This window comes from Sphingomonas sp. Leaf198, assembly GCF_001424005.1.
In the GTDB taxonomy this organism is placed as follows: Bacteria; Pseudomonadota; Alphaproteobacteria; order Sphingomonadales; family Sphingomonadaceae; genus Sphingomonas.
Genome location: NZ_LMPX01000001.1, coordinates 575339 through 689258, shown reverse-complemented (window position 1 = coordinate 689258; position 113920 = coordinate 575339). Strand labels below are relative to the sequence as shown.

Sequence of the window (113920 nt, the reverse complement as noted above, 5' to 3'; positions counted from 1 at the left end):
TGGTTCGCCGTCAGGCCACTGGAGGCGAACGTCGCGCGCGCCGCGTCGATCTGACCGTTGCGTTCCTCGATCGACGCGATCCGGATCAGCGCACCGACGCGGAGCGGATCGTTCGGCTGCAACGCCGTGTCGTCCGCCACTTGCCGAAGCGTGACGATCGCCGTGTCGTTCTTTTCGGACTTTCGCGTCCGTGCAACGGCGCCATCGACCATGATCAGCCGGATCGCCGCTCGCGCCTGAGGATCGTTCGCATAGACTGGTTCCGATACCATCGGCGTCAGCGTGCGCTCAAAGACACCCGGTTTCCAGATATCGGTGACCGCATCGACGCGTCCTGGCAAATCGAAGGTCAGTTGCGCGCTGGGGGGCGCATCATTGGCCTTCGCGATCGCCAGAGCGCGTGCGTACAGTGCAGCCCGCTCTTCGCGCGCGACGGTCGGATTGCTTGTCAGGCGGTAGATCGCGGCGAGCGTGCGCAAACCGTCAGGCGACTGGGCCGTCGCCGAGGCCAGTTCGGCCCGCTGCCCCGCGAGCGCTGCCGCCTGCAGCCCTACCGGTTCGGGCGCTACCGTGACGCCCTTGCTGAAGAGCCATTGCTCCAACACACCGTCCAACCCGTCGCCGATCGACGGCCGCTGGAACGCGGTCGAACAGCGCATCTCGACCCGCACGTGATAGCGATAGAACGCCGGAATCGCCTGGACCTTTTCGGCAGGCCACGACCAACCCTTGACCGCACGCGCGAACTCCAGCGCGACCTGACCGCCACCCGCGGCATAGATCGGCACCGCTTGGTCGATCGTGCCGTCGGATGCGATGTTGAACTCGACCACCGCGACGTCCTGCGGCTTGAGACCGGCATCGCCGCCACAATCCGGCGAGCGCATCTCCGCCGCGGGATCGAACGAACCTTTCACCATGCGTCCTGCACCGGTATAGGCCATGTACCGCCGCGCCTCTTCCGCGTTGCCCCCCAGCAGGAACGCAATCGCGGCGTCGGACCGTGCCGAGGCGTCCATGATATCGACCTTGTCCGTTTCGAGGCCGCCGAGAAGCCTGATCGCCTGCAACGCGCTCGCACGGGCGCCGGCGATATCGCCGGTGTTGAGTTTCAGGAGGGTCCACTCGCGTGCGAACCGCGCGGCTACGCTCTTCTCAAGCTTCGACTTGGCGATCAGCGTGTCGCTTCGTGCCAAAGTGGCGGCTGCTGCAGTGGGATCTATGAAAATCTGCGCGGTCGCCAACGCCAGCATCGCGCCCAGCTTGTCCCCCGTGGTGATGGCACTCGCCTCCGCCTGCTGCAGCGCAGTCACGGCGCCCGCGTAATCGAGCGTGTCGGTCGCGACCTGGCCGAGGATGAGGAACGCGCGGGTCCGATCCTCCGCGAGACTGGCGTCGTCCGCCGGAAGCAAGGCGAGCCCTGCGCGTGCGGCCTTCACCGATTCGTCGGCGCGGTTGAGGGCGAACAGAATCGGCGCCTTGCGGATCAGCACGATGCCGCGGCTGCGCGACCCGGCCTTGGTCCGTGTTTCCAGCTTTTCCCAGGCTACCAGTGATGCCGTGCGATCGGGCTTGGCATCCAGCGCGGTTGCTGCGTCGAAATCTTGCTGGACCGTCGTCGACGGCGGCGGCGGCGTCTGCGCGCCTACAGGCACAAGCCCGCCTGACATCGGCAACACACCTGCACCCAACAGCGCGATCGTCTTGATCCGCATCACTTCCCCCACGTCGCACCCCGCATCATTTGCGTGCAGTCTGCTACGGTTCGGGAAAGGATGCCAGAGGGTCTGTAAGCCGGGTTCTGTCCATTTCCGATCCTTCGATGCGGAAGTTAGGCGACCATTCCTCTAGGACGACGGTTGCCTGTCGCCTCAAGCAATCAACCCGGGTGACGAGCTGAAACGAAGCCCATGTGCCACCCCTATTCGATCTTGCTCCCGGTGGGGTTTGCCGTGCCGCCCCTGTTACCAGGCGCGCGGTGCGCTCTTACCGCACCCTTTCACTCTGACCGCCCCGACCGAAGCCGAGGGTTGGCCGTCTGCTCTCTGTGGCACTTTCCCTGAGGTCACCCTCGCCGGGCGTTACCCGGCACCGTCGTTTCGCGGAGCCCGGACTTTCCTCGCGTGTCCTGAGACACCCGCGGCCGCCCGACCCTCTGGCGAGGCGAGCCCTAGCGCGGGTGCGGGCGATGCACCACCGTTTTCGTGGCCAACCGGTGATGCCTTCCCCAACGCTCTCCCCTCCCCGAAAAGGCAGGGGAGAAAGACGTCAGTCGTCGCCCATCGGTTTTGGCAGCAACAACGCCAGCAGAATGCAGCGGCACTCCGCATCGACCTCGCCATCGACCAGTTCCGGGCGAAACCGCCGCTGAAACGCCATCGTCGCCGCCATCCGGTTCTCGACGTCGTAGCCGAAGCGTTCGAGTGCGAGGCAAAAGCCGCCCTCGGTCCAGCCGGGGTCCATCAGGTTCTTCGTCGGCCGTGGCAGCGCCAGCCGCCGTCGCGCCAGTTCATGCCACGGAAACAGCTCGCCCGGATCTCGTTTGCGCGTTGGCGCGATATCGGAGTGGCCGACGATGTTGCCGCGGGTGATCTCGTGGCGATCCTTGATCTCGGCGACCAGCGCCACGACCGACGCGATCTGCTCGGGCGGGAACGGGCGATAGCCGAACTCGTGGCCGGGATTGACGATCTCAATGCCGATGCTGGCGGAGTTGACGTCCTCGATCCCCCGCCAGTGCGACTTGCCCGCGTGCCAAGCGCGCTGGCCCTCGGCGACCATCCGCAGGACCGTGCCGTCCTCCTCGACCAGGTAATGCGACGACACCTTCGCCTCGGGATCGCGCAGCCGGGCGATCGCCGATGCGCCGTCCTTCATGCCGGTATAATGCAGCACGATCATCGTGATGGGCAGCGTGCGATCGTCGAAATTGGGTGACGGCGTCTCGATGAACTTCAAGCCAGCTTCCCTTCGAGCCGTTCTGCACGCATGGCACAGAGGGCGCCGCGACGCCGTGTACCACCCGACCACTGCCCAACGAGATCAGTAGCGTCAACGGGTTGCCGAAGTAATAGGCTGCGGCGGATACCGATCGGCGCCGCCAGCGCCCAAACGATACCATCAGCTTCGGCCTGGGGGTCCTTGCGTCTCGTAGCATCCGCGAAAGCGCTTGCTCGGTTCGAACACGCGGGTCTGGCCGATCACGGTCTCGCCGGCGCCCATGACCAGAAGTCCGCCCGGCCGCATCGCCGCGGCGATCTTCGGAAAGACGTGCAGCTTGGTCTCGCTCGACAGATACAGCAGGACATTGCGGCACAGGACGATATCGAACCGACCCGGCGGCGGCTGATCAGACACCAGATTCATCCGGCGAAACGCGATCGCCTTGGCCAGTTCCGGCTTGGCGACCCAATCGCTCCCGGTGGTATCGAACCAGCGGACCATCCGGCGAACCGGCAACCCGCGCTGGATTTCGAATTGCGAGAAGCGCCCCGTCCGTGCCCGGACGATGGCCGCATCGGACACGTCGGTGGCGATGATTTCCGGCATCGCAGCGCCGGTGGTTTCCTGCCGTTCCGCAAACAGCATTGCCAGCGACAGTGGCTCCTGCCCGGTCGAACAGCCCGCGCACCAGATCCGCGCACGCTGACCCGTGCTTTCGGCAGCGGCGATCGCCTCGACGATCGTCTCGAAAATGTGGGCATCGCGAAAGAACGAGGTTTCCTGATTGACCAGCGCATCGACGATCCGGTCGCCGATCAGCCGGTCGCTTCCCTTGAGCAACTGGGTCACCAACTGATCGAGCGTATCCAGCTTCTGGTCGCGCAACAGCGGTTTCAGCGCCGTATCGAGGCGCCATGATCGATAGGCTGCGATCTGCTGCCCGGTCCGCGCCTCCAGCAACGCGGTAAGAACGCTGACCGCGGTCGGCGAGGCGACCGACGTGGGTAGCGACGCGGGGAGTGCCGCATGGGTCATGCGCGCCGTCGCGATGCGACGAGGCGACCGATCGCGTCGGGCGCCAATACCGCGTCGGCAACGCCCGATCCCACCACCGCGCCGGGCATGCCCCACACCACGGACGTCTCCTGATCCTGCGCGACGACGCAGCCGCCCGCGTCGTGGACCCGGCGCGCGCCTTCGGCGCCGTCGCGGCCCATGCCGCTCAACACGACCGCCATGACCCGTGCACCATAGACATCGGCCAGCGACGCCAGCATCGGGTCGACCGATGGCATGCACCCGCTTGCGACGGCCTCGTGCGTCAGGCGAAACGCCGCCCCGCCATCGCTGAGCCTGACGCATTTGAGGTGCGCGTCGCCGGGCGCGACGACGATCCGGCCCGGGCGTATCCGCAACCGGTCGACCGCGACGTCGCAGACCCGTCCCGACAACAGCGCCATCTGCGCGGCGAAATACGGCATGAATGATGCCGGCAGATGCTGGGTGATGACGATCGGCAGTCGAAAGCCGCTCGGCAGTTCGCGAAACATCCGGCTTAAGGCGTGAATGCCGCCGGTCGACGCACCGATCGCGACGATGTCGTAATCGTCGCCGGTCGCGCAGCGAGCCGATGGCGTCGTCGGCACGCCCATAGAGCGCGAGACAGCAGGCTGGGTGATCGGGGAATACGATCCGGGAGGCGGCGATGGCGTCGATCGAACCACGAGTGCAGGCGGCAACTGTCCCGGATGCTCGCAAAGCTTTTCCAGCTTGGCGACAAGCGCCGCACCGAACCGCGCCGACAATTCGCTCGCGGTCGGTTTGACGAGCGTTTCCGCGGCCCCCATCGCGAGCGCCTGCACGGTGGCCGCGCCGCCATCGTCCGCCGAAGACGACACGATAATGACCTTCGCGCCGCCCCCCGCCGCGATCAGATCGGGCAACGCCGTCAGTCCATCGATGCCCGGCATCTCGATATCCAGCAGGATGAAGTCGACCGTCGCCCGCGCGAGGAACTCCAGCGCGGCCCCGACATTGCCGACTGCGCCGACCACCGAAAACCGATCACTCGCATCGATCAGCCGCGCGATCACGGCGCGCGCGACGACCGAATCGTCGACGATCAACACGCGTGTCGTATCGGTAGAAACGTCCGCGATGCGCCGTGGAGAGGGATGAGGCCGGGCCGTCATCGAATCGCTCGGATCAGGCCATGCCGACGATCTGGAGCTTCGATTCGAGCGTGTCACGGTCGAACGGCTTCATGACGTACTCGTCCGCGCCAGCTTCGATCGCGGCGCGGATATAGGCCATGCCGTTTTCAGTGGTGCAGAACACGACCTTAGGACGGCGCGGGACATCCGCCTCGCGCAGCGCACGCAGGAAATCCATGCCGTTCATGACCGGCATATTCCAGTCGAGCAGGATCACGTCGGGTACCGACGCCATGCAGGCCTGCAGCGCCTCGCGTCCGTCGCACGCTTCGGTGACGGTGAACTCGAGCGTCTCGAGGATGTGACGGGCGACCTTTCGGATCACCTTCGAATCATCGACGACAAGACAGGTCTTCATCAAAAGCCTTCCGGGGAAATCGTTGGGGTGATGATAGCCCGCAAACCGTAAGCGGCGGGTTAAGGGTAGCGGATCAACCGCTTTTTCCCGTCACGCCGCTGGCTCACGCCACCAGCGTGGACGCGGGGATGAGCGCGGCCAGATCGACGATCAGCAACGGTTCGCCATCGCGCTCGACGATCCCCGTCCCCGCCGTGGCCCAGCCGTGCTGCAATGCCAGACCCGGCGACAGAGCGAGTCGCTGGAACGGCGCAACATCTTCGACCGAGTCGACCAGGATCGCATAATGATGCCCCTCGACCATCGTGATTACCGCGCGTCGTGCAGTGTCGGGCGTCGGCGCCAGCCCGAGCGCAGTCCCCGTGTCGATGACCGTGACGACCCGGCTACGCAGCGCAGCCAGACCGCGGACGAACGTGTCGGCCCGCGGCACCGCGACGATATCGCCGATATCGACCACCGAATCGACCTGCGCCGCATCGATCGCGACTCCGCGCCCCGCGATGTGCGCGACCAAGAACAGATCGCTCATTGCGCTCTCCGTGCCGCGATCGCCGCGATCAGCGCGGGCCGATCGTACCGATAGATGCTGCCATCATCGTCGCCTTCGGCCGTGCGGAAGCGCCGGAGCATGACCACCGGCGCGGCGGTCTCGCGGACCGGCGCATCCTCCATCGCCAACGCGACCGCCGCGGTTTCTCCCGCTGCGAGTGCCGTGACGCAACGATAGCCCGATGCCTCCAGCGCGGGCTTGAGGAACGTCTCCATCCAGCCCGACCCGTCGACCTGCAACAGGCAGACCGGCGGCGCCGCAGCCTTCATCGGTTCGCCGGCGAACAACGCGTGCGGATCGACTAGTTCGACCGGCTCGCCGTCGATCAGCACGACCCCCGCGATCGGTCCGCCACCCCCAGGAATCGCCTGGCGCGCCGGGGCGACTTCCGCCGGCAATTCGACGATCTCGATAGCGTCGGTGATCGCGTACGCCATTTCGCTCTCGCCATCGGTAAGCCGCAATACGGACACGTCGGCACGGCCGCCGAACTCGCCGACCGCGTAGAGCGGAACGAGGGCACCGCCGACCGACAGTCGCATGGCGCCGCCGCTCCACCGGATCGCGTCGGTCGGAACGACTTCGACCCGGTCGATCACAGCAAGCGCGATCGCGCGCCGCTGACCGTCCAGATCGTCGAACAACAAGGCGGGAATGCCCGGTACGACCGCTTCTTCCGCCGCCGCATGGTTTGCCAACGTCGGCGCGAACCGCAGCCCTGCGACCGCGGCAATTCCCGACGTGTCGAGCAGCAGCATCGGCAGACCGTTGTCGGGAAGCGTCTTGCCCGCATAGACGCCGGTCGCCATCACCGCGGGCGACGCCGGCTTCACCACCAGTTCTTCGGTATCGACGACGCTGTCGACTCCGAGCGCATACTCCCCCTCACGGGTCGAAACGATGACCAGCGTCGGCGGCGGTCCCGCCCCCAGTCCGAACAGCGATGCGAGTGCCACCATCGGCATGCGACGTCCGCGCACGGTGACGGCCGCCGCATCGCCGATCGTCTCGATCCGGACCTGATCCCCGCGGACCGTCACGATCTCCTCGATCGACTGGCGCGGAATCGCGAACCGCTGCGTACCGACGCCGATGACGATCGTCGACAGGATGGACAACGTCAGCGGCACATGAACGACGATCCGCAGCCCATGGCCGGGATCGTTGGTCAGGGCGATCCGGCCACCGATCTGGTCGATATTCGCGCGAACCACGTCCATGCCCACGCCGCGGCCCGAGATGGCGGTCACTTCGTCGCGGCTCGATAGCCCAGGTGCGAAGATGAGGTCGAGCTTGGCCGTGTCGCTCATCGCTGCGAGTTCGGCCGCCGAATACAGCTTCTGCTGCTCCGCCTTCGCGACGATCCGCGCGACGTCGATGCCGCGTCCGTCGTCGGCGATCTCGATCAGGATCTGGTTGCCGGACTGACGTGCCGACACCACCAGACGGCCAGTTTCCGACTTGCCCGCGGCGCGGCGCATCGCCGGCACCTCGATGCCGTGGTCGATGGCATTGCGAACGATGTGGACGAGCGGATCGCGCATCAATTCGATCATCTCGCGGTCGAGCTCGACGTCCGCGCCTTCGATGACGAGATGGACCGCCTTGCCCAGTTCCGCGCTCGTGTCGCGGACCATGCGTGGCAAGGCGGAGAACAGCGCGTCGACCTTCTGCATGCGCGTCCGGGTGACCGTATCGCGCATATCGGCCACCGTCAGCGACAGGCGTTCGAGCGCGGCCTCGACCTGGGGATCGACGCTGCTCTCGCTGTCGCGCAACCGTCGGGCGAGCTCGTTGCGTGCCAGCACCATCTCGGACATACCGCTCATCATGTGATCGAGCAGATCGACGTTTAGGCGGACGCTCCGGCTCGCGGCGCGGCTTTGCGGTGCGCTGGCCACATGCACCAGCGGTTTTGCGTCCGGTGCGAGCGCGGCGATCAACAGGCTTTCGCTGGTATCGTCGAGCGACGCACCAGCATCGATCGCCTCGACGAGTTCGCCGATCCGGTCGACGATCGCCAGCACCGCGTTGACCATCGCCGTATCGGGAACGCGCGACCCATCGCGCACCGCTGCCAGGACGTCCTCCGCCGCGTGGCTTAGGCGACCCAGCCGCGGCAGATCGAGGAACCCGCAGCTGCCCTTGACGGTGTGGACGAAGCGAAAGATCGAATCGAGCCGGGTGCGATCGGCGGGGTCCGATTCCCACGCGACGATTTCGCCGGAGATCGCCTCCAGCGTTTCGCGCGTCTCGGCAATGAAGTCCTCTAGCAAATCGTCCATGCGCGCCCCGCGTTTCAGACACGGTCATGCCTAGCGGAGGTTAAGGGCGCGTTAGTGTCGATGTAGGTCTTCGACCGCGACGCCCGAGCCTGTGGGGACCGGTTTCGTCGCGGAACGGGTCAGCGCGCGTCGAAGACTGCGCCGAAAATCATGATACCGTCAGCCGGTTCGGACACGATCACCGTACCGCCGGCCTCCTGGACCAGAGTGTTAATCAGATAGGCCGCCGCCGCGCGCGGCGTGACGCTGTGCTGGCCTTCGCCTTCGACCAGCGTCCGGCGGATTTCTGGATCGAGCACGATCTTGGCGCCTTCGATCTTGACGACGATCTCGAGCTGGCCCTCGTTATCTTCGCCGCCGACCTCCATCGTGCCGCCGCGCACCAGCGATTCGGTGGCGACCAGCACGAGGTTGAGCAGCACCTTCACCGCGGACTTGGGCATCGCCGACGTCTCGACCGCCCAGACGAACGTGATCCGCTTGTTCTCCGCGACCAGCCCCTCGATCGCCGAGCGCGCTTCGCGTGTGTCGACGGCCTCGCCAAACCCGCCGGCCGCGCCAAAGGCCAGGCGGAAGAATTTCAGCTTGCTGGCCGACACCCGCGCGCTGTCGTGGAGCAATTCCATACACCGCTCGCGCATCGCCGGATCGGTTTCGTCGGCGAGCAACTCGAGGCCATTGTTGAGCGCCCCTACCGGCGACAGCAGATCGTGGCATAGGCGCGAACATAGCAGGCTCGCGAAATCGACCGGGCTGACCGTCATGAAAATCCCCTAATTCTGGAGCGTCTTGTGGCGACCGGGCGGCAAGTGCGCAATGCCAACTTCGCATGCCGTGCATGGAAGCATCAGGAAAGGCGCCGCCCTAATTCCTCATACCCGGGAGGGGGAGCCACCGCCTTACTTCCCCCCTGCCTGAAAGGGAGGGGGCGGGGGTGGGTCGGCCGGTTTGATTCACGACCGATAGATATGCGGAAGCCAATTCACCCCCAGCCCCTGCCTTTCAGGGAGGCGGGAGAAGGTCTGCGTCGCTAGCCAACGACCTCGATCGCCTCCTCGACAAACGCCCCCACATCAGTCGATCGCCACGCCCGCGCCACACCGCCGCCCAGAATCACCCAAACCGCCCCGTCCCCCATAGCCTGCGCCGCATCCCGAGGAGACGGAACCGGCAAACCGGACGGATGCGAATGGTAGTGGCCGATGACCGCCAGCCCCCCGGCCCAAGCCCGGCGATGCGCCGCAAACAAGTCCACCGGATTGATCTCGAAAGCCCGCGCAGGATTAGCCGCCACGTTCGTACACACCTCCGCCATCTCGATCCGCTCCGCCGCCCCGAACAACAGTCCACACACCTCCGCATCCGGCGACGCGGCCGCCTCTGCGACCAACCGCTGCAGCAATTCGCTTGAAATCGTCACGCTCATCGCCACATCGGTAGGACATGGACCGGGGGGTTTCCATCGTCGAAGCATCGATTACGCCGGCTACGGATGGCTGGAGGCTGGATCGTGCACTCGCCGAAGTGCTCCCCGACATGTCGCGGGAGCGGCTGAAGGGGCTGATTGCCGCGGGCCAAGTGTCGCTCAACGGTCGCGAGTGGCGCGATTCGGCGAAGAAAGCGGCGGCAGGCCAGGTTTTCGCGGTTGCGATCCCTCCGCCGACGCCGCTGCACAACGAAGCGCAGGATATCCCGCTCGTCGTCGCTTACGAAGACGACGACCTGATCGTGATCGACAAGCCCGCCGGCCTCGTCGTCCACCCCGCTGCGGGCAATTTCGACGGGACGCTCGTCAACGCGCTGCTCCACCACTGCGCCGGCAATTTGTCGGGCATCGGCGGCGTCGCGCGACCGGGCATCGTCCACCGCATCGACAAGGACACGTCGGGGCTGATGATCGCCGCCAAGACGGACCGCGCGCACGAGGGGCTCGCCAAGCAGTTCCACGACCACAGCATAGACCGCCGCTACAAGGCGATCGTTGGTGGCATCCCCCGCCCGCCGAGCGGGACGGTCAACGCACCGCTCGCGCGGAGTCCGCAGAACCGCAAGAAGATCGCGATCGTCGAAGGCGGCAAGCGCGCCGTGACGCATTTCTCGACTATAAAGACTCTGCGCGATGCGGCGCTGATCGAATGCCGGCTCGAGACGGGCCGGACGCACCAAGTGCGTGTGCACATGGCGTCGATCGGCCACGCCTTGTTGGGGGACCCGGTCTATGGTAGAACAAAGCAAGCTCAGAAATCGCTGCTCGAAACGCTCGGTTTCCGCCGCCAGGCCTTGCACGCGGCGCACCTGGGGTTCATCCATCCGGTGAAAAGCATCGCTTTGGCGTTCGAAAGCGAAATGCCCGCAGACATGCAGGAACTGTTCACCCAGCTTCACGTATAGATAATCGACACCATGCCGCAGTGCGGCAATCGGGGTCAGCAGAAAGGGATTACGACAATGGCAGCCCGCTCCAACGTTCCAGCGACGATTCCTGCGCTCGGCAGCGAGGCGGGTCTCAATCGCTATCTCGCCGAGATCAAGAAATTCCCGCTGCTGAAACCCGAACAGGAATATATGCTCGCCAAGCGCTTTCAGGAGCATGGCGACACCGAGGCTGCGGCGCAGCTGGTGACCTCGCATCTCCGTCTCGTGGCGAAGATCGCGATGGGTTATCGCGGCTATGGCCTGCCGACATCGGAACTGATCTCCGAGGGTAATATCGGCCTCATGCAGGGCGTGAAGAAGTTCGAGCCCGAGCGTGGTTTCCGTCTCGCCACCTATGCAATGTGGTGGATTCGCGCTTCGATCCAGGAATATATCCTGCGGTCGTGGAGCCTCGTGAAGATGGGCACCACCGCAGCGCAGAAAAAGCTGTTCTTCAACCTGCGTCGTATGAAGAGCCGCCTCGACGCATTCGAGGATGGCGACCTGCGCCCTGAGCACGTCACCAAGATTGCTACCGACCTGGGTGTCGCGGAGACCGACGTCGTCAGCATGAACCGCCGCATGGCGATGGGCGGCGACACGTCGCTCAACGTGCCGATGCGCGAGGACGGCGAAGGCCAGTGGCAGGATTGGCTGCAGGACGATGCGCCGTTGCAGGACAAGATCGTCGCCGACGCGCAGGAGGCGGACGTCCGTCACTCGATGCTGGTGTCGGCGATGGACGACCTCAACGAGCGTGAGCAGCATATCCTGACCGAGCGTCGCCTGACCGACGATCCCAAGACGCTCGAGGAATTGTCGCAGGTCTACGGGGTGTCGCGCGAGCGCGTGCGGCAGATCGAGGTGCGCGCGTTCGAGAAGCTGCAAAAGGCGATGATGCGGATCGCCGGCGAGAAGCGCCTGCTGGCGGCGTAATATGGTGCGCACCGTCGTCATCGGCGGCGGTGCGGCCGGTATTGCTGGGGCGCGGACGCTGCACGATGCTGGGCGGGATGTCTTGCTGCTCGAGGCTGGCGATCGTCTCGGCGGCCGTGCGCACAGCCTATCCCTGAAAAGCTTGTTCTCCCGCGAAGGCGGGAGCCCAGACTGGACCCCCGCCTTCGCGGGGGAACATGTTGACGCGGGTTGCGGATGGCTTCACTCCGCCAAGCGCAATCCCTGGACGAACACAGCTGAAGCCACTGGCTTTTCGGTAGACCGGTCCGACGCCAACTGGCGCACCCAGTGGCGCGACCTCGGCTTCCCGCACGAAGACCAGACCGCTTCCGCCACCGCCTACCAGGACTGGAACCAACGCGCCCTCGCCGCCCTCGAAGGCCCCGACCGCCCCCTCTCCGACTTCATCGCCCCCGACGACAAATGGCGCCCGAAGATCGACGCGATCTCAGGCTACGCCAACGGCGCAAACCTCACGCAAGTCTCGCTCTACGACTGGGCCGCCTACGAAAACGCCGCCACCGACGACAACTGGACCGTCAAGGAAGGCTACGGCACGCTCGTCACCAGCTACGCCGCCGGCCTGAACATCCGCCTGTCGACCCCGGTCACGCGCATCGACCACAGCGGCCGCCGCCTCAAACTCGATACCCCCGTCGGCACGATCGAGGCGGATCACGTCGTCGTCTGCGTCCCCACCACCGTCCTCGCCAGATCGCAGATCGTCTTCGACCCGCCGCTCCCCGACAAGCACGCCGCCGCCGCAGACCTCCCGCTCGGCCTCGCGGACAAGGTGTTCCTCCACGTCGACCGCCCCGAATGGCCGACCAACGCGCATCTGATCGGCAATCCCTATACCGCGTGCACCGCCAGCCACCGCCTGTCGCCGTTCGGCTGGCCGATCGTCGAAAGCTTCTTCGGCGGCGATTGCGCGGAGATGCTGGAGGACGGTGGCGCCGCGCAGTTCGCGATCGACGAACTCGTCGGGCTGCTCGGCAGCGACTGGCGCAAGCGCTTCACGACGCTCGCCGCGACCCGCTGGCGCCACGAGCCCTATATCGGCGGCAGCTACAGCCACGCGCGCATCGGCCGGACTGGCAAGCGCGCCGTCCTAGCCGCGCCGGTCGATGGTCGCATCCATTTCGCCGGCGAGGCGTGCCACCCGTTCGACTTCTCCACCGCGCACGGCGCCTACGAGACCGGCGTCATGGCAGCACGCGCAGTTATTGGCGCCTGCGCATCGATCGCATAAGGAGCGCCGATGGGCTTCTTCCGCATTTTCGCCAAGATCATCTTCGGGTTCGTCCTGATCACGGTCGCGTGGGTGGGTATCTACCGGTTCGTGCCGGTGCCGTTCACCTGGACGATGATGGGCGATGTCCTCAACGGCCACGGCGTGACCAAAGACTGGATGCCGCTGTCGGAGATGGACCCGGACATGGCGCGCGCGGCGATCGCTGGCGAGGATTCGCGGTTCTGTTCGCATCATGGCTTCGATTTCAGGGCGATGGCGGGGGCGGCGGCGCGCAATGCGCAGGGCGGGCGCATTCGTGGCGGCTCGACGATCAGCCAGCAGACCGCGAAGAACGCGTTCCTGTTCCAAGGCGGCGGCTATGTGCGGAAGGCGTTCGAGGCGTATTTTACCGTGCTGATCGAGGCGCTGTGGGGGAAACGGCGGATCATGGAGGTATATCTCAACATCGCCGAGACCGGGATAGGGACGTACGGCGCGAATGCCGGGGCGATCCGGTATTTCAACCACGACGCTTCGCGGCTGTCGCCGACTGAGGCGGGGCGGATTGCCGCCGTCTTGCCGTTGCCCAAGAAGCGGGCTGCGATCGATCCGCATGGGTTTGTGCGGAAGCACGGGAATACGCTGTCGCGGCGGGTTTCCGTTGTCCGGAACAATGGGTTGGATAGCTGCCTGCGGTGAGGGCGCTGAAACGCTCCACTGTGGACACCACCCCGGCGAAGGCCGGGGCCCAGTTGGAAAGGTTGCTGTGATGAAGCGCAATGCTCAATCAGTTATGTCTCCCAACTGGGCCCCGGCCTTCGCCGGGGTGGCGGCCTAAATTCCTCACGGCCCTTTGTTCTCCCGCGAAGCCGGGAGCCCAGTCTCGGTCCCCGCCTTCGCGGGGAAACAGTCTAGTTTACTGCGTCGACTTCTCGACCGCGTCGCCGGCCTTGTCGGCTGCACTGCCGACGCTCTTCGCCGCCGAGGTAATCGCGGCATCCTTGCTGTTCTGCGCGCCTTGGCGGCTGAACAGATAATAGCCACCGATCAGGACCGCGATCAGCAGGACGATGCCGATCAGCATGCCGCTACCGCCGCCGCGGCGTTCGATGATCGTGGTGTGGGTGGTCGGCGTTTCGACGATGCGCTCTTCGGCCATGTTCACTCTCCCTGATTACTGGAGAGCGCAACGCCGGCCGAAGAACGATCGTTCCCGCGCGGAAACGAACCCGATTTGGTTCAGAACGGCAGCTTGAAGCCTGGCGGCAGTTGCAGGCCGCTGGTCATCTTCGACATCTCGCTGCCCGATACCGCGTCGGCCTTCGCGCGCGCGTCGTTGAAGGCGGCCGTGAGAAGGTCCTCCAGCATCTGCTTCTCGTTCACCTGCATCAGCGAATCGTCGATCGCGATGTTGATGATGCGGCCCTTGGCAGAGGCCTTCACCTTGACGAGACCGCCGCCGGACGCGCCCTCGACCTCGATCGTATCGAGGCTGGCCTGCGCCTTTTCCAACTCGCTCTGCACGTTCTGCGCCATGGCGAGGATTTCATCGATATTCTTCATGCGTTGCTCCTTTGGCCGGGCCAATTTTCCATCTTGGTATCCGGGAACGCTTCACGCGCCGCCCGGACCAATGGCGAATCCCAATATTTAAGCCGGTTCGCCTCTTCCGCGGTATCGGCCTGTTCTTTCAGCGTCGGCTCGCCGGGCGCGTCAACGATCGACACTTTCCACACGGTCCGCGTCACCGTCTTCAACAGCGTGTTGAGTTCGGCGAGCGTGTCGGCGGAGACCGGGCGGCTGCCGCTGAGTGCGAATTCGGGCGGCGAGTAACTGACAACGCGTGCGCCGTGGCGAAGGCGCGCGGCGATCGCGAGACCGCCTGATGAGTCGAGCAGATCGACCAGCGCCTCGAACGTCGGCGGCAGGATCGGGCCGGTCGCGACGGGTTCGGGCGCCTTCGCAGCGGATCCAGCGTTCCAGGGCGGCGCTTCGCCGGAAGGAGGTGTAGGTGGCGGCGGCGCCGTTGGTGCAGCCGCGGGGGTCGTACCGCTGGCGATCTGGCGCGCTAACTCACCGGGGTCGGGCAGCGTCGAGGCGTAGATCGCACGCAACAGCGCCATCTCCGCCGCCTCGATCGGCAGCGCGGCCTTGGCGACCTCGTCATGGCCCTTGAGGAAGAGCTGCCATAGGCGGTGCAGCGCGGGATAGCCGAGCGATGCCGCCCATTCCTCGCGTGCCGCACGCTCTTCCATCGGCTGCGCGGCATCCGCCGGCGTGCCGACCTTGGTCAGCGTGATGCCGTGGACGGTCTCGAGCAGCGACCGCAGCACCGACAGCGGGTCGACGCCATAATCATATTGGCGGCGCATGGAGGCGAGCGCCCCTGCCCCGTCGCCGGCGAGGATCAGCGTCAGCAGATCGCGCACCGCGCCGCGATCCGACAGGCCGAGCATCTGGCGCACCGCATCCGCCGTCACGCCGCCGCCTTCGAGCCCGGCATGCGCGATCGCCTGGTCGAGGATCGACAGGCCGTCGCGGGCCGAGCCTTCCGCAGCACGCGCGATCAGCATCAGCGCTTCAGGGTCGGCGACGACGCCTTCCTCAGCGGAAACCCACGCAAAATGCTTGGCAAGCTGTTCGGCGGAGATGCGGCGCAGGTCGAATCGCTGGCAGCGCGAGAGCACCGTCACCGGGACCTTGTTCACTTCGGTCGTCGCGAACAGGAATTTCACATGGGGGGGCGGCTCTTCCAGCGTCTTCAGCAGCGCGTTGAACGCGTTCTTCGACAGCATGTGGACTTCGTCGATGATGTAGATCTTGAAGCGCGCGGTGACCGCCGAATAGCGCGATGCGTCGATGATCTCGCGGACGTCGTCGACGCCGGTGTGGCTCGCGGCGTCCATCTCGATCACGTCGATATGACGGCCCTCGGCGATCGCGCAGCAGGGTTCGCAGACGCCGCAAGGGTCGATCGTCGGGCCGCCGTCGCCGTCGGGGCCGATGCAGTTGAGTGCCTTGGCGATCAGGCGGGCGGTCGAGGTCTTTCCCACGCCGCGGACGCCGGTCATCAGGAAAGCGTGCGCGAGCCGGTCGCGCTTGATCGCGTTGCCGAGCGTCTGGACCATCGCGTCCTGGCCGATCAGTTCGGAAAAGGTCTGCGGACGGTATTTACGCGCGAGTACGCGGTAGGCGGGGGCGTCCGGTGCTTTCACCGGCTGCGGGGGTTCGCCCAGGTCGAAGGAATCTGACATTGGGGGCGTCATAGCGGGTGCTGCGCGTGCTGTCGAAGGGGACGGAAGTTCACAAAGTGCACACGCTGGAAAGGGTCTGCACTTCGGCGCGGCGGGAGGCCGGCGCGTGGCTTGTCGGAACCTGTGATGTGGGCAGTGCGGGTCATGTGCGGCTTATGCCACAACGACGCGATGTAGGATAATGATTTGGAACGTTGCGGGAACATCGGGCGCGGTTTAGGCCCGGTTCCGCTTGGGCGACTGTCTAACTGAGAAGTTTAGAAGTGCGATGCGGCTTAGCCGCATCGTCAGTCGGCGCTTTGCGCCGCTGGCCGCGCTCACATGTCGGTACGACATGTTCGCGGTGGGAGCCGGGACGACCCGTGGCTGGGTCGTTGTGGCTGCTTCCTTCCGGATCTGACCAAGTTGGCGACGACCACGTCCGCCCGACTCCCGCGGCGCATATGGCGGGGTCGGGCGGGATGATCAAGCCGCTTTAGTGGCGGCCGTCCGATCAGCGACGAACGCGGACCGTGCGGCAGACGCGCTGGCGGTGATGGTTGCGGTACACGTTGCGGCAGACCTGGCGCGTTCGCACGGCGTGGCGACGGTAGCCGGGACGGCGATCGTCGTGGCGAACGACGGTGCGCTCATGGACGACGGTGCGCTGGGCCGAGGCTTCGGCGGCGATGCCGACGGGGGCGAGACCGGTGAGCGCGACAAGGCCGGCGGCGGCGAGGGTGAACAACTTCATGGGACTTCTCCTGATGGGTGCGGGTTCTGATGACCCCTGCAACCTATGTTACCAACCTAGAGGCTGTCGGTGCGGTTCCGTATCGGCGCGGGAATTACCGTTCGAAACAGCGACGGACCGGGCCGTAATAGCCGCGCTCGATCCGGCAGACGACGCGCGACCGACCGTAACCGCGCGGGCCGCGATAACCGTAGCCGCCGCCACGATAACCGTCGCGGTAGCCGCGATAGCCGCGGCGCGGGCCATCCCAGCCGCGCCGGTCATCCCAGCCGCGCCCCTCATGCCGACCACGATCGTGCCAGCCGGGGCCGTCGCGAGGACCGTCCCATCCATAACGCTGCGCGTCGGCGGGTGCCGAGGCGACCAGGGTTCCCGTGGCCAGCGCGCCAGCGGCGAACATTGCGATGATCTTCATGTCCGGTACTCCTCTCGAGACCTCGTACATTGAGGCGATGAGGGAGTAGTGTGCCTCTGGCCGTGCACGTTCCCTGAACCGGCCGTTGTCTTCCTGTAAGCTTTGCTGACCTAAGCGGGGATCCGCACGGTCAAGCCGTCGAGCGTATCAGTCAGGCGGATCTGGCAGGCGAGACGGCTGGTGCGCGTCGCGTTGTGTGCGAGATCGAGCATGTCCTCCTCGTCCTCGCTTGCGGGGTTGAGCTTTGGGAAGTCGGCGGCGTCGACGATGACGTGGCAGGTCGCGCAGGCGAGCTGGCCTTCGCAAGTACCTTCTAGCGGCTGGTTGTCGGCTTGCGCGACGTCGAGCAGGCGGTCGCCGGGGTTGGCCGCAACGCTGCTGATGGTGCCGTCGCGGGCGATGAAGTGGACGATCATGGCCATTGCGCCTCGGCTGCGGCGACGATCGCATCGATGGCGTCGCGGAGTTCGGTTTCGGTGGTGTAGCGGCCGAAGCCGAGGCGGATGCTGGACCGCGCCTGCGCTTCGGTGAGGCCGATCGCGCGGAGGACGTGGCTGGAGCGGCCGGATCCGCTCGCGCAGGCGGACCCGGCGGAGAAGGCGATGTCGCGGAGGTCGGACATCAGCCGGTTCACGTCGAGGTTTGCGCGGCGGATGTTGAGGTTGCCGTGGTAGCGGTGTTCGGTCGAGCCGTTGATCGTCCAGCCGGGGCCGAGGCGGTCGAGCGCGAGCGACCAAAGGCGGTCGATGTGCGCGGCGTCCTGGGCCTTGCGGTCGACCATGAGCCGCGCGGCGACGCCGAAGCCTGCGCAGAGAGCTGGCGACAGCGTGCCGGAGCGACCGGGGGCTTCCTGCCCGCCGCCGTGCATCAGCGGCGCGAGATCGACGCCGTCGCGGATCCAGAGTGCGCCGATGCCCTTGGGGCCGTGGATCTTGTGCGCGGAAATGGCGATCAGGTCGACGGTGTCGGGGATCGGAACGCGGCCATAGCCTTGCACCGCGTCGCAGAGCATCAGCGCGCCGGATGCGTGGGCGATCTCGGCAAGCGCGGCGACCGGTTGCGTGACGCCGATCTCGTTGTTGACGAGCATCGCGGCAACGAGACCGGTGCCGGGTTGGATCACGGCGCGGGCTTGGTCGAGGTCGACCACGCCATCGGGGCCGACGGGGATAACCGTGACTGGGCGCGCCCTCGCCGCTTCGGCTGCGACCGTGTCGAGGACGGCGGCGTGTTCGGTGGCAAGCGTGACGATCGGGCCGGTCGTGCCCTTGATCGCCCAGTTCAGTGCTTCGGTGGCGCCGCCGGTAAAGGCGATGCGGCCGCCGGGGGGGAGCAACTCAGCAACCTGATCTCGCGCGACTTCAACGGCGACTTTTGCGCGGCGGCCTTCGCGGTGGGGGGAGTGCGGGTTGGCATGCTGTGATTCGAGCCAGGGGAGCATTGCCGCGAGGGCTTCTGGCGCGAGGGGGGTGGTTGCCTGGTAGTCGAGGTAGATCATGCCCCCAGTCTCCCAGGGCGCTTTATGTCCTGGGCGATCCGCGTCCAGGCTTCGGCGAACTTCGCGACGTCTTCGGGTGTCGTGGTCCAGCCGAAGCTGACGCGGACGACTTCGGCAGCGGCTTCGGCGGAATAGCTCATCGCGGCGAGGACGTGGCTAGGGCGCATGCTGCCCGACGAGCACGCGCTGCCCGCGGAGACGGCGAACCCGGCCATGTCGAGGCGGATCAGCTGGGCGGCGGAACTGACGCCGGGCATGCGGTAGGAGGTGATCGTGGGGATGCGGGGGGAGTTTTGCGCCACGATCTCGCCGCCGCTCGCGAGGATGGCTTCGTCGAGTTCGGCGCGAAGGTCGGCCATGTCGGCGAACCAGTCGCGAGGCGCTTCGAGTGCGGCGGCGAAGCCCAGCGCGCCGGGCAGGTTCTCGGTGCCGCCGCGGTAGCCTCGCTCCTGCCCGCCAGTCGGGTCGAGCAGACCGAGATCGCGGACCAGCAGCGCGCCGATACCGGGAGGGCCGCCGAGCTTGTGCGCGGAGACGATGATAAGGTCGGCTTCGGGGAGCGGGAGCTTGCCAGCTGTCTGCGAGCAATCGGCTATCCAGAGACCGGTGGGGCGATCCTGGAGAACGCCTGTTTCGCTGTTCGCGGACTGGAGCGCGATCGCCTGGGCGCTCTCCCCGTTCACGACGATACCGCCTGCGTCGACGTCCAGCATTACAGGCTGTTCGGCCGCGCGGAGGACCGCATCATGCTCGACCGCCGCCGCCGCAACACCGGGTCGCCCACGTAGCGCCAACGCCGCAGACTCGCTCGCGCCGCTGGTCAGGATCACGTGATGCGGCCAGTCCAGCGCCTTGGCGATCCGCTTCCGCGCGTCCTCCAACGCGGCCCGTGCGGCACGGCCCTCGGCATGCGGCGAGGACGGGTTCGCCCAGCGCGCCATGCCCTCCATCACCGCCGCGACGGCCTCGGGGCGCATCGGCGTGGTGGCGGCATGATCGAGGTAGATGCGGGCTTCGGTACGGGCCAGGGTCGGTTCCAATTGCGAAAAGGGGCGCGGACCTTATATAGCGTCGATAATCCGGCACTCCACCCGAGTGCGTATCCCAGCTCGCGAGTGCCTATGCCAGAAGTCATTTTCCCCGGTCCCGAAGGCCGTCTCGAAGGTCGTTTTGCGCCGGGGCCTCGTCCGCGCGCGCCTGTCGCGATGATCCTGCACCCGCATCCGTCGGCCGGTGGCACGATGAACAACGCGATCGTGCAGCAGCTCTACAAGACCTTCCAGCGGCGCGGGTTTGCGACTTTGCGGTTCAACTTCCGCGGCGTCGGCAAGAGCCAGGGCGTGTTCGACAACGGCGTCGGCGAGTTGAGCGATGCGGCGAGCGCACTCGACTGGGTGCAGAGCTTCCATCCCGAGGCGCAGACGACCTGGATCGCGGGCGTCAGCTTCGGCGCGTGGATCGGCATGCAGCTGCTGATGCGCCGTCCCGAGATCCGCGGGTTCATCTCGGTCGCACCGCCGGCCAACCTGTACGACTTCACGTTCCTGGCACCATGCCCGTCGAGCGGGATCATCATTCAGGGCGAGGCCGACGAGGTTGCGACGCCGGGGGCTACGCAGAAGCTGGTGGATAAGCTGCGGACGCAGAAGCACATCACGATCCATCATGATACGATCCCGAAGGCGAACCACTTCTTCGAGCATGAAATGCCGGAGTTGATGGGGAGCGTGGACAAGTATCTGGATATGCGTCTCGACCCGAACTCGCCGATCCGGTGATTCCTTCTCCCCTCGGGGAGAAGGTGGCGCGCGAGCGTCGGATGAGGGGGAGTTGGGGATCGATACGCTCTCGCCAACTCCCCTCTCCCTTCCCACCGCAAGCGCGGCGGGCCCCTTCCCTCTCCCCGCAGGGGCGAGGGAGTTAGAGGGTCCAGATCGCTACGTTGGCCAGCAGGACTGCGGCCATTATCAGCATGAGTACGCCCTTCTTCGTGTCGCGCTTCTTGGCGATCAGCGCGATACCGCCGATCAGGCAGGCGAACATGCCTAGCATCGCTATGGCAGGCGCTGCTGTGGCGATCGAAGTCAGTGCGGCGTTCATGCGGCCATCGCCTTGGCATAGGCGGCGAGGTCGACGTTGCCGCCGGACAGAATGACTAGCAGGCCGGGTTCGAGCTTCACCTTGCCAGAAAGTACCGCCGCCAACCCGACCGCGCCGCCGGGTTCGATCACCAGCCGCAGTTTCTCCGCCGCCCAGCGCTGTGCAGCCGCGATCTCCGACTCGCTGACCGCCACACCAGTCGCATCGCGGCGGGAGAGGACGTCGAAGGTCAGCGGCGACACGCGCAGGGTCTGGAGCGAGTCGCAGGCGGTTGGCGGCGGGTTGGGGCCGACGGGTTCGATCCACGATGCCTCCAGCGAGCGGCGCATGTCGTCCCAGCCTTCGGGTTCGACGACGGTGATCGCGCTGTCCTTCAACGCCAGCGCGATGCCGGCCGAGAGACCGCCACCGCCGCAGGGGATCACCACCCGGCTTGGCACGCCCATCCCCAATGTCGCCATCTGTGCGGCTGCTTCTATCCCGGCACTCCCCTGCCCCTCGATGATCCACGGATCGTCGAAGCTCGGCACCAGCGTCGCGCCTCGCGCTTCGGCCAGCCCTGCGGCGATCGTCTCGCGGCTTTCGGTGGCGCGGTCGTAGGTGACCACCTCCGCGCCCAGTGCCAACGTCGATTCGCGCTTCAGTCGCGGTGCGTCCGACGGCATCACGATCGTCGCCGCGATGCCCAGCCGCTTCGCCGCCCACGCCACGCCCTGCGCGTGATTGCCTGAGGAGAACGCGACGACGCCTTTTTGTCGCGTCGCCTCGTCCAAGGCGGTGAGCCGATGCCACGCGCCACGAATCTTGAAGGCGCCGATTGGTTGCAACGACTCGGCCTTGAAAGCGACCGGTACGCCCTTGATTTCACTGACGAACAGTGGCGTCGGCGGGAGTATCCGGGCGATCTTCTCCGCGGCGTCCCGCACCCCTGCCCGCGTCGGTTGTCGCAAAATCGTCACACGCCGTCTCCTATCTGCCAAACGCTATTTACATGGGGGGCGCGTAACCCTAGATCGCGCTTCCGCTGCCCCATGGGACTTCCAACCGCAAGGCAGTGTTTTTGTAATTTGTCTCAGGACATTGGAGGTCCCTTGAATTGGTCAAGCATCATATCGCGCTGGGGTTAGCGAAAGCCCATTCGACCGCCGACACCTCCCACATCGGGAGCGGCATCGACATCGCTAAAGGGCGTCCGGTCAATCCGGTCACGCTCGTTCGTCCGCACGCTGCTGCGCGCGCCGCTCGGTTCTTCGTCGAGAAGTTCCCGGGTCGCTCGATGTATGCGGTAAAGGCGAACCCGTCTCCCGAACTCCTGCAGATCCTGTGGGACAATGGCATCACGCATTACGACGTGGCGTCGATTGCCGAAGTGCGCCTGGTCGCACGGACGCTGCCGCAGGCGACCCTGTGCTTCATGCACCCGGTCAAGGCCGAGGAAGCGATCGCCGAGGCGTATTTCACGCACGGCGTCCGGACGTTCAGCCTCGACAGCCTCGAAGAGCTCGACAAGGTCGTTCGCGCTACCCGCGAAGCCACCGACCTGACGCTTTGCGTTCGGTTGCGTGTGTCGTCCGAGCATTCGAAGCTGAGCCTCGCGTCGAAGTTCGGTGCGGCCCCGCACGAAGCCAAAGAGCTGCTGTTCGCGGCGCGTCAGGCAGCGGACGCACTCGGCATCTGCTTCCACGTTGGTTCGCAGGCGATGACCCCCGAGGCGTATTCGAACGCGATGGAGCGCGTCCGTGCGGCGATCGTCGAGGCGGCGGTCACGGTCGACGTCATCGACGTCGGCGGCGGCTTCCCGTCGTCGTATCCCGGCATGGAGCCCCCGCCGCTCGAGCATTTCTTCGAGACGATCCATCGTGCGTTCGAATCGCTGCCTGTCAGCTATTCGTCCGAGTTGTGGTGCGAGCCGGGCCGGGCGCTGTGCGCGGAATATTCGTCGATCATCGTCCGCGTCGAGAAGCGTCGCGGAACCGAGCTGTACATCAACGACGGTGCGTATGGCGCGCTGTTCGATGCGGCGCATATCGGCTGGCGTTTCCCGACCGAGTTGCTCCGCGAGCCGGACAGCCGTGCGAAGGACATGGAGTTCAGCTTCTACGGTCCGACGTGCGACGACATGGACTATATGGTCGGCCCGTTCATGCTGCCCGCGGACACGAAGGCCGGCGATTACATCGAGATCGGCATGCTCGGCGCGTACGGCTCGGCGATGCGGACCGCGTTCAACGGGTTCGGATCGGACGAGACGGTGATCGTCACCGACGAGCCGATGGTCTCGTTGTACGACGAACGGTTCCAGGACCTCGCGTCGAACGTCGTCAAGCTGTAACCAACACCAAGTAATCGTTCGCTCTTCGTCTTCCCCTCCCGCTCGCGGGAGGGGACCGAGGGGTGGGCGCGCGTTTTCCACATCCGGCGCGTTCGCGGTGAGCGGGCGCCCACCCCCTAGCCCCCTCCCGCAGGCGGGAGGGGGGATCAGGAGAAATTAGACATGACCGAAGACACCCGCATCGACGCGCAGCGCAAGGCGGAACTCCTTTCCACCACCGTCGAGCACATCGACATCACGAGCTTCGACGCGCGGCCGATCGTCGACGCGATGAAGAAGATGTCGTTCACCAGCCGCGATCTCGGCCGTGCGACCGACATCTACAACCAGATGCTGGCCGACAAGGACTGCACGATCTTCCTCGTGATCGCGGGCTCGACGAGCGCCGGCGGTTGCATGGACCTGTATGCCGAGCTGCTGCGCAACAACATGATCGACGGCATCGTCGCGACCGGCGCGACGATCGTCGACATGGATTTCTTCGAGGGCCTCGGCCACAAGCATTACCAGGCGCTCGAAGTGCCGCACGACGACGTGCTGCGCTCGCTGATGATCGACCGGATCTACGACACCTATATCGACGAGGAAGAGCTCCAGCACGTCGACCACACGATCTTCGAGATCGCCGAGACGCTCGAGCCGCGCGCCTATTCGAGCCGCGAGTTTATCCGCGAGATGGGCAAGTATCTCGTCGAGCACGGCAAGAAGGAGAACAGCCTCGTCAAGCTCGCCTACGAGCATGACGTGCCGATCTTCTGCCCGGCGTTCGTCGATTCGTCGGCAGGCTTCGGTCTGGTCAAGCACCAGGTCGACGCGGTGAAGGCGGGCAAGCCGTACATGGTCCTCGACGCGATCGCAGACTTCCGCGAGCTGACCGAGATCAAGATCAAGGCGGGCACCACCGGGCTGCTGATGATCGGCGGCGGCGTGCCGAAGAACTTTATCCAAGACACCGTCGTCTGCGCCGAGATTCTCGGTCACGACGACGTCCAGGTCCATAAGTACGCGGTGCAGATCACGGTTGCCGACGTTCGCGACGGTGCATGCTCGTCGTCGACGCTGCAGGAAGCGGCTTCGTGGGGCAAGGTGAACACGGGCATCGAGCAGATGGTGTTCGCTGAGGCCGGTTCGGTGATGCCGTTGCTGGCGTCGGATGCGTATCACCGTGGCCTCTGGAAGGACCGTCCGGTCCGCAAGTGGGGCGCGAGCTTCGACAAGGCCTGAACCTTACGATCCTTACCCGCCAGGGGAGGTGGCAGGCGCTTGCCTGACGGAGGGGGAGGACGCGGAACCGACGTTATCGCCGCCTCCCCTTCCGTCGCTTCGCGACACCTCCCCCTAGCGGGGGAGGATTAGAGATGCCGTTGCCCCTTCCGGGCAATTGATGCAGCCTCCTCCGGGTAACCGGGGGAGGCTTTTTCATGCATAGCGAGATCCTGCGACCGATGGTCGTGCTGATCGCGTGGACGCTCGTGATGCTGGGATGGACGCTCGCAACGCGGTTGCCGGCGATGAAGGCGGCCGGGGTCGACATGCGGACGCTCGTCGGTACCAAGGCGGCGGATGCTGACCGCGCGCTCCCGCCGCACATTCAGTGGAAGGCGCACAACCACAATCACCTGATGGAGCAGCCGACGCTGTTCTACGCGGTCTGCGCCGTGCTGGCGCTGAGCGGCACGGGCAACGGCATCAACGCCTGGATCGCCTGGGCCTATGTCGGGCTGCGGATCGTGCACAGCATCGTCCAGTCGACCAGCAATCGTGTTCGCGCCCGCTTTGTCCTCTTTATGCTGTCGAGCCTAATGCTCGTCGCGCTCACGCTGCATGCCGCGCTCGCCGTGTTTTAAGAACGCTTGCGAATAATCGCTGATCGCGGCGGCCGCCTCTCCCCGAACCCGGTTCGATCGTCTAGGATTCTCATATGACCTTCGATCGCCGTTCGCTCCTCACCCTCCCCCTCGCCGCCGGGCTGGCGCTTCCCGCATTCGCGCGGAGCGGTGCACAGGTCAGCGCCGCTCAGCTGCGCACGACGGACATGCCGATGTGGCCGCCCGCAGAGCGGTTCGCGCTCTGGCCCGGTATCCCGGCAGGCGCGCCGAGCCCGCTACCGGTCCCGCAGCCGCGCATGCCGCGCTACCCGGACGGCTATCGCGACTTCCAGATGCGCGGCGTGGTGCGGCCCGAGGTCGGCGTGTTCCGCCCTGTTCGGCCCGACGGCCGCGCGGTGCTGATCGTTCCCGGCGGCGGCTATTCGATCACCTCGCTCCGCAACGAGGGCATCGACGTCGCACGCGTCCTCAATGGTTTCGGGATCACCGCGTTCGTGCTGAGCTACCGCCTGCCCGGCGAAGGCTGGGCCGACCGCGCCGATGTCCCGCTTGCCGACGCGCAGCGCGCGATGCGGCTGATCCGCGCCAACGCGCGCACTTACGGGATCAGGGCGGAGAAGCTTGGCGTACTCGGCTTTTCCGCCGGTGGCCACCTCGCCGGATCAGTCGCCGTGCTGCACGACTTCAAGGCCTACCGCCCGATCGACGCCACCGATCGCCATTCGGCACGCCCCGCCTGGGCGGGGCTCATGTACGCGGTTTCCAACATGGATCCCGGCCGCAGCCACGGCGGATCGCGCGCCAACCTGCTCGGCCCCGATCCGCTGCCCGCGGTGCAGGCGCGCTACGCGGTCGACCGCCAGTTGAAGGCCGGCGATCCGCCGCTGTTTCTCGTCCACGCCGAGGACGATACCACCGTGCCCGTCGCCAACAGCGTCGACACGCTCGCCGCCGCGCGTCGCGCCCTCATCCCGGCGGAGGCACATTTCCTCCAGCATGGCGGACACGGTTTCGGCACACGCCTGTCGCCGCGCTCGCCGGGGTCGTTGTGGCCGCAATTGTTCGATCGCTGGATGGGCGAACTCGTCGCGGGCTAGCGCCACCGCGCGTCTAGGGAGCAAGTCGCGGGGTCCGACGTTATTCTACGATACCGGGAGAGCCACGATGACCCAGCCGCATGACCAGCCCCGCGACGTTTTTCACGAGGAGGGCGAGGTCATCATCGATGGCCCCGGTGGCGCGGTGATCGCGATGACCCCCGAGGCGGCGCTGCGGACGGCAGGTCGGCTCGACGATGCCGCGCTGGAAGCGTTGATCGCGCGCGCAAGGACCAGCGTCGAGCCCATGCAGCCGCATTGAAGCCTAGCCAAACATCCGCTTCATCGAGCGTTCCAGCATCACGAACTGCCAGAGCGTGCGACCATGCTCGGCTCGTCCGGCCCGGTGTTCGTCCGCGATCCGGGCGATCGTCGCCATGTCGAACCACCCGGTTTCGCCCAGCGTCCGCGACTTGGCGAGCGCGACCGCCTCGCCCGCCAGCGCGCCCCTGAACCACGCGCTGATCGGCGTGACGAAGCCCATTTTCTGACGATACAGGATCTCGCGCGGCAGATAGGGCTCCATCGCCTTCTTCATCAGCCATTTGCCCTCGCCGCGCCGGAGCCGCATGTTCGCCGGCAAGGTCGCGCAGAATTCGATCAGGCGGTGATCGAGCAGCGGCTCGCGCGCCTCCAGCCCGACCGCCATGCTGGTGCGATCGACCTTGGTGAGGATATCGCCGGGCAGCCAGTGCTTGATATCGGCATATTGCGCGCGGTCGATCGCATCGCGCGCGGGCGCGTTCGCCATCGTCGCGACATAGCGATCTTCCGCGCGATAGCCGCCGAGCTGCGCGCGGGCACCGGCAGCGAACAGTTGCGCGCGAAGCTCAGGTCCCGTCACGCCGACCGATCGCGCATACGCCTCGCCGCCACCTTGCGCCAGCGCGAGCAGCGTCGACTTGGCGCGCAGTGGACGCGGCGCCCAGTCGGCCTTCGGATAGAACCGGCCCAGCGTTCCGAAGACCTCGGTACGAAGATGCGCCGGGAGCAGGCCACGGACGCGCTCTTCCGCCGCTTGGAATTTATACCGACGATATCCGGCGAGCGCTTCGTCCGCGCCGTCGCCGGACAAGGCCACGGTGACGCTTTCACGCGCCAAGGCGCAGACCTGATAGGTCGCGAGCGCGGATCCGTCGGCAAAGGGCTCGTCGAAGCTTGCGACGAGCGTGTCGATCAGGCCGAAATCGCCCGACGCGACGACGCGTTCGCGGTGATCGGTCGCGAACCGGCGCGCGACCGTGTCGGCGTATGCGCGCTCGTCATGTCCTGCCTCGTCGAACCCGATCGTGCAGGTGCGGACCGCCTTCGGGCTGGCCTCAGCCATCAAGGCGACCACCGCCGAGCTGTCGACCCCGCCCGACAGGAACGCGCCGAGCGGGACGTCGGCAACCATCCGCGAGCGGACGCCGGCGCGCATCCGGTCGACCAGTTCCTCGCCGAGCGCCTTGGCCGAGCCGGTCGCGCGGTTGGAGAAATCGATGTCCCACCATTTGCGCGGTTGCGGCACCGGACGACCGCGCTCGATCCACAGGAAATGGCCGGCCGCGAGCTTCTTCACGCCCGCGACGATGCACGCGTCATCGGGTACGTAGCCGAACGCCAGATAGTCCTCGACCGCGCCCAGATCAGGCACACGGCGCAGTTGCGGGTGCGCGAGCAGGCCCTTTAGTTCGGACGCGAAGGCGAGCGACCCGTCCGCGAGTTCGACATAGTGGAGCGGCTTCACCCCCATCCGGTCGCGCGCGAGGAACAGCGTGTGCGCCTGCGAATCGTGGATCGCGAAGGCGAACATGCCGTTGAGCCGGTCGAGCATCGACGGGCCCCAGGCGCGCCAGCCGTGGAGCAGGACTTCGGTGTCGCCTTCGGTGCGGAAGATCGCGCCCTTGGCAGTCAGTTCGGCGCGCAGATCGGCGAAGTTGTAGATCTCGCCATTATACGTGATCGTCAGCGACCCGTCCGACATCGGCTGCGGCGAGCCCTCGAGGTCGATGATCGACAGGCGACGATGGCCGAGGCCGACGCCCGGCGCGGTCCAGATGCCGTCGCCGTCGGGTCCGCGATGCGCCTGCGCGGCGATCATCGCGAGGACGCGATTGGGCTCGACCGGCTTGGGCGTACCCGGATGGAAGATCCCGGCGATGCCGCACATCTAGCGTGCCCCCGCGATTTGGCCCGCGGCGCGATCGGCGATCCGGTCAAGCGGCCCGAGCGCGGAGAGGAAGCGCGCGATCGGGCGCGGATCGGCGCCCTCGGTCGACAGGTGGATCGCCACCGCGCGTTGCGGACCGCCGAGCAGCCGCGCCTTCATCGTCTCGATCTTCACCAGCGTCTCGTCATGGGTGGTTGCATCGCCCACCCGGTACCACGTCGCGACGATCCGCTCCACGGGGCCGGGCGCGGTGATTCGCATCACGCTGCCGCCCGCGCCGCTCGCGTCGGCGATGTCGGGAAGATCGGCGACGCGCACCCAGCGGTCCTCCTCGCGCAGCACGCCGGTGCCGAACGCGATCAGCTCCTTGCCCTCGTGCTGGCTGCCGAAGACCGCGATGTTCATGTCGACGGTCGCGCCCGAGGCGTCGGCATAGCGCCCGAACAGATAATGATCCGCGCCGGGATAATAGGGCATCCACGGCGCGCGCGTGCTGACCGGCACGCGGTGCCAGCCGGCGATCTCGGGCAGGTCGATATGCGCGGGCAATCGCTGTGCCCGCCCGGCGACCGCGGCGCTCCAGGCGGGGAACACCGCGACAGTCGCCACCGCGAGACAGGCGGCGAGCACCGCGCCGGTACGATGGCGGGGCGGCGCCTGGAGCGTTGCGGGATCGAACGCGGGATCATCGGGTGCGCGGTCGAACCACCGCCAGCCGATCGCGAGCACGCCCGCCATCACCATGCCGAAGAACACCCAGCCATAGATGATGTGGTCGATCCCGGTCGCCGCCTCGACCGAGGTCAGGTCGGCCGCCCAGATCGTCCCGAAGGCGCGGAAGCCGTTGGCGATCACCGGCACGACTACCGAGACGACCAGGAAGATCGCGCGGCGTCGGCCGGAGACGAAGCACAGATTGGCGACGAGCACGCCGAACGCGACCATCGCGATGACGAACTTGGCGCCCGAGCACGCCTCCGCCACCTCGAAATAATAGCGGCCGGCGTGGATCAGCACGCCGTCGACCACCGCGGGCACGCCGACCAGGTGGAGCAACGGCATGACGATCGCGACCGTCACGGTCTGGAGTGGCGGCTCCAGACCTTCGCCGAACGGCACGAGAAAGAACGCGTAGCACAAGGGGAACAGCAGCCCGCGCGCGACATTGGGGCCGAGGATCGTCAATACGGCGCCTTGCAGCATCATCACCAGCCCGAGCTGGCGTGCGAAACCGACCGACGCGGCGTCGCCCATCAGCCAGCCGACCCCGCCGATCGCGATCAGCGCGAAACCCGGCCACCAGCCGGTCGGCACGAGCTGCGCCAGCTCGGTCCGGCGCTGCCATACCAGCCAGGCGATCACCGGGCCGATGAAGAGGCAGTGCCCGAAGGTCGTGCTGGTCCACCAGATCCGCGCGAGATCGCGGACGTCGCTGCGGAAGGTCAGCAGGATGATTGCCGCCACCAGCGCGAGCGCGATCCCGTGGCGGCGCCAATCGGTCATGCTTCGAGGTCGAGCAATGCGTCGAGCGGCGCGAGGCGTGCGTCCCAGCCGTAACGTCGGATCACCTGCGCACGAGCGGCGGTGCCGAGCGTGGCGGCGGTTTCGGGGGCTTCGAGCAGCGCGATCACCTGGGCGGCGAAGTCGCGCGCGGTTTCGGCGACGAGGATCGTGCCCGCGTGGTCGATTCCCTCGGCCGCGGCGGTGGAGGCGACGACCGGACGCGCCATCGCCATCGCCTCGAGCACCTTGTTCTGGATCCCGCGTGCGAGTTTCAGCGGCGCGACGCAGACATCGGCGGCAGCAAGCCAGCCGCGGACGTCGTCGACTTCGCCCGTGACGGTGACGTGGTCGCCGGCGAGCGCCTCGACCGCGGACGTGGGCGCGCGGCCGACGATCGCGAACCGCGCGGGAGTGCGCTGGCGGACGAGCGGCAGGATGTCGCGCGCGAACCAGGTGACGGCGTCGATGTTGGGGCGGTAGTCCATCTGCCCGGTGAAGACGATCAGCGCCTCTGCCACCGCTTCTGCCCCCCTCCCTGAAAGGGAGGGGTTGGGGGTGGGTTGGCTGGCTTGTGCCACTGGCGTTCGCGCTTGGGGAAACCGACCCACCCCCGGCCCCTCCCTTCCAGGGAGGGGGGCAGGATTGGCGAACTGCGCGGCCGGATCGAACTTTACCGAGTCGATGCCGTTTTCGACGGCGAGCACACGCCCGGTCGCGCCGCCGTCGCGAAACATCGTGGATTCGGCGGTGCTGACGAACAGGCTGGCAGAAACTCGCGCCGCTACCTGCCGCTCGAACGCGCCGAGCAGCCGAGCCTCGCGCCGCATCATCCAGCGCATCGGCCCGCGGGAGTCCGCGGCGAACCCGGCGAACTTGGCGGAATCGACGTCGACGAAATCCATCACGACCGGCGGCGCGTCGACCGGCAGATACTGCGCCATCTGGCCCGAGAAGCAGTAGACGCCGTCGACGTGGGGCATCACGCGATCGACCGCCGCCTGCATCGCGGGATGCGCAAACGCGGTCAGCGATACCGGCCTGCCGGTCGCCAACGCCTCGACCGCCGCGCGCTTTTGAGACTTGGTGCGCGGCACGATCGTACAGCTCGCCAGCATGTCGGTGAACGCCGCGGGTGGATCGACGTCAGCCGCATCGTCCGCAAACGCGACCAGATGAACGCGCGTGCGCTTCGCCAGATACTGTAGGATGTGAAAGCTGCGGATCTTGTCGCCGCGGTCGGGCGGGAACGGCACGCGGTGCGCCAGGAACAGCAAGCTCACCCCAGACCTCGGGAGATCCACGGTCCGGCGGCGTTGGCCGCCCACAGCGGCAACCGCTTCCACGTCCGCACCATCAGCGCATATTTGGGGTTGAGCGGATTGACCTCGCGCGCGGGCCCGCTGCTTCGCTTGGCGTACAACCGCGGCTCCGGCACGAACCCCCAGTTCTTCTTGAACGCCGCCGCCCCGGTGCCGGTCTTCGACCGACCGAAATCGAACCGCGTGCATCCCCGCGCGCGCGCGTGCGCCATCAGTGCGAAATACATCCGGTCGTTCGCGCGCAGCCCCCGCGCGGCGTCGGTGCCGCCGCCCCAATAGGGATAGACGATGCCGTCATGATACAGGCTGAGGACGCTCGCCACCGCCCTGCCCTCATGCCGGACGGTCAGAACATCGGCGTCCATAGTATTCACGACGCTACGGAAAAGTTTGGCGGGAAACACCGGCGTACCGAGATTGCGGACCGATTCCGCGTAGACACGATAGTGCTCGGCGAGCACTTTGCGGTCGTTACCCGTCACGATCTCAAGATCGAACCCGAGCGACCGACGGACTTCGGCGCGCTGTTTCCGCGGGATCGCGAGCAGTTCGGCGTCGTCGTCCACCGCCAAATCGCGCGCGAAGCCGAGATAGCTGGTATCATCGCTCGACCAACCCGCAGGTGCAGCACCGCCGCGCAGTTCGACCGACGGACAGCCGATCCGTAGCGCGAGGTTCCACGCCCCCGCCGCGAGCGGTTCGACCGCGTCCCCGAGCACGCCGCCATCGACGCCGAACCCGGTCGACACCAGCGCGCGCCCGAACAGCGGCGAGCGCATCTCGGTCAGCGGCAGCACGCCGACGATCGCACCGCGCGCGTCCTCCGACAGCAGATAGCGCGTGCGCTGGCCACAGCCGTCCTGCACCGCGCGGCTCCATGCGGGCAGGTGAAACGGCGTGGCGCCATCGGTCGCCTCGACGAACGCTTCGATCCGCGCGCACGCCGCCGGATCGCGAAGGTCCGCTTCGCGCACGCCGACGGGCATCGGCGCGGTCACGCCAGCCGGGCCGCTTCGCGCGCGACAACCGTATCGACGCGACCCCAGGCGTGGCGCCCGAGCAGCCCGCGCAACTTGCCGGCCATCGCGCCCAATCGTGAATAATGCCGGATCTTCGAGCGCAGCGGTGCCGCGGCAACGCGGGGTTGCGACGGATCGATCTCCCAGGGATGGAAGTAGAACATCGCCGGCCGGTCTTCGCGATTGACCTGACGTACCGCGAAATCGGTGATCGCCGCGGGGAGCAGGCGGAAGAAACCGCCGCCCGTGGCCAGCTTGCGCTCGCCGAGTTTGGCGACCGTCACCGGCACCTCGATCAGCGCGCTGTCGGCAAGCGGCTTGAACCCGTAGCGCGGCGCGTCGAGCCAGCCATAATGGTCGTGCTTCACCGGCGCGACGCTCGAGGAATAGGCATAGCCCGCCTCGGCCAGTTCGACATGCGCCCAGGGCGTCCGCTGATCGATCGAGAAGCTCGGTGCGCGGTAGCCGGTAACGTTGGTGCCCGCCGCATCCTCGATCGCCTTGCGTGCACGCACCAGATCGGCGCGGAACACATCCGGCGTCATCGTAAAGACGCGCTGGTGATCCCAGCCGTGACTGGCAATCTCATGCCCGGCATCGACGATCCGCCGGATCAGCGCGGGATAGCGATGCGCGACCCAGCCGAGCGTAAAGAACGTGGCCTTCGTATCGCGCTCGGCAAACAGCGCGAGGACCGCGTCGGTGTTCGCCTCGACGCGTGGCAGCAGCGAATCCCAGTCCGCCTTGTCGATCACGTTCTCGAACGCACCGACTTGGAACCAATCCTCGACATCGACCGACATGCCATTGAGAACGGGGCCATTGAGAACGGTAGGTTTCCGCGCCGTCACGTCAGGCCGCATCATGCCAGGCAGCAACGCCGCGAATCGGCGAATAGTCGGGCTTGTCGGTATCGCTCTCGACCCAGTCGACGAGCAGGGTCAGCACACGGCGCAGCGCCTCATCCTGCAATTCGACGCGCGCCTCCAGATCGGCGATCCGGTCGACGATTGCTTGGTCCATCCGCGGCGCTTCGGGACGGACTTCGACAGACTGGGTAGGCTTGGCTTGTGGCGCGGGCGCGGCGGTGTTGGTCGCGGTCGTCGGCAGGTCGCCTTCGAGATCGCGCTGGACCGCGCGCACGACGGCAGCGTCAATCACGGTCAGGTCCTCGATCGCGGCATGCAGCATCACGCGGCCGGCGAGCATGTTCAAGCGACGCGGCACGCCAGCCGAGCCGGCGTAGAAGGCGGCGAACGCGTCGTCCGCGAAATCGGGATTGCCGGTCCAGCCGACCACCGACAGACGGTGCGCCAGATATTCCGACACCTCGTCAGCCTCCATCGGATCGAGATGGTGGATCGCAATCACGCGCTGGCGGAGCTGTTCGAGCCGGTCCGAGCCGTGCAGCCGATCGCGAAACTCGGGCTGGCCGAGCAGGACGATCTGGAGCAGCGCGTGCCCCCCCGCCTGGAAGTTCGACAGCATCCGCAATTCTTCGAGCGCGGAGATCGGCAGCGCCTGCGCTTCGTCGACGATCAGCAGCGTCCGCTTGCCGGTCCGCGCGACCGCGTGCAGCCCGCGCTCGATCGCGGTGAGCAGTTCGGCCTTGGTCAGCCTGGCGGGATCGACCTTCAGTTCGGTGGCGACGATCCGCAGCAGATCGTCCGCCTCGATGGCGGTGGAGACGAGCCGGATCGCGTTCAGGCGCTGGTGATCGATCGTATCCATCAGATGGCCGACCAGCGTCGTCTTGCCCGCGCCGATATCGCCGGTGATGACGATGAAGCCCTCGCCCTGCGCCAGACCATAGCCGAGATACGCCATCGCCTTGCGGTGCGTCGCGGTCTCGAACCAGAACTTGGGATCGGGGGTCAGCTGGAACGGCCGACCCGTCAGACCATAATGCTCGTCGTACATATCTTACTCGCCTTCAGAACTGGTACCGCGCACCGATCAGCGCCTGCGCCGACCAGTCGCTGTCGAGATCACCGACCTTGAAGCTGTAAAGTCCGAGCGACGCGGTGGTGCCAAGTCGCCCGAAATATCGATAATAGGTGCCGGTCGCGCCGTAGGACCAGACGCTGTCGTCGCCGGAGATGGCCTCCAGCGGGACATTGGCGACGCCCGGCTCGTAATAGTTCGCGAACAGGTCCGCGTTGATCCCCGAGACCTGGCTCAGCGACCGCGCATAGAAGAGCTGTGCGTAATAGCTCTGGTCTTCGAGCCCGGTGACGACCAGCCCAGGTGCGCCGTCGGGAGCATAGAGGTGGCGATTGGTGTAGCCCACGCCGCCGCCCCAGGTCGAACGACCGCGGGTGGCGACGATCACGCCGTCCACCCCGCGTGCGCGGTAGCTCGCGGTCGAGATCGACTGGAACACGTTGTCGAGGCAGCCGCCCGGCTGCGCGCCGCTGGTGCCGAACACGCAACCGTTGAACTGCTGGCCGAAGCCCTGCTGTCCGCCCGAGATGAAACTGGTCGGCAGATTGCCGAGGCCGGTGCGAAGCTGGCGGCCGAAGGTCTGGATGCCGTCATAGACGTTGACCGCCATGCCGACCGACTTCGATGCCTGGTACGTCGCGGTGCCGGTGAAGCTGAGCGAGCCATAGCGCTTGCCGAGATGCCCCTCGACCGAGGTCCGGCGGTTGGGTCGCCAGATCACGCCCGCATCGTAATACAGGCCGTCGGTGCGATACGCGATCCGCCGCGGCGACGCGTCGTTGGTGACGAACCGGCCGTCCCTGTCGAGCACCGGCGCACCGGCTGCATCGACCAGCGCATCCTTCTGGCTGGTCTCGATCTTCTCGTAGCCGACGCCCGCGGTCAGCGCGACATAGGGCGAGATCGGCTGGAGGATATCGCCGCGGCCGTAATAGCCCTCGTACCGCTGCTTGAGCTGGCTGGCCGTCTCGCGGTCGTACGCACCGCTGACCGTGATGCCGAAAGGCGCCACGCTGCCCGGCGCGGTCGAGGCGCGCGCGGTCACGGTGTTGCCGATCGAATCGTCGTAATAATCCAGCCGCTGGCCCGCGAGCGTCGATCCGCCGAAGCTGGGCGTCTCGACCTTGGTATAGCCCAGGCGATAGTTGGCATCGAACGTGACCGGTCCGGCGCGCGTCGTCAGGCTCGGCCCGGCATAGACTGAGTAGAGCTGCGACACGTTGTCGACATTGCCGATCAGCAGACCCGGCGCGGCACCGCGGATATCGGAGCGGGTGCGCGTAGCGATGCCGCCTGCCTCGAACGTCAGGTTCGGTGTGACGCGGGCGTCGACGCGCGCGAGCCCAGAGTGAATGTCGTTGTCGACCGCGTTCTTGTTCCAGGCGAACCGGTGTTCGTAGCGGTAGCTTACCTGCCCCGACACGCGCTGCGTCGCGATCGCCGCATCCACGCCAGCGGCAAGGCTGGTGTAGGTGAGCACGTCGCCGCCGTTAAGGTCGGCGTCGAAGATCTGGCTCGCCTCGATATACGGTCTCACCGACACGCGGCGTTGGGTCTGGCCGGACTGCGCGGTCTGCTCCAGTTGCGCGGGTTGGTCGGTCGGTGCCGCCTGCCCCGACTGCACGGCCTGGGCCGCCACCGGCGCGCCGAGCGTCAGCGTCGTGCCCGCCAGCGCGAGCGTGCGGAGCGCGCGCCGGCTCACTGCGACACCTCGTGGCCATAATAGCTGCCGAACCGCGCGCCGCCCTGGACGAACGACACCGCGTTCAGGACAAGCTGGATATGCTCGCACCCGTCGAGCAGGTTGACCGCGGCGCGGAGTTCGCTTTCGGGCGTGCGATCGGCGCGTACGACGAGCATCACCTGGCCGACGCGCATCGCCAGCACCGAGGCGGGCGACGCGGCGAGCGCGGGGGGCGAATCGAATATGATGATGCGGCGGGGGTTGGCCGCGAGCAGCCGCGCGATCACGGTCCTGGTCCGCGCACTCGCGAGCAACTCGGTGTCCATCGCGGTCTTGGTCCCCGCGGGCAGCACCGACAGGTGCGCCACGTCGGTCCGGATCACGAGATCCTCGACGTCGATCGCAGAATCCGCGAGCGCATCGAGCAGTCCGGCGCCGGCGTTGAGCCCCAGCTGGTTGGCGACATCGGGCTTGGCGACGTCGGCATCGACGAGCAGCACTTCGGTGTCGCGCTCGGCGGCGATCGAGAGCGCAAGGTTGATCGCGCAGAAGGTCTTGCCGTCCTCGGGCCGCGCCGAGCAGACGAGGATCATGCGCGCCTTTTCGGGGCTGTCGCTTTCCGCGATCCGTGCGCTGGCGATCAGCAATTGCCGCTTGATCAGGCGAAACTCTTCAGCGAGCGGGCCGACCGGCGCGCCGGGCACGATCATGCCGTTCGCGGCCAGCATGCCGCGATCGATCCGCGCGGTATCATCGGACTCGTCCGGCGGCAGATAGAATTCATCGGACAGTTCGCTGCCGATCGGCGCGCGCAGCTCTTCGGGGATCGCCAGGAAACTGGCGTCCTCGAACATCGCATCGAAGGCGGGACCGTGGGTCGGCGCGCGGCCCGGTGCCGCGGTCGGGACATCATCGACGGTGGGAAGAATGCCCGCAGACCGGATATCCTCGACCGGCGCGGCCGGAGCGCTTCGCGCGCGCAGATGCGCGTTAAAGTCGTAGACCTTGGCTGCGCGTTCGAGCAGCGAGGGTTCGCGATCAGGTTTCGTCACGGTCATCCCCCTTTATGCCGCCAGTCCGCGCTGCAGGATCTCGACCCCCAGCAGCAGGACATAGGCCGCGCCCAGAGCGGCGGTGCCACCCAGGAACATCTTCAACTTCGCGCGCCGCTGATCCGACTGGACCCGCGTCACGACTTCGCCGATCGACCCGATCACCGGCATCCCCGCTGCCTTTTCGAGCCGCGTCGTGGTCGCGAACGTCGTCCTCAACTGCCCCATCGCAAACGCTGCGCCGATCCCCGCCGCGAGTCCAGCGACCAGCACGCCCGACAGCAGGAGCATCCGGTTCGGCGCGCTCGGCGTCCGCGGCATGGTCGGCGGATCGATGACGCTGAACTTGACATGATCGCTCTGCGACTGCGCCTGCCCCATCAGCGCGGTCTGCTCGCGCTGTGTCAGCAACGTGTCGTACTGGTCCTTGAGCACCTGGTAGTCGCGATCGATCGAACCCTGTTCGGCAGCGACCTCGGGATCGCCCGCGAGCTTCGAATTGAGCATGTCGAGGTCGCCCTGCAACTGGCTCTTCCGCATCCGCAGCGACGCGACGGTCGCCTGACGATCCGCCACCATCGACTGGAGCGAGGCATAGAGCGGGTTCTGCGCGCTGCCATTGGCGCTACCACCGGACAGCGGCTCGCTCCGTGCCGCCGCGGTCGCTGCCGCCAGCTGGCTCTTCAGCGCCACCACGTCGGGATGGTTCTCGGTATAGCCGCGTGCGCGCGCATCGGCGAGCTGGCCTTGGATCGCCTGCAACCGCGCACGGGCCGGGCCGGCCGCGCCGGCTACACCGCCAACGCCTGCAACCGTCGCGGGGGTTCCCGCAATCTGCCCCTGCACTGCGGCGAGGCTCGACTGCGCCGCCGCCAGATCGCCATCGACCTGCGCCATCTGCGACCGCGCCGCACCGATCCGGTCGCTGATCGACCCGGTGCCCGGCAACGCGCCGAGATAGCGGTTCTGGAAATCGGCGCGTTTGCCCTCGGCGTCCGAGAGCTGCTTCTGCCGTGCCGCGAGCTGCTGGTCGAGGAAGGTCAGGCTCTGCGTGGTCTTCGACCGATCGCCCGCCAAATTCTGCTCGACGAACAGGTCGATCAGCTTCTGCGTGACCTGGCGCGCCAGCTTGGGATTGGAGGCGGTGGCGGTAATCTGAAACAGATTATCCTGTTGCGAGACGATCTTGATATTCTGTGCGAGGCTCGACACGCGGTCGGCGACGTCGCGGTCGCTCGACACGGTCGCCGCCAGATCGGTCCCGCGCACGACCTTTTCGAGCGTCACCGCCGAGGTCAGCGTGGTGCGGATCGCATCGACGCTCATCGGCACGCTCTGCGGCACGCCGTCCATGCCCGCAGGCAGGATCGTCTGCATCTGGACGAACACGCGCGCGGTCGAATCGTACCGGCTCGGGATCTGCGAGACGACCAGCCAGCCGAGCACGCACACGCCCCACGCCACGCCAAGCGCCAGCCAGCGCCGCGTCCAGATCGTGTGGAGCGCGATGCGCACCTCGTCGTAGATCCCGTTCATCTCGGCGTGCCTCAGAACATCGATTCGGGGATGATGATCACGTCGCCCGGCTCGAGCCGGACGTTCGCTGAGGAATCGCCCTTCTTGAGCAGATTACCGATCTGCAGGCCATATTCGGTCTGCTTGCCGGTCGCGCGGTCGTAACGGACCAGCCGCGCCTTGTTGCCCGCGGCATATTGGCTGAGCCCGCCGACCGCGATCATCGCGTCGAGCAGCGTCATGTTCGCGCGATAAGGGATCGAGGCGGGCTTTTCGGTCGCACCGACGATCCTGACCTGCTGGCTGTAGGTGCCGCTGAAATTCTCGACGATCACCGAGACGATCGGGTCCTTGATATAGGCCGCGAGCGCCTTCTTGATGTCGTCGCTGAGCATCGCCGGGGTCTTGCCGACCGCGGGCATGTCGTTAATCAACGGCGTCGTGATCCGGCCGTCGGGACGCACCTGGACCTTCGACGACAATTCGGGATTGCGCCAGACGAAGATGTTGAGCTGATCGAGCGGGCCGATGACGTATTCCTCGCCGGGCAACTCCTTGTTCGCGACGTAGGCGGCGGGCGGCAATTCGGGACGACCGCCGGTGCTCGTGCAGGCACCGAGCGTGGTCGCGGCCACGCCAAGGGTCAGCAGGGATTTCGAAACGGATCCGGAACGCATTGGCACTTTTCTCCTGGTGTCACACCGCCCATCGGCAGCCCGACAGTCGGCTAAACTCGGCCTTCGCTATGGAGGGAACAGGTGAAGATAGCGTTAGGAGCGCCCCGTAACCATGCTCCGATAGGTCAGCACCGCGTCGCTATAGCACAGATACGATCTCGGTGGCGGGTGGATGCCCGAGAAACGCCGCCGGGCTGGCGCTCGCACCATAGGCTCCGGCCATGAAGATCGCGATCAGGTCGCCGACGTGGACGGGGGGGAGCGCGACCTTGTCGCCGAGCCGGTCGAGCGGCGTGCACAAGGGGCCGACGATGGACACGGTTTCGGTTGGCGCGTGCCCCATGCGCGCGGCGACCGCGATCGGATAGTTGCGGCGAACGACCGTGCCGAAATTGCCGCTGGCGGCGAGCTGGTGGTTGAGACCGCCGTCGACAACGACGAAGGTCTCGCCCTGGCTTTGCTTTATGTCGATGACGCGGGTCAGATAGACCCCGGCTTCGGCGACGAGCCAGCGCCCGAGTTCTATCGCGAACCGCGTTTCGGCGAGGACTGCCGGACGGGATGCGAGCGCTTCGGCCAGTGCATCGCCGACACGCTCGACGTCGAGCGTCGCGTCGCCTGCGAAATACGGCACGCCGAAACCGCCGCCGAGGTTGACGAGCGGGGGCGCGACGCCGGCCTCGTCCGCCAACCGCGCGGCAAGCGCGATCGTCGCGGCCTGGGTTTCGGTGATCGCGGCGGGATCGAGCGCCTGGCTGCCTGCGTAGATATGAAAGCCGCGCCAGTCCGCGCCCGCCGCGACGATCGCTTTCACGAGCGCGGCCGCCCGCACTGCATCGACCCCAAACGGCGACGCGCGACCGCCCATCCGCATCCCAGAGCCGCGCAGTTCGATGTCGGGGTTCACGCGGACCGCCATGCGCGGTGTGTGGCCGAGCCGCTCGCCGATCGCGAACGCCCGCACCGCCTCGCCTTCCGATTCGACGTTGAGCGTGGCGCCAGCAGTGATCGCGGCCGCGAGTTCATCGTCACGCTTGCCGGGCCCCGCGAAGCTGATCGAGGCGGCCGGTTTCACGATGATAGCCTTCGCGAGTTCGCCCGAGGAAGCGACGTCGAGCCCGTCGACCAGCGGCGCGATCGCGGTCAGCAGTTCGGCGTGTGGATTGGCCTTGATGGCGTAATGCAGATCGATGGCCGGCATTGCGGCGCGGAACCGCGCGATGCGGACAGCGACGATCGCCATGTCGTAGACGAACAGCGGCGTGTCGCTGGCGTGCACGGCCCAGTCGTCGGCCGTCCGTCCGCCGATCTTCAGCGGACCATCCTGCTGTGCGAACTCACGAGGAAGGGCACCCATCGGTTTCATGACGCGCTCCCTTCCCTGTTCCCCCGCGAAGGCGGGGGCCCAGACTGGACTCCCGCCTTCGCGGGAGAACAGGCTTTTACTTCCAACGCAATGGCAGATCTGTCGAGCTTCCCATTGGCATTACGTGGTAATTCGTCCCGCCAGAGGTACATCCCCGGCTGCATGAAGCTCGGCAAAGCCGTTCGCAATCGCGCCCGCAACGCCCCCTCTCCGCTTGCATCCCCGGCCAGCATCACGACGATCGCCTGCCCCAGCCGCTCGTCCGGCACACCGACTGCGACTGCCTCGCGCGCTTCGCCGCCTGCCAGTACGGCCTCTTCGACCTCGAGCGGACTGATCCGGTTACCCGCGCTCTTGATCATCTCGTCATCGCGACCGACGAATCGGAGCAGGCCGTCCTCGCCCTCGACGACGGTATCCCCCGACCAGACCGCCATGCCGTTACCATCGGGCGCCGGCCGGAACCGCTGCGCCGTCCGCTCCGCATCCTGCCAATAGCCTTGCGCGACGAGTGGCCCCGAATGCACGAGTTCCCCCGGCTCCCCCGGCGCAGCGCGCGTGCCGTCGGGCTTCACCACCGAAACTTCGGCAAACGGGATCGCCTGTCCCATCGCGTCGGGGTGCGTATCGATCAGCGCCGGGTCGAGATAGGTCGATCGGAACGCCTCGGTCAGCCCGTACATCGCGTACACCTTCGCTTCCGGGAACCGCTCACGCAGGCCCCGCACGAGCCGCGGCGTCAATGCGCCGCCAGAGTTGGTCAGGCGCTTCAACCGAGCGGCGGTCTCCACCGGCCACTCCGCTTCCAGCAATTGCATCCACAGAGGCGGCACACCCGCCAGCGTCGTAGCCCGGACCCGCTCGACCGCCTTTACCACATCGCGTGCGACGAGGTAGTCGAGCGGTGCTACCGACGCGCCGGCCGCCCATGTGGAGAATAGCTGGTTCTGGCCGTAGTCGAACGACAAGGGGAGTACGCCGAGCACGCGGTCCTCAGGCTCCAGCTTTAGATAGTGCGCGACGGAGATCGCTCCGAGCCACAGGTTGGCATGGCTCAGCATCACGCCTTTCGGCCGGCCAGTGGAACCGGACGTGTAGAGGATCGCGGCAAGGGTATCGGGGTTGGCATCGGAGGGCCCCGTCATCCCGTTCCCCCGCGAAGGCGGGGGTCCAGGAATCACGGGCGTCGTGTTCTGCATTCCTGGCCCCCCGCGTTCGCGAGGAAACGAGAGTAGCTCCGTCTCGTCTACGATCGCGCAGCCATCCGGTACGTCGCCATCGTCTAGCGTGCCGGCCCGCACGCTTTGGGTCACCAGTAGGCGAGCGCCGCTGTCTGCCAGGATATGTGCGACCTGCGCTCGCCGGAGCAGTGGGTTTACCGGGACATGCACCAAACCCGCTCGCGCCACCGCGAGCGGCATCAGGCAGGCGACGCGCGTCTTGGGCAGCCACGTCGCGACGCGGTCGCCCGCCGACAGCCCCTGGGCAGCGAGCCACCCCGCCAATGCACCGACCCCCGCCTCGAGTTCGGCAAACGTCATCGCCCCCGCCTTGTCGACCAGCGCAATCGCGTCAGGCGCACCACGCAGCGCGATGTGGTCGATAGGGTACGGCTTGGGGTCGAGCGCGATCATGACGCCCTAATAGCGCCAAGCCCCCTTTAGCGCGAACCCGTTGCCGAATTCACCCCCACACGCTAGCGCACACCGGTTCGTAACGGTTCAGGCGATGCTCGTGATCTTCGAAGGCACTTCCCAAGTCGAAACGACGGTACGCGCCGTCCTCGCCGATATTCTCGGTCTGAGCGCGGACCGCGTCGCCGCGTTCACCGCCGACACACCGCTGTTCGGCGCGCTGCCCGAGCTCGATTCGATGGCGGTGGCGAGCGTGCTCACCGAACTCGAAGACCGGCTCGGCATCCTGATCGAGGACGACGAGATCGACGGCGAGATGCTCGAGACGTTCGGCGCACTCGTCCAGTTTGCCGCGAGCAAGGCACTGGTCTAGCCTTAACGGGCGGTCTAGCCTCACCCGGGATGACCGCCCTGCGCTTCGATACCTATGACTGGAGCGGCGGCCGCGAAGCGATGCTGCGGTTCGGCCGCGATGCCGGCCCGATCGTCATCGCCGCCCTCCCGCTGTTCGCAGAAGCGAACCGGACGCGCCAGTTCCTCGTCACGATTTTACGCGAACTTGCGGATCATGGGATTGGCAGCGTGCTCCCCGATCTCCCTGGCACCGGCGAGAGCATCGTCGTCACCGGCGAAACGCGACTCCGCGACCAGCGGACAGCCTATACCGAGCTTGCTCAGCAACTTGGCCGGAACACTTATGGCATTTCGCTAAGAAGCGGCGCACTCTTCGATACCGACGCGGCCCTCGCCGGACGATGGCAGCTGTCTCCGCAATCAGGCGAAGACCTGTTGCGTGAACTGGACCGCGCGCGAGTGGCCTCCCGCTCCGCTCGCGCCAGCGAAACCGAATATGCAGGCAACACGCTGTCCCGCGAAATGCTGGCCGACCTCCACGACGCCACATCCTATGCGGGAACGGGCCCCTTGCGAGGTGTCAGGCTCGCAGCCGACCCGCGCGACGCAGACGTGAAATATGCTGCCTCACCGCTGTGGCGTCGGTCAGAGCCGGACAATGATACTGCCCTGGCTCAGATACTTGCCGGCGATATCACGAACTGGATCGCATCGTGCGAACGCTGATCGCGTTCGCTTGCGAAGGCGAAAGCCTTGCCGCAACGCTGGACGAGGCAGACGGGTTGACAGGACTGCTCATCGTGTCCGGCGGCAATGAAATCCGCAGTGGCGCACATCGCGGCATGGCGATGCTGGCGCATCGACTGGCCGCCGCTGGCACACCCGTATTCCGTTACGACCGTCGCGGCGTGGGCGATTCGACGGGCGACAATAACGGCTTCCTCAACGCCGAACCTGACCTGATCGCAGCCGCCGCCGCGTTCCGCCGCGCGGCACCGATGGTCAACCGGTTGGTCGGCTTCGGCAATTGCGACGCGGCCAGTACGCTCGCGCTGTTCGGACGATCGGCGGGGATCGACCGGATCATCGTCGCCAACCCCTGGGTCGTGCAACCGATCGACGACCTCCCCCCCGCCGCCGCGATACGGGCCCGCTATCACAGCGCGCTACGCGACCCCGCAACCTGGGGACGCGCGCTGAAAGGAAAGGTCAGCTTTATCAAGCTTCTCAGAGGCTTGAAAAGGGTTGTCTCCGCCAAGGCTGAAGAGCGTGCTTCACTAACGACCAACGTCTTGGCCGCACTTGACGGCTGGCAAGACGACGCCGCCATCTTCCTTGCAACGGGCGACGCGACCGCGATCGCCTTTGCCGAACGGTACCGCGGTGGCGCGCAAGTGAAGCGGTTCGACACGGCGTCACATAGTTTTGCCGGGGCGGAGAACGCCGCAGTGCTCCACGCCGCGATCGTCGACGGGATGGCGCAAGAGTAGCGGTTCTGGTCCTGATGAACGCAGGACCAGAGCCATAACCGCTATCGTTTGGAAACCTGGATCCTGACTTTCGTCAGGATGACGATGACGATGACGAAGGACGCGGGCGTTATTCCGCGGCTTCGGCCAATTCCGCAAACTCGGCTGCCGCGAGGAAGCGCTCGGCGTCCAGCGCCGCCATGCAGCCCGTCCCAGCCGCCGTCACGGCCTGCCGGTACACCTTGTCCGCGACGTCGCCGCACGCGAACACGCCCTCGACGCTGGTACGGGTCGAGCCGGTCTCGACCGAGATATACCCGTCCGAATCGAGATCGATATGGCCACGGAACAGCTCGGTCGCCGGATGATGCCCGATCGCGACGAACCCGCCATCGACCGCAAGCCGCGAGCGCTCGCCGGTCACCGTGTCCTCGAGCTCCAGCGCGACCAGACCCGCATTGCCGCCGCCATCGACGAACTCGCGAACCTCCTTGTTCCAGAGCACCGTCACACCCTTGTGCGCGAACAGGCGTTCCTGGAGGATCTTCTCCGAGCGCAGCGAGTCGCGGCGGTGGATCAGCGTCACGTCGGGCGAATGATTGGTGAGGTACAGCGCCTCCTCGACCGCGGTGTTGCCGCCGCCGATCACCGCCACCTTCTTGCCGCGGTAGAAGAACCCGTCGCAGGTCGCGCAGGCGCTGACGCCCTTGCCCTTCATCGGCTCCTCGCTGTCGATCCCGAGCCACTTCGCCTGCGCACCGGTCGCGATCACCAGCGTGTCGCCCTCGTACACGTCGCCGCTATCGCCGATCAGGCGGAACGGGCGGCTGGTCAGGTCGACTTGGACGATCGTATCCCACATCATTCGCGTGCCGACATGCTCGGCCTGTGCCTGCATCTGCTCCATCAGCCACGGCCCCTGGATCACGTCCTTGAAGCCGGGATAGTTCTCGACGTCGGTGGTCGTCGTAAGCTGGCCGCCGGGCTGAATGCCCTGCACGACGATCGGCGCCATCCCGGCACGCGCGCCATAGATCGCGGCGGAGAGCCCGGCGGGGCCCGAGCCGAGGATAAGCATGCGTGTGGTATGGGTAGTCATTGCAGTTCCTTGGAGATTCGAGACTGCATCTAGGGGATGCGCGGCCGGATTTGAACCGCCGGTAAATCTGTGCCGCCTGCATCGAAAGCTTTGCCACTGCGTTGGACGATAAAAGCGGAGATGAGCATGAGCGACGACCGGACCGTAGAGATCGAGGATTACACCGCACCAGCAGGCGGCTGGGGCTCGATGAAGTCACTCGTTGAGATTTCCGCGCGCGAGAAGGTCGGCCCGGAAGTGATCCGCGAACTGGCCCGGCAGAACAAGCCGGATGGGTTCGCTTGCGTCAGTTGCGCGTGGGGGAAGCCCGCGCATCCGCATGTCGCGGAGTTCTGCGAGAACGGCGCCAAGGCGACGGCGTGGGAGCTGACCTCGTTCCGCGTGACGCCTGCGTTCTTCGAGCAGCATACGGTCAGCGAGCTGATCGGCTGGAAGGATTACGATCTCGAACAGGCCGGCCGCCTGACGCATCCGCTGAAATATGATGCGAACACCGACAAATACGCGGCGTGCAGCTGGGACGAGGCGTTTGCCGGTATCGGTGCGAAGCTAAAGACCTATGATCCGACCAAGGTCATCTTCTACGCATCGGGCCGCGCCAGCCTCGAGACGTCGTACATGTATAGTTTGCTCGCGCGGATGTATGGCAGCCAGAACCTGCCCGACAGCTCGAACATGTGCCACGAGACGACCTCGGTCGGGCTGAAGTCGGCGATCGGTTCGGCGGTCGGCACGATCCACCTGTCGGACTATGAGAAGTGCGACGCGATCTTCTACTTCGGGCAGAACCCCGGGGTGAACAGCCCGCGGTTCCTGCATCCGCTGCGCGATTGTGCGAAGCGCGGCGTCGAGATCGTCGTGTTCAACCCGCTCAAGGAGCGCGGGCTGGAGAAATTCCAGGATCCGCAGAACCCGATCGAGATGGTAACGGGCAAGTCGACGCCGATCGCCTCGCAATACCATCAGCTCAAGACCGGCGGCGACGTCGGCGCGATCATGGGGATGTGCAAATATTTGATCGAGGCCGACGACAACGCCAAGCGGATTAATGGCCTCCCCGTGCTCGATCATGCGTTTCTTGCCGAGCACACGACCGGGTTCGAGGCGTTCGCCGAGGTCGCGCGTGCGACCGAATGGGCAACGATCGAGCATGAGAGCGGCCTGCCCCGCACCGAGATCGAGGCGGCGGCGAAGGTCTATGCCAAGTCGAAGGCAGTGATAGCAGTCTACGGCATGGGGCTGACGCAACATGTCGGCGGAATCGACAATGTGCACATGGTCGTCAATTTGATGCTGCTGCGCGGCAACATCGGCAAACCGGGCGCGGGCATGGGGCCGGTCCGTGGGCACTCGAACGTCCAGGGGCAGCGTACCGTCGGCATTACCGAGAAGCCCGAACTAGCCCCGCTCGACAAGCTTGCCGAGCAATATGGGTTCGAGCCGCCGCGCGAGAAGGGCTGGGATACGGTCGAGGCGTGCGAAGCGGTGCTCGACGGCAGCGCGCAGGCGTTCGTCGGGCTTGGTGGCAATTTCGTGCGGGCGATCCCGGATCATGCTCGGATGGAGCCGAAATGGCGTGCGCTCGACCTGACGGTGCACATCGCGACCAAGCTCAATCGCTCGCACCTGCTGCCGGGCGAGACGTCTTACCTGCTCCCCTGCCTCGGCCGGATCGAGACGGACATGCAGGGCACCGGGCCGCAGAGCGTGTCGATCGAGGATTCGTTCAGCCAGATCTACGGTTCGAAGGGCAAGGCGACGCCGGCGTCCGAGACGTTGCTCTCCGAGCCTGCGATCGTCGCGGGAATCGCCAAGGCCACGCTCGCGCCCAATCCGAAGCTCGATTGGGATGCGTGGGTGCGTGATTACGCGCGCGTTCGCGATGCGATCGAGGTGACGTATCCGGATCTGTTCAAGAACTTCAACGACCAGATGTTCACGCCGGGTGGGTTCTGGAAGGGCGTGCCCGCGGCGCACCGCGAGTGGAAGACGAAGAGCGGCAAGGCGGAGATCAACGTCCCGCAGGCGCTGAACGTGACCGGGTTCGAGGAGGCGGAGGGCCGCTTCCGCCTCATGACGCTGCGGTCGAACGACCAGTTCAACACGACCGTCTATGGCTATCACGACCGCTTCCGCGGCGTGAAGGGCACGCGCGACATCGTGTTCATGAACCGCAGCGACATGATCCGGATGGGGATCACCGATGGCGACGACGTCGATCTGGTCGGTGACGCGGGCGACAATTCGGACCGCCGCCTGAACAAGCTCCGCGTGGTCGAATATGCGATCCCCGAGGGCTGCCTCGGTGCCTATTACCCCGAAAGCAATCTGCTCATACCGGTCGCCCACCATGCTCGCGAAAGCCATGTTCCGGCAGCGAAATCGGTGCCGGTTCGGATTGAGAAGACGCGCTGACCGAGCAGCGTATTCTCGGCGTCGTACTGGCGGGCGGGCGGTCATCGCGCTTCGGGTCCGACAAGGCGATGGCAGTGTTGGATGGGCGCGTGCTAGCCGAGCATGCGCGGGCGCTGCTTTTGCCTCATGTCGAGACCGCGGTGATCGCGGGACGCGATGGGGCGATCCCTGACCTACCGAGGGCGGATGTTGGGCCATTGGGGGGCATCGCCGGCGCGCTCGGTTTTGCGGCCTCGCACGGGTTCACGTCGGTGTTGACGATCGCGTGCGACATGCCGTGGCTGCCGGACGGGTTGCTGACGGCGCTGTCCCGACGTGCTTCTGCCTATTGCCCGGACGCTCCGGTGCTCGGGCATTGGGAGACGGGATTGCTTGGCAATTTGCTGACCCATATCGAGACCGTGCCGCGACGCTCGGTGCGCGGTTGGGCGGAAGCGATCGGGGCTATCCCGATCCCGGCGGGTGCGCCTATCCCGAACGTCAATACGCCGCAGGACCTCGATATCTTATGACCACGTCGCGCAACCAAGCGATCAAGATCCTGCGGCCTGATTCGATTACCGCGGGCGAACGCGCCATTGCGGTCGAAGTCCCGGTCGCGATCGAGATCGACGGGCTTGGCTATGCGGTGATGATGATGACGCCCGCCGACCTGGCCGAATTTACGACCGGCTTCTTGCTGACCGAGCGGCTGGCGGACAGCGCCGACGACGTGCGCGACATCGATATCTTCGAGGCGGAGGCGGGCTGGATCGTTCGCGTCGGGCTTTCCGATCGCTGCAAGGGCCGTATTCACGACCGCGTCCGCCACCGAACCAGCGATACGAGTTGCGGGCTGTGCGGCATCTCGGGGCTCGAACAACTCCGCAAACCGGTCCCGAGGACACCGCCAAAGCCCGATACGCCTGTGGACGCACTGTTCGCGGCGCTGGGTGGGTTACGCGCTCACCAGCCTCTGAACGCGGCTACGGGCACGATCCATGCCGCCGCCGCCTGCGACCGCGAGGGTCGAATCGTTGCGGCGTATGAGGACGTCGGCCGTCACAATGCGCTGGACAAGCTCGTCGGCGGCATCGCGATCACGGGGCAGCCGATCGACGGGTTCATCCTGGTCACGTCGCGGATCAGTTTCGAGATGGTCGACAAGGCGCTGATCGCCGGTGCGCCGATGCTGGTGGGCATCTCCGCACCGACCAGCCTGGCGATCGATCATGCGCGCGAGCACGGCCTGACGCTGCTCGCGCTGGCGCGCAGCGATGCGATTCTGGTGGTCAACGATCCATGGAAGATCTTCGACTAGCCCCAGACGGTGCGGCTAGTCGAAGTGCCTCACTTGATGGCCTGCACCACATCGGTTCTGGCCGCGGCGAGATAGCCACCGACGACGAACACGAGCCCGCCGATGATGTTGCCGAGGCTGACGATCGCGAGATTGCGGATCATCCCGTAAATATCGATCGACGAATGGGGCACGAGCAGCCCCAGCGTCAACGCGGTCATGTTGGCGACCGAATGCTCGAACCCGGCGGCAACGAACGCCAGCAGGATCCAGGCCATGCCGATGCACTTGGCGGCGTCGCCGGTCATGCGTGCGGCTGTCCAGATCGCCAAGCAGACGAGCCAGTTGCACAGGATCGCGCGTGCCAGCAGCGCGGTCGCGTCGACCGACACCTTGTGCTGAACGTAGGCGTGGAACATCGTGTCGGCGTTCGCATAGATCGCCCCGCCGCCGCCCGCCGCGAAGATGAACGACAGGATCACGCCGCCAACGAGGTTGCCGATCCAAACGACGACGATCAGCTTCACCGCCTCCGCAATGCTGACGGTGCGCTTTGCCAGGCCGAAGCCGAGATACATCACGTAGCCGGTGAAAAGCTCAGCGCCGGCGAACACCGTCAGGATCAGCCCAAGCCCGAAGGTAGCGCCCATCACCAAGGGTCGCACGCCGGGTTCGAGGCCCGACCCCGTGCTGAGCGCAAGGATCATCGCGATGCCGATGTACGTGCCCGCAAGGATCGCGCCGGCGAAGAACCCGACGGGAGAGCGCCGCAACGCCTCCGCCTTGGTCGCCGCGAGGGTCGCGTAGGTGTCGATCGTCGACGAATACCCGGTGCTCATGCGTCTACTTTACTCTGCTGGCCGACAATCCCGGCACGCACCACGCCGCGATCCGAACCCATATCGGCGGCGGCGGGACGGACGGTCACCGGGATGGATTTATAGGAAGGGGTGAAGCTCTGTGGATCGTGATCCTCGAGCGCGATCAGCGGCTGCGTCTCGGGGTAGTAGGAGGCGACACAGCCATCGGGCAGCGCGTAGCGGACCAGCATCAGCTTCTGCACGACACGGTCGGGCCGGGCGAACTGGAGCGCGGTGGCGATATCGACGACGTCGCCCTCCTTGTGCCCGAGCCGTGCCATGTCGCGCTCGTTCATGAACAGGATGTCGCGGCGCCCGAACACACCGCGGTAGCGATCGTCGAGGCTGTAGACGGTGGTGTTGTACTGGTCGTGCGCGCGAAGCGTGGTGAGCCGCAGTACGGTCGGATCGCCCGCGCTTTCGTCCTCCTCGACGCCCTTGGCGACGATGAAGTTGGCTTTGCCACTGTCCGTGTTCCACTCGCGCATTGCCGCCGAGTTCGGCAGGTGGAAGCCGCCCGGCTTGCGGATCCGCGCGTTGTAGTCGGCAAACGCGGGGAACACCGCCTCGATCTTGTCGCGGATCAGGCTGTAGTCGCCGACATAGGCGTCCCAGTCGATCTCGATCGGCGCGCTGCCTTTCGCGGCGAAGGTCGCCTTGGCGATCTCGCCGACGATCCAGATCTCCGACTTCACGTTGTCGCCCGGCGGCATCAGGAAGCCGCGCGAGGCGTGGACCATCGACATCGAATCCTCGACCGTCACCGATTGCTGGCCGGTCGCCTGCATGTCGAGTTCGGTCCGGCCGAGGCACGGCAGGACGTACGTCGCCTTCGCCATCAGCAACTGCGTGCGATTGAGCTTGGTGGTGATGTGGACCGCGAGGTCAAGGTTGCGAAAGCCTTCCGCGCAGGCCTGCGGATCGGACGACGCGATTGCCAGGTTGCCGCCGAGGCAGACGATCGCCTTGGCATGGCCGTCGCGCATCGCGGCGATGCTCTCGACCACCGAATGGCCGTGCTCGCGGGGCGGCTCGAACCCGAACACGTCGCGCATGTTGTCGAGCAGCAAGGGCATCGGCCGCTCGGTGATGCCGACGGTGCGGTCGCCCTGGACGTTGCTGTGGCCGCGCAGCGGACAGATGCCCGCGCCGGGGCGGCCCATATTGCCGCGCAGGAGAAGCAGGTTCGCGATCTGCTGGACATTGGTCGTGCCGGTGCGATGCTGCGTGACGCCCATGCCGTAGCAGCAGATCGTCGACTTCGACTTCGCATAGGCGAGCGCGACCTCTTCCAGGTCACCGCGGGAAAGGCCGCTGGAGCGTTCGATATCCGCCCATTCGGTGGTGGCGAGGTCGGCGATATACTCGTCGAGCCCCGCGGTATGCTCGGCGATGAACGCGTGATCAAGCGCGCGCTCGGTGCCGGAGACCTTGGCCGCCTCGTCGAGTGCGACGAGCGCCTTGGCGATGCCCTTGAGCGCGGCCGCGTCGCCGCCGACCTTCACCTGGTAATAGCTGCTCGCGATCGGGGTTGCCGACATCGTCGCCATCTCGACCACCGACTGCGGCGATTCGAAGCGTTCGAGCGAGCGTTCCTTGAGCGGGTTGAAGACGATGATCTTGCCACCGCGCTTCGACACCTCGCGCAACGTCGCCATCATCCGCGGGTGGTTGGTGCCGGGGTTGTGGCCGATCGACAGGATCAGGTCGGCGTGATCGAAATCCTCGAGGCTGACGGTGCCCTTGCCGATGCCGATCGACTTCGGGAGCCCGACCGAGGTCGCCTCGTGACACATGTTCGAGCAGTCGGGAAAGTTGTTGGTGCCGTACAACCGCACGAACAGCTGGAACAGGAACGCCGCCTCGTTCGAGCAGCGGCCCGAGGTGTAGAACTCGGCCTGGTTGGGATCGGGGACGGCGGCGAGGCCTGCACCGATCTCGCGCATCGCATCCGCCCAGCCGACGACCTCATAGTGATCGGTCGCGGCGTTGTAGCGGAGCGGCTCGGTGACGCGGCCCTGATCCTCGATCCAGTGATCGCTCTGCTTCCAGATGTCGGACACGCTGTGCGCGGCGAAGAAGTCGGCGCCGATCGTCTTGGCGGTGGATTCCCACGCGACGGCCTTCGCGCCGTTCTCGCAAAATTCGAACGAGGAGGTATGTTTTGGATCAGGCCATGCGCAGCTCGGGCAATCGAAGCCGTCGGGCTGGTTCGACTTGAGCAGCGTCTGGCCGCCGCGCACGACGATCTGCTGCGCCTTGAGCGAGACGGCGACCGCCTTCAGCGCGCCCCAGCCGCCGGCCGGACCCGTATAATCGGCGATCCCATCAGGGCGTTTGTCACGCATGCTCGTCTCTCCCGTAAGGCTGGACCGACGCGAACACCGAATACGCAGCGCGACGCCTGACCATTAACCCATGGCAATAGAACGGCATTTTGCGATTGCGAAGACGAGTTTCCCGCACTTGGTGATCGCTTGCGTATGTCGCGGGAGCTGGACCACGAGCGCCGTGCGCCAGGTCTGAAATGGTAGCGAAGGAGGGACTTGAACCCCCGACCCCAGGATTATGATTCCCGTGCTCTAACCAACTGAGCTACTTCGCCGTACCGTCCGTCAGGGAAGCGTTCTTCCCTGCGAGGCGCGGCCTATAGGAAGCGGTTTCGAGGCGGTCAAGCGAACATGTGCCGGGAAATCGCTTCCCATGGTCCGCCGCGGTACCACCACGCGCCAAGACCGGCGATTTCCACGTCCTTTGGGGTGAAATCGCGCTGAAGATTGGCGAGCAGAAGCTTGGCGACCTGCGGGCTGACCTTGTTCTGGATGGTGACGTGAGGCCGCCACCCGCCGGCGTCCTGCGGGGTGAGCATGCCGGTGAACGCGTCGGCAAGGCGCGCACGGATACCAACCAGTTCTGGGGACTCGATCCGGTAGGCGACACCCCGCCCCAGCGACATCAGCCCACCCACACGCGCCTGTGGGGCACGGATACCCCGCGTTTCCTGATTGAGCCGGTGCTTGAGCTCGTCGAGGCCCGAGGGCGGCAGGTGGTGGAACAGCGTCAGGTGCGCGTCGAGCTGGTTGCGCTCGGGCGGAAAATGCTCGCGGCGCATCGCGTCGAAGAACGCGGTATCCTGGCGGCCGAACAGAGCCGTGACGATGATCGGGGCTGGTCCCGTATCCGTGATCATCAAATCTCGACCTGGCTGCCCAACTCGACGACGCGGTTGGTCGGCAACCGGAAGAACTCCATCGCGCTTTCCGCGTTGCGCAACATCCACGCGAACAGCTTCTCGCGCCAGATCATCATGCCGGGCTTGTCCGACGCGAGCAGCGTCTGGCGTGACAGGAAGAAGCTGGTGTCCATCATCTTGAAGTCCGCGCCGCAATTATGAACCTGGCGCAGCGCGGCGGGCACGTCGGCGTCCTCCATGAAGCCGTAGCGCAGCACGAGGCGGTGGAAGCCATCGCCGAGCTCCTCGCGCACCGCACGGTCGTGCGCGGGCCAGTAGGGCTGCCCGACGATCTTAACGGTCAGCAGGATCACGCGCTCGTGCAGCACCTTGTTGTGCTTGAGGTTGTGGAGCAGCGCGTGCGGCACGCCGTCCGCAGTCGAGGTCATGAACACCGCGGTCCCCGGCACGCGCGACGCCGAACTCGCTGCCGAGCCGATGAACACCTTTATCGGCATCGCCGCTTCGTGCATCCGGTCGATCATCAGCTGCCGCCCCTTCGACCAGGTCGTCAAGAAGGTGAAGATGATGAAGCCGACCAGCAGCGGGAACCAGCCGCCCGCGGGTACCTTGGTCAGGTTGGCCGCGAAATAGGCGCCGTCGACGGTGAAGAAGATCGCCAGCAACGGGATCGCGGCGATCTTCGGCCAGTTCCAGAGGCGGAACAGCACCACCCCGAGCAGGCACGTGTCGATGAACATCGCGCCGGTCACCGCGATTCCGTACGCGCTCGTCAGGTTCGACGAGGTGCGGAAGAACAGCACGAGCAGGATCACCATGACCATCAGCGCGCCGTTGACGAGCGGGATGTAAATCTGGCCGGCGGTCGACGCGCTGGTGTGCTCGATCCGAAGGCGCGGGATGAAGCCGAGCTGGATCGCCTGCTGCGTCACCGAGAACGCACCGGAGATCACCGCCTGCGACGCGATCACCGCGGCCATCGTCGCGAGGATGACGAGCGGGAGCTGGAGGCTTTCGGGGGCGAGGTTGTAGAACGGGCTGACCAGCGCCTCGCGCCCATCGCGGAACAGCAGTGCGCCCTGCCCCATATAATTAAGGATCAGCGCGGGGAGCACGAAGAACAGCCACGACAGGCCGATCGGCTTGCGGCCGAAATGGCCCATGTCCGCGTACAGCGCTTCCGCGCCGGTGACCGCGAGGACGACCGAGCCGAGTGCGAGGAACGCCCGCTCGGGATCGATGATGAAGAACTCGACCGCGTAGTGCGGCGACAGCGCCCAGAGCACGCCGGGGGTCTGGACGATGCTGAGGATACCGAGCACCGCGATGACACTGAAATACACCAGCATGATCGGCCCGAACACGAGCCCGATCCGCGCGGTGCCACTCTTCTGCACCCAGAACAGCGCGATCAGGATCACGATCACGATCGGCAGCACGAGCCCGGCAAAGGCGGGCGCGGCGACAGCGAGGCCTTCGACCGCGGACAGCACCGACACCGCGGGCGTGATCATGCTGTCGCCGTAGAACAGCGCGGTCGCGAACACGCCGAGCAGGATGATACCCTTGCTCCAGCGCTTTGTCTTGGTCTTGCCCGAGACCAAAGCGAGGAGCGCGAGGCTGCCGCCCTCGCCCTTGTTGTCGGCGCGCATGATGATGATGACGTATTTGACCGTCACGACGATCATCATCGACCAGAACATCAGGCTGATGACGCCCATGATGTGCGCCGCGTCGAGCGCGAGCTTGTGGTGGCCGGCGAAGGTCTCGCGGAAGGCGTAGAGCGGGCTGGTGCCGATATCGCCGAAGACGATGCCGATCGCACCAAAGGCGAGCTTCAACATGCCGTCGGAGTTGTGATGCCCCGTCTCGAGATCGAGATTGGCGGGTGGCACGGTCGAAGCCGCGGCGGTCTGGTCGACGCTCACTGGACGGTGAATCGGCCCGGAAGTGCAACAATACTCATCGAATTTCCGATTTCACCCTGTGCCCCAAGCGCGCGCATTTAGCATGCGGGCCGGAAGGCGGCAACGGCGGGGCTGGCAACGTGGATTAACTGGGGCTGATCGGACCCCCTCCGTTCTCCTGCGAACGCAGGAACCCAGGGTCACGGGTGCCATCGTTCTTCACCCTGGATTCCTGCGTTCGCAGGAAAACACTATCGCCTGATCACCTCACGAATGACGAAATGCGACGCCAGCCGTGTTACCCCCGGCAATTGCGACAGCGTCTCGCGGTGGATGCGCTCGAACGTCTCGCCGTGGCGGATCTCGACGTGGAGCATGTAGTCCGCCTCTCCGCTCATCAGGAAGCATTGCACGACCTGCGGACACTCGACGATCTCCGCCTCGAACGCCGCCATCGTCTCCTTCCGCTGATCCCGGAGCGTGACGTTGACGAGCACGATGCTGGGATCGCCCCGCGCAGCCTGCGACAACACAGCACGATAGCCGACAATCGCGCCACTCTCCCGCAACTGCGCGACGCGGCGATGCGCAGCGCTCGCCGAGAGACCTACCGCGTCGCCAAGCTCGGCGCTGGTCAGGTCGGAATTGGCGGCGAGCAGGTCCAGAATCCTGCGTTCGATCGTGATGCTCAAGATTATCCCGTTTCGACGGCAACAGATGCAATCATCTTGCAGATGCGGTATCGCACCGCGACCAGTTTGCGAACCCTTCCCGTCCAAGGCGCGCTAGTATGGCGCAAACGATAATGGAGTGGAATCAATGCGCGTCGGTGTCCCCAAGGAAATCAAGAACCACGAATATCGCGTCGGCCTGACCCCGCCGTCGGTCGCCGAGCTGGTTGCGGCCGGTCACGAGGTCGTCGTCGAGACGCAGGCCGGATCGGGCATCGATTTCGAGGACCAGGACTATGTCGACGCGGGCGCGACGATCCTGCCGACCGCCGCCGCGGTGTTCGCCGGCGCCGACATGATCGTGAAGGTCAAGGAGCCGCAGCCGAGCGAGATCGCGATGCTCGAGCCGCGCCACCTGCTGTTCACCTATCTCCACCTCGCCGCGGACAAGCCGCAGGCCGAGGGGCTGATGAAGTCCGGCGCGACCTGCATCGCGTACGAGACCGTCACCGACAACCGCCGCGGGCTGCCGTTGCTCAAGCCGATGTCGGAAGTTGCAGGCCGCATGTCAGTACAGGTCGGCGCGCATTATCTCGAGAAGGAGCAGGGCGGACGCGGCGTGCTGCTCGGCGGCGTGCCCGGTGTCGCGCCGGCGAAGGTCGCGATTCTCGGTGGCGGCGTCTCGGGCGTCAACGCGGCGCAGATGGCGGTCGGCATGCGCGCCGACGTGACGATCTACGACATCTCGAACGATCGCTTGGCCGAACTCGACATGTTCTTCTCGAGCCAGATCAAGACGGCGTATGCGTCGAAGGCGGCGATCGCGGCAGCGGTGAAGAATGCGCATCTGGTGATCGGCGCGGTGCTGGTGCCGGGGGCCGCTGCGCCGAAGCTGGTCACGCGCGAGATGCTGAAGACGATGAAGCGCGGCTCGGTGCTGGTCGACATCGCGATCGACCAAGGCGGGTGCTTCGAGACGTCGCACGCCACGACGCATGAGGACCCGGTGTTCGAGGTCGACGGCGTGATCCATTACTGCGTCGCCAACATGCCCGGCGCGGTGGCGCGCACCTCCGCGTTCGCGCTGAACAATGCGACGTTGCCGTTCGCCCTGAAGCTCGCCAACCTGGGGGCCGAGGCAGCTATGAAGGCCGACCCTCACCTCGCCAACGGGCTGAACGTCTACAAGGGCAAGATCGCGTACAAGGCGGTCGCCGATGATCTAGGTTTACCTTACGAAGCATGGGCGGGCTGACTCGGGAACGGATACGGAACATGGGTGTTGGACAGGGGAAAGGAATCTCCAATGTCCGACACTCCGAACCCCAAGTCCGAACCGTTCTCGAACGCCGAGAAGGACCCGGACGACTGGACCACCGGCGACGAGAAGATGACCGGTGCGCAGGCGAGCTACCTCAAGACGCTGTCCGAGGAAGCGCATGAGGACTTCGACGATACGCTGACCAAGGCGGATGCGTCGAAGAAGATCGACGAATTGCAGTCGAAGACCGGACGCGGGCAGTAAGGCTTCGTTACAATCACCCTTTTTCTCGTCATCCTGACGAAAGTCAGGATCCAGAGCCAAATAGCTTTACGTTCATGGCTCTGGATCCTGGGTCAAGCCCAGGATGACGGGACTATTTTTGGCTTGCGTTCGGCGCGTCCTGCATGGCTAGGAACCGATCCAGCAAAGCCAGACGCGTAGCGATCTCGCCTCGGTATGAAATATTAGCCGGCGTCAATGCCAGCGCCTTTGCCCAATACGGTCTGGCCGTCGCGAACTCTCCCGCCCGCACATACGCCAGCCCTAAAAAGAACGGCGGAGCAGGATGCTTCGGCGCCAACCGCATCGCCTGCTGGAACGCGAACAGCGCCGGAGGCGAAACTTGGTGGGCATCATGTGCCGCGAGCGCATTGGCGAGCCCCGTCCACATGACCACGCTCTTGGGGGCGATCCTGAGCCCTCCGAGTAAAACTTGCACAGCCGCGCGCCGGTCGCCGATCCGCGTCATCGCATCCGCCGCAACCAGGTACGCCGCCGCCCCCGTATACCGCTCGAGCATCTGGTCGCGCAGTTCGAGCATGGCGCTGTCGTCCGGCGTCGCTGCAAGCCCGGGCGACGCTTCATGGCCGGCGAGCCCCGGCTGCCCCTGCCACGCATACCCCGCCGCACCAAGCATCAGCGCCGCCGCGACCATCGTCCAAAGAACGCGGTTCACCTTCAGCACCGCGAGCAGCGCAAACGCCCCCACCCCGATCGCGGCCAGCCAGAAATACCCCATCAGCGTGTCCTCCGCCGAAAGCTCGACCGCGCGATCCAGCCGCCGATGCCAAGCAGCAGGATCGGCGCCAGCCACAACGGCCACGTCAGAGCGGATAAGGGCGGGTCATAGGTCACGTAGTCGCCGTAGCGCGCGATCAGCCAATCGCGGATCGAGGCAGGCTTTTCGCCACGCTCGATCCGCTCGCGGACGAGCGCGCGCATGTCAGCCGCCATGTCGGCATCGCTGTCGGCGATCGACTGGCCCTGGCACACGAGGCAGCGCAGCGTTTCCATGAGCGCTCGGGCGGACGCTTCCTTCGCAGGGTCAGCGAGTTGCACGTTGGCGTAATGCGCTGGCGGGGTGACCGGCTGGGCGAAGGCCGGCGAGATACAGAGCAACAGCGCCGCAACGACCTCCCCTCCTGCTCGCGGGAGGGGTCGGGGGAGGGCATGACGCGCGCGCGCGGTTGGTGAGCAGGAAGTAGCCCCTCCCCTGCCCCCTCCCGCAAGCGGGAGGGGAACTTGGTTGCGCTCCCTCACCGCGCGTCCTTCACGGCTTGCACGATCTCCGACAAATTCTCAGGCCGGATATCGCCGATGATCTGCTTCACGACGATCCCGCGGCCGTCGATCACGAACGTCTCCGGCACGCCCGAAGAGCCCAGCGCCAACTGCACCTGGCTGGCCCGATCGCTGCCGATCCGCTCGTACGGATCGCCGTTGCGGCGGAGGAAACCGCTAATCGCCGGTGCGGTGTCGCGGATCGCGATCGCATCGATCGGCACGCCCATCGCCTTCAACCGCATCAGTTGGGGCGCCTCGGCAATGCACGGGATGCACCAGCTTGCGAAAACGTTGAGCAACCGCGGCTTGCCTTGCCGGAACGACGCGCTGCTCAAGCCCGGCTTGCCCGGGACCATCGCCGGCAGCGCGAAATCGGGGAGCGGCTTGCCGACCATCGCCGATCGCACCACCTTCTCCGCAGGCCGGAACAGCCCGCTCGCCACCACCGCGAACAACAGCGCGAAGATCGCCAGGGGCGCCCAAAGTGCGAACCGCTTCATGCCCATTCAACCCGTATCGCCGCCCGTCGCTCGCGGAGCACCCGACCGATCAGCGACAGCATCCCGCCCAGCGCGATCAGCACGCCGCCGAACCAGATCAGCGTCACGAACGGCTTCCACCAGAGGCGAAGCTGCCAGCGTCCCTGCCCGTCCGGCTGGCCGAGAACTGTGTAGAGCTGGCCGTCGAGCACCGTCAGGATCGCGGACTCGTTCGTGCTCGTCGGCGGGTTGGCAAAGAAGCGGAGTTGCGGGCGGAGTATGCTCTCGCTGCCACCGCGCGTCGCGGTCAGGCGAGCTTCCAAGGCCGACCAGTTCTCGCCGATTACCGGCGAGATCCCGTCGAGCGTCACGGTGTATGGCCCGACCCGCGCCGGCTCGCCTGCGCGCACCGCGACCAGCGTTTCCTTGGTGAACGCGCTGTCCGACGCCATCCCGGCGAGGCTGACCGCGATGCCGAGATGCGCGATGACCATGCCGTAGGTGAAGAGCGGCGTGCGCCTCAAGTTACGCTTCCACAGAGGCGCGACGCTGGCGACGGAGAGCCCGGCGGCGAGCGACAGTCCGGCCCAGGGGAGCACGCCCGGCCAGACGAACAGGAGTGCGATCGCAGCGACCAGTGTCGCGCCGATCGGCAGCATCATGCGGCGCAGTACCGCCTTCGCATCGTCACGCCGCCATCGCAGCAGCGGCCCGACTGCCATCACGGCAACCAGCAGCAGCGCGATCGGCCCCGCCGCCTTGTTGAAGAACGGCGGGCCGACCGACAGCTGCACGCCGAAGCTCGCCGCGACGATCGGATAGAGCGTGCCGATCAGGACGATCCCGAGGATAACCGACAACAGCAGGTTGTTCGCGACCAGCCCGCCCTCGCGGCTGACCGGATCGAAGGTCGTGCCAGCGCGCACGGTGCCGATCCTCGCGGCGAACAGCGCGAGCGCCCCGCCGATGTAGATTGCGAGCAAGGCCAGGATGAACGCGCCGCGCTCCGGATCGACTGCGAAGGCGTGGACACTCGTCAGGATGCCCGAGCGCACCAAAAAGGTGCCGATCATCGACATCGAGAACGCGACGACCGCTAGCATGATCGTCCACGCGCGCAGGCCGTCGCGCGTCGCGAGCACGGTCACCGAATGGAGCAACGCGGTGGCGGCGAGCCACGGCATCAGCGAGGCGTTCTCGACCGGGTCCCAGAACCACCAGCCGCCCCAGCCGAGCTCATAATAGGCCCAATACGATCCGGCGGTGATGCCGAGCGTCAGGAATATCCACGCGATCAGCACCCAGGGGCGCATCGCCTTGGCGAACGCCGGGCCGACGTCGCGCGTGACGAGCGCACCGACCGCGAACGAGAACGCGACCGAGAGGCCGACATAGCCGGTGTAGAGCGTCGGCGGATGGAACGCCAAGCCGGGGTCCTGCAACAGCGGATTGAGCCCAAGGCCATCGGCGGCAGCCGGATTGAGCCGCGCGAACGGGTTCGAGGAGAACAGCAGGAACGCGTAAAAACCGAGCGCGATCGTCGCCTGTGCGCCGAGCGTGGCGGTGAGCGTGCGTTCGGGCAGCGAGCGCTCGAAGATCGCGACCGCGCCGCCGGCGAGCCCGAGGATCGTCACCCAGAGCAGCATTGAGCCCTCGTGATTTCCCCAGGCACCGGCGAACTTGTAGAGCCACGGCTTGGCCGAATGGCTGTTCTCGACGACCAGCTTCACGGACATGTCGGAGTCGAGGAACAGCTCGATCAGCAGCGCCATCGCCAGCAGTGCGAGCAGTCCCTGGACGATCGCCACCGGCCGGACCGCCGCTGCGACGTCTTCACGGCCGCGTGCGATGCCGATCGCTGCCATCACGAGCTGCAATGCCGCGAGCGCGCCCGCGAACCAGAGCGCGGCTAGGCCTGCTTCGGCGATCATTGCTTGGCGTCCGGTTCGAGCGTCTTGGTCTCGTGCATCTTGCCGGCCATTTGCGGCGGCATGTATTTCTCGTCGTGCTTGGCGAGCAGGTTCGACGCTACGAAGCTGCCGTTGGGCTGGAACTGGCCTTCGGCGACGACGCCCGATTTCTCGCGGAACAGGTTAGGGACGATGCCCGCGAAGACTACCGGCGTGGTCGCCTGTCCGTCGGTGACGACGAACTGCACGGTCACGCCGTCCGCGGCGCGCTTCACCGAGCCACCCTCGACCATCCCACCGAGCCGCACCGCGCGGCCGAGAGGCAAGCCGTCGCGACGCACGTCCGACGGTGCGTAGAAGAACGCCGCCTGGTCCTTCAGCGCCGACAGAGCGAGCAGACCCGCGACCACGACCGCGCCGAGCGCCAGCAGCGCTAGCGTCAGGCGTTGATGCTTGGCCTTCATTTCTCGGCCCTGCGCATCGCGAGGTAGCTCGACAACGCGATGATCGCGCCGCCGCCCAGCGTTACGACATACGCGGCAGTCACGAACGGCCAGGGGTTCATGCTCTCGCCATTCTGCGCATCCGAGCTTCGGATTTCGCAACAGCAAGCATCGTCCGCATCCGCATCAACACGATCCCGGCGAACACGAACGTAAACCCGGCCAGCATGATCGGCAGCGGCCATAGGATAGACCCGTCGATCGTCGATTGCGTGAGACCGATGCTCGGGCCTTGGTGCAGCGTGTTCCACCACACCACTGAGTATCGGATGATCGGCAGCAGCACCGACCCGGCGATCCCGTAGAGCGCCGGCACGCGCCCGTCGCCGCCACGGTCCGCGTCGGCCTTCGCAAGCGCCATGTAGCCGAGGTAGACGAAGAACAGCAGCAGCATCGAGGTCAGCCGGCCATCCCATTGCCACCACGTTCCCCAGGTCGGCCGTCCCCAGATCGAGCCGGTCATGAGACATAGCGCCGCGAACACCGCACCCGGCAGCGCGATCGCACGCGCCGCGACGCTGGCGAGCGGGTGGCGCCAGACGAGAAACATGATGCTGGAGATCGCGATCCCGCTCCACCCGCCCATGCCCAGCCAGGCGGCGGGGACGTGGATGTAGAGGATGCGGACGGTTTCGCCTTGGAGGTAATCGGGCGGGGTCTGGGTGAGGCCCGCCCAGCAGCCGATCGTGATCAGCGCGACGCCGGCCCAGAACAGCGCTGGAGTCAACGTCTTGGCGATCTTCAGGAAGCGCGCTGGGTTTGCGAAGGCGTGTAGGGTGGCCACTGGGGATAGCCATTATGGCAAGTCATCGCGGACTTAAAGCCCTCTCCCCATCGGGGAGAGGGAGGGGCCCGCCGCACTTGCGGTGGGAGGGTGAGGGGAGTGAGGCTCGGACGCTCGCCCCAACAGCCCCTCATCCGGCACTTCGTGCCACCTTCTCCCCGGAGGGGAGAAGGATATCAGCGGCCGATCAAGCCCTTCGCGATGCTGTCCGCGACGTCCGACGAAGGCTCGCCCGAACGATCGCTCTCGTTCCAGACCTCGATCAGCCGCTCGGGGATGCGCGCGATCCGGGCCTTCACCTCGGCCTCGTCGCCGTGACCCAGATACTCCAGCCCGACGTTGATGATCCCGCCTGCGTTAATCACGTAGTCCGGCGCGTACAGGATCCCGCGAGCATGCAGCCGCGCACCGTCCTCGCGGACGCTCAGCTGGTTGTTCGCGCCACCGGCCACGACCTTCGCCTTCAGCGCGGCGATCGACATCTCGGTCAGGATCGCACCGAGTGCGTTCGGGCTGAAGATGTCCGCTTCGGTCGTCAGGATGGCCTCGGCCGCCACCGCGGTCGCGTCGAGCTCAGCCGCCAGCTTCTGCGCCCGGCCCTCGTCGACGTCCGCCAGCGTCAGCACCGCGCCGTCCTTGGCCAGCAACCGCGCAAGGCCGCCGCCGACCGAACCGACGCCCTGGATCGCGACGCGCACGCCCTTCATGTCGGTCGCGCCGAGGCCACGCTGTGCCGCCGCCTTCACGCCGAGATAGATGCCGAGCGCGGTGTACGGCCCCGGATCGCCGCCGGCAGCGCCGCTCGCGACCGGCAGGCCGGAGACGTAGCGCGTCTGGCTGGCGATCACCTTCATGCGGTCTTCGGACATGCCGACGTCCTCGGCGGTCACGTAACGCCCGCCGAGCGAGTCGACCGCGCGACCGAACGCCTCGAGCTGGGCGGTCGTGATGACGTCGCCGGGCTTGGCCGCGAGGACCACGCCCTTGCCGCCGCCGAGCTCCAGGCCCGCCATCGCGTTCTTGAAGCTCATGCCGCGCGACAGGCGCAGCGCGTCGGTCACCGCGCGGCCGTTGTCGGCATAGTGCCAGAAGCGTGCGCCGCCGGCTGCCGGCCCGAGCTTGGTCGAGTGCACCGCGATCACCGCGTGCAGCCCCGATTCGGGATCGGTGAAGGCATGAACGCCCTCGTGGTCGTCGAAATCGGGAAGGTCCCAAACCGCTGTCATCGCCGGCTCCTGAGGAGAATAAAATTACCGGGAGGCGAAATATTATTTTCCAGCCGGTTTTACCAGCCCAAAGCGCTCACGTTGGGGAGGCTCGGAAAAATAATGGGAAAATGGGGCGACCGACGGGACTTGAACCCGCAACATCCGGCATCACAAGCCGACGCTCTAACCAATTGAACTACGACCGCCGCGTAGGCATCGCCCCCTAGCGGGGGTCGCCGGGCGGCGTCAACCGTCGACTTGCCAAAAAGACGTCAAAAACGTCCTTCGATAGCGAGCTTGTATCCGTTCGGGCCGCTCACGAAGCCCGCCTGTTCGAGCTTTTGCAGCGCCAGCGGATCGGACGGACGCAGTGACAGCTCGGCGCGATAGGTCCCTGCCCCTTCGATCCTGAGCGCGATGCTCTCGGTCCCGGCCTGGCTCGCCAGCGGCAACAGCAGCGCCGTGCCGTCGCACCGTGCGGTGCCGCTCACCGACTGCGGCAGCGTGATCCCGCCGACGTCACCCGCCAAGGTTGCGCGGACCCGCCCCTCGGCCGCTTCGCACTGGCCATCGCGGAAGCGGACCGAGACGTCGTCGAGGTCGAGCGCGGAGACGGGCACCGGCGCGAACAGCCGGCCGGTCGCGACCGTGGCGGTCATGTGGTCGACGCCGAAGCCGTGGCGACTGACGCTCGCCGACCCGCGCAACGGTTTGGCCGACACCGATTCGGGACCGGCGAAGACGATCGTCGCGCGGCCGACCAGCAGCGGCAGTGGCGACAGCCGCGCGTGCAGATCGCCGAGCGCGAGATCGCCGAACCGCGCTTCGGTCAGCGTCGCGCCCCAGATCGTCCCCGACACGCGCCGCGCGACCAGCCCCTCGTCGCCGACGCCGACCCAGCCGAGCACTGCCCGCATCGGCAGGAAGACGATCAGCGCGATCAGCAGCATCCCGCCGAACAGCGCCGCGGGTCCGGTCCGCAAACGAATCCGCCTCATGCCGCGCGTGCCTTCAACGTGAGCGCGACGCCGACGGTCTTGTCCCCCTTGTCGGTCATCGCCACCGAATCGACGAGGATGCCGAGACGTTCGAGCCGCGCGAGCCATGCGACCAGCGCCGCGGGGCGCGCCGACTGGATGCCGACCCGTACCCGGCTCGCCCCGTCCTGATCGAGCGAGGCGAGCGCAAAGCCTGCCTGGTCCGCTTCGGCACGCACCGCATCGGCGAGCGTGCCGGTCAGTGGCGTGGCGCGGGTCCGCTGGATTTCACGCAACGTCGCGACTTGCGCGCGCGTCTCGCCGAGCCGGGTGACGGCATCGGCATGACGCTCGCGCGCGCTCGACAGGCCGTCGCCGACCGGGCGGATGATCAGCGCCCAGAGCAACGTCAGCACCGCGAGCGCCGCCATCACGAGCAACAATCGCCGCTCCCGCAGCGAGCGTCCTTCGAACCACGTCTTCAGTCCGGTCATCGTCCGCTCTCCGGGCTGATCGTGAGTTCACCCGTCACACGGCCGGCGGCGGCCTGGAACACGCCCGCGCGGACCGAGAAGCCGGCGGCTTCAAGCGCGCGCTTCAGGTCGGTCGCCAAGGCTTCGCGCTCGACCGCCACCGACAGGCGCAGGTCGCCGTTCGCCTGGAAATCGAGCGCGGTGACTTCGGTACCGGGCGTGGCGCGCACCGCCGCGAAGACTGCCGCGGTCGTGCTGGTGAAGCCTAGCCCCGGTCCCCGCACGCGCGACAGGCGCTCGTCGAGTTGCCGGCTGGCGTCGACGACCGTCTCGCCGCGCGGCAAACCGGTGACCGCCACGGTGTTCGCCTCCGCCTCCAGGGCGTCCGCGCCGAAGCTATACTTCGCGATACGGACGAGCGAGATCGCGAGCGTCACGGCGAGGATCGTCAGCGACAACAGCACGAGCCGGCGGATCAGCCCCCAGTCGATCGCGAACCGTCGCCGCCGCGCGAACGGTCCCTGCCGCAGATCCAGCGGCGGCGACGCGACAGCGGCAACGATCGCTGCCTCCAGCGTATCACGGTCGATCGTCGCGGGCGCAGTGCCACCGGTCACCAACTCCGTCAGTCGCGCCTCGTCAGCGAACCCGCTGGAAGTGCCGCGCACGACACCGCTGCCCCCGAGTTCCGCCCGCGCGTACCCCTCTTCGGGTCGTGGAAGGAGCATCGGCGCGGGAATGACCGCGACGGGATCGACGCCTGCCTCCGCCAGCATCAGCAGCCAGTCGCGCATCGTCGCGACACCCACGACCCCGATCGGTCGTTCGGTCGCGCCTTCGTCCCCGACTGCGACGTGGAGTTCGGCGAGCGGCGACGCACTGGCCTCGCTCGCTAGAATCCGCGCGGCCGCTGTCGCCTGCGCCGCAGACCGCGACGGCAGTTCCGCCCAGTGCAGCGTCACCGCGTCGGCGGGCGCGACCGCGATCGTCTCGTTGTCGATCGCATCGGGGATACCCTCCCCCTCCCCGACCACGCGCGCATCCGCGACACGCATCCAGCGATATCCGGTCTCGCCGGCGGGAAGGAACAGCAAAGTCGTCATGATGGCTCGCCCCATTGCCGCGATACGAGCTGCGCGGGAAGCCGGTTCGCGTCGATCAGTGCACGTTCCTGCATTTGTGTCGTGCCGAGCGTCACGTCGATATCGAGCGTGAACCATTTCGACAGCACCTGCGCGTCCGCGCCGGGCGCGATATTAGCGGCGCCGAGCAACGACGCGCCCTTCTGCATTTCGTCGAACGTGGCGTAGCCCTGCACCGGTCGCCGCAACAGCAGTTGCTGGGCGGCACCGACCGACAGCGTATCGGGATACATCATCGCCAGCAGCACGCTCTGTTCGGGCAGCAGCGTGTTGACGTTGATCGGAGAGGGACTGGCGAAGGGCAGCGTGCAGATCCACGGGCGGATCTTCGTGTAGATCTCAGGCGTCATCCCGGCGATGGCGCGCAGTTCGCTGGGGTCGCTCATCAGCGTGCCGGCGGTGCGGTACGACGGTACGCGACCGAGATATGCGCCGTCCTCGGCCCCCATCGGTGACTGGTCCTGATCGCTGTCGATCCAGTCGGTCGTGCCCGCCGCGACCTGTTCGGCGACCTGCACGGGTACGTCGAGCAGCCGCATCAAGCGGACGAACTGCGGTCGGACTTCGCCGCGCGCGACGTACACGCCCGGTGTCGTCATGGCGACCAGCGAGTTCAGGTTGAAGCAGTTCGCACCGTCGCGGACGCGCGCGGTCGCGAAGCCTCCGGGGACCGGCAGGCCGAACGGGGTGTTGCTCCAGCCGCCGGCCAGCGTGACCCGCGTGGGCTTTGGCGCGAGCAGGTTGGAGACGCGAGTCAGCGCCATCGTCTCCGCCGCGAGCGCATAGGCGCGCGCCTGCTCGCCGGTCGCGGCGTTGCTCGCGAGGCGGGTGGACAGCCGGAGTTTCTCCAGAGCCGCGCCGGCCATCACCGCGATGATCGCGACGAGCATCAGGACGGTGAGCAACGCCGCACCCCGTTCTTGCCCGCGCGGAATGCCGCGATCAGGTGCGCGCACCGGGCGTCTCCCGTCCCGGAGGTGTGCCTGCCGGTGGCGTGGCGGCGGGACCCGTTCCATCGGATGGCGCCGGGATGTAACTGGTGCCGACGAGGAACATCTGGCGGAACTGCGTACCGTCGTCGCGCTGCACGGTGAGTTCCATTGCGTCGGGCAAGGGCCTGCCGCTCGCGCCATCCCAGCGATCGCTCCAGGCGCCCGCGATGCGATAGCGCAGCGCGACCTGCCGGACTTTGGTGAGCAACGCGGCAGGCGGTAGCGGCTGCGCGCCGTCGACCATCGGATAGGCGATCCGCTGGAACACGCCCCCATCGACGCGGTAGGCGACCTTCTGCATGCTGGAGCGCGCCGCACCGTCGATATTACTCCAGCCGGCGCGGACGAGGCGGAGCATCGGCGTGACGCCCGATCCGCTCTCGCCGATGAATGCGGGGACGCTAGTGCCGGCCTCGTCGCGGCTGCCGCGGTTCGATGCCTGGGCGAGATCGGCGGACAGGATCGACATGGTTCGGGTGAGCGCGCTGATGTCGTCGAGCTTCGCGCCGGTCGAACTCTGCGCCTTCACGCTGAACGACAGGATCGCCACGCCGGCGGCGGCGATCATGCCGAAGATCATGAGCGACACCATGACTTCGATGAGCGTGAAGCCGGCCTCGGTTTTCGGAGGCGTCACATCACCATCCGCGGCGCGGGTCGCACCATCGTCAGGCGGCCGAGTTGCGTGCCGGTCCGGTCGGCGACCGCCACGTCGATCCGCAGAACGCTCGATCCGCCGAGTGCGCTGACCTGCCGCGTCCACGTCCAGGGCTGGCCGCCGTTGGTCTCGACGCCGGTGACGCGGCCTGCGGTCGGTGGCTGCGCGCTGGTGACCGCGTCGATCGCGACGTTGCGCGCGACCATCTGCGCGACGAGCGTTTCGTCGAGGATCGAGGCGCCGCGGATCGTCGCGCTCTCCAGACGCACGAGCGCCATCGCCGCAAGGCTGAACACTGCCAGCGCGACCATGATTTCTATAAGGGTAAAGCCGCGCTCAGCCCGCATCGGCTCTTACGCTGCCGTCGGCGTCGATGTGGACCGTTGCCGCCACCCCGCCGCGATCGAGGCGGATCTCCGCCGGCCGGTCTACGAGGCCGGTCGGGTCGAACGTCACGCGCAGGCGGCCACTGGTGTCGCCGATGCTGGCCCTGGTACCTTCGTTCCAGCGTTCGACGCGCATCGGTTTCTCCGCGATCGGCGTCCATCCGCCGGCGAGCCGACGGTCGAAGCCGTACCCGCCGCCGCTGATCCAGACGCTCACCGGACGTGCCTCGACGATCGCCGAATCGTGCGCGGCGCGGGTGCGCAGGGCGAAGCGCGTTGCCTCGTCGAGTACGCGGCCGCGGGGGTCCGGCATGACGAGGACGGCTACCGCGGAGGCCAAGCCGATGATCGTGACGACGACCATCAGCTCGACCAGCGTGAAGCCACTTTCGCGTCTCCGCGAAAGTGTCCCCGCGCAGGCGGGGACCCAGTCCAAGGACTTATTGCCAGCTGCCGATATCGGCATCGATCCCCTCGCCGCCTTCCTTGCCGTCCGCCCCGAAGGTCCAGACGTCGGCCTCGCCGTGCGCGCCGGGCGAAGCATAGAGATACGGGCGCCCCCAGGGATCGTTCGGCAGCTTTTTGAGATACCCGCCACGCTGATAGCGCGACGGATCGGTCAGCCCTGCGGGCGCCGAGATGAGCGCGTTCAGCCCCTGCGTGGTGTTGGGGAAGGTCATGTTCTGGAGCTTGTAGAGCTCCAGCCCGCCCTCGATCTGGGCGATGTCGGCCTTCGCCTTCTGGATGCGCGCGGTATCGCCCGAGGGCAGCACGTTGAGCGCGACGATAGTAGCGAGCAGGCCGATGATCACGATCACGACCATCAGCTCGACGAGGGTAAAGCCGGCCTCGCGGCGCTTCTTTTTATCTTCGGGACGCATGAACAACCTCATTGTCCGGCCAGCGTGTTGAGCTGGAGGATCGGGAGCAGGATGGATAGCACGATCGTCGCGACGATGCCGCCCATCACGACGATGATCAGCGGTTCGAGCAGCGAGAGTGCGGTGGCGGTGAAGCGGTCGAACTCGCGTTCGAGATAGTCCGCCGCGCGCTCGAGCATCTCGTCGAGACGGCCCGCCGCTTCGCCGCTCGCTGCAAGATAGGTCAGCAACGGCGGGAAGACGCCCGCGCGACGCATCGCGGCAGAGAGCGAGCCGCCGCCGCGGATCGCATCGACGATCTGGTCGGAGGCGAGGCGGAGGCGGCGATTATGGATCGTGCTGGCGGTGAGGTTGAGACCGTCGAGCAACGGCAGGCGGCTCGCCACCATCGTGCCGAGCGTGCGCGCCATGCGGGCCGCGTGAAGGTCTCGGATTAGGCGGCCGAGCAGCGGGATACGGAGCAGCCAACCGTCGAACGCGAGCCGCAGCGTCGGGTCCTTCAGAGCCCACCAACCGGCCAGGCCGCCGCCGACGACGATCAGCAGCATCACCCACCAGTATCCGACGAGGAACGCCGAGAACGCCATCACCATCCGCGTGAGCAGCGGGAGTTGCTGGCCCACCGTATCGAACTGCTCGACCACCTGCGGAACAACGAACATCATCAGCGCGGTGACGACACCGAACGCGACGAGCGCGAGGATCGACGGATAGGCGAGCGCGGTGATGAGCTTGCCGCGAATCTCGGCCTGGCGTTCGAGCAGGGCGGCGAGCCGGTCGAGGATGGTCGGCAGCGAGCCCGAGCTTTCGCCGGCCGAGACCATCGCGCGGTAGAGCGGCGGAAAGCTTTTCGGCTCACGCGCCATCGCGTCGGCGAGGCGACGGCCTTCGACCACGCCGGCGTGGACGTGCTGGACTATCGTGCGGACGCTGTCCTGTTCGGTCTGGCGGGTAATCGTGCGGAGCGATTCCTCCAGCGGGGAGACGCGGTTGAGGGTGGCGAGCTGGCGGGTGAAGAGGGTGAGGTTCTTGCCCGACATCTTCGGCGTGCCGAGCTGGAGCCCGAACAGCGGGCGACCCTTCGACGCCTGCGGCGGCGCGCCGGGGGTGATCTTCACGACGTAGAATTTGCGTGCGTCGAGGGTGGCGCGTGCGACGTCGATGTCGGACGCGGCGACGTGGCCGCGGCGTTCGGCGCCTTTGGTGTCGATCGCGATATAGTCGAAGTCTGCCATCATCCTCCCCTGCAAGGGGAGGGGGACCGCCGCGAAGCGGTGGTGGAGGGGGCGCGCCGCGAACGTTGCGTTGCGCTGCTGGCGGCGTACGGCCGGTGGTGCGAGCGTGGTGAGCCCCCTCCACCAGCTTCGCTGGTCCCCCTCCCCGTTTCGGGGAGGATTTTTAGGGCGTTATGCAACCGGTGTATCCTCGACGACTTCCGTGGTGTCGCGGCGGGATACTCGGACGGCTTCTTCGGCGGTGGTCTGGCCGGAGAGGACTAGTTCGCGGGCCGACTGCGCCAGGTTTGGCGACTTCGCGAATGCGTGCGCGGTGATTTCGGATTCGTGGCCGTCGGTGTTGATCAGGCCGCGGATCGTATCGTCTATGCGGACGGCTTCGAAGACGCCGATGCGGCCCTTGTAGCCGGTCTGGTTGCAGTCTTCGCAGCCTTGCGCGACGTAGACGACCGCGTCCGAAGCGATGCCGAGCAGCGGGGCGACCGTATCGGACGCGGGGACGGCCTTGCGACACGTCGGGCAGAGCCGCCGCACGAGGCGCTGGGCGATCACCGCACGCAGCGTCGAGGCGAGCAGGAAGCTCTCGACCTTCATGTCGCGCATCCGGGTGATCGCGCCGATCGCGTCGTTGGTGTGGACGGTCGACAGCACCAGATGGCCCGTCAGCGACGCCTGCACCGCGATCTCGGCAGTCTCGCGGTCGCGGATTTCGCCGACCATGACGACGTCGGGATCCTGGCGGAGGATCGCGCGGAGCCCTGCCGCGAAGGTCAGGCCGACCTTCGGGTTGACCTGGGTCTGGCCGACGCCGTCGACGGCGTATTCGACCGGGTCCTCGACGGTGAGGATGTTGCGGCTGCCGTCGTTGAGCAGGCGGAGCGCGGCGTAGAGCGACGTCGTCTTGCCCGATCCGGTCGGGCCGGTGACGAGAATGATGCCATTGGGTTCGCTCAGTGCCTCGTTGAGCAACGCGAACAATGCGGGCGGCAGGCCGAGCGCTTCGAGGTCGATGCCGGCGTTTTCCTTGTCGAGGATACGCAGCACCACGCGTTCCCCTGCGCGCGACGGCAGCGTCGAGACGCGGACGTCGAGCAGCTTGCCCCCTAACGTGAGGCCCATGCGGCCGTCCTGCGGTACGCGCCGTTCGGCAATGTCGAGGCGTGCCATGACCTTGATACGACTGACCACCACGGGCGCGACGTTGGGCGGCATGCGCAGCGTTTCGCGCAGCACACCGTCGATGCGCATGCGGACGACTAGGCCGGACTCATACGGCTCGATGTGGATGTCCGACACGCCGTTGCGCGCGGCGTCGGCGATGATGCCGTTGATGAGACGGATAGCGGGGGCATCGTCGGCGGTGTCGAGCAGGTCCTCCGCCGTCGGCATGTCGCCGGCGAGCAGGTCGAGTTCGTCGCCCATGCCGACCGCGGCGAGCGCATTAGCCTGGCCGTCCATCGCGTAGACGTTCGACAGGAGGCGGTCGAACGCGATCTGTTCCACGAACGTCACGTCGAACGGGCGCGCGAGGTAGCGGCGGAGTTCGAGCAGGACTTTGGGATCGGCGCCGGCGCGCATCGCGATAGTGAGGTGGGAGTCGGTGTCGGTGTGGTCGACAACGACGCCGAACTTTCGGGCGAAGGCGTAGGGGATGGTGATCTGGGGGAGATCACTGCTCCCCTCCCGCTCGCGGGAGGGGTTGGGGGAGGGAATAACATACCCCTCGATCGCGTCGTCCGGGAGTAAGACAGGCCCTCCCCCGACCCCTCCTGCAAGCGGGAGGGGAGCAGTTGCGTCGATCTCATGGCCTTCGCGGATGATCATTTCTTGGGTCGCACGACCATCGTTGAGGTACGTACGGGGACGGCGATGCGCGGGTCCTCGATACTGCCGGGGATCGGTGCGCTCGGGATCGGCGGGGCGGCGCCCATGTAGTCGCGGACCAGCTGGTCGATCGACGGCTCGGCGCCCGGCTCCTGCAAACCCTGTTGCAGGCGGACATAGCCGTAGCGCTGCTCGGTCAGTTTCCGGCTGTCCTCGGCCGTCCGCAAAATGGTCGGGCGGATGAAGATCATCAAATTGGTCTTCGACCGCTGTTTCGCCTTCGAGGTGAACAGATGCCCGAGCACGGGGATGTCGCCGAGCAGCGGGATCTTCTCGATCGTGCGACGCTCGTTGTCGTCGAGCAGACCGCTGATCACCGCGATCTGACCGTCGTCGACGGTGCGGACGGTCTCGACCTCACGCTTGTTGAGGATCAGGTCACTGTTGTCGCTCGACACCGGGCCGGCGATCGAACTGACCTCCAAGCGCAGGTTGAGCTTCACCGTACCCGACGAGTTCACCTGCGGCCGGACGGTCAGCTCGATGCCGACATTCTGCCGCTGCGTGGTGCGGAAGGCGTTGTCGAAATTGGTGCTGAGCGCCTGCCCCGTGGTGATCGGGATTTCCTGCCCGACGAGGCTGTGTGCCTCCTGGTTGTCGAGCGTGACGAGATGCGGGACCTGGAGCAGGTTCGAGGTCGTGTCGCTCTTCACCGCGTTGATGATCGCGCCGAAGAAGGTGCTGCCGATCTTGCCGCCAAACCCGCCAAAGCCGCCGGTGGCCGCGAGGATCGACGCGATTGCCGACTGCTGCAGCGCGTCCGCCGCGGCATTGGGGGTGTTCGTTTCGGTGCGCGTGCCATCGGGCGCGACGACCGTCGTGCCGTTGCCACCGATCGAGCGTGCGCCGATCGCGCCCGCGATCTGGAGGATGTTGGGCGCGGAGTTCGAGAAGGTCGACGCGCCGAACGCACCGCCGCTCGGATCGCCGACGATGAACTGGGCGCCAAGCGTGCGCGCGGTCGAATCCGAAACCTCGGCAACGATCGCCTCGACCAGCACCTGTTCACGGCGCGTATCCAGCTGGCGGACGACCTCGTTCAACTGGCGCTGGATCTCGGCAGGCGCCGCGATGACGATCGCGTTGGCGCCGGCAAAGCGCGTGACGACCGCAGCAGTCTTGCCGCCCGCCGCGGTGATCGCCGCCTGGCCCGATCCGCCACCCCCGCCGCTCGACGTGGGGCCGGACTGCGGGATCTGTGGTTGCGAGAAGTTCGACTGGCCGCCGGACGCACCGTTGGTGCTGCTCGATCCGAAGTTCGAGCGCGACAACGCCGTCTGCACCGGCTGCGTCGGAGTCTGGCCGACGAGTTCCTGCAAGACCGGCAGCAATTGCTCTGCATCGGCATTCTCGAGGAAGACGACCTTGATCTCGGTACCGTTGCGCGCCTTCTGGTCGAGGTCGGCGGCGACCTGCGCGAGGCGGGCGACGGTGGTCGGATCGCCGCGCAGGGCGACGGCGTTCGACCCCTCGACCGCGACGACCGATGCGCTCGGACCGGCGGCGGCACCACCGCCCTGCCCGCCTTGACCGCCCCCAGTGCCGGTTCCGATCAGCCCCTGGAGCGCAGTCGCGATCTCCTTGGCACTCGCATTCTTGAGGGCGACGACGCGGGTGGAGGATGTGTCGGTGTCGATCCGGCGAAGGACTTCGCGGATGCGGCGGATGTTGTCGGCGAAATCGACCACGACGAGGCTGTTGCCGCCGCGGTTCGCGCTGACCGAGCCTTGCGCGCTGACCAGCGGGCGAACCGTCTCGACCGCGGACTGCGCGTCGATCGCGCGGAGGCGGATGATCTCGGTGACGTAGCTGTTGCGTGCGGCACCCGCGACGCCAATCCTGCTCGGCTGCGACGCGGCGTTGTCGAGCGGCTGGACGCGGAACGCGCCGCCCGAGGTCGGCACCGCGACGAGGCCATTGGCGCGCAACGTCGAGAGGAAGATCTCGAAATATTCGGAGCGCGACAGCGGGCGATCGGTGACCACCGTCACCTTGCCGGCGACGCGGTTGTCGATGATGAACGTGCGCCCGGTGACCTTGGCGGCGTCGGCGATGAACGCGCGGATGTCGGCATCGCGGACGTTCAGCGTGGTCTGCGCATGAACGCCGGCCGCGAGTGCGAGCGCCACGACGGGACCGAGAAACAGTTTTTTCATTGGGGTGGCGCGATCGTGATGGCGAGCGGCAGGGTATCCTGGCCGCGTTCTACGGTAATGGGGACGTTGCCGCCGCCCGCGAAATCCTTGGCGATGCGGTCGAGATCGCCGGGGCCGGAAACCGGCCGCCCGCCGATCGAGGTGACGACGTCGCCGTCCTTGAGCCCGGCGGACCGGAACGCGTTGCCCGAGCCCTGCGACCGGACGGTGAGCCCGCTGATGCGGCCGCCGTCGATGCGGGGGATGAAGCCGATCTCGCTCCGCAACTGCGCGACGGGGATGCCGACCGCCGGGGATGCCGCGCCACCGGGGGGCGCTCCGGGCACGACCGGAGTGACGGCGCCTGACTGGTCGAGGAACAGGTCTTCGTCGGCGCCACCGCGGTCGATCGTGACATGATCGAACGCGACCGCCTTCAGGCGTACGCCGGGCTGGATCTCGTCGCCGACCGCGACGCTTTGCTGGAGGCCGTCGGGACCGGCGATGATCGCGGAGTTGCGGCCCATCGCCTCGTCGATGCGCGTGCCGAACAGGGTCAGCTGGAGCGACGTGACGGTGGCGGGCGCACCCGCCGCGCCGCCAAGGCGGAAGAACGGATCGAACCCGCGCAGGATATCGGCGGGTGACCCGACCACCATCGGCGCAGCCGGGCGCCAGTCGCCGAGCGGCGTGATCGGTGTCACGATCGTCCAAGCCAGCCGGGCGCACTGCGTGGCCAGCCCGGCCAGCAGCGCGAGTTCGACGACACTATAGACATTCACCACCGGCATACGCCGCAAGATACGGCGCGCCCGCGCGTCCAGCTTCAACCGCATCCGCGACCCACCCCAATTTCCCGCATCCCGTCGCGTAGGCATGCCATGTTACAATTCCGCGTCAATGGCTTGCCCGCCGAATATGCGCAATCCGGTGCCGGGCGCGCCGAGATGACGGACAGGGTAGCGCATCGCGTCGGCGATGGGCAGAAGACGCGCATGTCCGATACTTCTCCGTCCAGTGGCTCCGGCCTGCCCCCCGCAGCGATCCTGGCGCGGCTGTCCGTGCCCGGCGTGCAGCGCGTACCGAGCCCGAAGCTCGACCTGTTCGTGCGGCGCGACTTCCTGCCGCCCGACCTGTGCGCGGCGCTGATCGAGCGGATCGACGCGGTACGACGCCCCTCGACGATTTCCGATTCGAACGGTGATGCGAGCTATCGGACGAGTGAGACGGGCGATCTTTCGCCGCTTGATCCGGTGGCGATCGACGTCGAGCACCGGATCGCGGCGCTGACCGGACTCGACCCGGTGCACGGCGAGCCGCTGCAGGGCCAACGCTATGCGGTCGGCCAGGAGTTCAAGGGGCATACCGATTATTTCGAGCCGAACGGGGTGGACTATACGCGCTATTGCGGCGTCGCGGGGAACAGGACGTGGACCGTCATGATCTACCTGAACCGGCCAGACGCGGGCGGCGCGACGCGCTTCAAGGCGATCGACAAGATCGTCCAGCCGGAGACGGGCAAGCTGCTCGCGTGGAACAACCGGCGAGCGGATGGCAGCCTCAACCCTGCGACGCTGCATCACGGGATGAAGGTACGGTCGGGGGTCAAGTATGTGATCACCAAATGGTTTCGCGAGAAGGCATGGGGTTAGGCTTGGTCTAGGGCCACGATCGGTCGGACGAGAACAAGTGGATAGGCGCCGCGGCGGTGCCCGCGCCTCAGCACCTAGCCCCGTTAAAGCACCTCCCCGGCGAAGGCCGGGGTCCATCTGGGCAACGTTGCTGACGGAGGACGGCGCTACGTTTACGCTGATCTTTCCAACTGGGCCCCGGCCTTCGCCGGGGAGGTGCTCTTCTTGGGAGGTCGGTCGCTTCGACTGCGCTCGCCGCTGGAGCGCAACCTGAACGACCGCCCCCTTCCTCAGAACGTCGTGCTGATACCCAGCGTGAACACCTGCCCCAGATTATACCGGTTGATGTACACCTTGTTGCCATTCTCGAACGTCTGGCCTTCGCTGAACCGCGTCTTGGTGAGGTTGCGCGCCTCGGCCTTCACCTCGAATTTGGCACCGCGCAGTTCGATGCCCTGGCGCGCGACGAGATCGAGGCGGATGCCGGGCCTTTCGATGATGTCGGGCAGGAAGCCCGCGCCACCTAAGTTGGACGGGCCGCGGTTCGTCACGCGGTCGCTGGCATAGTTGAACAGCAGCGTGATCTGCGACAGCCGCTTGGTATCCTCCAGTCCAAGCTGAACGTTGACCAAGTGATCCGACTGACCGGTGAGCGGCGCGCCGTCACGGAAATTGCCCGTCGCGGGCGCAAACCCGGTATCGCACCCTGCGACCTTCGTGGTCTGGTCGACCACGTTCGGCACGCAGGTGTCGTCCACCGTGATCGACGAGTTCGTATAGGTGTAATTGGCAATGAACAGCAGGCGGCGCGTCGCGAAGAAATCGCTGCCGAGCGTGTCGAGCGGCACGTACTTCTGGAACTCGACCTCGCCGCCGTACAGCTTGGCCTTGGGCAGGTTGGTGAAGCCCGTCTGGAGACGATCGTCGGCGCCGGTGTAGAAACCGACCTGTTCGATCGGCTTGTCGATCCGCTTGTAGAACGCACCGAGCGTAAAGCGCTGGTCACGCGCGAAGAACCATTCGTACCGCGCGTCGAGGTTGTAGAGCTTGGTATCCTGCAACAGCGGGTTGCCGAAGAACAGGCGATCCGACTCGGGATCGCGGAACTGCTGCGGCGCAAGCTCGCGGAACTGCGGGCGTGAGATCGTCTTCGACCCACTGACGCGAAACTGCATGTCGGGCGCGAAATTCCAGGTCAGCGTGGTAGCCGGCAGGAAATAGTCGTTCTTCAGGCGCGTCGTCGCGGAATCGATCGGGGTCACCCGCTCGTCCGCCGTCTCGTAGCGGACGCCGATCGTGCCGCGGATACCGTCGGCGACCTCGGCTTCGGCCTGGACATAGCCTGCATGAATGCGCAGCGACGCGTCATACTGGTACGCGCCGAGCGGGGTGTTGAACTGCAGTTCCAGCGAGTTGTTCGGATCGTTCGTGTCGATCGCGAGCAGATAGTCCGGCCGCAGAAGATTATACGGATAGCCCGGCGCGGTGCCACCACCGCGCGGCGTCTGGTAATTGAACTGAAGACGCGACGACGTACGCTTCGTGTCCGAAAAGAAATAGCCGGTCGAAAGCGTCACCGGCCGCGCGGTCGACAGCTTGTAGGCCAGATCGGCCTGCCCGCTATAGAGGTCCTCCTTCAGTTCGCTGAAGATGATCGACGCGAACGGCGAGAAGCGCTGCGTCACCTGATAGGCGCCGTTGCACTGCGCGCCCCCGGTGCCGTTCGGATCCTGCACGGTGATCGGCAGACCCGTCGTGGTGGTGTTCGAGCACAGATAATCGAACTGCCGCTCGTACGGCGCGTTGCGTTTAGAGTTGGCGTAGGCGCCGCGGACGTCGAGCGTCAGAGCATCCACCGGCTTGAACGCGCCGACCAGCTGGCTCTCGAACAACTGGCGTTCGAACCAGTTGGTATTCTGCTGGAAACGCAGACCGCTCGAGTTGTTGTAGGTGGTCGCCGCCGACCCGCGCGCCTGCTTGAGCGTATCGTGGATGTAGACGTTGGTGAGCTTGACGCTGTTCTCGCCGAACTCGTAGCCGATGCCGAGCAGTCCGTTGGCGACCATCCGGTTGTCGGTCAGCAGCGTCTGGAAATCGTTGCGCAGCAAACCCTCGGGTGTGACCGAATCCTGCTGCGTGATGTTGCGCGTGCGGAAGGTGTTGCTCGCGCTGACCGATGCGATGACGCCGAGCCGGCCGGAGCCGATGTCGAACACCGTACCGCCGCTGATCTCGCCCGAGAAATTGGCGGGGAGCTGGTTGTTGCGCTGGAGCAGCGAGGTCGAGGCGTTGCTGAGCGTGGCGGCCTGCGCGGCGGAGATGTTGCCGTTCCCCTTTGGCGCATCCTTGATGAAGCTCGGCACCTTGCGGGTGCCGTCGTCGTAGCCGATCCAGTCCTTATCGCCGCCGTAATAGGTGTAGCCGAGCTCGCTGGTCGTCGCGGTGTCGGCCGAAACCGAGCCGCCGAACGACAGGAAGTTCTTGTCCGGGATCGTCTTGGTCGTGAGGTTGATCACGCCGCCGCCGAATTCGCCGGGATAGTTCACCGAATAGGTCTTCTGGACCAGCGCGGACCCGACGATCGTGGTCGGGAAGATGTCGAGCGGGACCGAACGGCGTAGCGGCTCGGGGCTCGGCAAGGGTGAACCGTTGAGCAGCGACGACGAGTACCGATCGCCGAGACCGCGGACATAGACGAAGCCGTTGCCGACGATGCTGAGACCGGTAACGCGCGACAGGGCGCCGGCGATGTCGCCTTCGCCGGTGCGGGCGATGTCCTCGGTCGACAGGACCGACACGACCTGCGGCGTCGCACGGACGAAATTCGGGATGTTGCGGCCGACGACGACGATGTCCTCGCCGCCATTGGGATCATAGCCCGGCGTCGAAACTTCGGCCTGCGCACCCGCAGCCTGTGGCGCAGACGTGTCCACCGGCGTCGAGACAGGCCCCGTCGGTGTGGTCGAGGCGGGTGGCGATGCGGCGGGGGCCGGTGCGGCGCCGCCGGTTTGGGCCAGCACGGCCGGCGCGACCAGCTGCGAGGTCAGGAGAAGTAAGGTGGCATAGCCGAAGCGCGTTTGCATGGCCGAATATCCAGATCAGGGGTCTATGGGCGAATGCCGGGGCGGTCTTTGGAACCGCCCCGGCATCGCTGCTCACATCATCGACTGCGGAGAGCCGACCGGAGGCTTACCGGCCGTTGCAGTTGAAGTAGACCGAGGTGAAGATCGGCGGGCCAACGTCCTGCTTCGACGCATCGGCCGCGCGGATCGTCGAGCGATCGGCCTGGCTGGTTTCCTGCGCGATCAGGTTGAGGCAGGCGACGGTCGCCGGCGTCTTCACGATCCCGTTGATGAAGCGCATGTCCGACCCGCCACGCTGGCGGATCGCGGCCGGCGCAAGCGCGGTCTGGACGAACGTGAAGTTCGAATACTGGCCGAAGGTCCGCGGCAGCAGGTCCTCGGCACCGTTCGAGTCGATCTCGGTCGAGAACGAGTCGGCGGTCGCACCCAGCAGACGCTGCGCGGCGATGATGAACTGCATGAAGCCGCGATACCCGTTGTCGATATCGTAGCCGTCGTCGTCCGCGCCGGTGACCGCGAAATACTTGATGTTCGTGGTGCCACCGAAGATCTCGATGCCGTCATCGGCCGAATTGTGGCTCTGGACGTGATCGATCGTCGTGCCCGACCCGGTGCCGCCGAGCGTCAGGCCCTGAAGTTCGTTGCCGTCGCTGATCGCGATGCCGCTGTAGCGGATCTGGACATACTGCATCGTGCCGCTGTTGTCCGCGGCGGTCGGGCCACCGTAGAAGCGCCCGGTGACGCCTTCGATCGCCTGCTGGCAGGTCGTGCTGGTGCCGCCCGCATTGTTCGGACCGGTGCCGGTGGCGCAGACCGCGACGGGTGCGCGGCCGAGCAGGATGATCCCGCCCCACTGGCCCTGCGTCGCATCGCTGACGCCGTTGGCGGTCAGGTTCTGCTGCGACGTGAAGATGATCGGCGCATCGCGCGTGCCGACGGCACTGATCTTCGATCCGCGGTTGACGAGCAGGAGGTCGGCGGTAACTTCGGTCGAGTCCGCCGCGACGACAACGCCCGGCGCGATCGTCAGCGTCACGCCGGTATCCGCACCGGTCGTGCCGACATCGGCACCGACTTCGGTCTGGCCGCGCAGACGGTAGAACACGCCGGCGATTTTCGGCAGCGTCAGGCTGGACGAGATAACGGTCGGCAGGCGGCAGGCGCGGAACGTCTGGACCAGACCGTCGTCGATCGTGCCGGTCGGGCATGCTGCGGCCGAACCGCCAGTGCCGACAGCGGGAACCGCGGTGCAGCTAGCGGTGGTGGTGCCGCCGAACTGTGCCGAGGTCGAGTTGCAGGTCCATCCCTGGAACGCGGTGTCGGACGGTCCGTTCAGCGCGCCGACGAAGTTCGTGCTGGTGAAGAACGGGTTGATCGACGACGGGTCGGTCGCGGTCGTGGCGGACGTTGCGGCGGTCGGGTACACGCCGGTCAGGACGTTGGTGCCGCTGACGTTGTTGTTGGTACCGGCATTGACGATCGCAAGCTGCTCGTCGGCGCTGATCGTGATCGTGCCGTCCGAACGGCCGCCCGAGGTCGAAGCGAACTGCGCGGCGGTAATCGCCGTCGGCGTGGGCGTCGGGGTGGCAGGCGTCGGCGTCGGCGTGGCGGGCGGCGTGATGATCACCGTGCCTGCGCCCGGCGAAGCGACATCGTCGGCGCCACCGCATGCGGTGAGTGCGAGGCAGGCCGTGCCGGTCAGCAGGATCGTGCCGAGGCGAGTAAAGCTGGTCATGCGAAGGACTCCCGAGTCGTACCGTTGATTGTTCGGATCGACCCAGGCTCCCCCCTGCCGACCGTGACATGGCGGTTAGGCTGGCCAGATGACGCCGCGATGCGATTTGAGTTACGAATGCATGACCATGATGTGACGGTTCGATGACGGTCGATAGGGATGCTGCCGCCCTGCGGGGTTGAAAACCGCGCTATCGAACACATCTCTTCCGATCCGGCGCGCGATGATTTACAGGCGCTGCCAGCGTCACCGTTCGCGCAACCCTGCGTCCGAGCGGCCAGACCATCATTACAGGATTATTCGACGACAATGGCCTCTTTCAAGGACCCCAGTTTCCAGGACCGCACGAGCAGCGCAGCCGCCGCCAAGCAGAAGGCGCTCGAAGCGCTGCGTGCCAAGCCGCCGATCGACGAAGCCGTCGTTGCCGAGCGCCTTGCCGCACGCGAGGCCAAGGAATTGGCCGAGCGAGAGAAGCGCGCGGCCAAGCGTGCGGCCGAGGACGAGGCAAAGGCTGTGAAGAAGGCTGAAGCCGAGGCCGCTGCTGCGAAGAAGCGCGAGGCGGAGGCCAAGGTCGAGCTGACCGACGCCGAGAAGAAGGCGATCCGTGACGCCAAGTATGCGGCGCGGAAGAACAAGAAGAAGTGATTTGGCGCGGGGCGGTCGTTTGGCCGCCCTGTTTAGTGAATTACTTGCTGCTAGCTGAAAGCGCCCTCTGCTTGAGATAACCGCCACCCCGGCGAAGGCCGGGGCCCAGTTGGCAAGGTAGGGGTAACGGAGCGCAGTCCACCGTTGGCGACGTCCCCAACTGGGCCCCGGCCTTCGCCGGGGTGGTCGTCGGACAGGTGCGGTTCTGTAACTAGCTTGTTCTCCCGCGAAGGCGGGAGCCTAGACTGGGCTCCCGCCTTCGCGGGAGAACAATCAGGTTTGGGTAACGGACGGGGTGAAGCGGCCCTTACTCCGCCTGCTCCCAACCACCACCCAGCGCCTTGAACAGCGCCACCGTCAGCTGCCGCAACTGCGCATCGCTCGACACCAGCTGTTCGCGCGCCGTCAGCACGTCCGTCTCCGCATTCAGCAGCGTATTCTGCGCCACGAACCCGGTCCGGTACTGCGACTGCGCCGCCTTCGCGCTGCTCTGCGCGTCGATCACCGCGCGCTGCAACGCTGCGTTGCGGCGACGCTCGGCCGCGATCTGCGCGAGCGGGTCCTCGACATCGCGCAACCCCTGCAACACGGTCGAGCGATAGCGGAGATACGCCTGCTGGCGGTCCTCCTCGCGCGACTTCACGGTCGCCTTGCGCCGGCCCCAGTCGAGCAACGGAAACTGCGCCGCACCGGACGCGGTCAACTGGAGGCTGTCACCCGAGAACAGATTGCCGAGCGCGGTCGAGATCAGCTGGCCCATGCCGGTGAGGCTGAACTTCGGATACATATCCGCCACCGCCACGCCGATATCCGCCGTCGAGGCCGCGAGATCGCGTTCGGCGGCACGCACGTCCGGGCGGCGGCGCAACAACTCTGACGGCAACCCGGCCGGGATCGTCGGCACCCCGAGTGGCGCGGCAGAAGGCGCCGCGAGCTCCGCCATCAGCGTCGCCGGCGGCTCGCCGAGCAGGATCGCCAGCGCGTGCATGCGGACGTCGACATCGGCACGGACCGGCTCGGCACGCGCTTGCGTCGAGGTGATCGAGGCGCGCTGGCGGGTGACGTCGATCGGCGGGACGAGGCCGACCTTGGCGATGTTGCCCGCGATCGTCAGTGCGCGTTGCTGGTTGGCGATCTCGCCCTCGATCGTCGCGAGCTGCGCCTGGTCGAGCCGCAGCGCGAAATACGCCTGCGCGACTTCCGCCGCGAGCGTCACCGCAGCGTCGCGCTTCGACCAGACCGCTGCTTCGGTCCGCGCCCGCGCGCCTTCGGTGCTCCGCCGGACGCCGCCGAACAGGTCGAGCTCCCAGCTCGCGTCGAACCCGACCGAGTACGTCGTGATCCCGCTGCCGGGCAGTGCTATCCCCCCGGTCGAGCCGGTGCCGCCTGCCCCCGTGCCGCCGCTGAACGCACGTGCGATCGACGAGAGGCCGGCGTTCTTGCTGAACTCGATGTGGCTCGGACTGGCGCTGGCGTTCACGCTCGGCAACCCTTGCGAGCGTGCGACGATCTCCTGCAATCGTGCCTGCCGCACGCGCGAAGCCGCGATCGCGATGTCCGGATTGCCCTTCAGCGCGCGCTCTACGAGGCCATCCAGCTGCGGATCGCCGAACGCCGACCACCAGCGGGCTGGGTCAACCGAAGTACCAACGCTAGCCTGCGGACCGACGAACGCCGGCGGCACCGCCATCTCGGGCGGCTTATAGTTTGGGCCGACGGTGCACCCCGCGAGCAGGGCCGCAACCGCAACCACCATGAACCGCGCACGCATCAATGCATCCCTCCCGAGGGCGCGCCGCCGGTCTTGCCGGAGCGCATGAATAGAACCAGTGGCGCGACGCACAGCACGACCACCATCATCGCGCGGAACACGTCGAGAAACGCGAGCATCGTCGCCTGCCGCTGCATCTGGCTGTAGAGAACGGCCAGAGGCGTCGTCGCATCGCCCTGCCCGCCGAACACGCTCGTCGCCTTCTGCATCCAGTCATTGTAGTTCGGATCGAGCGGGTTGAGCGTCTGCGTCAGTTCCGACTGATGCCGCTGCAACCCGCCCGCAAGCTGAGTCTGCGCGAAACAGATGCCAATCGTGCCGCCGAGATTGCGCGAGACGTTGAGCAGGCTCGATGCCTGCGCGGTCTGTGTCTGCTTGAGCCCGACATAGGCGATCGCGTTGATCGGCACGAACAGGAACGGTAGCGCCATCGCCTGGAACAGCCGCGCGAACGCCGCGTCGGAAAACGCTATGTCGGCGGTCAGGTGGCTCATGTTCCACAGCGCGAACGCCTGCACCAGCAACGCGGGGAACAGCAGGAAGCGGACATCGACCAGCCCGCTCAGTCGCCCCGCGAACGGCACCATGACGAGCGTCGCGAGACCGCCAGCGGTCAGCGCGAGACCCGCATCGAGCGAGCTGTAGCCGAGCACCTGTTGCAGCATCTGCGGAATGAGCTGCGTGGTGCCGAACAGGATCATGCCGGTGACGCCCATCACGCCGATCGTCAGCGCGAAGTTGCGGTTCTTCATCAGCTTGAGGTCGATCACCGGGTCCTTGTGGTTCAGCTCCCAGATGACGAGCGTGACCAGCGACACCGCGGCGATGATCGCCGACATCACGATGAAACCGCTCGAAAACCAGTCCTCACGCTCGCCGCGATCGAAAGTGAGTTCGAGGAAGCCGAGCCCGAGCGCGACCAGCGCGACGCCGACATAGTCGATCGTCAGGCCGTTCTTGAAGCGCTCGTCACGGTCCTTCTTCACCTGGTCCGGCTCGTCGACGAACGTCTCGACCAGGAACCACGCGGCGATGCCTACCGGCACGTTGATCAGGAACACCCAATGCCAGCTCGAATATTCGACGATGTAGCCGCCCAGCGTCGGCCCGAGCACGGGGCCGACGACGACGACGATCGCGAACGCGGCGAACGCCATCCCGCGTTGCTTGGGCGGGAAGGTGTCGGCGAGGATCGACTGTTCGACCGGCGCCAATCCGCCGCCGCCAATGCCTTGTAAGACGCGGGCGACGACGAGGGTGCCGATGTTCGGCGCGAGGCCGCAGAGCAGCGACGCGAGCGTGAACAGCGCGATCGACAGCAGGAAATAGCGCTTCCGTCCGATCGCGTCGGACAGCCAGCCCGAGATCGGGATAACGATCGCGTTGGCGACGAGGTAGCTGGTCAGCACCCACGTCGCCTGATCGGTGGTGATCGACAGCCCGCCCGAGATATGATCGAGCGCGACGTTCGCGATCGAGGTGTCGAGCACCTCCATGAAAGTCGGGATCGAGATGATCGCGACGATCAGCCAAGGGCTGTACTTGCCCGCCGCCGACCGGCTCGGCGACCAGGTGTGACCGCCTCCCGCATCAACTTTCGCAGGAGCTTTCGCCACCTCAGCGGACCTTGACGGTCGGCACCACCGACATGCCCGGGCCGATCGGATAGCGCTTCGGATCGGGGCCGTTCTTGGCGTCGAACACGATCCGCACGGGCACGCGCTGGACGACCTTCACGTAGTTGCCGGTCGCGTTCTGCGGCGGCAGCAGGGCGAACGCCTGGCCGGCGCCGCGCTGGATCGAGTCGACATGGCCCTTGAAGTCGACGCCGGGATACGCGTCGACATGGATGTCGACGGGCTGGCCGATCCGCATCATGGTAAGCTGCGTCTCCTTGAAGTTCGCGGTCACCCACATTGTGTCGGGGATGATCGCCATCAGCTGCGTGCCGGGCGCGACATAGGAGCCGACGTTGACCGAGCGATTGACGACCTGGCCTGCGACCGGCGCGGTCACGCGGAGATCGCCGATCGTGACGTTCGCCTGATCGACCTGCGCGCGACGGGCGTCGATCACCGACTTGGCCGCGCCGACCTGCTTCCTGGCGACGCTGATCTGCGCGGTGGCGGTGTCGATCTGCTCGCGGGCGGCGGCGGCATCGGCGGCGGTCTGGCGGGCGGTGGCGCGCGCCTGATCGAGTTGCTGGCCCGCGACTGCGCTCGGATCGAGCCGCAGCAACGCCTCGTAGCGCGCAAGGTCTTGCTGCGCCTTCACGGCGGCCGCCATTGGTACGCGCGCCTGTGCGGCGGCCTGCTGGCGTTGCGCCTCGGCGGCGGTGACCTGCGCCTGCGCCTGCGCAAACTGCGCGCGCGCCTGCGATTCGTTCGCCTGCGCCTCGACGACCTGCGCATGGCGGCCCGACGACTTGATCACCGCGAGCAGGCGACCGGCCTCGACGTGGCGGTTATCGATATCGGCGACCTGGATCAGGGTGCCCGCGACCTGTGGCGCAAGGCGGACGATGTGCGTGTCGACGAACGCGTCGTCGGTCGACTCGAACTGCCGCGCGTGCAGCCAATAGACCACGCCGCCGATGATCAGTCCGCCGACGACGATGACGAGGATGATCCAGAAGATCGGCTTCTTGAATACCGACGGCTTCTTGTCGTCCTCGGACTCGTCCTGCTGGTCGGCATCGGACTGCTGGTCCTCGCCGTTCGGATCGTCCTTGCGATCCTCGTCGTCATGGTTGGCGTCGGAATGAGTGTTCTGGTCGGTCATGCCTGGCCCTGTTCTTCAGCACGCATCGAATCGAGAATGGCGTCGATATTGGCGTCGATCCGCGCCTTGATATCGAGAATATCGTTGGGTTCGAGCGTATCGCGCTCGAGCAGTTTGAGGCAGGTCGCGCGGTTCGCCCGCAGCGTGATGACCTGCCCCATCAAGGTGATCGTCGCGATCCGGCCGGTGCGGATTTCGGCGCAACCGGTGGCGATGCAGACGAGGTCGCTGAGCCTGCGCACCATCTGGCCCATCACGCCGCCATAGATCCGCTCGAACGCCTCGCTCGGCTTCATCTGTTCGCGCAGGACGAACAGCGTCCAGTCGGCACTTTCGTTGCTCGCCATCTTGTCCGCCAGCCGGCCGAAGATGCGGTGGATCTGGGCGCGGGCTTCGCTGGCGTCGTCTTCCGCGACGTCATGCGACAGCTCGGACGGGTCGCCCATCACGGCCGACATGCGCTCGGCGATCCGGTCGGCGGCGGCGAGGTACAAGCCCTCCTTGCCGCCATAGTGGTAGGTGATCGACGACATCGCGGTGCCGGCGGCGGCGGCGATCCCGCGCGTGCTCGCGCCCTCCAGGCCCTTGGTGCCGAATTCGCTGATCGCGATGTCTAGGAGTCGGGACTGGAGCACGAGCGCCGTTTAGTTCGATCGAACGAACCAGCCTAATGAAGAAGCTGTCATGTTGTGCGAAGGACTGGTCTTTGCCGCACGCTGCGCCACGAAAGCCGCTCCGTCATCCTGACGAAAGTCAGGATCCAGGGTAACGGACGTTGTACTGCGTGGCTCTGGGTCCTGACTTTCGTCAGGATGACGGACGAGGGTTAATGGTGCGTGCCGCGTGATTACGCAGCCCCGACCCACGCCAGAAACAGCAACGCCGGCCCCTTCGTGCGAAGGAACCGGCGTAAATCTGGTGGGCGCGGCTGGGATTGAACCAGCGACCCCACCCGTGTGAAGGGTGTGCTCTACCACTGAGCTACGCGCCCGAAACTCGTTCGGAAGCGGGCCTTTAGGCAGACCCCGTCCACCTGTCCAGCCCTATCGACACCGGTCCTAGTTGACCGCGTCCTTCAGACCCTTGCCCGCCTTGAACTTCGGCTGGGTCGAGGCCTTGATCGTCATCGGCTCGCCGGTCCGGGGATTGCGGCCGGTCGACGCCTTGCGCTTAGAGATCGAGAACGTGCCGAAACCGACCAGCCGAACCTCGTCGCCCTTCTTCAACGATGCCTCGATCGCGTCGAACACCGCCTCGACTGCCTTGACCGCGTCGGCCTTCACCAGCCCGGACGTGTCGGCAACCGTCGCGATCAGTTCCTGCTTGTTCATATAGTCCCCCGGAAAGTCTCAAGTCGGCCGCGATAGAATCACGGCCGCAGTCAGCGCGCAATAATGCGGCGGCCCCGTCTGCTGTCAAACGAAACCGCCGCGTCGTCGCTTACGATCCAAACATGGATCAGTGGTGAAGGCCACCCCCGACCGGCGCGATCGGCGCAGGAGGCAGCGCCGCCAGCTCGTCCGCATCGGTCCACTCGATCGCTTCGAGCGGCTCGGTCAGCGCCAGACGAAGCACCTCGTCGACATGCGAAACGGGGACGATCTTTAACCCCGCCTTGATGTTCGCTGGGATTTCCGCGAGATCCTTCTCGTTCTCCGCCGGGATCAGCACCGTCTCGATCCCGCCCCGCAGCGCGGCCAGCAGCTTCTCCTTGAGGCCACCGATCGGCAGCACGCGGCCGCGCAGCGTCACTTCGCCGGTCATCGCCACCTCGCGCCGAATCGGCACGCCGGTCAGCGTCGAGACGATCGACGTGACCATGCCGATACCCGCCGACGGACCATCCTTCGGCACCGCACCCTCGGGCAGATGGATGTGAATATCCTTCCGCGCGAACAGGCTCGGCTTGATCCCGTAGCTTGGTGCGCGTGCCTTGACGAAGCTGAACGCGGTCTCGATCGACTCCTTCATCACGTCACCGAGCTTACCGGTGAGCTTCGCCTGACCCTTGCCCGCGACCGTGACGCTCTCGATCGTCAGCAACTCGCCGCCGACCTCGGTCCAGGCGAGCCCGGTGACCGCACCGATCTGGTTCTCGGTCTCGCCCAGACCGTGGCGGTACTTCTGCACGCCGGCATATTCGCCGATGTTCTCGGGCGTGATCGTGACGCTCGTCGTCTTGTTCTCGAGGATCTGGCGCAGCGCCTTGCGGCACAGCTTGGCGATCTCGCGCTCCAGCGTACGCACGCCGGCCTCACGCGTGTATTGCTGGATGAGCGTGCGAAGCCCTTCCTGCGTCAGCGTGAACTCACCCGGCTTCAGACCGTGCGCCTCGATCTGCTTCTCGACCAGATGGCGCTCGGCGATCTCGACCTTCTCGTCCTCGGTATAGCCCTCCAGACGGATGATCTCCATGCGATCGAGCAGCGCCTGCGGCAGGTTGAGCGAGTTCGCCGTGCACACGAACATCACGTCCGACAGGTCGATATCGACCTCCAGATAATGATCCTGGAACTTGCCGTTCTGCTCCGGGTCGAGAACCTCGAGCAGCGCCGACGCCGGATCGCCGCGGAAATCCTGGCCGAGCTTGTCGATCTCGTCGAGCAGGAACAGCGGGTTCGACGTGCCGGCCTTTTTGAGGTTCGTGACGATCTTGCCCGGCAGCGAGCCGATATAGGTGCGGCGATGCCCACGGATCTCGGCTTCGTCACGCACGCCGCCCAGCGACTGGCGGATGAACTCGCGCCCGGTCGCCTTGGCGATCGACTTGCCGAGCGAGGTCTTGCCGACACCCGGAGGACCGACGAGGCACAGGATCGGCCCCTTCAGCTTGTTGGTGCGCGCCTGCACGGCGAGATACTCGACGATCCGGTCCTTGACCTTCTCGAGCGCGTAATGATCCTCGTCCAGCGTCACCTGTGCGGCAGCGATGTCCTTCTTGATCTTCGACTTCTTGCCCCAGGGGAGCCCGAGCAGCACGTCGAGATAATTGCGCACGACGGTCGCCTCGGCGCTCATCGGCGCCATCGTCTTGAGCTTCTTCAGCTCGGACGTCGCCTTGCCACGCGCTTCCTTGCTCATCTTGAGCGTCGCGATCTTCTGCGTCAGCTCGGCGATCTCGTCGCCTTCGCCCTCGCCGTCCTCGTTGCCGAGTTCGCGCTGGATCGCCTTCAACTGCTCGTTGAGGTAATATTCGCGCTGCGTCTTTTCCATCTGGCGCTTGACGCGGCTCTTGATCTTTTTCTCAACCTGCAGGACGCCCAGCTCGCCCTCCATCGCCGCGAACGCCATCTCAAGGCGCTTCGACGGATTGGTTTCGAGCAGGATCGCCTGCTTCTCGGCGACCTTGATCTGGACGTTCGCGATCACCGCGTCGGAAAGCTTCGACGCGTCCTCGATCTCGGACAGCTGTACCGAGGTCTCGGACGACAGCTTGCGGTTGAGCTTGGCGTAATTCTCGAACTGGTCGACCACCGAACGCATCAGCGCGATGAGTTCCGGCCCTTCGACCTCCGCATCGGCGACCGGCTCGACCGTTGCGGTGAGGAAGTCGCCGCTTTCGTCGAGCGTTTCCAGAGTCGCGCGGCCCTTGCCCTCGACCAGCACGCGGACGGTGCCGTCGGGCAGCTTCAGAAGCTGGAGCACGGTCGCGGTGACGCCCATCGAATACAGGTCGTCGCGCGAGGGATCGTCCTCGGCCGGATCGACCTGCGCGACGAGATAGATCTCCTTGTCCGCCGCCATTGCCGCTTCGAGCGCGGCAACGGACTTATCGCGGCCGACGAACAGCGGCACGATCATGTGCGGGAACACGACGATGTCGCGAAGGGGAAGGACGGGGTACTGGGTCATGAACGCTCCGGTGGGTGCCTGCATGGGGGCATAATCTAACAGCTTATATGGTGAGGATGAACCGTCCATCAATTGCTTGGCGGTGGGATCGGTACGATCCGGTCCAAAACGACGCCACAAAGTCCCCGTCACCCCCGGCCCTTCGGCTGCGGTCAGGTGAGCCTTGTTCCGGGGTCCAGCGCTCGAATACCCCATCGTCATTCCCGCGAAGGCGGGGATCCATATCCTCGGGGGTCGGCGATCATGCCGCGAAGCTAGCCGGTATGGGTCCCCGCCTTCGCGGGAATGACGAGGAATATAGGCTTATAGCTTGTATCGCCCCGACCTCCGCGCGAGAATACGCCATGAAATCAGGTTTTCTCCTCGCGGTAAGCGCCGTCGCACTTCTCACAGCCGCCGCGCCGCTTCCCAAGAAGGGCGAGCCCGCGATCACCGCGCAGACGCAGCGGTCTGGGGGCGTACTGACACCCGAGCAGACCGCGCTCCGGTTCGACAGCGCCGACCTCGCGTTCGAGGTGCTACCCGAAACGGAAAGTCTGAACGGTGTCGCTACGCTGGTCTTCACGGCAAAGGCCCCTCTCGCCTGCCTACCGATCGACCTGGACCGCAATCTGCCGGTCAGCGCGATCGCGATCGACGGCGTTCCGCTCGAGCCCTCGGCCTGGAGCAATCCCGAGGGACGACTGATGATCACGCTGCCAAAGCCCGTCCCCGCGGGCGGCAAGGTCACCGCCAAGATCACCTATGGCGGCACGCCGCACGTCGCGGTGAAGGCACCGTGGGACGACGGCATGGTCTGGTCGAAGACGCCCGACGGTCGCACGTGGTTCGCGACGACCGCGGAGGGCTATGGCTGCGACCTGTTCTGGCCGTGCCTCGACTTCCCGACCGGCGAGCCCGCGCTGGTGACGCTACACATCACCGTGCCGAAGGGGCTGAAGGCGCCGTCGAACGGTGTGCTGCTCGGCGTCGACACGCTGGCGGACGGGCGGACGACGTGGAACTGGCGTGCCAAGCATCCCAACACCTACGGCATCGCGCTGAACGTCGGGCCGTATGAGGAGATCAGCGGCACCTACAAGAGCCGCTTCGGCAACAGCATCCCGATGTATTACTGGTACCTGCCGGGCGAGAAACCGCAGGCGGAGAAGCTGTTCGCCGAGTTCGCGCCGACGCTCGATTTCTTCGAAAGCATGATCGGCCCCTACCCGTTCGGCGACGAGAAGCTCGGCGTGGTCGAGACGCCGCACAAGGGCATGGAGCACCAGACGATCAACGCCTATGGCAACGGCTACGAGAAGGCGCCGGAGGGGTTCGACTGGCTGTTCCAGCACGAATTCGCACATGAGTGGTTCGGCAACCAGCTGACCGCCGCCAACTGGGACGATTACTGGCTGCACGAGGGGTATGGCACGTACATGCAGCCGCTCTATGGCCAGTGGCGCGAGGGGCGTGCACGCTATGCCGCGATGATGCAGGGCGAACGCACCTCGATCATGAACCTCAAGCCGATCACGCAGCAGCGCGTCACCACCGAGGAGGAGGTGTACGAACTCGACAAGGGCGGTGCGGGGCAGGACATCTACTACAAGGGGTCTTGGATGCTCCACACGCTGCGGAGCCTGATCGGCGACAAGGCGTTCTTCGACGTCACGCGGCTGGCGGTGTACGGGCGCGCGGATCCGAAGCCGGGAAATTTCGCGCCGCGGTTCGGGTCGACGAAGGAATATGAGGGGCTCGTCCGGAAGGTGACGGGGAAGGACTATGCGTGGTTCTTCGACGTGTATCTCCGGCAGGCGGCGCTGCCCGAGCTAGTGGAAACGCGGACGGGGAATATGCTGACTTTGGCCTGGAAGGTGCCAGGGAATGGCCCCTTCCCGCTGCCGGTACAGGTGCAGATCGACGGCAAGACGCGGACGTTGCCGATGACTGGCGGGAAGGCGAGCTTGTCGGTCCCGGCCGGCGCGCATGTCGTGATCGATCCGGATGCGCTGGTCTTGCGGCGTAGTGTGACACTGGAAGACGTGGCCGCTTGGAAGGCCGCGCAAGCCGCGAAGGGAAAAGCGCAATGACCTCTCCACCGTTCCCTCGCGAAGGCGGGGGCCCAGGGTCCCAAGAGACGACGCCCGTGACTCCTGGACTCCTGCGTGCGCAGGAGAACATCTGGGGATCGCGCGCGGCGGAGATGGCGGCGATCTTCATGGTTGGCGACGGGTTGATCGGTTTCCTCCAACCCCGCCGCCACGTCGATCTCTGGAAGGACGATGCGCTTGGCACCGAGAAACTTGTGAGGCCCTTCGTCGACCGCCCAGGCCGCCGCCGCCTCTACGCCGTCGCGCAGATCGCCGCCGGCCTCGCCTTGGCCGCACGCCAGAAACGATGACTCTGCCGCGGTGGCCCTTGCTTGCACTGGCGCTAGCCGGCTGCGGTTCGAGCCCCGACGCCGGCACGACCAGCCAGATCGCCAGCGGCGAACGGGTCTTCCGTCAGTGCACCGCCTGCCACACGATCGGGCAATATGCGGGCGATACCGACGGTCCGAACCTCTACGCCGTCATGGGCGGCCCGATTGGCGAGCGGCGCCCGCGCTACTCCTACACCGCCGGCCTAAAGGCGCTTGGTGGCAACTGGGACGCCAAGCGCATGGACGCCTGGCTCACCAACCCGCGCAAGATGGTGCCGGGCACGACGATGGCGTTTGCGGGTCTCTCCGACCCGAAGGACCGCGCCGACGTCATCGCCTACCTGTCGACGCAGGGCCCCTGAGTTTACGGCACCACCGTAGTGAACAGATAGGCCGCAAAGATCACGAGGTGGACGACACCCTGCAACACCGTCGTCCGCCCGGTGCCGAGCGAGAGCGTGGCAACGAACAGCGACAGCGCCAACAGCGTCATGCTCTTGGCATCGATGCCGAGCGCGATCGGCAGGTCGAGCACCAGCGACACGATCGCCACGCTCGGGATCGTCAGCCCGATTGTCGCCAGCGCGGAGCCAAGTGCGAGGTTGAGGCTGGTCTGCAACCGGTTGCGCCGCGCCGACTTGTACGCGGCAAGACTTTCGGGCGCGAGCACCAGCGCCGCGATCACCACGCCGACCACGGTCAGCGGCAGGCCGGCACCGAGTACCGCGGCCTCGATCGTCGGCGACAGCGTCTTCGCGAGCAACACCACCGACACCAGCGCCACCAGCAGCGCGGCGAAGGCAATGCCCGTCGCGCGGCCCGATGGCGGCGCGGCATGGTCGTCCTTGTCGTCGGTCGACGGCAGGAAATAATCGCGGTGGCGTACCGTCTGCACCAGCACGAACGTGCCGTAGAGGATCAGCGATACGACCGCGACGAAGATCAGCTGCGACGATGCGTAGGTCGGGCCCTGTGTCGACGACGTATAGTTCGGCAGGATCAGCGACAGCACCGCCATCGCCGCGAGCACGCCCAGCGCCGCGGTCATGCCCTTCAGCGTGAACCGCTGCTCATGATGCCGCACCGCGCCCGCGAGCAGGCAGATGCCGATGATGAAATTGAGGATGATCATGATCGCCGCGAACACCGTGTCGCGCGCGAGCGTAGTCGCATCGCCGGCGTTCGATAGCATCAGCGAGACGATCAGCGACACCTCGATCACGGTGACCGCGATCGCGAGGACGAGCGTCCCGAACGGCTCACCCACCTTGTGCGCGATGACCTCGGCGTGATGGACGGCGGCGAGCACGCTGCCGATCAGGACGATGACTGCGGCGGCGGTGCCGAGCGTGCCCATCTTGGCGAGGCCGACGAGGACGGCGAGCAGTCCCAGGCCCGGCGCGATCAGCGTCCAGATCGGGAGCGCCAGACGGTCCGGCATCGTCTCCACCACGTGTTCGTTCGGTCGGTCGGCCACTTCGATCGTCATGCATGCTCCCTCGTTCCACTTGGTCAACGAATGCGCGAGGGCCGATAAGGGTCCGAGTCGGGGCGATTGCGGGGCGGTAAGGATCGAGTAGGCTGCACCGATGCTGACTTCCGATCTCCGCGAAACGCTCGTCATGACCGTCGATGCGATGCGGGATGCTCAAGACCCGTGGTGGGTCATTTCCAGCGCCGCGGTGGCGCTTCACGGCGTGACGCCGATCGAGGTCGGCGACGTCGATGTTCTCATGAGCGTGGTGGATGCTCGGCGACTGATGGACAGGCTTGGCGTCGTACCGATCGAGGATGGCGCGAGTCCAATGTTCCGGTCGATGCTGTTCGGGCGGTGGGAGACGCCGCCTTTGGTCGTCGAGATCATGGCGGGGGTTTAATGTTGCGACAAGCGCGGGTTGGGCGGAGGTACTGCCTCGGACGCGCGTGCCTGTCCTCGTCGGAGGGTCCGTCGTTTATGTACCTGATCGTGCTGAACTGGCCGAGATGCTCAGGCTGTTCGGACGTCCCAAGGATTTGGAGCGGGCTCGGCTTTTGACTTGAGGACCGTAGTGGCGGCGCCGGCCGCACGCGGGTCCCGACGTCGTCGCCGCGAACCCCAACAATGTCCCCCAAGATAGAAGCGACGCCAATGGTGTAGTGGGTGAAGACGGGGCATATCGCCCGTTCTGTCCGGGTCAGGTCACATCCTGCCGTTCCCCCGCGGAAGCGGGGGTCCAGGAGTTACGACCGCTACAGCTTGGTACTCTGGACCCCCGCCTTCGCGGGGGAACAGTCAGAAGAGCAGCACGCGCTCTGCCCCAAACGAAAAAGGGCGCCGATCGCTCGACGCCCTCTCCCGTATCTCAAACCAACCCCGCCTTACGCAGCGTCGCCAGTCTTTTTCTTCTCCGCATAGACGCGGATTGGTTCCTTGCGGCCTTCGATCACGTCCTTGTCGATCATCACCTCGTCGACACCGTCCATGCCCGGCAGGTCGAACATCGTATCGAGCAGGATGCTCTCCAGAATCGAGCGAAGACCGCGTGCACCGGTCTTGCGTTCGATGCCCTTCTTGGCGACCGAGACCAGCGCGTCGTCGGTGAAACCGAGCGCGACGTCCTCCATCTCGAACAGCTTCTGGTACTGCTTGACCAGCGCGTTCTTCGGCTCCTTCAGGATCTTCACCAGCGCGTCGACGTCGAGATCCTCGAGCGTCGCGATCACCGGCAGACGCCCGACGAACTCGGGGATAAGCCCGAACTTCAACAGATCCTCAGGCTCGACCGACTTCAGCGTCTCGCCCGTCTTGCGCTCGTCCGGCCCGGCGACATACGCACCGAAACCGATCGACTTGCCCTGCAGACGATCACCGATAATCTTCTCGAGACCCGAGAACGCACCGCCGCAGATGAACAGGATGTTGGTCGTATCCACCTGCAGGAACTCCTGCTGTGGATGTTTCCGCCCACCCTGCGGAGGCACCGACGCGGTGGTGCCCTCCATCAGCTTCAGCAACGCCTGCTGCACGCCTTCGCCCGACACGTCGCGCGTGATCGAGGGGTTCTCGGCCTTGCGCGAAATCTTGTCGATCTCGTCGATATAGACGATCCCGCGCTGCGCCCGCTCGACGTTGTAGTCCGACGCCTGGAGCAGCTTGAGGATGATGTTCTCGACATCCTCGCCGACGTAGCCGGCTTCGGTCAGCGTCGTCGCATCGGCCATCGTGAACGGCACGTCGAGGATGCGGGCGAGCGTCTGCGCGAGCAGCGTCTTGCCGCAACCGGTCGGCCCGACCAGCAGGATGTTCGACTTGGACAGCTCGACATCGGCACCCTTGGCGCCGTGGTTGAGCCGCTTGTAGTGATTGTGCACCGCCACCGACAGCACGCGCTTCGCGCGCTTCTGGCCGATCACGTAATCGTCGAGGACGTCGCAGATCTCCTGCGGAGTCGGCACGCCGCCGTCCTTCTTGGACACCAGCGCAGACTTCGTCTCCTCACGGATGATGTCGTTGCATAGCTCGACGCACTCGTCGCAGATGAAGACCGTCGGCCCGGCGATCAACTTGCGGACCTCGTGCTGCGACTTCCCGCAGAACGAGCAATAGAGGGTGCTCTTCGAGTCGCCACCGCTCAGCTTCGTCATTCAATCACCTCTCGCGCATGTCGGTGCACGTGCCGTTTCCGGGGCCGCTACCGTAACGCACCCCGGAGTTCCTACAATCAAATAAACCGGCGGGGTTTACGATTCACCCCATGCCAGTGTCGTTCAAGCGGGTTTCGGGGCATCCTCGGATACCGCCGGGCGCTTGTCGAACACCTCGTCGATCAGCCCGAAATCCTTCGCCTCGTTCGCTTCGAGGAACGTATCGCGGTCCATCCGGCGCTCGATCTCTTCGATCGGCTGGCCGGTATACTGCGAATACAGCTCGTTCATGCGCTTGCGGATGCGCAGGATCTCGCGCGCCTGGATCTCGATGTCGCTAGCCATGCCCTGGGCACCACCCGATGGCTGATGGATCATGATGCGTGCGTTGGTCATCGCGACGCGCATGCCGGGCTCGCCGCTCGCGAGCAGGAAGCTGCCCATCGAGGCGGCCTGACCGATGCAGACGGTCCCGACGCGCGGACGGATGTACCGCATCGTGTCGTGGATCGCCATGCCCGCCGTGACGACACCGCCCGGCGAGTTGATATACATGAAGATGTCCTTCTTCGGGTTCTCGGACTCGAGGAAGAGCAGCTGCGCGGTGATCAGCGAGGCCATGCCGTCCTCGACGCCACCGGTCACGAAGATGATGCGCTCGCGGAGCAGGCGCGAGAAGATGTCGAACGAACGCTCGCCGCGGTTCGACTGCTCGATGACGATGGGAACCAGGCCTGCTTGCGTCTGCTGCAGGCCGAGCCCGGCGCTGGCCAACGGGCTCGCGAAATCGCCGGTCTCGAACGGATTGTGCATGGAAATCTCTCTTATGCCCCAGTGAACCGCTAACATCGGCGGTCCGAGAGGGGAGTTCAAGCCCTGCCTGCTGCTCGGCGCGGGGACTGCTTGCCCTCGCCCCTCCGGGGAGAGGGAGGGGCCCGCCCGCGCTTGCGGGTGGGAGGGTGAGCGGCGGTTGGGATCCGCCAACCGCCCCTCACCCTCCCGTCGCCAAGTGGCTCCTCCTTCCCTCTCCCCGGAGGGGCGAGGGAGTCAGATGCCTGGGGCGGGGTAAGCCAGGTACGCCAGGCGGCGGACTTCGCGGCGGCCGCGGACGACCGTGTCGAGGATCAGACCGGTGAAGACGTTGAGCGCAGCGAAGATGCCCAGACCGGTGATCAGGATCGCGGTCGGGAAGCGTGGCACCTGGTGGATCTCGATGTACGTCAGCACCAGCGGGATGCCGAGGATCAGCGCGAGCAGGCCGAACACGCTGCCGATCGCGCCGAAGAACCAGAGCGGCCGCTCGATCCGGTACAGAGTCATGATCGTGCGGAGGATGCGCCACCCGTCGCCGTACGTGCTGAGCTTCGATTCGGAGCCTTCGGGGCGCGCGTAATAGGGCGTCTCGACCTCGCCGATCGGCATCTTGAGTTCGAGCGCGTGGACGCTGATCTCGGTCTCGATCTCGAACCCGGCCGACAGCGACGGGAAGCTCTTGACGAACCGGCGCGAGAACACGCGGTAGCCTGAGAGGATGTCGGTGAAGCTGCGGCCAAACAGGCGGGCAAGCATACCGGTGAGCAGCGCGTTGCCGAACCGATGCCCGCGGCGGTAGCTTTCCTGGACCTGGCTGATGCGTGAGCCGACGACCATGTCGAGCTGCTCGTCGAGCACGCGCGCGACCAGATTTGGTGCGGAGGCGGCGTCGTAGGTCGCGTCGCCATCGGCCATCACGTAGATGTCGGCGTCGATATCGGCGAACATCCGGCGGACGACAGCGCCCTTGCCCTGGATGCGCTCGGTTCGGACGACCGCGCCGGCGGCGCGCGCGACCTCGATCGTGCGGTCGGCGCTGTTGTTATCGTAGACGAAGATGGTGGCGCCGGGCAGCGCGGCACGGAAACCGGCAATCGTCTGCGCGATCGCGGCGTCCTCGTTGTAGCACGGGAGCAGGACGGCGATTCTCGGTTCGGTCATGGCCTGCCCTTGCGGAGTTGAAGACGGTATTTCAGTCACCGAACAACCCTAAAATGCACTTCCCCGGCGGAGGCCGGGGCCCAATTGGAAAAGGTCCATAACGAAGCATCGCGCATCGTTACAGCTACCTTTCCGATTGGACCCCGGCCTACGCCGGGGAGGTGACCCGGTTGGGTGGAGCGCCTCACTTACTGAGGCGCTCGAACGTGCGTTACGCCTCGGTCTTGGTCGCGGCCTTCTTCGCGCGCGGCTTCTTCGCCGGTGCGTCGGCAGCTTCGGTGCCCTCTGCGTTCTCGGCAGCAACCGGCGACGACTCCGTCACGGCGGTCTCCGCTTCAACCGGAGCCGCCTTCTTCTTGGCAGGCGCCTTCTTCGCAGGCTTGGCCTCGTCCGTCGCGTCCGAAGCAGATGCCTCGTCCGTCACGGCGTCATCCGAAGCAGCCTCGTCCGACGCTGGCTTGCCCTTCTTGGCCGCAGCCTTCTTCTTCGGCTTGTGGTTGTCGTGATCATGCGTGTGCGTGCCGCTGGCGAACCCGTCCTCGCTCTCGATCGCGGCTTCCAGCTCCTCACGCGTCGCTTTGCGATCGGTGATCTCGGCCTTCTCGAACAGGAAGTCGACGACCTTGTCCTCGTACAGCGGCGCACGCAGCTGGGCGGCCGCCATCGGCTCCTGCTGGACGTACTGCATGAACTGCTGGCGCTGCTCGGCGGGATACTGCTGCGCCGCCTGTGCCAGCAGACGCTGCATTTCCTGGTTGGACACCTCGACGCCGTTGGCCTGGCCGATCTCGGACAGGAGCAGGCCCAGGCGCACGCGACGCTCGGCGATCTTGCGGTAATCGTCGCGCTCGCCTTCCATCTCGGCCATCGCAGCCTCGGGATCGGTCTCATGCGTGGCTTCGTGCTGGAGCTGCGACCAGATCTGGTTGAACTCGGCCTCGACCATCGACGGCGGCACTTCGAAGTCGTGACCCTCGGCGAGCTGGTCGAGCAGCTTGCGCTTCATGTGCGTACGCGTGAGACCGTTATGCTCCTGCTCGATCTGACCCTTCAACAGCCCCGTGAGCTGCTCGAGGCTCTCGAGACCCAGCGACTTCGCCAGATCCTCGTCGATCTTGCTCTCGCCCGCGGTCTTCACCGACTTGACGGTGATGTCGAACGTCGCCGGCTGGCCTGCGAGCGACTTCTCCTGATACTCCTCAGGGAAGGTCACGTTCAGGACCTTGTCGTCGCCGGTCTTCACGCCGACGAGCTGATCCTCGAAGCCCGGGATCAGACGACCCGAACCGAGCTCGACGCCCATGTCGGTGCCCGTGCCGCCCTCGAACGCGACGCCATCGGCAGTTTTGCCGACGAAATCGACGGTGACGAGATCGCCCATTGCCGCGACGTAATCGTCGGCCGCGTCGTCCCACTTCTTCTGCTGGTCGGCAAACTTCTGGAGCTGCTCGGTGACCGCGTCGTCCGCGACGGGCACGGTCAGGCGCTCGAGCTTGATGCCGTCGATCGCGGGTGCGGGGACCTGCGGGAGGACCTCCATCTCGACCTTGACCACGGCGTCCTTGCCGAGGTCATAGCCGTCTTCGAGCTCGACCGAAGGCTGCATCGCGGGGCGAAGCTGCTTTTCGGCGACGAGCGTCTGGACGCTCTCCTGGATCGCCGCGTTCAGCGCGTCCTGCGTGAGCGCCGGGCCGTGCATCTTGCGGATCAGGTTCGCCGGTACCTTGCCCGGACGGAAGCCCGGCATCTTCATCTGCGGCGCGAGGCGCTTCAGCTCGACATCGACCTTGGCATCGATATCCTTCGCGGTGATGGTGAGCGTAAAGGCGCGCTTGAGGCCCTCGTTCAACGTCTCGACAGTCTGCATGTCCGGCCTTTGTCTAAAAGAGCATTCAGGATAATTCTTCGGGCGGTCGCCTCGCCTGCGCGGCGGGCTGGTGCGGGCGAAGGGACTCGAACCCCCACATCTTGCGATACTTGGACCTAAACCAAGCGCGTCTACCAGTTCCGCCACGCCCGCACAGGACATCGCCGTAGCGGGCGCGTCTATACCAACGATGCATGCGGGGGCAAGCACATAGGCAACTCCCGCTGATTACAGGCGTTGAACATCTAGAAGGAGAGACATCATGGCTACCCAACCCCCGGCAGAATTCCCGACCCCGACGTCGCCCGTCGAGCCGACTGCGCCGCCGCCCGAGTTCAATCCGCCCGCGCCGGACATCGACGTGCCAGCGCCTGGAACGCCGTCGAACGATCCCGCACCCGTCCAGCCGGAGTTTTGAGCGTGAACGATCCCCATTCGGGCACGAACCCCGAAACGCTCCCCGAGGACCGTGACGAGGACACCCGCAGCGACATCGAACAGGCGGTGGAGTCGCGTTCGGACGCGGTCGAGCGCGGCGAAGGCGGCGATGAGCCCGAGACGTTCACGGACAGCGGCATGCCCGACGGCGTCGGTGGTACCGGCGGCGTCGTGAAGAACCAGGACAACGACGCGCAGTAAGCGTCATGAGGTCGGCAGATGGTGGTCGGTGCGATATGCATCGACCGCCATCAAAAGGCCGGCAATTTCCGCCATCGAGAGTAGGAACGAGCGTTCACCGCCGTTTTGCGCCGATATCTTGAATGGCCATGACGGTGTTCCATCGCCGACATACAGCTTGGCATTGGCGTTCAACAGCGGCGCGCCGATCGCAAACCCGACGGTCTCGGACCTCAAGCAAGCAAAGCCCCTCGAACATGATGCCCTCACGCGCGCGATCCGTTGCGTCGCGACCGCGCGCGGCCCCGCGGGCGTTGCATAATTGGCCGTATTCCAATTCGCCCAACCATAGTCGCGATACCGTATCCTGACATAGGCCTGATACGAGGCCCGGCCCGTCGTCTTGTCGATAAAGGCCCGAAGAAAGACGTCATCGAGCGCAGGCCCCAGCAGGGGCTTTCGCTCGACGAATCCGTTCGCCGTGGTGATCGTCGCAACGGTGTCCAGAGCGTCGTCCTGGAGCGTCGTTCGGGCCTGGAATTGCGCTGGTGTCATCGCCGCAAGCCGCCGCTCGCCGCTGGACTGGCTTGATGCAGCCGATGCCTGACCGATGACGAGCGTCAGGATCGCGACCGTCATTGTCCGTCTGATCGCCATCTGCCGCCTCCCCGTCTCAGTGAAGCGCGTTCGACTAACACGCGCAATCCGTAGGAACGGCAATCCGGCCGGTTTCGGATCGGTCCTTTGTCGAGCGTCGTTCGCTCACGCGCCGGTCAGCACCGATACAGGTTGCCGCGACTACGCTAAGATATTGCATTCGCCTCTGTTTCAGGACCCGTCGATCTTCACGCTGCCCAACCCCAGCCAACCGCACACGCTGTATGTTGCACTCGGCATCGCTGTCGTCGTGCTCGTCGTCGCGCAGCGCATTCCGATCGTGCGGACGCTGGTGAATATCGGCGTGACGCTCGTGCTGGTCGGCTTGCTGTTCGTCGCGGTCGACCAACGGCGCCAGTTCGACCCGTATGTCGGCAAGATCGCCCGGTTCCTGAAGATCGAGGACCAGCAGGTGGTCGGCGGCGAGGTTCGTATCCGGATGTCGCCGGACGGCCATTTCTGGGCGCGCGCGACGATCGACGGGGTTAGCCGGCGGTTGTTGATCGACAGCGGGGCGACGATCACCGCGATCTCGGAACAGACGGCGGACGCTGCAGGAATCGACGCGCGGGTCGGCGTGGTGCCGATCGTGCTGCAGACCGCCAATGGGTCGATTGCGGCGAAGACGGGGACGATCGCGAGCTTGCGCCTCGGTGTGATCGTCGCGCGGGACTTGCAGGTCGTGGTGTCGCCGGCGTTTGGCGAGACGAACGTGCTGGGGATGAACTTCCTGTCGCGGCTGGCGTCGTGGCGCGTGGAGGAGAACACGCTGATCCTGGTGCCGCATCATCCGCAGAAGATGGATGGGTAAGGCCGCCCCCTTACACAACCACCACGGCGAAGGCCGGAGCCCAATTGGAAAGGTTGCAGTAACGAAGCGCTGCCCCTCGTTATCACCGTGCCCCAATTGGGCTCCGGCCTTCGCCGGGGTGGTGGCGATTGGGGAGATGGCCGCCCTTCTGTTCCCTCGCGAACGCGGGGGCCCAGGAATCAAGCAGCGCTGCGTTCGGTTGCCCTGGACTCCCGCCTTCGCGGGAGAACGGAAAGGGCGGGAGACCAGCAGGTGCAGGAGAGAGAGAGAGAGAGAGAGAGAGAGCGAAGTCGGTAGCTTTACGAAGCCACCGACTCCCCAAGCATCCCCTTCAGAACCTCGTTCACGACAGCAGGGTTGGCCTTCCCCCCCATCGCCTTCATCGTTTGGCCCACGAAGAACCCGAACAGCTTGTCCTTGCCGCCGCGGTAATCAGCGACCTTGTCCGCGTTCGCCGCCATCACCTCGGCAATCACCTTCTCGATCGCCCCGGTATCGCTGGTCTGCTTCAACCCGCGATCCTCGACCACCTTCGCCGCGCCGTCGCCGGTCTCGAGCATCACCTCGAACACCTGCTTGGCAAGACTCCCCGACAGCGTGCCGTCCGCGATCAGCCCCAGCAATTCCGCCGCCTGTGCCGGCGACACCGGCGAGTTCTCGATATCCTTGCCAGTCCGGTTCAACGCCCCGAACAGCTCCGACGTCGTCCAGTTCGCCGCCGCCGCCGGCTTCACGCCCGCGTCGAGCAACGCATCGAACCACCGCGCCGCCTCGACCTCGGCGGTCAGCACCGTCGCCTGATACGCGGTGATCCCGAGCGCCTCGTACCGCGCGCGCTTCGCATCCGGCAGTTCGGGCAACGAAGCCCGACACTCGGCCAGGAACGCATCGTCGAGCACCAGCGGCAACAGGTCGGGATCGGGGAAGTAGCGGTAATCATGCGCGTCTTCCTTCGATCGCATCGAGCGTGTCTCGTTGCGATCGGGATCGTAGAGCCGCGTCTCCTGCTGGATCTTGCCACCGGCCTCGAGCACCTCGACCTGACGCTTGGCCTCCTGCTCGACCACCGCCATCACGAAGCGCACCGAATTGACGTTCTTCGTCTCGGTCCGCGTGCCGAGCTCGTCGCCGGGCTTGCGCACGCTGACGTTGACGTCGGCGCGCATCGAGCCCTCTTCCATGTTGCCGTCGCACGAGCCTACATAGCGCAGGATCGATCGCAGCTTTCGCAGGTAAGCCCCTGTTTCCGCTGGCGATGCCAGATCGGGCTTCGACACGATCTCCATCAGCGCAACGCCCGACCGGTTGAGGTCGACATACGACTGGGTCGGATGCTGGTCGTGCATCAGCTTGCCCGCATCCTGCTCGACATGGATGCGCTCGACGCCGATCCGCTTGCCCGCGGCATCGGGGTTCTTCTCGTCGAGGCTGATGTCGATCGCGCCCTCACCGACGATCGGATGATAGAGCTGGCTGATCTGATAGCCCTGCGGCAGATCGGCGTAGAAATAGTTCTTCCGGTCGAACCGCGACCATTTGTTGATCTGCGCCTCGATCGCCATGCCCGTGCGGACCGCCTGACGGATGCACTCGCGGTTCGGCACCGGCAGCATGCCCGGCATCGCCGCATCGACCAGCGACACCTGCGTGTTGGGCTCCGCGCCGAACGCAGTCGCCGCGCCCGAAAAGAGCTTGGCGTTCGACGTCACCTGCGCGTGCACTTCGAGGCCGACCACGACCTCCCACTCGCCGGTTTCGCCCTGGATACGATAGTTCGATTCAGTCATTGTCTTTCAACCTACCGCTTGAGCGCCGGAACAAGCTGAGCTTTTTCTCAGCTGCTGCCCTGACCGGCCGCTCGATCTTTACTCTTCGCCGGGCAGGCAGGTCATCTTCTCGACCCGGAACAAAGCCGGGCAATAATCGGGACAAGTCCCCAATCGCGCCCAGCCAGTCCAGTAGATTTACCACCAAACATCCGGCCTGGCGACGAACCCTGCTCGCTGTTCGATCGCGAGCCCTGCGTTCAGCACGCCTTGTTCGTCGAGCGGCTTGCCGATGATCTGCAGCCCGAGCGGCAGACCCTGCTTGTCGAGACCACCCGGCACCGACATCGCCGGCAACCCCGCAAGCGAAGACGGCACGGTGAAGACGTCGTTCAGATACATCGCGATCGGATCGGCCGACTTCTCGCCGAGCGCGAATGCCGCCGACGGTGCGGTCGGGGTGAGCAGGACGTCGCACGTCTCCCAGGCCCGTTCGAAATCACGCGCGATCAGCGTCCGGACTTTCTGCGCCTGCGTGTAATACGCGTCGTAGAAACCCGCCGACAGCACGTAGGTGCCGATCATGATGCGACGCTTCACCTCGGGGCCGAAGCCGTCGGCACGCGTCGCGGCGTACATGTCCTGCAAGCCGGCGCCGGTCGGCAGGTCACGGATCCCGTAGCGGACGCCGTCATAGCGCGCGAGGTTCGACGACGCTTCGGCCGGCGCGATGATGTAATAAGCGGGCAGCGCGTATTTGGTGTGCGGAAGCGAGACCTCGACGATCGTCGCGCCGGCATCCTTCAGCCAGTCGATGCCCTGTTGCCAGAGCGCCTCGATCTCCTCGGGCATCCCGTCGACGCGATATTCCTTGGGAATACCGACGCGCAAACCGTTGAGATTGACCGACAAACCCGCTTCCCACTTCGGTACGTCGAGCTGCAACGAGGTGCCGTCCTTCGCATCGAACCCGGCCATCGCCTCGAGCAGGATCGCGCAGTCGCGGACGTCGCGCGCCATCGGCCCAGCCTGGTCGAGCGACGAGGCGAACGCGATCGTCCCCCAGCGCGAGCAGCGACCATAGGTCGGCTTGATGCCGCTGATGCCGGTGAAGGCGGCGGGCTGGCGGATCGAGCCGCCGGTGTCGGTGCCGGTCGCGGCGGGGCAGAGCCGTGCGGCAACTGCCGACGACGAACCGCCCGACGAACCGCCTGGTGCCAGCGAGGCGTTACCACCATCATTGCGCTTCCACGGCGAGATCACGTTGCCGAACGCCGAGGTCTCGTTCGACGAGCCCATCGCGAACTGGTCCATGTTCAGCTTGCCGAGCATCCCCGCGCCCGCGTCCCAGAGGTTCTGCGAGACGGTCGATTCGTAGGTCGGCGTGAAGCCTTCGAGGATATGGCTCGCCGCGGTCGTCGTGACGCCCTTGGTGCAGAACAGGTCCTTCATGCCGATCGGCACGCCGGCCAGCGGCTTGAGCGTCTCGCCCGCCTCGCGCGCGGTATCGGCGGCAGTGGCAGCCGCGATCGCATGCTCCGGCGTCTCGACAAGAAACGCGTTCAACGCCTTGGCCTGGCTCACCTTTACGATGAACGCATCGGCGACTTCGCGTGCCTTGAACGAGCCGTCGCGGACGCCGTCGCGAATGCCTGCGATCCCGAGATCTGTGAGGTCGGTCATTATTCGATCACCTTGGGCACGGCGAAGAACCCGTGTTCGGCCACGGGCGCGTTGGCGAGGACCTGCTCACGGATCCCGCCGCCGGTCAGCGGGTCGGCGTTGACGACGTCGTCGCGCAGCCGCAGCGTGTTGGGGATGACGGCGGTCATCGGCTCGATACCGGTCGTGTCGACCTCTTCGAGCATCTCGATCCAGCCAAGGATGTTTCCGAGTTCCGGCGCCATGCGGGCGGCGTCCTCGTCGGTGATCGCGATGCGCGCAAGGCTCGCGATCCGCTTCACGGTTGCAGTATCTACGGACATGGGCTGCGGCTAGCACCGGGCGCGCAGGCGGCGCAACACCCTTCGTGATCCCCCGCGGAGGCGGGGGAACACGAAGGTGCGCGATTGCAACGGCGGCGCGCATACGGCACGGGAGCGACACCGCCTGCACGGAAGGTCCCGCTTGGCCCGCAAGTTTCTCTATTTCGTCGCCGCGATGATCGTCCTCGCGATCGCCGCCCTGCTCGCCTACCGCCTGTTCGGCACGCAGCTTATGCGCGTGGCGATGGTCCCGAGCGAGACGTTCCAGCCGCAACGCGAAGCCCCGCGCAACATTTACGCGCGAAAGATCATGTGGCTCGCCCGCCCCGATGCGCCGGGCAATCCCGCGCTCTGGACGCCGACCGGCTACACCCCCGGCAAGCCCGGCACGGGCGCAGCGATCTTCTTCATCCACCCGACCTCGTACATCAACCGCGACCACTGGAACGCGCCGATCGACGATCCGGAGACCAATGCGCGGGCGGAACTGTTCCTGCGCGGCCAGGCGAGCGCTTTCAACGAGGCCGGCGACATCTGGGCGCCACGCTACCGCCAGGCGACGTTCGGCGCGTTCCTGACCAGCGTTGCGGACAGCGAACGCGCGCTGGCACTAGCATACGGCGACGTCTCCGCCGCGTTCGACCGGTTCCTCAAGGAAGCCGGCCCGACCCGCCCGATCATCCTCGCCGGCCACAGCCAGGGCGCGCTCCATCTCACCCGCCTGATCCGCGACCGGATCGCCACCGACCCGAAGCTGAAGGCACGGATCGTCGCGGCGTATGTCGTCGGCTGGCCCGTTTCGCGCGCGACAGACCTTCCGAAGATGGGCCTCCCCGAATGCCGCGCCGCCGAGCAGACCGGCTGCATCCTGTCGTGGGAAAGCTTTGCCGAGCCCGCCGACCCTTCGCTGATCGTCGACGCCTACGACCAGACCACCGGCTTCAACGGCCAGCCGCGCAAGGGCACGCCGATGGTCTGCACCAACCCGCTGACCGGCACCGCCGATGCGACCGCGCCCGCCACCGCCAACCTCGGCACGCTCGTCCCGTCCGCGGACTTGAAGACCGCGACGATGGCGATCGGCAGCGTCCCCGCACGCTGTGCCGACCGCGGTTTCCTGCTGATCGGCGAGGGTCCGAACCTCGGGCCGTACGTGCTGCCCGGCAACAACTACCACGTCTACGACTACAGCCTGTTCTGGGCGAACATCCGCGCCGACGCCAACCGCCGCCTGAAGGCTTTCAAATGATTACCCTCTCCGCCGCGCAGTTCCGCGACGCGCTCCCGAACGGCGGCCGCCTGATCGGTCTCGACGTCGGCACCAAGACGATCGGCACGGCGCTCTGCGACGCTGGCTGGAGCTTCGCGAGCCCCGCGCTCCTTATCCGCCGCACCAAGTTCCAGAAGGACAAGGCCGCGCTCGCCGAGATCATCAAGGCGCAGGCGGTCGTCGGTCTCGTCATCGGTCTCCCCATTAACCTCGACGGCAGCGAAAGCCCGCGCTCGCAATCGACGCGGGCGTTCGCACAGAACCTCAAGGACATGGGCCTCCCGGTTCTGCTCCAGGACGAGCGCTGGTCGACCGTCGCCGTCACCCGCACGCTGATCGAACAGGACGCCAGCCGCGCCAAGCGCGCCGAACTGGTCGACAAGATGGCGGCGGCGTACATCCTCCAGGGCGCGATCGACGCGTTGGTGACCGCACAGATCTGATACTCACCCGTCATCCTGACGAAAGTCAGGATCCAGAGCCAAGAGCGGCGCACTGCTAGGCTCTGGATCCTGGGTCGAGCCCAGGATGACGGAAGGGACGGACGAGGCGTATCGTCATCGCCGCGCTTGCCCCCTGCCCCGCGCGCCACTATCCCGCAGCTTTAATGCGAACCTCAGATCACCGCCCCGCCGCCCTCATCGAAGGCGGCGCCGTCTTCCCGCACCGGCATCTCACCGGCATCGACGGGCTCCAGCCACACGAGATCGCGTTCCTGCTCGACGAGGCGGAGACGTGGGTCGGCGCCAACCGCACGCATGCCACGCCCGACAAGCGGCTGGCCGGGCTTACCCAGATCAACGCGTTCTTCGAGAACAGCACGCGCACGCTCCTGTCGTTCGAGATCGCCGGCAAGCGGCTCGGCGCGGACGTCGTCAACATGCACGCCGCGCAGTCGAGCGTGAAGAAGGGCGAGACGCTGATCGACACCGCGATGACGCTCAATGCGATGCGCGCGGACGTGATCGTGATCCGGCATATGTCGAGCGGCGCCGTGCGGTTGATTGCGGACAAGGTCGACTGTCCGGTCCTGAACGCAGGCGACGGGCGGCACGAGCATCCAACCCAGGCGCTGCTCGACGCGCTGACGATCCGGCGGCGGAAAGGCTCGATCGCGGGGCAGCGCGTCGTGATCTGCGGCGACCTGCTGCACAGCCGCGTCGCGCGGTCGAATATCCTGGCGCTCACTGCGCTTGCCGCGGAGGTCCGCGTCTGCGCGCCGTCAACGCTGATGCCGCCGATGATCGAGCGGATGGGCGTCACCGCGTTTACTGATTTCGACAAAGCCCTGGAGGGTGCTGACGTGGTGATGATGCTCCGGCTCCAGAACGAGCGGATGGACGGCGCGTACGTCCCCTCCACGCGCGAATATCGATTGCGCTACGGGCTGACGCTCGACCGGCTGGCGAAGGCGGCGCCCGATGCGCTGGTGATGCACCCCGGCCCGATGAACCGCGGCGTCGAGATCGACTCCGCCGTCGCTGACCACGCACGGTCGGCGATCACGGAACAGGTCGAGATGGGGGTCGCCGTCCGCATGGCCTGCCTCGACGTGCTGACCAGGCGCGCACGCGGCGTGGAGGGTTGGGCATGATCCTCGCGCTCACCAACGCAACGCTCGCCTGCCCCGTCGGCGGCGTGTCGAAGGGCAATCTGCTGGTCCGCGACGGCGTGATCGTCGCGACCGGGATCGTCGACATTCCCGCCGATGCGACGGTCGTCGATTGCAGCGGCAAGACGGTCGCGCCCGGGATCGTCGACCTCGGAGTCGCGAAGGTCGACCGTGCTGCGTTCCGCGCGGGCGGGATCGTGCGAATCGGCCTCATGCCCGACCAGTCGCCGGTGCTTGACGATCCCGGCATCGTCCAGCGCGCCGCGCTGATCGGCAAGCCCGACCTCTGGATCCATCCGATCGCCGCCGCAACGCGTGGTCTCAAAGGCCATGACCTCGCCGAGATGGCGATCTGTCTTTCGGCGGGTGCGAAGGCGGTCGGCACGGGGAAACACTGGATCGCCGACAGCGGCGTGATGCGGCGCGTGCTCGCCTATGCGCGCGATCTCGACGTGACGGTGATCGCGCATGCCGAGGATGGTGGGCTGACCGCCGGTGCCGTGGCGACCGAGGGTGAGACTGCGACGCGGCTTGGCCTCCCCGCCGCACCGGCGGTGGCCGAGGCGCTGGCGATCGCGCGCGACCTGATGCTCGCCGAGGATACCGGTGCGCGGCTCCACATTCGCCAGGTGACGACGGCGTCCGGGTTCGATCTGATCCGTGCGGCGAAGCGTCGCGGCGTTGCCGTCACGTGCGGCATCACGCCCGCGCATCTGCATTTGTCGGAGATCGCGGTCAGTGATTTCCGCTCGTTCGCGCTGCTGTCGCCGCCGTTGCGTGCGGACAGCGACCGTCGCGCGGCACTCGAGGCGATCGCAGACAGCACGATCGACGTGCTCTGTTCGGGCCATGAGCCGCGCGGACCGGAAGAAAAGCGGCTGCCGTTTACGGACTCGAGCAGCGGGATGGCGGGGGCCGAGACGTTGCTCCCGCTCGCACTGATGCTGGTGCGTGACGAGCGCATCTCGCTGGAGCGGCTGTTCGCGCTGCTGGCGAGCAACCCGGCGCGGGTGCTGGGGCTCGATACGGGGACGCTGGAGGTGGGCAAGCCTGCCGACCTGATGCTGTTCGATCAACTGGCGCCGTGGCAGATCGTCGGCGAGGCGTTCGAGGCCGAGGCGGGGAACACGCCGTTCGATGGCCTACCGGTGCAGGGCCGCGTGTTGCGGTTGTGGAAGGGCGGCCGCGAGGTTCTGTAACGCGGGATCGATAACCAACCGTACCACCCCGGCGGAGGCCGGGGCCCAATTGGGGAACGTCGCCAGCTAATCGCGACCCGCCGCTACGCCAACCTTTCCAGTTGGGCCCCGGCCTTCGCCGGGGTGGTTGTCGATCAGCGGGCAGCGCCTCTACCGCGACGCGAGCTGCATCCCCGGTTTCCGCAGCCACTGCGCCATCGTATCACCTGCGCCCATCCGGACGAAGCACGCGCCCCCCTTGGCGCGATACTGGCGGCACATCGAATCCGCCGCCGAACGACTGAAGCCCCCGACCGACAGACGGTAGAAATCCTCGCCGTCCGCTTTGAAATTCATGCCGTTCGGCGTGTAGCCGGCGAGCACCGCGAACCGCTTGGCGGCACGACCCCATGCATCCCGTGCAACGCCCGCGCTGTCGAACGCCCCCAGCTGCACGTACCAATGGCCGGCGGCTGGCGCCTTCACCTGATAGGCCGCGCTCGCCATGCCGCGTCCCGATGGAGCAGGCATTGCGGCGAGCTTGATCGGACCGCCCGCCGGGCGGAGCATCATCGTCGGCAGGGCCTGGACGAATTCCTGCCGTGGCCCGAACGACACCTTCGAGAAACCCGCGACAGGCGCGGCGGTTGGTACGGCAGCGACCTCGACCGGAGCCTCCACCGCAACCGGATCGGCCGCCGCAAGAGCCTGTTCGGGTGCAGCCGGCGCTCCCGGCAGCATTGGCGTAGGCGTGTTCAACGCCAGTGCAACCGGCTGGCCGCCATCCGCCGCCGCCCGCACGCCGAGCAGGCTCGCAACCTGATCCGAGGCCTTGGCGGGTTGCGCGAAGGTCCCCCATTGCTCCAGCCGCGCATCGACATCAGCCGGCGCCATGTCCGCCGCCGCGACGACGCGCGCCGATTGCCACTGCCCTGCCAGCGCCAGGCTCAAGCCGAGGTTCTGGCGGACCTTCGCGCTCGTCTGCGGCGACCGAGCAACCTCGGTGAGGACGGCGATCCCGCCCGCCGTGTCGCCGGCCAGCGACATCGCCAGCCCGCGGTCGCTTGCCGGGATGATCGCTGCATTGCTGTCCAGCGTGCGCCGGGCCGCCTGCCAATCCCCCGTCGCGATCTGCGACAAGGCAAGGTTCAGCGCGGCCTTTCCATTGGCCGGCGACAGCTGGAGCGTATCGGCGAAGGCGTGGCCCGCAGACGTGAAACGACCCGCCTGGAGATAGCTCTGCCCCAACAGCATCCGGTAGGCGGCCGATTGCGGCATCAGCGCCACCGCGTGTTCGGCATAGCCAACCGCAGCCGGTCCATTGCGGCTCGCCAAGGCCGTCTGCGCCCTGCCCGCGTCGCTCGCGGCACCGTTTGCAGCACCCTGTGCCGCCCCCTTCGCCGCCAGCGCGGCGCTGCGATCGCCGGCCGATGCCACGCCGCCGCCATTGGCCGCACAGCCTACCATCGTTCCGCCGAGCAGCAGAGCGGAGACGCCGCCAAGAAATAGTGCACGCGTGTTCATCGGGAAAATCCCTGTTTTAACGTTTGCGGGGCTTTGCCCGCGGCAGTTGCGCGACGAGCGCATCGACTTCGGGCAGGCGGCGCAGGAATTCGTCGAGCGCCTGGATCACGAGCTGCTGCGAAGAGGTTTTGGTGACGGCGCTCGCCAGCCTGAGTTTCAGGTGCCGATCGGCATCGAGCCGCAACGTGAACGCCGCCTTCGTAACTCTGGTCTTTGCTGCGGCCTCGCGGCCGATCCGCGATGCGGCGGCAAGCGATACCGGTGTCACGACGACCGTGCGCTGTTCGAGTTCGGTCGTCAGCGCGTCGCGCTCGATCAGCACGGACGGCATCCCGTCGCGGTCCGGCCCCTCGCCCAGGTCGTTCCAGCCGAGATCCTCGCCGACATCGGCCGGTGCTGCGCCGGTCAGGTCCTGAGACCGCATTGCCGGCCGCGCGGTACCCTTGCGCGCGAGCAGCGAGGGGGACAGCGATGCCATCGGTTTGGGCTGGGTCATCGCGTCACCCGACGATCCGACGGCCGAAGCCCCCGGCGGCGGGACGGATTGCCGCGGCGGCCGGCACGGCGAAGACGGTGCGGCGGAAATTCTTCTCGAGCCGGTCGCAGACATAGGTCCACAGCGCCTCGATCTCGGCGGTCGAGCGGCTCTTCGCGTCGACTTCCATGACCGTCCGGCCATCGATCATCGACGCCGCGAAATCGGTGCGCTGGTGAATGACGACCGGAGCGACCGTGCCATGCTGCGACAGCGCGAGCGTCGCGTCGGCGGTGATCCGCGCCTTGGGCGTGGCGGCGTTGACGACGAAGATCAGCGGCTTGCCCGCGCGGGCGCACATGTCGACGGTGGCGCCGACCGCGCGCAGATCGTGCGGGCTCGGGCGGGTCGGCACGACGATCAGTTCGGCGACCTGGATGACGCTCTGGATCGCCATCGTGATCGCCGGCGGGGTGTCGATCATCGCCAGCTTGAAGCCCTGTTGGCGGAGAATCTCGAGATCGGCGGCGAGGCGCGCGACGGTCGTCTGCGCGAAGGCGGGCTCGTCCGCGACGCGCTCATTCCACCAGTCGGACAGCGACGCCTGCGGATCGATGTCGATCAGGACGACGGGACCGTGTCCGGCACGCTCGGCCTGGACCGCGAGATGGCCCGTCAAGGTCGTCTTCCCCGATCCCCCTTTCTGCGATGCGAACGCTAGAACGCGCATAGTCCCCGAACCCCTTTTGTCGACCGAGGGAATGCCATGCGCGGGCATAAGAATAGGTTAACGCGACGTCATAATGGGTGCATTTAGGAGTCGAAATGGATGCGATCGGGGCAGAATTCCTGCCCCGCCTTCCCTTGCCGGACGAACGGCGGCATGGTGGTGCGATATTGACACGAGGTAGACCGATGAAGGCTGGGCACGGACGTTTCTGGGGTGCTGTGGTGCTGAGCAGCATGCTGGCGACGGGGGGCATGCTGACGGCGGATCGCGTGTCGGCAGCCGCGCCGTCCGGCGCCGACGTCAAGTCCGGGGTCGACGCCTGGGCGAAGGGCGACTTCCCCCGCGCGGTCGGCGTCTGGCGTCCGCTCGCGATCGCCGGCGACGCCGATGCGCAGTTCAATCTCGCGCAGGCGTACAAGCTCGGCCGCGGCGTACCGCTCGACCTGACGCTGGCCGAAAGCTGGTTCCGCAAGGCGGCGATGCAGGGGCATCTCCAGGCCGAGGATAACTACGGTCTGGCGCTGTTCCAGTCGGGCAAGAAGACCGAGGCGCTGCCGTGGCTCGAGAAATCGGCGGCGCGCGGCGAACCCCGGACGCAGCTGGTGCTGGGGACGATGCTTTTCAATGGCGACGGCGTGACGCGGGATTATCCGCGCGCCTATGCGTTGATGAGCCGCGCTTCGGCATCGGGGCTCCAGTCCGCCTCGCAGACGCTGACGCAGATGGACCAGTATATCTCGCCGGCCGACCGCGAAAAGGGCACCGCGCTGGCACAGCATTATGCGTTGCAGGCGCAAGCCTCGCCAGCGGCGCCGACGCCGCGGTCGACGGTCGGGGTCGCCACCGTGCCCGCTTCGCGAACCGCCGAGCCAACTCGTCCTTCGAAACTGCCCGCCAGTTCGCTACCTGCCCGCGTTCCCGCACCGGCCCGCGAGCCCGTCGCCGCGGCGCAGACCCCAAGGCCCGAGCTTGCCAAGTCGGACTCTGGCAGGCGGGGGGCGGTCAAGCCCGTACCCGCTCCCAAGCCTGCGGCCGTTCGGCCGAGCGGCAATTGGCGCGTGCAACTCGGCGCATTCCGCGACCAGGGCAATGCCGAGACGCTGTGGAACAAGGTTCGCGGCAAGCTTCGCGGTGCGCAGCCCTTCTATACGAAGGTAGGCAATGTGACGCGGCTCCAGGCCGGCGGGTTCGCCTCGAAGGCGGACGCGACCCGCGCCTGCTCGGCGGCCGGCGTGCCCTGCGTGATCGTTGCGCCGTGATCATTCCGGTCGCGCTGTGATCGTTCTGGGGAGAATTCTCCGATGTTGTTGCTGACACTTACGTTGCTGACGACACCTGCGGGCTGCATCGATACCAGACGGCGCTGCCGCGCCTGCCCGATTGCGGGAAGCTTGAAAGGGTGTTCGTCCGTCGGTGTCGCGTGCCAGCCGATCCACCGCGTCTGCACGCCCGCCACCACCCACCCCTCCAGCAAGGCGGATCGCCGCATGACCGACAAACGGCCACGCTGAGCTCGGACGCGTGGGGATCGAAAGGCCGGATCGGTCGTTTCGTTTCGACATCGACCGGGAGCTAGATGAATGATTTCGAAGACCTTGGCGCTGGCACTTGCTGGCGCAACGCTGTTGGCCGCGTGTTCTGGCGAGCAGCCTGCGACTACCAATACCGACGCGATGGTGGATAACGGCGTGTCGTTGCGCAACTTGGCCGAGACCGAGGTGGCGGTACCCAAGCCCGAGCAGCTGACGGTCAAGGGCCGGCTGATCCCTACCCCCTCCGATCCGACGTCACGCCACTTCCTATTGCGCGAGCGGAAAGCGGCAAGTGGCACGATCATTGCGATACTACGCCAGGAGCATGACGGGAAGGTCGCCTATGCCCGCACCGAGACGGATTGCGGCAAGCGCCTGTTCCACGTCCTCGGCGTCGGCCCGAACCGCGCGCTGGTCGAGACCAACGTAGCGCATGACGGTCCGCTGCGCCCGATCAAGGGTTTGCCGTTACGCGAAGAACTCGCGACGTACGTGTGCAACGCGAGCGGTACGCCGTTGGCAAAGGGCTGACGCGCCACCTCTGATCCTCCCCCGCCAGGGGGAGGTGGCTGGCACTTGCCAGACGGAGGGGG

Annotated in this window: 108 protein-coding genes, 4 tRNA genes, 2 other RNA genes and 1 pseudogene (1 of these 115 only partly in view); 33 read left to right on the top strand and 82 right to left on the bottom strand. The window is 66.3% G+C overall.

The genetic code is table 11. The annotated features are described in order from the left end of the window. From ASG20_RS03165 to ASG20_RS03125, 10 genes are all read right to left on the bottom strand, one after another. Positions 1–1715 carry the 5' portion of a hypothetical protein gene (locus tag ASG20_RS03165; RefSeq protein ID WP_056048402.1) on the bottom strand. The gene continues 310 nt to the left of window position 1, outside the view, so 1715 of the gene's 2025 nt are visible here — the first part of the coding sequence; its start codon is at positions 1713–1715; its stop codon lies off the left edge, out of view. A gap of 59 nt (positions 1716–1774) precedes the next feature. After that, positions 1775–2159: RNase P RNA component class A (rnpB, locus tag ASG20_RS07060), an RNA gene on the bottom strand. A gap of 109 nt (positions 2160–2268) precedes the next feature. After that, on the bottom strand, positions 2269–2958 hold the full coding sequence (locus tag ASG20_RS03160; RefSeq protein WP_156364002.1) for an N-acetylmuramoyl-L-alanine amidase: 690 nt from the start codon (positions 2956–2958) through the stop codon (positions 2269–2271). A gap of 162 nt (positions 2959–3120) precedes the next feature. After that, entirely contained in the window at positions 3121–3978 is an 858-nt protein-coding gene (locus ASG20_RS03155) for a CheR family methyltransferase (protein WP_056048399.1), read from the bottom strand. Continuing rightward, positions 3975–5072, bottom strand: a complete 1098-nt coding sequence (locus tag ASG20_RS03150; protein WP_056048396.1) for a chemotaxis protein CheB — start codon at positions 5070–5072, stop codon at positions 3975–3977. The genes ASG20_RS03155 and ASG20_RS03150 overlap by 4 nt, the downstream gene beginning before the upstream one ends. Positions 5073–5148: 76 nt before the next feature. Continuing rightward, a complete protein-coding gene (locus ASG20_RS03145; RefSeq protein WP_056048393.1) occupies positions 5149–5514 on the bottom strand; it encodes a response regulator in 366 nt (121 codons plus the stop codon). Between the two features lie 103 nt (positions 5515–5617). Then, complete coding sequence (locus tag ASG20_RS03140) at positions 5618–6046, bottom strand: chemotaxis protein CheW (RefSeq protein ID WP_056048390.1); 429 nt, start codon at positions 6044–6046, stop codon at positions 5618–5620. Further along, a complete protein-coding gene (locus tag ASG20_RS03135) occupies positions 6043–8352 on the bottom strand; it encodes a chemotaxis protein CheA (protein ID WP_056048387.1) in 2310 nt (769 codons plus the stop codon). Before ASG20_RS03135 ends, ASG20_RS03140 begins: the two co-directional genes overlap by 4 nt. Before the next feature lie 119 nt (positions 8353–8471). Further along, the gene (locus tag ASG20_RS03130) at positions 8472–9116 is read right to left on the bottom strand and encodes a histidine phosphotransferase family protein (protein WP_056048383.1); all 645 of its coding nucleotides are present in this window, start codon (positions 9114–9116) and stop codon (positions 8472–8474) included. A gap of 266 nt (positions 9117–9382) precedes the next feature. Next, a complete protein-coding gene (locus ASG20_RS03125) occupies positions 9383–9778 on the bottom strand; it encodes a Mov34/MPN/PAD-1 family protein (RefSeq protein WP_056048381.1) in 396 nt (131 codons plus the stop codon). A gap of 17 nt (positions 9779–9795) precedes the next feature. On the opposite strand from ASG20_RS03125, the gene ASG20_RS03120 reads away from it, so the two are divergent. From ASG20_RS03120 to mtgA, 4 genes are read left to right on the top strand one after another with little or no spacing between them, the layout of a single operon-like run. Further along, positions 9796–10743, top strand: coding sequence for an RluA family pseudouridine synthase (locus ASG20_RS03120; RefSeq protein ID WP_056048378.1), 948 nt, complete (start codon positions 9796–9798; stop codon positions 10741–10743). Between the two features lie 57 nt (positions 10744–10800). Continuing rightward, the gene (gene rpoH / locus ASG20_RS03115; RefSeq protein ID WP_056048373.1) at positions 10801–11703 is read left to right on the top strand and encodes an RNA polymerase sigma factor RpoH; all 903 of its coding nucleotides are present in this window, start codon (positions 10801–10803) and stop codon (positions 11701–11703) included. 1 nt (position 11704) lies between these two features. Then, a complete protein-coding gene (locus tag ASG20_RS03110) occupies positions 11705–12976 on the top strand; it encodes a flavin monoamine oxidase family protein (protein ID WP_056048370.1) in 1272 nt (423 codons plus the stop codon). A gap of 9 nt (positions 12977–12985) precedes the next feature. Beyond that, the gene (gene mtgA, locus ASG20_RS03105; protein WP_056048368.1) at positions 12986–13657 is read left to right on the top strand and encodes a monofunctional biosynthetic peptidoglycan transglycosylase; all 672 of its coding nucleotides are present in this window, start codon (positions 12986–12988) and stop codon (positions 13655–13657) included. 217 nt (positions 13658–13874) lie between these two features. On the opposite strand, the gene ASG20_RS03100 is transcribed toward mtgA, so the two are convergent. The 9 genes from ASG20_RS03100 to ASG20_RS03065 form a co-directional block, all read right to left on the bottom strand. Beyond that, on the bottom strand, positions 13875–14117 hold the full coding sequence (locus tag ASG20_RS03100) for a hypothetical protein (RefSeq protein WP_056048365.1): 243 nt from the start codon (positions 14115–14117) through the stop codon (positions 13875–13877). Positions 14118–14197: 80 nt separating this feature from the next. Continuing rightward, positions 14198–14521, bottom strand: coding sequence for a YbaB/EbfC family nucleoid-associated protein (locus tag ASG20_RS03095; RefSeq protein ID WP_056048362.1), 324 nt, complete (start codon positions 14519–14521; stop codon positions 14198–14200). Further along, a complete protein-coding gene (locus ASG20_RS03090) occupies positions 14518–16212 on the bottom strand; it encodes a DNA polymerase III subunit gamma/tau (protein WP_056048358.1) in 1695 nt (564 codons plus the stop codon). Before ASG20_RS03090 ends, ASG20_RS03095 begins: the two co-directional genes overlap by 4 nt. A gap of 341 nt (positions 16213–16553) precedes the next feature. Beyond that, positions 16554–16647, bottom strand: an RNA gene (gene ffs / locus ASG20_RS18870) — signal recognition particle sRNA small type. A gap of 58 nt (positions 16648–16705) precedes the next feature. Then, entirely contained in the window at positions 16706–16945 is a 240-nt protein-coding gene (locus ASG20_RS03085; protein WP_056048354.1) for a hypothetical protein, read from the bottom strand. 94 nt (positions 16946–17039) lie between these two features. Continuing rightward, a complete protein-coding gene (locus ASG20_RS03080; RefSeq protein ID WP_056048352.1) occupies positions 17040–17360 on the bottom strand; it encodes a hypothetical protein in 321 nt (106 codons plus the stop codon). Positions 17361–17470: 110 nt separating this feature from the next. Then, on the bottom strand, positions 17471–17776 hold the full coding sequence (locus tag ASG20_RS03075) for a 2Fe-2S iron-sulfur cluster-binding protein (protein WP_443025891.1): 306 nt from the start codon (positions 17774–17776) through the stop codon (positions 17471–17473). Then, a complete protein-coding gene (locus ASG20_RS03070; RefSeq protein WP_056048346.1) occupies positions 17773–18858 on the bottom strand; it encodes a cysteine desulfurase family protein in 1086 nt (361 codons plus the stop codon). Before ASG20_RS03070 ends, ASG20_RS03075 begins: the two co-directional genes overlap by 4 nt. Beyond that, positions 18855–19865, bottom strand: a complete 1011-nt coding sequence (locus ASG20_RS03065) for a cysteine desulfurase family protein (protein ID WP_269083206.1) — start codon at positions 19863–19865, stop codon at positions 18855–18857. Before ASG20_RS03065 ends, ASG20_RS03070 begins: the two co-directional genes overlap by 4 nt. On the opposite strand from ASG20_RS03065, the pseudogene ASG20_RS03060 reads away from it, so the two are divergent. After that, a pseudogene (locus ASG20_RS03060) lies at positions 19749–20636 on the top strand (alpha/beta hydrolase); the annotation flags it as partial. The gene ASG20_RS03065 and the pseudogene ASG20_RS03060 overlap by 117 nt on opposite strands. Before the next feature lie 142 nt (positions 20637–20778). Here the strand turns inward: ASG20_RS03060 and ASG20_RS03055 are convergent. Then, positions 20779–20958 (bottom strand): hypothetical protein, encoded by a 180-nt coding sequence (locus tag ASG20_RS03055; protein WP_056048339.1) that lies wholly within the window; start codon positions 20956–20958, stop codon positions 20779–20781. Further along, positions 20955–21917, bottom strand: a complete 963-nt coding sequence (locus ASG20_RS03050) for a threonine ammonia-lyase (RefSeq protein ID WP_201780663.1) — start codon at positions 21915–21917, stop codon at positions 20955–20957. Before ASG20_RS03050 ends, ASG20_RS03055 begins: the two co-directional genes overlap by 4 nt. A gap of 137 nt (positions 21918–22054) precedes the next feature. Here ASG20_RS03050 and ASG20_RS03045 point away from each other — a divergent pair, with 137 nt between their 5' ends. The 5 genes from ASG20_RS03045 to ASG20_RS03025 all read left to right on the top strand — a co-directional run bounded on the left by ASG20_RS03045 (position 22055) and on the right by ASG20_RS03025 (position 26478). After that, positions 22055–23290 (top strand): type III PLP-dependent enzyme, encoded by a 1236-nt coding sequence (locus tag ASG20_RS03045; protein WP_056048333.1) that lies wholly within the window; start codon positions 22055–22057, stop codon positions 23288–23290. Between the two features lie 162 nt (positions 23291–23452). Further along, positions 23453–24514: a 1,9-bis(guanidino)-5-aza-nonane synthase gene (locus ASG20_RS03040; RefSeq protein WP_056048328.1), complete on the top strand. Its 1062-nt coding sequence runs from the start codon at positions 23453–23455 to the stop codon at positions 24512–24514. 197 nt (positions 24515–24711) lie between these two features. Then, positions 24712–25137, top strand: a complete 426-nt coding sequence (locus tag ASG20_RS03035) for an MAPEG family protein (protein WP_056048325.1) — start codon at positions 24712–24714, stop codon at positions 25135–25137. 74 nt (positions 25138–25211) lie between these two features. Further along, positions 25212–26216, top strand: a complete 1005-nt coding sequence (locus tag ASG20_RS03030; RefSeq protein WP_056048322.1) for an alpha/beta hydrolase — start codon at positions 25212–25214, stop codon at positions 26214–26216. A 67-nt stretch (positions 26217–26283) separates the two neighbouring features. Then, entirely contained in the window at positions 26284–26478 is a 195-nt protein-coding gene (locus tag ASG20_RS03025) for a hypothetical protein (protein ID WP_056048318.1), read from the top strand. Between the two features lie 3 nt (positions 26479–26481). Here ASG20_RS03025 and ASG20_RS03020 read toward each other — a convergent pair whose 3' ends face one another. The 12 genes from ASG20_RS03020 to ASG20_RS02965 all read right to left on the bottom strand — a co-directional run bounded on the left by ASG20_RS03020 (position 26482) and on the right by ASG20_RS02965 (position 42081). Continuing rightward, positions 26482–28368: an XrtA/PEP-CTERM system amidotransferase gene (locus ASG20_RS03020; protein ID WP_056048315.1), complete on the bottom strand. Its 1887-nt coding sequence runs from the start codon at positions 28366–28368 to the stop codon at positions 26482–26484. Then, positions 28369–29871, bottom strand: coding sequence for an exosortase A (gene xrtA, locus ASG20_RS03015; protein ID WP_056048312.1), 1503 nt, complete (start codon positions 29869–29871; stop codon positions 28369–28371). It lies immediately after the preceding gene. Then, positions 29868–31151, bottom strand: a complete 1284-nt coding sequence (locus ASG20_RS03010; RefSeq protein WP_056048309.1) for a glycosyltransferase — start codon at positions 31149–31151, stop codon at positions 29868–29870. Before ASG20_RS03010 ends, xrtA begins: the two co-directional genes overlap by 4 nt. Beyond that, positions 31148–32188: a FemAB family XrtA/PEP-CTERM system-associated protein gene (locus ASG20_RS03005; protein ID WP_056048306.1), complete on the bottom strand. Its 1041-nt coding sequence runs from the start codon at positions 32186–32188 to the stop codon at positions 31148–31150. The genes ASG20_RS03010 and ASG20_RS03005 overlap by 4 nt, the downstream gene beginning before the upstream one ends. Further along, positions 32185–33072, bottom strand: a complete 888-nt coding sequence (locus ASG20_RS03000; RefSeq protein ID WP_056050351.1) for an XrtA system polysaccharide deacetylase — start codon at positions 33070–33072, stop codon at positions 32185–32187. The genes ASG20_RS03005 and ASG20_RS03000 overlap by 4 nt, the downstream gene beginning before the upstream one ends. Next, complete coding sequence (locus ASG20_RS02995) at positions 33062–34129, bottom strand: ExeA family protein (protein WP_056048299.1); 1068 nt, start codon at positions 34127–34129, stop codon at positions 33062–33064. The genes ASG20_RS03000 and ASG20_RS02995 overlap by 11 nt, the downstream gene beginning before the upstream one ends. A 13-nt stretch (positions 34130–34142) precedes the next feature. Beyond that, a complete protein-coding gene (locus ASG20_RS02990; protein ID WP_231420320.1) occupies positions 34143–35855 on the bottom strand; it encodes a hypothetical protein in 1713 nt (570 codons plus the stop codon). Continuing rightward, positions 35852–36895, bottom strand: coding sequence for an AAA family ATPase (locus ASG20_RS02985; RefSeq protein WP_056048295.1), 1044 nt, complete (start codon positions 36893–36895; stop codon positions 35852–35854). Before ASG20_RS02985 ends, ASG20_RS02990 begins: the two co-directional genes overlap by 4 nt. Positions 36896–36901: 6 nt before the next feature. Beyond that, positions 36902–38425: an XrtA system polysaccharide chain length determinant gene (locus ASG20_RS02980; protein WP_056048292.1), complete on the bottom strand. Its 1524-nt coding sequence runs from the start codon at positions 38423–38425 to the stop codon at positions 36902–36904. 11 nt (positions 38426–38436) lie between these two features. Continuing rightward, positions 38437–39081, bottom strand: coding sequence for an XrtA/PEP-CTERM system exopolysaccharide export protein (locus ASG20_RS02975; protein WP_056048289.1), 645 nt, complete (start codon positions 39079–39081; stop codon positions 38437–38439). 139 nt (positions 39082–39220) lie between these two features. Further along, on the bottom strand, positions 39221–40447 hold the full coding sequence (locus tag ASG20_RS02970) for a pyridoxal-dependent decarboxylase, exosortase A system-associated (protein WP_056048286.1): 1227 nt from the start codon (positions 40445–40447) through the stop codon (positions 39221–39223). Then, positions 40444–42081 carry an acyl-CoA ligase (AMP-forming), exosortase A system-associated gene (locus ASG20_RS02965; RefSeq protein ID WP_056048282.1) on the bottom strand — a complete coding sequence of 546 codons (1638 nt, stop codon included), beginning with the start codon at positions 42079–42081 and terminating at the stop codon, positions 40444–40446. The genes ASG20_RS02970 and ASG20_RS02965 overlap by 4 nt, the downstream gene beginning before the upstream one ends. 94 nt (positions 42082–42175) lie before the next feature. On the opposite strand from ASG20_RS02965, the gene ASG20_RS02960 reads away from it, so the two are divergent. The 3 genes from ASG20_RS02960 to ASG20_RS02950 are packed head-to-tail and all read left to right on the top strand — an operon-like array spanning position 42176 to position 43925. Beyond that, positions 42176–42454, top strand: a complete 279-nt coding sequence (locus ASG20_RS02960; RefSeq protein WP_093397165.1) for an acyl carrier protein — start codon at positions 42176–42178, stop codon at positions 42452–42454. A 29-nt stretch (positions 42455–42483) separates the two neighbouring features. Then, positions 42484–43161, top strand: coding sequence for a hypothetical protein (locus ASG20_RS02955; RefSeq protein WP_056048279.1), 678 nt, complete (start codon positions 42484–42486; stop codon positions 43159–43161). Next, positions 43149–43925 (top strand): hydrolase 1, exosortase A system-associated, encoded by a 777-nt coding sequence (locus ASG20_RS02950; RefSeq protein ID WP_056048276.1) that lies wholly within the window; start codon positions 43149–43151, stop codon positions 43923–43925. Before ASG20_RS02955 ends, ASG20_RS02950 begins: the two co-directional genes overlap by 13 nt. A 109-nt stretch (positions 43926–44034) precedes the next feature. Here ASG20_RS02950 and trxB read toward each other — a convergent pair whose 3' ends face one another. Beyond that, positions 44035–45003 carry a thioredoxin-disulfide reductase gene (gene trxB / locus ASG20_RS02945; protein ID WP_056048273.1) on the bottom strand — a complete coding sequence of 323 codons (969 nt, stop codon included), beginning with the start codon at positions 45001–45003 and terminating at the stop codon, positions 44035–44037. Between the two features lie 126 nt (positions 45004–45129). Here trxB and ASG20_RS02940 point away from each other — a divergent pair, with 126 nt between their 5' ends. Genes ASG20_RS02940 through fdhD form a run of 3 tightly spaced genes read left to right on the top strand, consistent with a single transcriptional unit; the run spans position 45130 to position 48718 of the window. Then, positions 45130–47418 carry an FdhF/YdeP family oxidoreductase gene (locus ASG20_RS02940; protein ID WP_056050344.1) on the top strand — a complete coding sequence of 763 codons (2289 nt, stop codon included), beginning with the start codon at positions 45130–45132 and terminating at the stop codon, positions 47416–47418. Continuing rightward, positions 47415–47930, top strand: coding sequence for a molybdenum cofactor guanylyltransferase (mobA, locus tag ASG20_RS02935; RefSeq protein WP_056048268.1), 516 nt, complete (start codon positions 47415–47417; stop codon positions 47928–47930). Before ASG20_RS02940 ends, mobA begins: the two co-directional genes overlap by 4 nt. Further along, complete coding sequence (gene fdhD / locus ASG20_RS02930; protein WP_056048265.1) at positions 47927–48718, top strand: formate dehydrogenase accessory sulfurtransferase FdhD; 792 nt, start codon at positions 47927–47929, stop codon at positions 48716–48718. The genes mobA and fdhD overlap by 4 nt, the downstream gene beginning before the upstream one ends. A gap of 29 nt (positions 48719–48747) precedes the next feature. Here the strand turns inward: fdhD and ASG20_RS02925 are convergent, their stop codons facing one another. The 6 genes from ASG20_RS02925 to ASG20_RS02900 form a co-directional block, all read right to left on the bottom strand. Beyond that, a complete protein-coding gene (locus ASG20_RS02925; protein ID WP_056048262.1) occupies positions 48748–49536 on the bottom strand; it encodes a formate/nitrite transporter family protein in 789 nt (262 codons plus the stop codon). Next, entirely contained in the window at positions 49533–51905 is a 2373-nt protein-coding gene (locus ASG20_RS02920) for an FdhF/YdeP family oxidoreductase (RefSeq protein WP_056048260.1), read from the bottom strand. The genes ASG20_RS02925 and ASG20_RS02920 overlap by 4 nt, the downstream gene beginning before the upstream one ends. Before the next feature lie 180 nt (positions 51906–52085). Next, positions 52086–52162 (bottom strand) — tRNA-Met (locus tag ASG20_RS02915). Positions 52163–52228: 66 nt separating this feature from the next. After that, positions 52229–52747, bottom strand: coding sequence for a 2'-5' RNA ligase family protein (locus ASG20_RS02910; protein WP_056048256.1), 519 nt, complete (start codon positions 52745–52747; stop codon positions 52229–52231). Then, positions 52747–54645 (bottom strand): potassium transporter Kup, encoded by a 1899-nt coding sequence (locus ASG20_RS02905; protein ID WP_056050343.1) that lies wholly within the window; start codon positions 54643–54645, stop codon positions 52747–52749. The genes ASG20_RS02910 and ASG20_RS02905 overlap by 1 nt, the downstream gene beginning before the upstream one ends. A gap of 263 nt (positions 54646–54908) precedes the next feature. After that, entirely contained in the window at positions 54909–55349 is a 441-nt protein-coding gene (locus ASG20_RS02900) for an Lrp/AsnC family transcriptional regulator (RefSeq protein ID WP_056048254.1), read from the bottom strand. 127 nt (positions 55350–55476) lie between these two features. Between ASG20_RS02900 and ald the strand changes: the two genes are divergently transcribed. Then, complete coding sequence (gene ald, locus ASG20_RS02895) at positions 55477–56583, top strand: alanine dehydrogenase (RefSeq protein WP_056048250.1); 1107 nt, start codon at positions 55477–55479, stop codon at positions 56581–56583. A gap of 51 nt (positions 56584–56634) precedes the next feature. Beyond that, on the top strand, positions 56635–56853 hold the full coding sequence (locus tag ASG20_RS02890; RefSeq protein WP_056048247.1) for a DUF3072 domain-containing protein: 219 nt from the start codon (positions 56635–56637) through the stop codon (positions 56851–56853). A gap of 112 nt (positions 56854–56965) precedes the next feature. Here ASG20_RS02890 and ASG20_RS02885 read toward each other — a convergent pair whose 3' ends face one another. The 20 genes from ASG20_RS02885 to ASG20_RS02790 all read right to left on the bottom strand — a co-directional run bounded on the left by ASG20_RS02885 (position 56966) and on the right by ASG20_RS02790 (position 74638). Further along, entirely contained in the window at positions 56966–57610 is a 645-nt protein-coding gene (locus ASG20_RS02885; protein ID WP_056048245.1) for a tetratricopeptide repeat protein, read from the bottom strand. Beyond that, positions 57610–57993 carry a cytochrome c-type biogenesis protein gene (locus ASG20_RS02880; RefSeq protein WP_056050341.1) on the bottom strand — a complete coding sequence of 128 codons (384 nt, stop codon included), beginning with the start codon at positions 57991–57993 and terminating at the stop codon, positions 57610–57612. Before ASG20_RS02880 ends, ASG20_RS02885 begins: the two co-directional genes overlap by 1 nt. Before the next feature lie 134 nt (positions 57994–58127). Further along, entirely contained in the window at positions 58128–58655 is a 528-nt protein-coding gene (locus ASG20_RS02875; RefSeq protein WP_056050339.1) for a DsbE family thiol:disulfide interchange protein, read from the bottom strand. Beyond that, positions 58652–60565: a heme lyase CcmF/NrfE family subunit gene (locus tag ASG20_RS02870; RefSeq protein WP_056048242.1), complete on the bottom strand. Its 1914-nt coding sequence runs from the start codon at positions 60563–60565 to the stop codon at positions 58652–58654. The genes ASG20_RS02875 and ASG20_RS02870 overlap by 4 nt, the downstream gene beginning before the upstream one ends. Then, positions 60562–61008: a cytochrome c maturation protein CcmE gene (gene ccmE, locus ASG20_RS02865; RefSeq protein WP_056048238.1), complete on the bottom strand. Its 447-nt coding sequence runs from the start codon at positions 61006–61008 to the stop codon at positions 60562–60564. Before ccmE ends, ASG20_RS02870 begins: the two co-directional genes overlap by 4 nt. Positions 61009–61105: 97 nt before the next feature. Beyond that, positions 61106–61831, bottom strand: coding sequence for a heme ABC transporter permease CcmC (gene ccmC, locus ASG20_RS02860; RefSeq protein ID WP_056048235.1), 726 nt, complete (start codon positions 61829–61831; stop codon positions 61106–61108). Positions 61832–62007: 176 nt separating this feature from the next. Next, entirely contained in the window at positions 62008–63057 is a 1050-nt protein-coding gene (locus tag ASG20_RS02855; protein WP_056048231.1) for a Leu/Phe/Val dehydrogenase, read from the bottom strand. Positions 63058–63168: 111 nt separating this feature from the next. Further along, a tRNA-His gene (locus ASG20_RS02850) sits at positions 63169–63245 on the bottom strand. A 66-nt stretch (positions 63246–63311) separates the two neighbouring features. Beyond that, positions 63312–64037: a type II secretion system protein N gene (gene gspN / locus ASG20_RS02845; protein ID WP_056048228.1), complete on the bottom strand. Its 726-nt coding sequence runs from the start codon at positions 64035–64037 to the stop codon at positions 63312–63314. Beyond that, on the bottom strand, positions 64034–64510 hold the full coding sequence (gspM, locus tag ASG20_RS02840) for a type II secretion system protein GspM (RefSeq protein WP_056048226.1): 477 nt from the start codon (positions 64508–64510) through the stop codon (positions 64034–64036). Before gspM ends, gspN begins: the two co-directional genes overlap by 4 nt. Continuing rightward, positions 64507–65592: a type II secretion system protein GspL gene (gene gspL / locus ASG20_RS02835; protein ID WP_056048223.1), complete on the bottom strand. Its 1086-nt coding sequence runs from the start codon at positions 65590–65592 to the stop codon at positions 64507–64509. The genes gspM and gspL overlap by 4 nt, the downstream gene beginning before the upstream one ends. Beyond that, a complete protein-coding gene (gene gspK, locus ASG20_RS02830; RefSeq protein ID WP_236698733.1) occupies positions 65589–66587 on the bottom strand; it encodes a type II secretion system minor pseudopilin GspK in 999 nt (332 codons plus the stop codon). Before gspK ends, gspL begins: the two co-directional genes overlap by 4 nt. Then, on the bottom strand, positions 66574–67260 hold the full coding sequence (gspJ, locus tag ASG20_RS02825) for a type II secretion system minor pseudopilin GspJ (protein ID WP_231420324.1): 687 nt from the start codon (positions 67258–67260) through the stop codon (positions 66574–66576). Before gspJ ends, gspK begins: the two co-directional genes overlap by 14 nt. Then, a complete protein-coding gene (gene gspI, locus ASG20_RS02820; protein WP_056048222.1) occupies positions 67257–67628 on the bottom strand; it encodes a type II secretion system minor pseudopilin GspI in 372 nt (123 codons plus the stop codon). The genes gspJ and gspI overlap by 4 nt, the downstream gene beginning before the upstream one ends. Further along, a complete protein-coding gene (locus tag ASG20_RS02815) occupies positions 67618–68103 on the bottom strand; it encodes a GspH/FimT family pseudopilin (RefSeq protein ID WP_269083202.1) in 486 nt (161 codons plus the stop codon). Before ASG20_RS02815 ends, gspI begins: the two co-directional genes overlap by 11 nt. Before the next feature lie 4 nt (positions 68104–68107). Continuing rightward, positions 68108–68548 (bottom strand): type II secretion system major pseudopilin GspG, encoded by a 441-nt coding sequence (gspG, locus tag ASG20_RS02810; RefSeq protein WP_082470807.1) that lies wholly within the window; start codon positions 68546–68548, stop codon positions 68108–68110. Positions 68549–68556: 8 nt separating this feature from the next. Then, positions 68557–69783, bottom strand: coding sequence for a type II secretion system inner membrane protein GspF (gspF, locus tag ASG20_RS02805; RefSeq protein ID WP_056048216.1), 1227 nt, complete (start codon positions 69781–69783; stop codon positions 68557–68559). A 171-nt stretch (positions 69784–69954) separates the two neighbouring features. Next, positions 69955–71607 (bottom strand): ATPase, T2SS/T4P/T4SS family, encoded by a 1653-nt coding sequence (locus ASG20_RS02800; protein ID WP_082470703.1) that lies wholly within the window; start codon positions 71605–71607, stop codon positions 69955–69957. Then, positions 71604–73823: a type II secretion system secretin GspD gene (gene gspD, locus ASG20_RS02795; protein WP_056048213.1), complete on the bottom strand. Its 2220-nt coding sequence runs from the start codon at positions 73821–73823 to the stop codon at positions 71604–71606. Before gspD ends, ASG20_RS02800 begins: the two co-directional genes overlap by 4 nt. Continuing rightward, positions 73820–74638, bottom strand: coding sequence for a type II secretion system protein N (locus ASG20_RS02790; protein WP_056048210.1), 819 nt, complete (start codon positions 74636–74638; stop codon positions 73820–73822). Before ASG20_RS02790 ends, gspD begins: the two co-directional genes overlap by 4 nt. A 159-nt stretch (positions 74639–74797) precedes the next feature. Here ASG20_RS02790 and ASG20_RS02785 point away from each other — a divergent pair, with 159 nt between their 5' ends. Next, complete coding sequence (locus ASG20_RS02785) at positions 74798–75454, top strand: prolyl hydroxylase family protein (protein WP_056050327.1); 657 nt, start codon at positions 74798–74800, stop codon at positions 75452–75454. A gap of 269 nt (positions 75455–75723) precedes the next feature. Here the strand turns inward: ASG20_RS02785 and ASG20_RS02780 are convergent, their stop codons facing one another. Then, positions 75724–78516, bottom strand: coding sequence for a TonB-dependent receptor domain-containing protein (locus tag ASG20_RS02780; protein ID WP_056048207.1), 2793 nt, complete (start codon positions 78514–78516; stop codon positions 75724–75726). A 106-nt stretch (positions 78517–78622) separates the two neighbouring features. Further along, the gene (locus ASG20_RS02775; RefSeq protein WP_056048204.1) at positions 78623–80251 is read right to left on the bottom strand and encodes a hypothetical protein; all 1629 of its coding nucleotides are present in this window, start codon (positions 80249–80251) and stop codon (positions 78623–78625) included. A gap of 309 nt (positions 80252–80560) precedes the next feature. On the opposite strand from ASG20_RS02775, the gene ASG20_RS02770 reads away from it, so the two are divergent. Further along, positions 80561–80896: a DUF6481 family protein gene (locus tag ASG20_RS02770; protein ID WP_056048201.1), complete on the top strand. Its 336-nt coding sequence runs from the start codon at positions 80561–80563 to the stop codon at positions 80894–80896. A 307-nt stretch (positions 80897–81203) separates the two neighbouring features. Here the strand turns inward: ASG20_RS02770 and ASG20_RS02765 are convergent, their stop codons facing one another. From ASG20_RS02765 to lon, 7 genes are all read right to left on the bottom strand, one after another. After that, complete coding sequence (locus tag ASG20_RS02765; RefSeq protein WP_056048198.1) at positions 81204–82667, bottom strand: efflux transporter outer membrane subunit; 1464 nt, start codon at positions 82665–82667, stop codon at positions 81204–81206. Continuing rightward, complete coding sequence (locus ASG20_RS02760) at positions 82667–84283, bottom strand: DHA2 family efflux MFS transporter permease subunit (protein WP_056048195.1); 1617 nt, start codon at positions 84281–84283, stop codon at positions 82667–82669. The genes ASG20_RS02765 and ASG20_RS02760 overlap by 1 nt, the downstream gene beginning before the upstream one ends. A gap of 1 nt (position 84284) precedes the next feature. Next, positions 84285–85448 carry an HlyD family secretion protein gene (locus tag ASG20_RS02755; RefSeq protein ID WP_056048192.1) on the bottom strand — a complete coding sequence of 388 codons (1164 nt, stop codon included), beginning with the start codon at positions 85446–85448 and terminating at the stop codon, positions 84285–84287. Next, complete coding sequence (locus ASG20_RS02750) at positions 85445–86083, bottom strand: CerR family C-terminal domain-containing protein (protein WP_056048189.1); 639 nt, start codon at positions 86081–86083, stop codon at positions 85445–85447. The genes ASG20_RS02755 and ASG20_RS02750 overlap by 4 nt, the downstream gene beginning before the upstream one ends. 281 nt (positions 86084–86364) lie before the next feature. Then, a tRNA-Val gene (locus ASG20_RS02745) sits at positions 86365–86439 on the bottom strand. A 67-nt stretch (positions 86440–86506) separates the two neighbouring features. Beyond that, positions 86507–86779: an HU family DNA-binding protein gene (locus ASG20_RS02740; RefSeq protein WP_056048186.1), complete on the bottom strand. Its 273-nt coding sequence runs from the start codon at positions 86777–86779 to the stop codon at positions 86507–86509. 127 nt (positions 86780–86906) lie between these two features. Next, a complete protein-coding gene (gene lon / locus ASG20_RS02735) occupies positions 86907–89300 on the bottom strand; it encodes an endopeptidase La (RefSeq protein WP_056048183.1) in 2394 nt (797 codons plus the stop codon). 344 nt (positions 89301–89644) lie between these two features. On the opposite strand from lon, the gene ASG20_RS02730 reads away from it, so the two are divergent. The 3 genes from ASG20_RS02730 to ASG20_RS02720 are packed head-to-tail and all read left to right on the top strand — an operon-like array spanning position 89645 to position 92066. Next, positions 89645–91372, top strand: a complete 1728-nt coding sequence (locus tag ASG20_RS02730) for a M1 family metallopeptidase (protein ID WP_056048181.1) — start codon at positions 89645–89647, stop codon at positions 91370–91372. Between the two features lie 56 nt (positions 91373–91428). After that, positions 91429–91683, top strand: coding sequence for a hypothetical protein (locus tag ASG20_RS02725; RefSeq protein ID WP_231420330.1), 255 nt, complete (start codon positions 91429–91431; stop codon positions 91681–91683). Beyond that, a complete protein-coding gene (locus ASG20_RS02720) occupies positions 91680–92066 on the top strand; it encodes a c-type cytochrome (RefSeq protein WP_082470702.1) in 387 nt (128 codons plus the stop codon). The genes ASG20_RS02725 and ASG20_RS02720 overlap by 4 nt, the downstream gene beginning before the upstream one ends. 2 nt (positions 92067–92068) lie before the next feature. On the opposite strand, the gene ASG20_RS02715 is transcribed toward ASG20_RS02720, so the two are convergent. Continuing rightward, positions 92069–93193: a calcium:proton antiporter gene (locus ASG20_RS02715; protein ID WP_056048176.1), complete on the bottom strand. Its 1125-nt coding sequence runs from the start codon at positions 93191–93193 to the stop codon at positions 92069–92071. Between the two features lie 100 nt (positions 93194–93293). Between ASG20_RS02715 and ASG20_RS02710 the strand changes: the two genes are divergently transcribed. Beyond that, the gene (locus ASG20_RS02710; RefSeq protein ID WP_056048173.1) at positions 93294–93581 is read left to right on the top strand and encodes a hypothetical protein; all 288 of its coding nucleotides are present in this window, start codon (positions 93294–93296) and stop codon (positions 93579–93581) included. A gap of 481 nt (positions 93582–94062) precedes the next feature. Here ASG20_RS02710 and clpX read toward each other — a convergent pair whose 3' ends face one another. The 5 genes from clpX to ASG20_RS02685 all read right to left on the bottom strand — a co-directional run bounded on the left by clpX (position 94063) and on the right by ASG20_RS02685 (position 99322). Next, positions 94063–95328 (bottom strand): ATP-dependent Clp protease ATP-binding subunit ClpX, encoded by a 1266-nt coding sequence (gene clpX, locus ASG20_RS02705; RefSeq protein WP_056048170.1) that lies wholly within the window; start codon positions 95326–95328, stop codon positions 94063–94065. A gap of 123 nt (positions 95329–95451) precedes the next feature. Then, positions 95452–96141 carry an ATP-dependent Clp protease proteolytic subunit gene (locus tag ASG20_RS02700; RefSeq protein WP_056048165.1) on the bottom strand — a complete coding sequence of 230 codons (690 nt, stop codon included), beginning with the start codon at positions 96139–96141 and terminating at the stop codon, positions 95452–95454. Positions 96142–96375: 234 nt separating this feature from the next. Continuing rightward, complete coding sequence (locus ASG20_RS02695; RefSeq protein ID WP_056048162.1) at positions 96376–97302, bottom strand: glycosyltransferase family 2 protein; 927 nt, start codon at positions 97300–97302, stop codon at positions 96376–96378. Positions 97303–97513: 211 nt separating this feature from the next. Then, a complete protein-coding gene (tig, locus tag ASG20_RS02690) occupies positions 97514–99169 on the bottom strand; it encodes a trigger factor (protein ID WP_056048159.1) in 1656 nt (551 codons plus the stop codon). Positions 99170–99237: 68 nt separating this feature from the next. Further along, positions 99238–99322: transfer RNA gene (locus ASG20_RS02685), tRNA-Leu, on the bottom strand. 109 nt (positions 99323–99431) lie between these two features. Here ASG20_RS02685 and ASG20_RS19605 point away from each other — a divergent pair. Next, on the top strand, positions 99432–99587 hold the full coding sequence (locus tag ASG20_RS19605) for a hypothetical protein (protein ID WP_168371595.1): 156 nt from the start codon (positions 99432–99434) through the stop codon (positions 99585–99587). A gap of 2 nt (positions 99588–99589) precedes the next feature. Further along, positions 99590–99808 carry a hypothetical protein gene (locus tag ASG20_RS02680; RefSeq protein WP_082470701.1) on the top strand — a complete coding sequence of 73 codons (219 nt, stop codon included), beginning with the start codon at positions 99590–99592 and terminating at the stop codon, positions 99806–99808. A 3-nt stretch (positions 99809–99811) separates the two neighbouring features. Here the strand turns inward: ASG20_RS02680 and ASG20_RS02675 are convergent, their stop codons facing one another. Further along, on the bottom strand, positions 99812–100426 hold the full coding sequence (locus ASG20_RS02675) for a hypothetical protein (RefSeq protein WP_056048154.1): 615 nt from the start codon (positions 100424–100426) through the stop codon (positions 99812–99814). 172 nt (positions 100427–100598) lie between these two features. Between ASG20_RS02675 and ASG20_RS02670 the strand changes: the two genes are divergently transcribed. Then, complete coding sequence (locus ASG20_RS02670; protein WP_231420331.1) at positions 100599–101255, top strand: retropepsin-like aspartic protease family protein; 657 nt, start codon at positions 100599–100601, stop codon at positions 101253–101255. 299 nt (positions 101256–101554) lie between these two features. Here ASG20_RS02670 and gatB read toward each other — a convergent pair whose 3' ends face one another. From gatB to gatC, 3 genes are all read right to left on the bottom strand, one after another. After that, entirely contained in the window at positions 101555–103042 is a 1488-nt protein-coding gene (gene gatB / locus ASG20_RS02665; RefSeq protein WP_056048151.1) for an Asp-tRNA(Asn)/Glu-tRNA(Gln) amidotransferase subunit GatB, read from the bottom strand. 177 nt (positions 103043–103219) lie between these two features. Continuing rightward, positions 103220–104704, bottom strand: coding sequence for an Asp-tRNA(Asn)/Glu-tRNA(Gln) amidotransferase subunit GatA (gatA, locus tag ASG20_RS02660; RefSeq protein ID WP_056048148.1), 1485 nt, complete (start codon positions 104702–104704; stop codon positions 103220–103222). After that, entirely contained in the window at positions 104704–105006 is a 303-nt protein-coding gene (gene gatC / locus ASG20_RS02655) for an Asp-tRNA(Asn)/Glu-tRNA(Gln) amidotransferase subunit GatC (RefSeq protein ID WP_056048145.1), read from the bottom strand. The genes gatA and gatC overlap by 1 nt, the downstream gene beginning before the upstream one ends. 142 nt (positions 105007–105148) lie before the next feature. On the opposite strand from gatC, the gene ASG20_RS02650 reads away from it, so the two are divergent. From ASG20_RS02650 to ASG20_RS02635, 4 genes are all read left to right on the top strand, one after another. Continuing rightward, entirely contained in the window at positions 105149–106255 is a 1107-nt protein-coding gene (locus ASG20_RS02650) for a DUF3089 domain-containing protein (protein WP_056048142.1), read from the top strand. Beyond that, complete coding sequence (ruvX, locus tag ASG20_RS02645) at positions 106252–106719, top strand: Holliday junction resolvase RuvX (RefSeq protein ID WP_056048139.1); 468 nt, start codon at positions 106252–106254, stop codon at positions 106717–106719. Before ASG20_RS02650 ends, ruvX begins: the two co-directional genes overlap by 4 nt. 164 nt (positions 106720–106883) lie before the next feature. Next, positions 106884–107870: an aspartate carbamoyltransferase catalytic subunit gene (locus ASG20_RS02640; RefSeq protein WP_056048137.1), complete on the top strand. Its 987-nt coding sequence runs from the start codon at positions 106884–106886 to the stop codon at positions 107868–107870. Continuing rightward, entirely contained in the window at positions 107867–109087 is a 1221-nt protein-coding gene (locus ASG20_RS02635; protein ID WP_056048132.1) for a dihydroorotase, read from the top strand. Before ASG20_RS02640 ends, ASG20_RS02635 begins: the two co-directional genes overlap by 4 nt. Positions 109088–109237: 150 nt before the next feature. On the opposite strand, the gene ASG20_RS02630 is transcribed toward ASG20_RS02635, so the two are convergent. The 3 genes from ASG20_RS02630 to ASG20_RS02620 are packed head-to-tail and all read right to left on the bottom strand — an operon-like array spanning position 109238 to position 111795. Beyond that, entirely contained in the window at positions 109238–110590 is a 1353-nt protein-coding gene (locus tag ASG20_RS02630; RefSeq protein ID WP_056048129.1) for an SPOR domain-containing protein, read from the bottom strand. A gap of 16 nt (positions 110591–110606) precedes the next feature. Continuing rightward, the gene (locus ASG20_RS02625) at positions 110607–111086 is read right to left on the bottom strand and encodes a hypothetical protein (protein WP_082470699.1); all 480 of its coding nucleotides are present in this window, start codon (positions 111084–111086) and stop codon (positions 110607–110609) included. A 4-nt stretch (positions 111087–111090) separates the two neighbouring features. Continuing rightward, positions 111091–111795 carry a ParA family protein gene (locus ASG20_RS02620; protein WP_056048126.1) on the bottom strand — a complete coding sequence of 235 codons (705 nt, stop codon included), beginning with the start codon at positions 111793–111795 and terminating at the stop codon, positions 111091–111093. Between the two features lie 185 nt (positions 111796–111980). Here ASG20_RS02620 and ASG20_RS02615 point away from each other — a divergent pair, with 185 nt between their 5' ends. Together ASG20_RS02615 and ASG20_RS02610 are read left to right on the top strand one after the other, a co-directional pair. Beyond that, complete coding sequence (locus tag ASG20_RS02615; RefSeq protein WP_330218652.1) at positions 111981–113054, top strand: SPOR domain-containing protein; 1074 nt, start codon at positions 111981–111983, stop codon at positions 113052–113054. Between the two features lie 321 nt (positions 113055–113375). Then, entirely contained in the window at positions 113376–113858 is a 483-nt protein-coding gene (locus tag ASG20_RS02610; protein WP_056048123.1) for a hypothetical protein, read from the top strand. Positions 113859–113920 lie beyond the last annotated feature (62 nt).

What these genes read in the sequence shown, in the direction of transcription:
- ASG20_RS03155 (WP_056048399.1), bottom strand. Translation starts at nt 3,978, where the DNA reads ATGACCCATGCGGCACTCCCCGCGTCGCTACCCACGTCGGTCGCCTCG.
- ASG20_RS03145 (WP_056048393.1), bottom strand. Translation starts at nt 5,514, where the DNA reads ATGAAGACCTGTCTTGTCGTCGATGATTCGAAGGTGATCCGAAAGGTC.
- ASG20_RS03140 (WP_056048390.1), bottom strand. Translation starts at nt 6,046, where the DNA reads ATGAGCGATCTGTTCTTGGTCGCGCACATCGCGGGGCGCGGAGTCGCG.
- ASG20_RS03135 (WP_056048387.1), bottom strand. Translation starts at nt 8,352, where the DNA reads ATGGACGATTTGCTAGAGGACTTCATTGCCGAGACGCGCGAAACGCTG.
- ASG20_RS03130 (WP_056048383.1), bottom strand. Translation starts at nt 9,116, where the DNA reads ATGACGGTCAGCCCGGTCGATTTCGCGAGCCTGCTATGTTCGCGCCTA.
- ASG20_RS03125 (WP_056048381.1), bottom strand. Translation starts at nt 9,778, where the DNA reads ATGAGCGTGACGATTTCAAGCGAATTGCTGCAGCGGTTGGTCGCAGAG.
- ASG20_RS03120 (WP_056048378.1), top strand. Translation starts at nt 9,796, where the DNA reads ATGGACCGGGGGGTTTCCATCGTCGAAGCATCGATTACGCCGGCTACG.
- rpoH (WP_056048373.1), top strand. Translation starts at nt 10,801, where the DNA reads ATGGCAGCCCGCTCCAACGTTCCAGCGACGATTCCTGCGCTCGGCAGC.
- ASG20_RS03110 (WP_056048370.1), top strand. Translation starts at nt 11,705, where the DNA reads ATGGTGCGCACCGTCGTCATCGGCGGCGGTGCGGCCGGTATTGCTGGG.
- mtgA (WP_056048368.1), top strand. Translation starts at nt 12,986, where the DNA reads ATGGGCTTCTTCCGCATTTTCGCCAAGATCATCTTCGGGTTCGTCCTG.
- ASG20_RS03100 (WP_056048365.1), bottom strand. Translation starts at nt 14,117, where the DNA reads ATGGCCGAAGAGCGCATCGTCGAAACGCCGACCACCCACACCACGATC.
- ASG20_RS03095 (WP_056048362.1), bottom strand. Translation starts at nt 14,521, where the DNA reads ATGAAGAATATCGATGAAATCCTCGCCATGGCGCAGAACGTGCAGAGC.
- ASG20_RS03090 (WP_056048358.1), bottom strand. Translation starts at nt 16,212, where the DNA reads ATGTCAGATTCCTTCGACCTGGGCGAACCCCCGCAGCCGGTGAAAGCA.
- ASG20_RS03085 (WP_056048354.1), bottom strand. Translation starts at nt 16,945, where the DNA reads ATGAAGTTGTTCACCCTCGCCGCCGCCGGCCTTGTCGCGCTCACCGGT.
- ASG20_RS03080 (WP_056048352.1), bottom strand. Translation starts at nt 17,360, where the DNA reads ATGAAGATCATCGCAATGTTCGCCGCTGGCGCGCTGGCCACGGGAACC.
- ASG20_RS03075 (WP_443025891.1), bottom strand. Translation starts at nt 17,776, where the DNA reads ATGATCGTCCACTTCATCGCCCGCGACGGCACCATCAGCAGCGTTGCG.
- ASG20_RS03070 (WP_056048346.1), bottom strand. Translation starts at nt 18,858, where the DNA reads ATGATCTACCTCGACTACCAGGCAACCACCCCCCTCGCGCCAGAAGCC.
- ASG20_RS03055 (WP_056048339.1), bottom strand. Translation starts at nt 20,958, where the DNA reads ATGAACGCCGCACTGACTTCGATCGCCACAGCAGCGCCTGCCATAGCG.
- ASG20_RS03040 (WP_056048328.1), top strand. Translation starts at nt 23,453, where the DNA reads ATGACCGAAGACACCCGCATCGACGCGCAGCGCAAGGCGGAACTCCTT.
- ASG20_RS03035 (WP_056048325.1), top strand. Translation starts at nt 24,712, where the DNA reads ATGCATAGCGAGATCCTGCGACCGATGGTCGTGCTGATCGCGTGGACG.
- ASG20_RS03030 (WP_056048322.1), top strand. Translation starts at nt 25,212, where the DNA reads ATGACCTTCGATCGCCGTTCGCTCCTCACCCTCCCCCTCGCCGCCGGG.
- ASG20_RS03025 (WP_056048318.1), top strand. Translation starts at nt 26,284, where the DNA reads ATGACCCAGCCGCATGACCAGCCCCGCGACGTTTTTCACGAGGAGGGC.
- ASG20_RS03020 (WP_056048315.1), bottom strand. Translation starts at nt 28,368, where the DNA reads ATGTGCGGCATCGCCGGGATCTTCCATCCGGGTACGCCCAAGCCGGTC.
- xrtA (WP_056048312.1), bottom strand. Translation starts at nt 29,871, where the DNA reads ATGACCGATTGGCGCCGCCACGGGATCGCGCTCGCGCTGGTGGCGGCA.
- ASG20_RS03000 (WP_056050351.1), bottom strand. Translation starts at nt 33,072, where the DNA reads ATGCGGCCTGACGTGACGGCGCGGAAACCTACCGTTCTCAATGGCCCC.
- ASG20_RS02995 (WP_056048299.1), bottom strand. Translation starts at nt 34,129, where the DNA reads ATGTACGACGAGCATTATGGTCTGACGGGTCGGCCGTTCCAGCTGACC.
- ASG20_RS02985 (WP_056048295.1), bottom strand. Translation starts at nt 36,895, where the DNA reads ATGACCGTGACGAAACCTGATCGCGAACCCTCGCTGCTCGAACGCGCA.
- ASG20_RS02980 (WP_056048292.1), bottom strand. Translation starts at nt 38,425, where the DNA reads ATGAACGGGATCTACGACGAGGTGCGCATCGCGCTCCACACGATCTGG.
- ASG20_RS02975 (WP_056048289.1), bottom strand. Translation starts at nt 39,081, where the DNA reads ATGCGTTCCGGATCCGTTTCGAAATCCCTGCTGACCCTTGGCGTGGCC.
- ASG20_RS02970 (WP_056048286.1), bottom strand. Translation starts at nt 40,447, where the DNA reads ATGAAACCGATGGGTGCCCTTCCTCGTGAGTTCGCACAGCAGGATGGT.
- ASG20_RS02965 (WP_056048282.1), bottom strand. Translation starts at nt 42,081, where the DNA reads ATGATCGCGCTCGACCCCAAGCCGTACCCTATCGACCACATCGCGCTG.
- ASG20_RS02960 (WP_093397165.1), top strand. Translation starts at nt 42,176, where the DNA reads ATGCTCGTGATCTTCGAAGGCACTTCCCAAGTCGAAACGACGGTACGC.
- ASG20_RS02955 (WP_056048279.1), top strand. Translation starts at nt 42,484, where the DNA reads ATGACCGCCCTGCGCTTCGATACCTATGACTGGAGCGGCGGCCGCGAA.
- trxB (WP_056048273.1), bottom strand. Translation starts at nt 45,003, where the DNA reads ATGACTACCCATACCACACGCATGCTTATCCTCGGCTCGGGCCCCGCC.
- ASG20_RS02940 (WP_056050344.1), top strand. Translation starts at nt 45,130, where the DNA reads ATGAGCGACGACCGGACCGTAGAGATCGAGGATTACACCGCACCAGCA.
- fdhD (WP_056048265.1), top strand. Translation starts at nt 47,927, where the DNA reads ATGACCACGTCGCGCAACCAAGCGATCAAGATCCTGCGGCCTGATTCG.
- ASG20_RS02925 (WP_056048262.1), bottom strand. Translation starts at nt 49,536, where the DNA reads ATGAGCACCGGGTATTCGTCGACGATCGACACCTACGCGACCCTCGCG.
- ASG20_RS02920 (WP_056048260.1), bottom strand. Translation starts at nt 51,905, where the DNA reads ATGCGTGACAAACGCCCTGATGGGATCGCCGATTATACGGGTCCGGCC.
- ASG20_RS02910 (WP_056048256.1), bottom strand. Translation starts at nt 52,747, where the DNA reads ATGATCACGGATACGGGACCAGCCCCGATCATCGTCACGGCTCTGTTC.
- ald (WP_056048250.1), top strand. Translation starts at nt 55,477, where the DNA reads ATGCGCGTCGGTGTCCCCAAGGAAATCAAGAACCACGAATATCGCGTC.
- ASG20_RS02890 (WP_056048247.1), top strand. Translation starts at nt 56,635, where the DNA reads ATGTCCGACACTCCGAACCCCAAGTCCGAACCGTTCTCGAACGCCGAG.
- ASG20_RS02885 (WP_056048245.1), bottom strand. Translation starts at nt 57,610, where the DNA reads ATGGGGTATTTCTGGCTGGCCGCGATCGGGGTGGGGGCGTTTGCGCTG.
- ASG20_RS02875 (WP_056050339.1), bottom strand. Translation starts at nt 58,655, where the DNA reads ATGAAGCGGTTCGCACTTTGGGCGCCCCTGGCGATCTTCGCGCTGTTG.
- ASG20_RS02870 (WP_056048242.1), bottom strand. Translation starts at nt 60,565, where the DNA reads ATGATCGCCGAAGCAGGCCTAGCCGCGCTCTGGTTCGCGGGCGCGCTC.
- ccmE (WP_056048238.1), bottom strand. Translation starts at nt 61,008, where the DNA reads ATGAAGGCCAAGCATCAACGCCTGACGCTAGCGCTGCTGGCGCTCGGC.
- ASG20_RS02855 (WP_056048231.1), bottom strand. Translation starts at nt 63,057, where the DNA reads ATGACAGCGGTTTGGGACCTTCCCGATTTCGACGACCACGAGGGCGTT.
- gspN (WP_056048228.1), bottom strand. Translation starts at nt 64,037, where the DNA reads ATGAGGCGGATTCGTTTGCGGACCGGACCCGCGGCGCTGTTCGGCGGG.
- gspM (WP_056048226.1), bottom strand. Translation starts at nt 64,510, where the DNA reads ATGACCGGACTGAAGACGTGGTTCGAAGGACGCTCGCTGCGGGAGCGG.
- gspL (WP_056048223.1), bottom strand. Translation starts at nt 65,592, where the DNA reads ATGACGACTTTGCTGTTCCTTCCCGCCGGCGAGACCGGATATCGCTGG.
- gspI (WP_056048222.1), bottom strand. Translation starts at nt 67,628, where the DNA reads ATGCGGGCTGAGCGCGGCTTTACCCTTATAGAAATCATGGTCGCGCTG.
- gspG (WP_082470807.1), bottom strand. Translation starts at nt 68,548, where the DNA reads ATGCGTCCCGAAGATAAAAAGAAGCGCCGCGAGGCCGGCTTTACCCTC.
- gspF (WP_056048216.1), bottom strand. Translation starts at nt 69,783, where the DNA reads ATGGCAGACTTCGACTATATCGCGATCGACACCAAAGGCGCCGAACGC.
- ASG20_RS02800 (WP_082470703.1), bottom strand. Translation starts at nt 71,607, where the DNA reads ATGATCATCCGCGAAGGCCATGAGATCGACGCAACTGCTCCCCTCCCG.
- gspD (WP_056048213.1), bottom strand. Translation starts at nt 73,823, where the DNA reads ATGAAAAAACTGTTTCTCGGTCCCGTCGTGGCGCTCGCACTCGCGGCC.
- ASG20_RS02790 (WP_056048210.1), bottom strand. Translation starts at nt 74,638, where the DNA reads ATGCGGTTGAAGCTGGACGCGCGGGCGCGCCGTATCTTGCGGCGTATG.
- ASG20_RS02785 (WP_056050327.1), top strand. Translation starts at nt 74,798, where the DNA reads ATGTCCGATACTTCTCCGTCCAGTGGCTCCGGCCTGCCCCCCGCAGCG.
- ASG20_RS02780 (WP_056048207.1), bottom strand. Translation starts at nt 78,516, where the DNA reads ATGCAAACGCGCTTCGGCTATGCCACCTTACTTCTCCTGACCTCGCAG.
- ASG20_RS02775 (WP_056048204.1), bottom strand. Translation starts at nt 80,251, where the DNA reads ATGACCAGCTTTACTCGCCTCGGCACGATCCTGCTGACCGGCACGGCC.
- ASG20_RS02770 (WP_056048201.1), top strand. Translation starts at nt 80,561, where the DNA reads ATGGCCTCTTTCAAGGACCCCAGTTTCCAGGACCGCACGAGCAGCGCA.
- ASG20_RS02765 (WP_056048198.1), bottom strand. Translation starts at nt 82,667, where the DNA reads ATGCGTGCGCGGTTCATGGTGGTTGCGGTTGCGGCCCTGCTCGCGGGG.
- ASG20_RS02755 (WP_056048192.1), bottom strand. Translation starts at nt 85,448, where the DNA reads ATGACCGACCAGAACACTCATTCCGACGCCAACCATGACGACGAGGAT.
- ASG20_RS02740 (WP_056048186.1), bottom strand. Translation starts at nt 86,779, where the DNA reads ATGAACAAGCAGGAACTGATCGCGACGGTTGCCGACACGTCCGGGCTG.
- lon (WP_056048183.1), bottom strand. Translation starts at nt 89,300, where the DNA reads ATGACCCAGTACCCCGTCCTTCCCCTTCGCGACATCGTCGTGTTCCCG.
- ASG20_RS02730 (WP_056048181.1), top strand. Translation starts at nt 89,645, where the DNA reads ATGAAATCAGGTTTTCTCCTCGCGGTAAGCGCCGTCGCACTTCTCACA.
- ASG20_RS02720 (WP_082470702.1), top strand. Translation starts at nt 91,680, where the DNA reads ATGACTCTGCCGCGGTGGCCCTTGCTTGCACTGGCGCTAGCCGGCTGC.
- ASG20_RS02715 (WP_056048176.1), bottom strand. Translation starts at nt 93,193, where the DNA reads ATGACGATCGAAGTGGCCGACCGACCGAACGAACACGTGGTGGAGACG.
- ASG20_RS02710 (WP_056048173.1), top strand. Translation starts at nt 93,294, where the DNA reads ATGCTGACTTCCGATCTCCGCGAAACGCTCGTCATGACCGTCGATGCG.
- clpX (WP_056048170.1), bottom strand. Translation starts at nt 95,328, where the DNA reads ATGACGAAGCTGAGCGGTGGCGACTCGAAGAGCACCCTCTATTGCTCG.
- ASG20_RS02700 (WP_056048165.1), bottom strand. Translation starts at nt 96,141, where the DNA reads ATGCACAATCCGTTCGAGACCGGCGATTTCGCGAGCCCGTTGGCCAGC.
- ASG20_RS02695 (WP_056048162.1), bottom strand. Translation starts at nt 97,302, where the DNA reads ATGACCGAACCGAGAATCGCCGTCCTGCTCCCGTGCTACAACGAGGAC.
- tig (WP_056048159.1), bottom strand. Translation starts at nt 99,169, where the DNA reads ATGCAGACTGTCGAGACGTTGAACGAGGGCCTCAAGCGCGCCTTTACG.
- ASG20_RS19605 (WP_168371595.1), top strand. Translation starts at nt 99,432, where the DNA reads ATGGCTACCCAACCCCCGGCAGAATTCCCGACCCCGACGTCGCCCGTC.
- ASG20_RS02675 (WP_056048154.1), bottom strand. Translation starts at nt 100,426, where the DNA reads ATGACGGTCGCGATCCTGACGCTCGTCATCGGTCAGGCATCGGCTGCA.
- gatB (WP_056048151.1), bottom strand. Translation starts at nt 103,042, where the DNA reads ATGACTGAATCGAACTATCGTATCCAGGGCGAAACCGGCGAGTGGGAG.
- gatA (WP_056048148.1), bottom strand. Translation starts at nt 104,704, where the DNA reads ATGACCGACCTCACAGATCTCGGGATCGCAGGCATTCGCGACGGCGTC.
- gatC (WP_056048145.1), bottom strand. Translation starts at nt 105,006, where the DNA reads ATGTCCGTAGATACTGCAACCGTGAAGCGGATCGCGAGCCTTGCGCGC.
- ruvX (WP_056048139.1), top strand. Translation starts at nt 106,252, where the DNA reads ATGATTACCCTCTCCGCCGCGCAGTTCCGCGACGCGCTCCCGAACGGC.
- ASG20_RS02640 (WP_056048137.1), top strand. Translation starts at nt 106,884, where the DNA reads ATGCGAACCTCAGATCACCGCCCCGCCGCCCTCATCGAAGGCGGCGCC.
- ASG20_RS02635 (WP_056048132.1), top strand. Translation starts at nt 107,867, where the DNA reads ATGATCCTCGCGCTCACCAACGCAACGCTCGCCTGCCCCGTCGGCGGC.
- ASG20_RS02630 (WP_056048129.1), bottom strand. Translation starts at nt 110,590, where the DNA reads ATGAACACGCGTGCACTATTTCTTGGCGGCGTCTCCGCTCTGCTGCTC.
- ASG20_RS02625 (WP_082470699.1), bottom strand. Translation starts at nt 111,086, where the DNA reads ATGACCCAGCCCAAACCGATGGCATCGCTGTCCCCCTCGCTGCTCGCG.
- ASG20_RS02620 (WP_056048126.1), bottom strand. Translation starts at nt 111,795, where the DNA reads ATGCGCGTTCTAGCGTTCGCATCGCAGAAAGGGGGATCGGGGAAGACG.
- ASG20_RS02615 (WP_330218652.1), top strand. Translation starts at nt 111,981, where the DNA reads ATGAAGGCTGGGCACGGACGTTTCTGGGGTGCTGTGGTGCTGAGCAGC.
- ASG20_RS02610 (WP_056048123.1), top strand. Translation starts at nt 113,376, where the DNA reads ATGATTTCGAAGACCTTGGCGCTGGCACTTGCTGGCGCAACGCTGTTG.